This window comes from Mycolicibacterium sphagni (assembly GCF_002250655.1).
GTDB lineage: Bacteria > Actinomycetota > Actinomycetes > Mycobacteriales > Mycobacteriaceae > Mycobacterium > Mycobacterium sphagni.
Window position 1 is genome coordinate 1 of sequence record NZ_NOZR01000024.1, and the last position, 101,569, is coordinate 101,569.

97 protein-coding genes, 3 pseudogenes and 3 riboswitches are annotated in these 101,569 nt (G+C 65.0%); of the genes and pseudogenes, 58 read left to right on the forward strand and 42 right to left on the reverse strand.

Annotated features, from left to right (window positions below; genetic code table 11):
* The first annotated feature begins 172 nt into the window (after window positions 1-172).
* The 11 genes from murG to CG716_RS23180 all read left to right on the forward strand — a co-directional run bounded on the left by murG (window position 173) and on the right by CG716_RS23180 (window position 10,548).
* Window positions 173-1,297 (forward strand): undecaprenyldiphospho-muramoylpentapeptide beta-N-acetylglucosaminyltransferase, encoded by a 1,125-nt coding sequence (gene murG, locus CG716_RS23130; protein WP_410430762.1) that lies wholly within the window; start codon window positions 173-175, stop codon window positions 1,295-1,297.
* Window positions 1,294-2,769 carry a UDP-N-acetylmuramate--L-alanine ligase gene (murC, locus tag CG716_RS23135; protein ID WP_094483466.1) on the forward strand — a complete coding sequence of 492 codons (1,476 nt, stop codon included), beginning with the start codon at window positions 1,294-1,296 and terminating at the stop codon, window positions 2,767-2,769. Before murG ends, murC begins: the two co-directional genes overlap by 4 nt.
* Window positions 2,766-3,737 carry a cell division protein FtsQ/DivIB gene (locus CG716_RS23140; RefSeq protein ID WP_094483467.1) on the forward strand — a complete coding sequence of 324 codons (972 nt, stop codon included), beginning with the start codon at window positions 2,766-2,768 and terminating at the stop codon, window positions 3,735-3,737. The genes murC and CG716_RS23140 overlap by 4 nt, the downstream gene beginning before the upstream one ends.
* Window positions 3,738-3,905: 168 nt before the next feature.
* Window positions 3,906-5,066, forward strand: a complete 1,161-nt coding sequence (ftsZ, locus tag CG716_RS23145; RefSeq protein WP_094483468.1) for a cell division protein FtsZ — start codon at window positions 3,906-3,908, stop codon at window positions 5,064-5,066.
* Window positions 5,067-5,100: 34 nt separating this feature from the next.
* On the forward strand, window positions 5,101-5,808 hold the full coding sequence (pgeF, locus tag CG716_RS23150) for a peptidoglycan editing factor PgeF (protein WP_207760753.1): 708 nt from the start codon (window positions 5,101-5,103) through the stop codon (window positions 5,806-5,808).
* The gene (locus CG716_RS23155; RefSeq protein WP_094483470.1) at window positions 5,805-6,551 is read left to right on the forward strand and encodes a YggS family pyridoxal phosphate-dependent enzyme; all 747 of its coding nucleotides are present in this window, start codon (window positions 5,805-5,807) and stop codon (window positions 6,549-6,551) included. Before pgeF ends, CG716_RS23155 begins: the two co-directional genes overlap by 4 nt.
* A 64-nt stretch (window positions 6,552-6,615) precedes the next feature.
* Entirely contained in the window at window positions 6,616-7,287 is a 672-nt protein-coding gene (locus CG716_RS23160; RefSeq protein ID WP_094483471.1) for a cell division protein SepF, read from the forward strand.
* A gap of 113 nt (window positions 7,288-7,400) precedes the next feature.
* Window positions 7,401-7,691 carry a YggT family protein gene (locus CG716_RS23165; RefSeq protein WP_005144500.1) on the forward strand — a complete coding sequence of 97 codons (291 nt, stop codon included), beginning with the start codon at window positions 7,401-7,403 and terminating at the stop codon, window positions 7,689-7,691.
* Between the two features lie 203 nt (window positions 7,692-7,894).
* Window positions 7,895-8,710, forward strand: coding sequence for a DivIVA-like cell division protein Wag31 (gene wag31, locus CG716_RS23170; protein WP_094483543.1), 816 nt, complete (start codon window positions 7,895-7,897; stop codon window positions 8,708-8,710).
* Between the two features lie 25 nt (window positions 8,711-8,735).
* Window positions 8,736-9,164 carry a hypothetical protein gene (locus CG716_RS23175; protein WP_094483472.1) on the forward strand — a complete coding sequence of 143 codons (429 nt, stop codon included), beginning with the start codon at window positions 8,736-8,738 and terminating at the stop codon, window positions 9,162-9,164.
* 31 nt (window positions 9,165-9,195) lie between these two features.
* On the forward strand, window positions 9,196-10,548 hold the full coding sequence (locus CG716_RS23180; protein ID WP_094483473.1) for a TIGR01777 family oxidoreductase: 1,353 nt from the start codon (window positions 9,196-9,198) through the stop codon (window positions 10,546-10,548).
* Window position 10,549: 1 nt separating this feature from the next.
* On the opposite strand, the gene CG716_RS23185 is transcribed toward CG716_RS23180, so the two are convergent.
* Window positions 10,550-12,007, reverse strand: a complete 1,458-nt coding sequence (locus tag CG716_RS23185) for a pyruvate kinase (protein WP_234817994.1) — start codon at window positions 12,005-12,007, stop codon at window positions 10,550-10,552.
* 91 nt (window positions 12,008-12,098) lie between these two features.
* Here CG716_RS23185 and CG716_RS23190 point away from each other — a divergent pair, with 91 nt between their 5' ends.
* The gene (locus CG716_RS23190) at window positions 12,099-12,950 is read left to right on the forward strand and encodes a C39 family peptidase (protein WP_094483475.1); all 852 of its coding nucleotides are present in this window, start codon (window positions 12,099-12,101) and stop codon (window positions 12,948-12,950) included.
* Here the strand turns inward: CG716_RS23190 and CG716_RS23195 are convergent.
* The 4 genes from CG716_RS23195 to CG716_RS23210 are packed head-to-tail and all read right to left on the reverse strand — an operon-like array spanning window position 12,947 to window position 16,939.
* On the reverse strand, window positions 12,947-13,657 hold the full coding sequence (locus tag CG716_RS23195) for a type 1 glutamine amidotransferase (RefSeq protein WP_094483476.1): 711 nt from the start codon (window positions 13,655-13,657) through the stop codon (window positions 12,947-12,949). The genes CG716_RS23190 and CG716_RS23195 overlap by 4 nt on opposite strands.
* Before the next feature lie 26 nt (window positions 13,658-13,683).
* A complete protein-coding gene (locus tag CG716_RS23200) occupies window positions 13,684-14,433 on the reverse strand; it encodes an SDR family NAD(P)-dependent oxidoreductase (RefSeq protein ID WP_094483477.1) in 750 nt (249 codons plus the stop codon).
* Window positions 14,430-15,632: an alkyl sulfatase dimerization domain-containing protein gene (locus CG716_RS23205; protein ID WP_094483544.1), complete on the reverse strand. Its 1,203-nt coding sequence runs from the start codon at window positions 15,630-15,632 to the stop codon at window positions 14,430-14,432. Before CG716_RS23205 ends, CG716_RS23200 begins: the two co-directional genes overlap by 4 nt.
* A 47-nt stretch (window positions 15,633-15,679) precedes the next feature.
* On the reverse strand, window positions 15,680-16,939 hold the full coding sequence (locus CG716_RS23210) for a sulfotransferase family protein (RefSeq protein WP_094483478.1): 1,260 nt from the start codon (window positions 16,937-16,939) through the stop codon (window positions 15,680-15,682).
* A 49-nt stretch (window positions 16,940-16,988) separates the two neighbouring features.
* On the opposite strand from CG716_RS23210, the gene CG716_RS23215 reads away from it, so the two are divergent.
* Window positions 16,989-17,888, forward strand: coding sequence for a helix-turn-helix domain-containing protein (locus CG716_RS23215; protein WP_094483479.1), 900 nt, complete (start codon window positions 16,989-16,991; stop codon window positions 17,886-17,888).
* 3 nt (window positions 17,889-17,891) lie between these two features.
* Here CG716_RS23215 and CG716_RS23220 read toward each other — a convergent pair whose 3' ends face one another.
* Both CG716_RS23220 and CG716_RS23225 read right to left on the reverse strand, forming a co-directional pair.
* Complete coding sequence (locus CG716_RS23220; RefSeq protein ID WP_094483480.1) at window positions 17,892-18,296, reverse strand: RidA family protein; 405 nt, start codon at window positions 18,294-18,296, stop codon at window positions 17,892-17,894.
* A complete protein-coding gene (locus CG716_RS23225; RefSeq protein ID WP_094483481.1) occupies window positions 18,293-19,327 on the reverse strand; it encodes an acetamidase/formamidase family protein in 1,035 nt (344 codons plus the stop codon). The genes CG716_RS23220 and CG716_RS23225 overlap by 4 nt, the downstream gene beginning before the upstream one ends.
* An 89-nt stretch (window positions 19,328-19,416) precedes the next feature.
* Here CG716_RS23225 and CG716_RS23230 point away from each other — a divergent pair, with 89 nt between their 5' ends.
* Window positions 19,417-20,400: a TerC family protein gene (locus tag CG716_RS23230; protein ID WP_094483482.1), complete on the forward strand. Its 984-nt coding sequence runs from the start codon at window positions 19,417-19,419 to the stop codon at window positions 20,398-20,400.
* On the opposite strand, the gene CG716_RS23235 is transcribed toward CG716_RS23230, so the two are convergent.
* Window positions 20,397-21,296 carry a LysR substrate-binding domain-containing protein gene (locus CG716_RS23235; protein ID WP_094483483.1) on the reverse strand — a complete coding sequence of 300 codons (900 nt, stop codon included), beginning with the start codon at window positions 21,294-21,296 and terminating at the stop codon, window positions 20,397-20,399. The genes CG716_RS23230 and CG716_RS23235 overlap by 4 nt on opposite strands.
* Window positions 21,297-21,387: 91 nt before the next feature.
* Here CG716_RS23235 and CG716_RS23240 point away from each other — a divergent pair, with 91 nt between their 5' ends.
* The gene (locus CG716_RS23240) at window positions 21,388-22,056 is read left to right on the forward strand and encodes an O-methyltransferase (RefSeq protein ID WP_094483484.1); all 669 of its coding nucleotides are present in this window, start codon (window positions 21,388-21,390) and stop codon (window positions 22,054-22,056) included.
* 510 nt (window positions 22,057-22,566) lie between these two features.
* Here the strand turns inward: CG716_RS23240 and CG716_RS23245 are convergent.
* Together CG716_RS23245 and CG716_RS23250 are read right to left on the reverse strand one after the other, a co-directional pair.
* Entirely contained in the window at window positions 22,567-23,547 is a 981-nt protein-coding gene (locus tag CG716_RS23245; RefSeq protein ID WP_094483485.1) for a nucleotidyl transferase AbiEii/AbiGii toxin family protein, read from the reverse strand.
* A gap of 4 nt (window positions 23,548-23,551) precedes the next feature.
* Window positions 23,552-24,253: a P-loop NTPase family protein gene (locus tag CG716_RS23250; RefSeq protein WP_094483545.1), complete on the reverse strand. Its 702-nt coding sequence runs from the start codon at window positions 24,251-24,253 to the stop codon at window positions 23,552-23,554.
* A 238-nt stretch (window positions 24,254-24,491) separates the two neighbouring features.
* Here CG716_RS23250 and CG716_RS23255 point away from each other — a divergent pair, with 238 nt between their 5' ends.
* From CG716_RS23255 to CG716_RS23260, 3 genes and pseudogenes are all read left to right on the forward strand, one after another.
* A complete protein-coding gene (locus CG716_RS23255; RefSeq protein WP_133067009.1) occupies window positions 24,492-25,526 on the forward strand; it encodes a hypothetical protein in 1,035 nt (344 codons plus the stop codon).
* Window positions 25,523-25,798, forward strand: a pseudogene (locus CG716_RS31380) (ApeA N-terminal domain 1-containing protein); the annotation flags it as partial. The gene CG716_RS23255 and the pseudogene CG716_RS31380, both read left to right, overlap by 4 nt.
* A 17-nt stretch (window positions 25,799-25,815) precedes the next feature.
* A complete protein-coding gene (locus tag CG716_RS23260; protein ID WP_094483487.1) occupies window positions 25,816-26,292 on the forward strand; it encodes a hypothetical protein in 477 nt (158 codons plus the stop codon).
* A 151-nt stretch (window positions 26,293-26,443) separates the two neighbouring features.
* On the opposite strand, the gene nicT is transcribed toward CG716_RS23260, so the two are convergent.
* Together nicT and CG716_RS23270 are read right to left on the reverse strand one after the other, a co-directional pair.
* Window positions 26,444-27,583 carry a Nickel transporter NicT gene (gene nicT, locus CG716_RS23265; RefSeq protein ID WP_094483488.1) on the reverse strand — a complete coding sequence of 380 codons (1,140 nt, stop codon included), beginning with the start codon at window positions 27,581-27,583 and terminating at the stop codon, window positions 26,444-26,446.
* Between the two features lie 70 nt (window positions 27,584-27,653).
* On the reverse strand, window positions 27,654-27,971 hold the full coding sequence (locus tag CG716_RS23270) for an ArsR/SmtB family transcription factor (protein ID WP_234817995.1): 318 nt from the start codon (window positions 27,969-27,971) through the stop codon (window positions 27,654-27,656).
* Window positions 27,972-28,265: 294 nt separating this feature from the next.
* Between CG716_RS23270 and CG716_RS23275 the strand changes: the two genes are divergently transcribed.
* From CG716_RS23275 to CG716_RS23285, 3 genes are all read left to right on the forward strand, one after another.
* Complete coding sequence (locus CG716_RS23275; protein WP_094483489.1) at window positions 28,266-28,886, forward strand: superoxide dismutase; 621 nt, start codon at window positions 28,266-28,268, stop codon at window positions 28,884-28,886.
* A gap of 19 nt (window positions 28,887-28,905) precedes the next feature.
* Window positions 28,906-29,169 carry a hypothetical protein gene (locus CG716_RS23280; RefSeq protein WP_094483490.1) on the forward strand — a complete coding sequence of 88 codons (264 nt, stop codon included), beginning with the start codon at window positions 28,906-28,908 and terminating at the stop codon, window positions 29,167-29,169.
* A gap of 261 nt (window positions 29,170-29,430) precedes the next feature.
* Window positions 29,431-30,000: a (2Fe-2S)-binding protein gene (locus CG716_RS23285; protein ID WP_165774274.1), complete on the forward strand. Its 570-nt coding sequence runs from the start codon at window positions 29,431-29,433 to the stop codon at window positions 29,998-30,000.
* A gap of 22 nt (window positions 30,001-30,022) precedes the next feature.
* On the opposite strand, the gene CG716_RS23290 is transcribed toward CG716_RS23285, so the two are convergent.
* The 4 genes from CG716_RS23290 to CG716_RS23305 form a co-directional block, all read right to left on the reverse strand.
* Window positions 30,023-30,784, reverse strand: coding sequence for a CbtA family protein (locus tag CG716_RS23290; RefSeq protein ID WP_094483492.1), 762 nt, complete (start codon window positions 30,782-30,784; stop codon window positions 30,023-30,025).
* Between the two features lie 13 nt (window positions 30,785-30,797).
* Complete coding sequence (locus tag CG716_RS23295) at window positions 30,798-31,031, reverse strand: CbtB-domain containing protein (RefSeq protein WP_165774275.1); 234 nt, start codon at window positions 31,029-31,031, stop codon at window positions 30,798-30,800.
* A 47-nt stretch (window positions 31,032-31,078) separates the two neighbouring features.
* Window positions 31,079-31,166: riboswitch (cobalamin riboswitch) on the reverse strand.
* 282 nt (window positions 31,167-31,448) lie between these two features.
* The gene (locus CG716_RS23300; RefSeq protein WP_234817990.1) at window positions 31,449-32,987 is read right to left on the reverse strand and encodes a copper resistance CopC/CopD family protein; all 1,539 of its coding nucleotides are present in this window, start codon (window positions 32,985-32,987) and stop codon (window positions 31,449-31,451) included.
* A gap of 2 nt (window positions 32,988-32,989) precedes the next feature.
* Window positions 32,990-33,718: a YcnI family copper-binding membrane protein gene (locus tag CG716_RS23305; protein ID WP_094483494.1), complete on the reverse strand. Its 729-nt coding sequence runs from the start codon at window positions 33,716-33,718 to the stop codon at window positions 32,990-32,992.
* 225 nt (window positions 33,719-33,943) lie between these two features.
* On the opposite strand from CG716_RS23305, the gene eccA reads away from it, so the two are divergent.
* Genes eccA through CG716_RS23360 form a run of 11 tightly spaced genes read left to right on the forward strand, consistent with a single transcriptional unit; the run spans window position 33,944 to window position 49,652 of the window.
* Window positions 33,944-35,776 (forward strand): type VII secretion AAA-ATPase EccA, encoded by a 1,833-nt coding sequence (gene eccA / locus CG716_RS23310; RefSeq protein WP_094483548.1) that lies wholly within the window; start codon window positions 33,944-33,946, stop codon window positions 35,774-35,776.
* Window positions 35,773-37,272 (forward strand): type VII secretion protein EccB, encoded by a 1,500-nt coding sequence (gene eccB / locus CG716_RS23315; protein ID WP_094483495.1) that lies wholly within the window; start codon window positions 35,773-35,775, stop codon window positions 37,270-37,272. The genes eccA and eccB overlap by 4 nt, the downstream gene beginning before the upstream one ends.
* Window positions 37,269-41,210, forward strand: a complete 3,942-nt coding sequence (gene eccCa / locus CG716_RS23320; RefSeq protein WP_094483496.1) for a type VII secretion protein EccCa — start codon at window positions 37,269-37,271, stop codon at window positions 41,208-41,210. Before eccB ends, eccCa begins: the two co-directional genes overlap by 4 nt.
* A complete protein-coding gene (locus CG716_RS23325; protein ID WP_094483497.1) occupies window positions 41,210-41,521 on the forward strand; it encodes a PE family protein in 312 nt (103 codons plus the stop codon). Before eccCa ends, CG716_RS23325 begins: the two co-directional genes overlap by 1 nt.
* Window positions 41,522-41,575: 54 nt before the next feature.
* Window positions 41,576-41,869, forward strand: coding sequence for a WXG100 family type VII secretion target (locus tag CG716_RS23330; protein ID WP_094483549.1), 294 nt, complete (start codon window positions 41,576-41,578; stop codon window positions 41,867-41,869).
* The gene (locus CG716_RS23335; protein ID WP_094483498.1) at window positions 41,869-42,156 is read left to right on the forward strand and encodes a WXG100 family type VII secretion target; all 288 of its coding nucleotides are present in this window, start codon (window positions 41,869-41,871) and stop codon (window positions 42,154-42,156) included. The genes CG716_RS23330 and CG716_RS23335 overlap by 1 nt, the downstream gene beginning before the upstream one ends.
* Window positions 42,157-42,177: 21 nt before the next feature.
* Complete coding sequence (locus CG716_RS23340) at window positions 42,178-43,026, forward strand: ESX secretion-associated protein EspG (RefSeq protein ID WP_094483499.1); 849 nt, start codon at window positions 42,178-42,180, stop codon at window positions 43,024-43,026.
* A 14-nt stretch (window positions 43,027-43,040) separates the two neighbouring features.
* Complete coding sequence (gene eccD, locus CG716_RS23345; RefSeq protein WP_094483500.1) at window positions 43,041-44,462, forward strand: type VII secretion integral membrane protein EccD; 1,422 nt, start codon at window positions 43,041-43,043, stop codon at window positions 44,460-44,462.
* Window positions 44,459-45,841, forward strand: coding sequence for a type VII secretion-associated serine protease mycosin (gene mycP / locus CG716_RS23350; protein WP_094483501.1), 1,383 nt, complete (start codon window positions 44,459-44,461; stop codon window positions 45,839-45,841). The genes eccD and mycP overlap by 4 nt, the downstream gene beginning before the upstream one ends.
* Window positions 45,838-46,782, forward strand: a complete 945-nt coding sequence (eccE, locus tag CG716_RS23355) for a type VII secretion protein EccE (RefSeq protein WP_234817991.1) — start codon at window positions 45,838-45,840, stop codon at window positions 46,780-46,782. The genes mycP and eccE overlap by 4 nt, the downstream gene beginning before the upstream one ends.
* A complete protein-coding gene (locus CG716_RS23360; RefSeq protein ID WP_094483551.1) occupies window positions 46,779-49,652 on the forward strand; it encodes an MMPL/RND family transporter in 2,874 nt (957 codons plus the stop codon). The genes eccE and CG716_RS23360 overlap by 4 nt, the downstream gene beginning before the upstream one ends.
* Before the next feature lie 12 nt (window positions 49,653-49,664).
* Here the strand turns inward: CG716_RS23360 and CG716_RS23365 are convergent, their stop codons facing one another.
* Complete coding sequence (locus tag CG716_RS23365) at window positions 49,665-50,471, reverse strand: class I SAM-dependent methyltransferase (protein ID WP_094483502.1); 807 nt, start codon at window positions 50,469-50,471, stop codon at window positions 49,665-49,667.
* A gap of 183 nt (window positions 50,472-50,654) precedes the next feature.
* Here CG716_RS23365 and CG716_RS23370 point away from each other — a divergent pair, with 183 nt between their 5' ends.
* From CG716_RS23370 to CG716_RS23405, 8 genes are read left to right on the forward strand one after another with little or no spacing between them, the layout of a single operon-like run.
* Entirely contained in the window at window positions 50,655-52,106 is a 1,452-nt protein-coding gene (locus CG716_RS23370; protein ID WP_094483552.1) for a PPE family protein, read from the forward strand.
* The gene (gene scoE / locus CG716_RS23375) at window positions 52,084-52,953 is read left to right on the forward strand and encodes a (3R)-3-[(carboxymethyl)amino]fatty acid oxygenase/decarboxylase (protein ID WP_094483503.1); all 870 of its coding nucleotides are present in this window, start codon (window positions 52,084-52,086) and stop codon (window positions 52,951-52,953) included. Before CG716_RS23370 ends, scoE (CG716_RS23375) begins: the two co-directional genes overlap by 23 nt.
* Window positions 52,950-53,492 carry an FcoT family thioesterase gene (locus CG716_RS23380; protein WP_094483504.1) on the forward strand — a complete coding sequence of 181 codons (543 nt, stop codon included), beginning with the start codon at window positions 52,950-52,952 and terminating at the stop codon, window positions 53,490-53,492. Before scoE (CG716_RS23375) ends, CG716_RS23380 begins: the two co-directional genes overlap by 4 nt.
* Before the next feature lie 26 nt (window positions 53,493-53,518).
* Window positions 53,519-55,093 carry a fatty acid--CoA ligase FadD10 gene (gene fadD10 / locus CG716_RS23385; protein ID WP_094483505.1) on the forward strand — a complete coding sequence of 525 codons (1,575 nt, stop codon included), beginning with the start codon at window positions 53,519-53,521 and terminating at the stop codon, window positions 55,091-55,093.
* Window positions 55,094-55,097: 4 nt separating this feature from the next.
* Window positions 55,098-55,331 (forward strand): acyl carrier protein, encoded by a 234-nt coding sequence (locus tag CG716_RS23390; protein ID WP_094483553.1) that lies wholly within the window; start codon window positions 55,098-55,100, stop codon window positions 55,329-55,331.
* Window positions 55,318-59,538 carry an AMP-binding protein gene (locus tag CG716_RS23395; protein WP_094483506.1) on the forward strand — a complete coding sequence of 1,407 codons (4,221 nt, stop codon included), beginning with the start codon at window positions 55,318-55,320 and terminating at the stop codon, window positions 59,536-59,538. Before CG716_RS23390 ends, CG716_RS23395 begins: the two co-directional genes overlap by 14 nt.
* Complete coding sequence (locus CG716_RS23400; protein WP_165774277.1) at window positions 59,535-59,879, forward strand: heavy-metal-associated domain-containing protein; 345 nt, start codon at window positions 59,535-59,537, stop codon at window positions 59,877-59,879. Before CG716_RS23395 ends, CG716_RS23400 begins: the two co-directional genes overlap by 4 nt.
* The gene (locus CG716_RS23405; RefSeq protein ID WP_207760754.1) at window positions 59,876-60,841 is read left to right on the forward strand and encodes a GlxA family transcriptional regulator; all 966 of its coding nucleotides are present in this window, start codon (window positions 59,876-59,878) and stop codon (window positions 60,839-60,841) included. Before CG716_RS23400 ends, CG716_RS23405 begins: the two co-directional genes overlap by 4 nt.
* On the opposite strand, the gene CG716_RS23410 is transcribed toward CG716_RS23405, so the two are convergent.
* Genes CG716_RS23410 through scoE (CG716_RS23420) form a run of 3 tightly spaced genes read right to left on the reverse strand, consistent with a single transcriptional unit; the run spans window position 60,842 to window position 63,785 of the window.
* The gene (locus tag CG716_RS23410; RefSeq protein ID WP_094483508.1) at window positions 60,842-62,359 is read right to left on the reverse strand and encodes an AMP-binding protein; all 1,518 of its coding nucleotides are present in this window, start codon (window positions 62,357-62,359) and stop codon (window positions 60,842-60,844) included. It abuts the gene before it with no gap.
* A complete protein-coding gene (locus tag CG716_RS23415; RefSeq protein WP_094483509.1) occupies window positions 62,359-62,901 on the reverse strand; it encodes an FcoT family thioesterase in 543 nt (180 codons plus the stop codon). The genes CG716_RS23410 and CG716_RS23415 overlap by 1 nt, the downstream gene beginning before the upstream one ends.
* Window positions 62,898-63,785 (reverse strand): (3R)-3-[(carboxymethyl)amino]fatty acid oxygenase/decarboxylase, encoded by an 888-nt coding sequence (gene scoE / locus CG716_RS23420; protein WP_094483510.1) that lies wholly within the window; start codon window positions 63,783-63,785, stop codon window positions 62,898-62,900. The genes CG716_RS23415 and scoE (CG716_RS23420) overlap by 4 nt, the downstream gene beginning before the upstream one ends.
* A gap of 294 nt (window positions 63,786-64,079) precedes the next feature.
* On the opposite strand from scoE (CG716_RS23420), the gene CG716_RS23425 reads away from it, so the two are divergent.
* Window positions 64,080-65,426 (forward strand): hypothetical protein, encoded by a 1,347-nt coding sequence (locus CG716_RS23425; protein ID WP_094483511.1) that lies wholly within the window; start codon window positions 64,080-64,082, stop codon window positions 65,424-65,426.
* Here the strand turns inward: CG716_RS23425 and CG716_RS23430 are convergent.
* Both CG716_RS23430 and sigC read right to left on the reverse strand, forming a co-directional pair.
* Window positions 65,423-66,013 (reverse strand): DJ-1/PfpI family protein, encoded by a 591-nt coding sequence (locus tag CG716_RS23430; RefSeq protein WP_094483512.1) that lies wholly within the window; start codon window positions 66,011-66,013, stop codon window positions 65,423-65,425. The two genes, CG716_RS23425 and CG716_RS23430, sit on opposite strands and share 4 nt — an antisense overlap.
* Window positions 66,014-66,034: 21 nt before the next feature.
* Window positions 66,035-66,586, reverse strand: a complete 552-nt coding sequence (sigC, locus tag CG716_RS23435; RefSeq protein WP_094483555.1) for an RNA polymerase sigma factor SigC — start codon at window positions 66,584-66,586, stop codon at window positions 66,035-66,037.
* 177 nt (window positions 66,587-66,763) lie between these two features.
* Between sigC and CG716_RS23440 the strand changes: the two genes are divergently transcribed.
* Window positions 66,764-67,225: a BlaI/MecI/CopY family transcriptional regulator gene (locus CG716_RS23440; protein WP_094483513.1), complete on the forward strand. Its 462-nt coding sequence runs from the start codon at window positions 66,764-66,766 to the stop codon at window positions 67,223-67,225.
* A 25-nt stretch (window positions 67,226-67,250) separates the two neighbouring features.
* On the opposite strand, the gene CG716_RS23445 is transcribed toward CG716_RS23440, so the two are convergent.
* The 4 genes and pseudogenes from CG716_RS23445 to CG716_RS23455 all read right to left on the reverse strand — a co-directional run bounded on the left by CG716_RS23445 (window position 67,251) and on the right by CG716_RS23455 (window position 70,999).
* A complete protein-coding gene (locus tag CG716_RS23445; RefSeq protein ID WP_094483514.1) occupies window positions 67,251-69,212 on the reverse strand; it encodes a cytochrome c oxidase assembly protein in 1,962 nt (653 codons plus the stop codon).
* A 147-nt stretch (window positions 69,213-69,359) separates the two neighbouring features.
* Window positions 69,360-69,899, reverse strand: coding sequence for a hypothetical protein (locus tag CG716_RS23450; protein WP_337360777.1), 540 nt, complete (start codon window positions 69,897-69,899; stop codon window positions 69,360-69,362).
* An 87-nt stretch (window positions 69,900-69,986) separates the two neighbouring features.
* Window positions 69,987-70,088: pseudogene (locus tag CG716_RS31250) on the reverse strand (zf-HC2 domain-containing protein); the annotation flags it as partial.
* 284 nt (window positions 70,089-70,372) lie between these two features.
* Window positions 70,373-70,999, reverse strand: a complete 627-nt coding sequence (locus CG716_RS23455) for a class I SAM-dependent methyltransferase (protein WP_094483515.1) — start codon at window positions 70,997-70,999, stop codon at window positions 70,373-70,375.
* 189 nt (window positions 71,000-71,188) lie between these two features.
* Between CG716_RS23455 and CG716_RS23460 the strand changes: the two genes are divergently transcribed.
* Window positions 71,189-71,599, forward strand: coding sequence for a Fur family transcriptional regulator (locus tag CG716_RS23460; RefSeq protein WP_094483516.1), 411 nt, complete (start codon window positions 71,189-71,191; stop codon window positions 71,597-71,599).
* On the opposite strand, the gene CG716_RS23465 is transcribed toward CG716_RS23460, so the two are convergent.
* From CG716_RS23465 to CG716_RS23490, 5 genes are all read right to left on the reverse strand, one after another.
* Entirely contained in the window at window positions 71,600-72,040 is a 441-nt protein-coding gene (locus CG716_RS23465; protein WP_094483517.1) for a Fur family transcriptional regulator, read from the reverse strand.
* Between the two features lie 2 nt (window positions 72,041-72,042).
* Window positions 72,043-72,909 (reverse strand): metal ABC transporter permease, encoded by an 867-nt coding sequence (locus CG716_RS23470; RefSeq protein ID WP_207760756.1) that lies wholly within the window; start codon window positions 72,907-72,909, stop codon window positions 72,043-72,045.
* A 69-nt stretch (window positions 72,910-72,978) separates the two neighbouring features.
* Window positions 72,979-73,761: a metal ABC transporter ATP-binding protein gene (locus tag CG716_RS23475; protein ID WP_094483519.1), complete on the reverse strand. Its 783-nt coding sequence runs from the start codon at window positions 73,759-73,761 to the stop codon at window positions 72,979-72,981.
* Window positions 73,748-74,743, reverse strand: coding sequence for a metal ABC transporter solute-binding protein, Zn/Mn family (locus tag CG716_RS23480; RefSeq protein ID WP_094483520.1), 996 nt, complete (start codon window positions 74,741-74,743; stop codon window positions 73,748-73,750). The genes CG716_RS23475 and CG716_RS23480 overlap by 14 nt, the downstream gene beginning before the upstream one ends.
* A gap of 402 nt (window positions 74,744-75,145) precedes the next feature.
* Window positions 75,146-76,027, reverse strand: coding sequence for a hypothetical protein (locus tag CG716_RS23490; protein WP_234817992.1), 882 nt, complete (start codon window positions 76,025-76,027; stop codon window positions 75,146-75,148).
* A gap of 228 nt (window positions 76,028-76,255) precedes the next feature.
* On the opposite strand from CG716_RS23490, the gene CG716_RS23495 reads away from it, so the two are divergent.
* Window positions 76,256-76,960 (forward strand): Rv3717 family N-acetylmuramoyl-L-alanine amidase, encoded by a 705-nt coding sequence (locus CG716_RS23495; protein ID WP_094483558.1) that lies wholly within the window; start codon window positions 76,256-76,258, stop codon window positions 76,958-76,960.
* A 12-nt stretch (window positions 76,961-76,972) separates the two neighbouring features.
* Here the strand turns inward: CG716_RS23495 and CG716_RS23500 are convergent, their stop codons facing one another.
* From CG716_RS23500 to mrf, 3 genes are read right to left on the reverse strand one after another with little or no spacing between them, the layout of a single operon-like run.
* Window positions 76,973-77,251 (reverse strand): WhiB family transcriptional regulator, encoded by a 279-nt coding sequence (locus tag CG716_RS23500; RefSeq protein ID WP_094483521.1) that lies wholly within the window; start codon window positions 77,249-77,251, stop codon window positions 76,973-76,975.
* Window positions 77,248-77,547 (reverse strand): type B 50S ribosomal protein L31, encoded by a 300-nt coding sequence (locus CG716_RS23505; RefSeq protein ID WP_094483522.1) that lies wholly within the window; start codon window positions 77,545-77,547, stop codon window positions 77,248-77,250. Before CG716_RS23505 ends, CG716_RS23500 begins: the two co-directional genes overlap by 4 nt.
* Window positions 77,544-78,740, reverse strand: a complete 1,197-nt coding sequence (gene mrf, locus CG716_RS23510; protein ID WP_094483523.1) for a ribosome hibernation factor-recruiting GTPase MRF — start codon at window positions 78,738-78,740, stop codon at window positions 77,544-77,546. Before mrf ends, CG716_RS23505 begins: the two co-directional genes overlap by 4 nt.
* Before the next feature lie 114 nt (window positions 78,741-78,854).
* On the opposite strand from mrf, the gene rpmB reads away from it, so the two are divergent.
* From rpmB to CG716_RS30875, 7 genes and pseudogenes are all read left to right on the forward strand, one after another.
* Window positions 78,855-79,091 (forward strand): 50S ribosomal protein L28, encoded by a 237-nt coding sequence (gene rpmB / locus CG716_RS23515; RefSeq protein ID WP_094483524.1) that lies wholly within the window; start codon window positions 78,855-78,857, stop codon window positions 79,089-79,091.
* Window positions 79,091-79,258 (forward strand): 50S ribosomal protein L33, encoded by a 168-nt coding sequence (gene rpmG / locus CG716_RS23520; protein ID WP_094483525.1) that lies wholly within the window; start codon window positions 79,091-79,093, stop codon window positions 79,256-79,258. Before rpmB ends, rpmG begins: the two co-directional genes overlap by 1 nt.
* A gap of 2 nt (window positions 79,259-79,260) precedes the next feature.
* Window positions 79,261-79,566, forward strand: coding sequence for a 30S ribosomal protein S14 (rpsN, locus tag CG716_RS23525; protein WP_094483526.1), 306 nt, complete (start codon window positions 79,261-79,263; stop codon window positions 79,564-79,566).
* Between the two features lie 2 nt (window positions 79,567-79,568).
* The gene (gene rpsR, locus CG716_RS23530; protein WP_094483527.1) at window positions 79,569-79,835 is read left to right on the forward strand and encodes a 30S ribosomal protein S18; all 267 of its coding nucleotides are present in this window, start codon (window positions 79,569-79,571) and stop codon (window positions 79,833-79,835) included.
* On the forward strand, window positions 79,832-80,221 hold the full coding sequence (locus CG716_RS29960) for a hypothetical protein (protein WP_133067010.1): 390 nt from the start codon (window positions 79,832-79,834) through the stop codon (window positions 80,219-80,221). Before rpsR ends, CG716_RS29960 begins: the two co-directional genes overlap by 4 nt.
* Before the next feature lie 186 nt (window positions 80,222-80,407).
* Window positions 80,408-80,680, forward strand: a complete 273-nt coding sequence (locus CG716_RS23540; RefSeq protein ID WP_133067011.1) for a hypothetical protein — start codon at window positions 80,408-80,410, stop codon at window positions 80,678-80,680.
* Between the two features lie 43 nt (window positions 80,681-80,723).
* Window positions 80,724-80,846, forward strand: a pseudogene (locus CG716_RS30875) (hypothetical protein); the annotation flags it as partial.
* 85 nt (window positions 80,847-80,931) lie between these two features.
* Here CG716_RS30875 and CG716_RS23545 read toward each other — a convergent pair.
* The 3 genes from CG716_RS23545 to CG716_RS23555 all read right to left on the reverse strand — a co-directional run bounded on the left by CG716_RS23545 (window position 80,932) and on the right by CG716_RS23555 (window position 83,777).
* The gene (locus CG716_RS23545) at window positions 80,932-82,146 is read right to left on the reverse strand and encodes a PecA family PE domain-processing aspartic protease (RefSeq protein ID WP_165774278.1); all 1,215 of its coding nucleotides are present in this window, start codon (window positions 82,144-82,146) and stop codon (window positions 80,932-80,934) included.
* 239 nt (window positions 82,147-82,385) lie between these two features.
* Entirely contained in the window at window positions 82,386-82,853 is a 468-nt protein-coding gene (locus tag CG716_RS23550) for a (2Fe-2S)-binding protein (protein ID WP_165774279.1), read from the reverse strand.
* 261 nt (window positions 82,854-83,114) lie between these two features.
* Window positions 83,115-83,777: a GntR family transcriptional regulator gene (locus CG716_RS23555; protein WP_094483531.1), complete on the reverse strand. Its 663-nt coding sequence runs from the start codon at window positions 83,775-83,777 to the stop codon at window positions 83,115-83,117.
* Window positions 83,778-83,845: 68 nt separating this feature from the next.
* Between CG716_RS23555 and CG716_RS23560 the strand changes: the two genes are divergently transcribed.
* The 3 genes from CG716_RS23560 to CG716_RS23570 are packed head-to-tail and all read left to right on the forward strand — an operon-like array spanning window position 83,846 to window position 87,374.
* Window positions 83,846-85,216, forward strand: coding sequence for an LLM class flavin-dependent oxidoreductase (locus CG716_RS23560; RefSeq protein WP_094483532.1), 1,371 nt, complete (start codon window positions 83,846-83,848; stop codon window positions 85,214-85,216).
* Window positions 85,217-85,243: 27 nt separating this feature from the next.
* Window positions 85,244-86,428 (forward strand): CaiB/BaiF CoA transferase family protein, encoded by a 1,185-nt coding sequence (locus tag CG716_RS23565; RefSeq protein ID WP_207760757.1) that lies wholly within the window; start codon window positions 85,244-85,246, stop codon window positions 86,426-86,428.
* A 13-nt stretch (window positions 86,429-86,441) separates the two neighbouring features.
* Complete coding sequence (locus CG716_RS23570; RefSeq protein WP_094483534.1) at window positions 86,442-87,374, forward strand: HpcH/HpaI aldolase/citrate lyase family protein; 933 nt, start codon at window positions 86,442-86,444, stop codon at window positions 87,372-87,374.
* On the opposite strand, the gene CG716_RS23575 is transcribed toward CG716_RS23570, so the two are convergent.
* Window positions 87,350-88,777 carry a short-chain fatty acyl-CoA regulator family protein gene (locus CG716_RS23575; RefSeq protein ID WP_094483535.1) on the reverse strand — a complete coding sequence of 476 codons (1,428 nt, stop codon included), beginning with the start codon at window positions 88,775-88,777 and terminating at the stop codon, window positions 87,350-87,352. The two genes, CG716_RS23570 and CG716_RS23575, sit on opposite strands and share 25 nt — an antisense overlap.
* 127 nt (window positions 88,778-88,904) lie before the next feature.
* On the opposite strand from CG716_RS23575, the gene prpD reads away from it, so the two are divergent.
* Genes prpD through CG716_RS23595 form a run of 4 tightly spaced genes read left to right on the forward strand, consistent with a single transcriptional unit; the run spans window position 88,905 to window position 95,851 of the window.
* On the forward strand, window positions 88,905-90,413 hold the full coding sequence (prpD, locus tag CG716_RS23580) for a 2-methylcitrate dehydratase PrpD (protein ID WP_207760758.1): 1,509 nt from the start codon (window positions 88,905-88,907) through the stop codon (window positions 90,411-90,413).
* Window positions 90,410-91,330 (forward strand): methylisocitrate lyase, encoded by a 921-nt coding sequence (gene prpB, locus CG716_RS23585; protein WP_094483537.1) that lies wholly within the window; start codon window positions 90,410-90,412, stop codon window positions 91,328-91,330. The genes prpD and prpB overlap by 4 nt, the downstream gene beginning before the upstream one ends.
* Entirely contained in the window at window positions 91,327-92,439 is a 1,113-nt protein-coding gene (locus CG716_RS23590) for a bifunctional 2-methylcitrate synthase/citrate synthase (RefSeq protein ID WP_094483538.1), read from the forward strand. The genes prpB and CG716_RS23590 overlap by 4 nt, the downstream gene beginning before the upstream one ends.
* Window positions 92,440-92,458: 19 nt before the next feature.
* A complete protein-coding gene (locus CG716_RS23595) occupies window positions 92,459-95,851 on the forward strand; it encodes a pyruvate carboxylase (protein WP_094483539.1) in 3,393 nt (1,130 codons plus the stop codon).
* A gap of 380 nt (window positions 95,852-96,231) precedes the next feature.
* Here the strand turns inward: CG716_RS23595 and folP are convergent, their stop codons facing one another.
* From folP to CG716_RS23620, 4 genes are all read right to left on the reverse strand, one after another.
* A complete protein-coding gene (folP, locus tag CG716_RS23605) occupies window positions 96,232-96,981 on the reverse strand; it encodes a dihydropteroate synthase (RefSeq protein WP_094483560.1) in 750 nt (249 codons plus the stop codon).
* A gap of 35 nt (window positions 96,982-97,016) precedes the next feature.
* On the reverse strand, window positions 97,017-97,907 hold the full coding sequence (locus tag CG716_RS23610) for a mycobacterial-type methylenetetrahydrofolate reductase (protein ID WP_094483561.1): 891 nt from the start codon (window positions 97,905-97,907) through the stop codon (window positions 97,017-97,019).
* 72 nt (window positions 97,908-97,979) lie between these two features.
* Window positions 97,980-100,262 carry a 5-methyltetrahydropteroyltriglutamate--homocysteine S-methyltransferase gene (gene metE / locus CG716_RS23615; RefSeq protein ID WP_275987873.1) on the reverse strand — a complete coding sequence of 761 codons (2,283 nt, stop codon included), beginning with the start codon at window positions 100,260-100,262 and terminating at the stop codon, window positions 97,980-97,982.
* 111 nt (window positions 100,263-100,373) lie between these two features.
* A riboswitch (cobalamin riboswitch) is annotated at window positions 100,374-100,595 on the reverse strand.
* A 67-nt stretch (window positions 100,596-100,662) separates the two neighbouring features.
* Window positions 100,663-100,929 carry a hypothetical protein gene (locus CG716_RS23620; protein WP_094483562.1) on the reverse strand — a complete coding sequence of 89 codons (267 nt, stop codon included), beginning with the start codon at window positions 100,927-100,929 and terminating at the stop codon, window positions 100,663-100,665.
* A gap of 86 nt (window positions 100,930-101,015) precedes the next feature.
* A riboswitch (cobalamin riboswitch) is annotated at window positions 101,016-101,136 on the reverse strand.
* Window positions 101,137-101,569: the final 433 nt, after the last annotated feature.

The following is a 101,569-nucleotide window of genomic DNA, read 5'->3' on the forward strand; positions in this document are numbered from 1 at the left end:
AACCCCAGCCCACCCGCGACCGTGACGCTCTACCTGCCAAAACCCGGACGGCCCAGCGACCCACCCGGCGCTCAGGGCATCATGGTGACGCTCCGCGTAACAGCGCGCAGCAGCCGAATCCGGGAAGCAGTCGCGCACGGCGGTCCCGCACATTGGAAGGTCAGCGTTACGGGTGAGTGTCTCGGTGTCGGTCGTCCTTGCTGGTGGAGGCACCGCCGGACACGTCGAACCGGCCATGGCCGTGGCTGATGCGCTGAGGGCGCTGGACCCCACCGTCCGGATCACCGCGCTGGGCACTGCCCGCGGGCTGGAGACCCGGCTGGTCCCCGACCGGGGCTACGACCTGGAACTCATCACACCCGTGCCGCTGCCGCGCAAACTCAACGGCGACCTGGTTCGCCTGCCGATCCGGGTACGCCGGGCGGTGCGGGAAACCCGCGCCGTGCTCGACGGTGTCGATGCTGACGTGGTGATCGGCTTCGGCGGCTACGTCGCATTGCCGGCCTACCTCGCTGCCCGCGGCGGGCCGGTGCACCGTCGTCGGGTGCCGGTCGTCGTGCACGAGGCCAATGCCAGTGCCGGACTGGCCAATCGGGTCGGTGCGGTCACGGCTCGGCGGGTGCTCTCGGCTGTGTCCGACTCGGGTCTTCGGCACGCGGAGGTGGTCGGGATGCCGGTGCGCGCGTCGATCACCTCGCTGGACCGCGGCGCGCTGCGGGCGCAGGCCCGGGACTTCTTCGGCTTCGCCGACGATGCCAGGGTGCTGCTGGTGTTCGGCGGCTCGCAGGGCGCGGCGTCGATCAACCGCGCGGTGTCAGCCGCTGCCGATGACCTGGCCGCCGCAGGCGTTTCGGTGCTGCACGCCCACGGCCCGAAAAACACCCTCGAGCTCCGTACCCCGCAGCCCGGCGACCCGCCGTACGTGGCGGTGCCCTACCTGGACCGGATGGATCTGGCCTACGCCGCCGCCGACCTGGCGATCTGCCGGTCCGGGGCGATGACGGTGGCCGAGGTGTCCGCGGTCGGGCTCCCCGCGGTCTATGTGCCGCTGCCGATCGGCAACGGCGAGCAGCGGCTCAACGCGCTGCCGGTGGTCACCCCAGGTGGCGGGCTACTGGTTGACGACGCCGACCTCACGCCGGCCTTCGTCGCTCGCGAGGTCGCCGGACTGCTCAACGACTCCTCGCGGCTGCAGGCGATGACGGCGGCCGCCGCACGGGTCGGCCACCGCGACGCCGCGCAACGGGTCGCCGAGGTGGCCCTCGATGTGGCGCGCTCTCGGAGGGGCCGGTCGTGAGCGGCCCCAGAGCACTACCGCCCGAATTGCAGCGGGTGCACATGGTCGGCATCGGCGGCGCCGGGATGTCCGGGATCGCCCGGATCCTGCTGGACCGCGGTGGCATGGTGTCGGGATCCGACGCCAAAGAATCCCGCGGCGTCGTGGCGTTACGCGCGCGGGGTGCCGCGATCAACATCGGCCATGACGCGGCCAACCTCGACCTGCTGCCGGGTGGACCGACGGCGGTGATCACCACCCACGCCGCCATTCCGAAGACCAACCCCGAACTGGTCGAGGCGCGTCAACGCGCGATCCCGGTGATCCTGCGGCCGGTGGTGCTGGCCAAGCTGATGGCCGGGTCCCGCACCGTGATGGTCACCGGCACCCACGGCAAGACCACCACGACCTCGATGCTGATCGTCGCGCTGCAGCACGCCGGGCTGGACCCGTCCTTTGCCGTCGGCGGTGACCTGGGGGAGGCCGGCACCAACGCGCACAACGGTAGCGGCGACTGCTTCGTGGCCGAGGCCGACGAGAGCGACGGCTCGCTGTTGGAGTACACGCCCGACGTGGCGGTGGTGACCAATATCGAGGCCGACCACCTGGACTTCTTCGGCACCGAGGAGGCCTACAGCGCGGTGTTCGACGCTTTCGTCGAGCGGCTGGCCCCCGGCGGGGCGCTGGTCGTGTGCGCAGACGACCCGGGTGCGGCGGCGCTGGCCGAACGCAGTGCGGCCCTTGGTGTTCGGGTGCTGCGCTACGGCGAAGGCAGTGGCGAAGGATTGGCCGGCGCGCTGGTCGACTGGGAGCAACACGGCACCGGCGCGGTTGCGCATATCCAACTTGCCGGTGAGCCGCACCAGCGAGTGATGCGGCTGGCGGTGCCGGGCCGGCACATGGCGCTCAACGCGCTGGCCGCGCTGCTGGCCGCGATCGATGCCGGCGCCCCGGCCGACGCTGTGCTGGACGGCCTGGCCAGCTTCGAAGGGGTGCGGCGGCGTTTCGAACTCGTCGGCACCGCCAACGGGGTGCGGGTTTTCGACGACTACGCCCATCACCCCACCGAGGTGCGGGCCGCGCTGACCGCACTGCGGGCAATTGCCCAGCAAGACCGAACCGGGCACGCCACCCTCACCGGAGCCCGCAGCATCGTGGTGTTCCAACCCCACTTGTATTCGCGGACAAAGACTTTCGCGCGCGAATTCGGCAGCGCACTGGACACCGCCGACGAGGCGTTCGTGCTTGACGTCTACGCCGCGCGCGAGCAGCCGATGCCAGGGATCAGCGGGGCGACGGTGGCCGGCCATGTCAGCGTGCCGGTGCACTACGTGCCCGACTTCTCGGCAGTGGCCGCGAAGGTGGCGGCCGCGGCCAGGCCCGGCGACGTCGTGGTCACGATGGGTGCCGGCGACGTGACAATGCTCGGCCAGGAGATTCTGAACGCGTTGAACGCCAAGGCGAGCCGGTCGATACCGGGGGACAGCCGGTGACCGAGTCAGGAGATGGCGCCGAGGCGCCTGCCGACGCGCGCGCCGAAGCTTCCGCTGAAGCCCCGGTCGAGGACGCCCCCATCTTGGCCAAACCGGCAAGCGGGCAAGAAAGTGCGGGTGACGACCAGCAAGACGTCGATCTCGACGAAGACCAAGAAGGTCCGCGCCGCCGGGAACGTCGTGAACGCGCCGAGCGGCGTGCCGCCCAGGCCCGCGCGACCGCGATCGAAGAGGCCCGCCGGGAGGCTAAGCGCAAAGTCCGTGGCCAGACGGTCGAAGCCCCGAAATCGTTGGGCAAGAGGGCTGTTCGTGGCCTCAAGCTGCTCACCTGGCTGATCGTGTTGACGATTGTCAGCGTTGTGCTGGGGCTGATTCTCTATTTCACCCCGGTCATGTCGGCTCGCTCGCTGGTGATCACCGGGATCGGCGCGATCTCGCGCGAGGAGGTCGTGGACGCGGCGAAGGTCGCGCTGGGCACCCCGCTACTGCAGATCAACACCGACCAGGTGGCTGACCGGGTGGCGGGTATCCGGCGGGTGGCCAGCGCGCGTGTGCAGCGGGAGTATCCGTCGACACTGCGGATCACGATCGTCGAGCGCATCCCGATCGTGGCGAAGGACTATCCGGACGGCACGCACCTGTTCGACAAGGACGGCGTCGATTTCGCGACGGCGCCGCCGCCGCCGGGGTTGCCGTATATCGACGTCGACCAACCCGGTCCCAGCGACCAGCCGACCAGGGCTGCGCTCGAGGTGATGACGGCGCTGCGCCCGGAGGTGGTGGCTCAGGTCAGCCGGGTGGCCGCACCGTCGGTGGCGTCGGTGACCCTGACGCTGACCGACGGACGCACGGTCGTGTGGGGGACCACCGACCGGACCGAGGAGAAGGCGGAGAAGCTGGCCGCGCTGTTGACCCAACCCGGCCATGTCTATGACGTATCCAGCCCGGATCTACCGACGGTCAAGTGACAAATTCGCCCACGACACGTCGGCGCGCCTCCCCAATCCAGCCCCCACCGGCCATACCGTTCTGTTTGCGCGGCACTACTTGACATAACTCTAAATCTCTGGTTGAGGTTGAGGGTTTGCCCAGGAGAGCCGCGAAGACCCGATCCCCACCTGGGAGGAAGACAGACGATGACCCCCCCGCATAACTACCTCGCCGTGATCAAGGTCGTTGGCATCGGCGGCGGCGGCGTCAACGCCGTCAATCGAATGATCGAGCAGGGACTCAAGGGTGTGGAGTTCATCGCGATCAACACTGATGCGCAGGCTCTGTTGATGAGCGACGCCGACGTCAAGCTCGATGTCGGTCGTGACTCCACCCGCGGACTGGGTGCCGGCGCCGACCCCGAGGTCGGCCGCAAGGCAGCCGAAGACGCCAAGGACGAGATCGAGGAGCTGCTGCGCGGCGCCGACATGGTGTTCGTCACCGCCGGTGAGGGCGGCGGTACCGGCACCGGCGGCGCTCCTGTCGTGGCCACCATCGCTCGCAAGCTGGGCGCGCTGACCGTGGGCGTGGTGACACGGCCGTTCTCCTTCGAAGGCAAGCGGCGCTCCAACCAGGCCGAGAACGGCATCCAGGCGCTGCGCGAGAGCTGCGACACCCTGATCGTCATCCCCAACGACCGACTGCTGCAGATGGGCGACGCCCAGGTCTCGCTGATGGACGCCTTCCGCAGCGCCGACGAGGTGCTGCTCAACGGCGTGCAGGGCATCACCGACCTGATCACCACCCCTGGCCTGATCAACGTCGACTTCGCCGACGTCAAGGGCGTCATGAGCGGGGCGGGCACGGCCCTCATGGGCATCGGCTCGGCGCGCGGTGACGGACGTGCGCTCAAAGCCGCTGAGATCGCCATCAACTCCCCGCTGCTGGAGGCCTCGATGGAAGGCGCCCAGGGGGTACTGCTCTCGGTGGCCGGCGGCAGCGACCTCGGCCTGTTCGAGATCAACGAGGCAGCCTCACTGGTGCAGGACGCCGCGCATCAGGACGCCAACATCATCTTCGGCACGGTGATCGACGACTCGCTGGGTGACGAAGTCCGCGTCACCGTCATCGCCGCCGGATTCGACTCGGCCAGCCCCAGCCGCAAACCCGTCGTCGGGGGAGCGACCACCGGAGCCCAGCCGATCGCACCCGGTGCGGCCGGCAAGCTCAGCTCCTCGCTCTTCGATCCGATCGATGCGGCCAGCGTGCCGGTGCACACCAACGGCGCCACGGTGAGCATCGGCGGTGGCGACGACGGCGGTATCTCCGACGACGATGTCGACGTGCCGCCGTTCATGCGGCACTGACCTCGCAGTCGCCGCCGCGCGGATACTGGATTTTGTGACTGTTCGCGTCCGTCGTGTGACCACCACCCGCGCCGGTGGTGTCTCGGCGCCGCCGTTCGACACCTTCAATCTCGGTGACCACGTCGGCGACGATCCCAAGGCCGTCGCGGCCAACCGCAGGCGGCTTGCCGCCGCGATCAAGCTTCCCGACGACCACGTGATCTGGATGAACCAGACCCACAGTGACCACGTCGCTGTGGTCGATGAACCCCGAACCGATGCCGTCGACGACACCGACGGATTGGTGACCACCACCCCCGGGTTGGCCCTGGCGGTGGTGACCGCCGATTGTGTCCCGGTGTTGCTGGCCGACTCCCGCGCCGGTGTAGTGGCTGCGGTGCATGCGGGCCGGGTCGGTGCCGCCGATGGTGTGGTGCTGCGCGCCCTGGAATCGATGATTGCCAACGGTGCTCGCGCCGAGGACATCTCGGTGCTGCTGGGCCCAGCCGTCAGCGGCGCCAATTATGAGGTGCCCGCGCAGATGGCCGCCGAGGTCGAAGCCCGCCTGCCCGGCAGCCGGACCAGGACGTCGCGTGGCACTCCGGGATTGGATCTGCGGGCCGGAATCGCCCGGCAGTTGATCGGCGCCGGGGTGCGCGCGATCGACTCCGACCCGCGCTGCACCGTGGCCGACAAGAATTTGTTCAGCCACCGCAGGGTGGCCCCTACCGGTCGGCTGGCTTGTTTGGTGTGGATGGAATGACGGCCGCTACGACCCGGGAGACCGATCTCGCGACCGCTCTGGGCGCGCTGCGGGATCGCGTTTCGGACGCCGCCGCAGCCGCCGGCCGCGACGTGAGCGGCATCGAGCTGCTGCCCGTCACCAAGTTCTTCCCGGCAACTGACGTCGCGATCCTGTGGGGGTTGGGCTGCCGGGCGTTCGGCGAATCCCGTGAACAGGAAGCGTCGGCCAAGATCGCCGAGTTCGGGCAGCTCACCGGTGCGTCGAATGTGCGCTGGGACATGATCGGCCAGATTCAGAGCAACAAGGCAAAAGCCGTTGCGGCATGGGCGGATTCGGTGCACTCGCTGAGTACCGCCAAGGTGGCCGCCGCGCTGGATCGTGGCGCGGCGCACGCCATTGAACAAGGTATCCGGACGGCGCCTGTGAAGGTGTTCGTGCAGATCAGCCTCGATGGTGACACCTCGCGCGGTGGGGTGGACGTCGGTGATCCTGATGCCGTCGATGCCCTGTGTGCCCAGGTCGCCGACGCCGGCGCGCTGAAGTTGGCCGGCCTGATGGCGATTCCGCCACTCGGCGTCGACCCCGATACCGCATTCGCGGCATTGGCGGCCGAGCACCGCCGCGTATTGCAGAGCCATCCCGAGGCGACAGGGCTGTCGGCGGGGATGTCCGGTGACCTGGAAGCCGCAGTGCGACACGGTTCAACGTGTTTGCGTGTCGGAACCGCGCTTATGGGACAACGTCCTCTAACGTCTCCCTGAGTAGTCACTCCAGTCACATCTTCATCACAGACACCGAACTTCACGCATTCAGAAGGGTCCAGCGATGAGCACTCTCCACAAGGTCAAGGCCTACTTCGGCATGGCGCCTTCGGACGACTACGACGACGAGTACTACGACGACGATGATCGCGGCGCAACTCGTGGGTACGCCCGCCGCGAGCGCTTCGCTGACGACGAGTACGAGCGTCCCGGTCGCTACGACGACCGCGACCCGCGCATGGGTCGCGAGTACGACGACCCGCGCGATGCCGACTATGCACCGACCGGCGGCTTCCGCGCCCAGTACGGCGACGAGCCGCGGTTCCGTCCGCGCGAGTTCGAGCACCCGCACGACATGCCGCGCTCGTCGCGATTCGGCTCGCTGCGGGGCTCGACCCGTGGCGCGCTGGCCATGGACCCGCGCCGGATGGCCGAGCTATTCGAGGCGGGCAGCCCGCTGTCGAAGATCACCACTCTGCGCCCCAAGGATTACAGCGAAGCCCGCACCATCGGCGAGCGCTTCCGCGACGGCCAGCCGGTGATCATGGATCTGGTGTCCATGGACAACGCCGACGCCAAGCGGCTCGTCGACTTCGCGGCCGGTCTGGCCTTCGCCCTGCGCGGGTCCTTCGACAAGGTGGCCACCAAGGTGTTCCTGCTGTCGCCGGCCGATGTCGACGTCAGTGCCGAGGAGCGCCGGCGCATCGCCGAAGCGGGCTTCTACACCTACCAGTAAGCGGGCTGACGGTAGCCGGTCCAGAGGAATGGGTAGGCTGACGACGTCGCGCTGGAGTCACACCAGCGATGTCGGCAATGTCACATCCGCTGCAGATTAAGGACCGGCTCTAGTTGTCGCTGTTCTTCGAAATCCTGGGCTTCGCGCTGTTCGTATTCTGGCTGCTGCTGATCGCCCGGGTCGTCGTCGAGTTCATCCGCTCGTTCAGTCGTGATTGGCACCCTCGCGGGTTGACCGTGGTGATCCTCGAGCTGATCATGACCGTCACCGACCCGCCGGTGAAGCTGTTACGTCGACTTATCCCGCAGCTGACCATCGGCGCTGTCCGATTCGACCTGTCGATCATGGTGCTTCTGCTGGTGGCCTTCATCGGCATGCAGCTGGCGTTCGGCGCTGCTGCCTGAGGGCGGGAACGTACCGCATCACATGATGAATAGCGATTTGCCACGCCGGGAACCTAGATACCGAAACTTTGAAATTAGCTCTTAATTATCGGACTGACGGTTCTGGTGTGACAGGATGGACGCCAGTTACAGTACGGACCGAACGTTAGACGCGTTCTACATTTCGCAGACGGTTAAACCGCCCAGACCCGAGGGGGCAGATGATGCCGCTTACACCGGCCGACGTGCACAATGTGGCGTTCAGCAAGCCGCCCATCGGCAAGCGAGGCTACAACGAGGACGAGGTCGACGCCTTCCTCGACCTGGTGGAGAACGAGCTGACCCGCCTCATCGAGGAGAATTCCGATCTGCGCCAGCGGGTCGCCGAACTCGATCAGGAGCTGGGTGCCGCCCGCTCGGGTGGCGCGGTACCGCAGCCCACCCAGGCGATTCCGCTCTACCAGCAGCCCGAGCCGGAGCCGGAGCCCACTCCCGCGCCGCAGGCCGCCCCGGCACCCGCGCCAAGCCCGGCGGCCAGCGAGGAGCAGGCCATCAAGGCCGCTCGCGTGCTGGCTCTGGCCCAGGACACCGCCGACCGGCTCACCGGTACCGCGAAGGCCGAGGCCGACAAGCTGCTGGCCGACGCCCGCGCCAACGCCGACCAGATCCTCTCGGAGGCACGGCACACCGCGGAGACCACGGTCGCCGATGCCAAGCAGCGTGCCGACGCGACGCTCAGCGATGCGCAGACTCGCTCGGAAGCCCAGCTGCGGCAGGCCCAGGAAAAGGCCGACGCCCTGCAGGCCGATGCCGAGCGCAAGCACACCGAGATCATGGGCACGATCAACCAACAGCGCACTGTCCTCGAGGGACGGCTCGAGCAGCTGCGGACGTTCGAGCGCGAATACCGCACCCGCCTCAAGACCTACCTGGAGTCTCAGCTCGAAGAGCTCGGGCAGCGCGGGTCGGCTGCGCCGGTCGATTCCGGCGCGAACAGCGACGGCGGCGGGTTCAACCAGTTCAACCGGGGCAATAACTGAGCCTTCGTCGACCGGAGGTTGATCGATGCTGATCGTTGCGCTGGTACTGGCGGTCATCGGCCTCGCGGCCCTGGTCACCGCGGTCGTCACCAGCAATGAGCTCGTGGCGTGGGTGTGCATCGCGGCCAGCGTGATCGGCGTCATCCTGCTGATCGTCGATGCGATCCGGGAGCGGCAGAACCGCCGCGACGACGTCGACTCCGTCCCCGCGACGCCGGCCACCGAATCCGCTGAGTCGTCGGCCACCGCCGAGACCACCGCCTATTCGGAAACCGGTGAGACGGTCGACGCCACGTACTCGACGTTCGACGCCGACTATCCCGACGATGCCACCGCCGAGGTGCCAGTCGAAGACGATGTCTCGAAGGCGGCCGACGAAGGTGCCGATGAGCGCGAGGCCGAGACGGAGTCCGAGCCCGAAACCAAGGACGAGACCGAGTCCGGCTCACGTTGATCTTTTCTTGGCCTGGTGGGTAAAGAACACCATGGGCATCGAATACGCCAGCGTCGTCGACCATCCCGTTGGCGAGGTATTCGCCTGGCACACCCGACCCGGTGCCATGCGCCGGCTCGTTCCGCCGTGGCAGCCGATGGACGTTGTCGCCGAGACCGAGTCGTTGGCCGATGGTCGCGCGGTGCTCGGTCTGCCGGGCGGGCTGCGCTGGGTCGCCCGCCACGATCCCGCCGGCTACGACCCGCCGCACCAGTTCGTCGACGTGCTGTCCTCGGACGGGCTGCTGACCCTGCCGCCGCGGATCATCGGGTGGTGGCGGCACACCCACCGGTTCAGCGATGCCGGCTCGGGCACCACGCGAGTGCACGACAAGGTCGACACCACGGTGCCGGCCGCCGCGCTGCGCTCGACCTTCGCCTACCGGCACCGTCAGCTCGCGGATGATCTCGCGGCCCACCGGGACGCGGCTCAGGCCGGGGCCGGCACGCTGGCTGTCGCGATCACCGGATCGTCGGGCCTGGTCGGCACCGCGCTGACCGCGCTGCTGAGCACCGGCGGGCATCGGGTGATCCGCCTGGTTCGCCACGATCCTGTCCGGCCCGACGAAAGACGTTGGGAGCCAAGCGATCCCGACCCCGATCTATTGGCAGGCATCGACGTCGTCGTCCACCTTGCGGGCGCCCCGATCGCGGGGCGCTTCACCGAGGCGCACCGCAGGTCCATCCGCGATTCCCGGATCGAGCCGACACGGCGGCTGGCCGAGCTGGCTGCCTCGAGCGGGTTGCGCGCGTTCGTCAGTGCCTCGGCGATCGGGATCTACGGCTACGACCGCGGCGACGCCATGCTCTGTGAGGACAGTGCCCGCGGTGACGGGTTCCTAGCCGATGTGGTCGCCGACTGGGAGGCTGCCACCGCGCCTGCCGAGCGCGCCGGGGTGCGCACGGTCGCCGTGCGCACCGGCATCGTGCAGGCCGCCGCCGGTGGCACGCTGCGATTGCTGCGACCGCTGTTCGCGGCCGGCCTCGGCGGCCGGCTGGGCAGCGGCGAGCAGTGGTTGTCCTGGATCGGCCTAGACGATCTGCTCGACGTGTACTACCGCGCCGCCTACGACGCCAAGCTCATCGGGCCGGTAAACGCGGTCGCGCCAAACCCGTTGCGCAACAACGCATATACCAAGGCACTGGCTGCCACGCTGCACCGCCCGGCGGTGCTGCCGGTGCCGTCGATCGGCCCGCGACTACTGCTGGGCAAGCAGGGCGCCCGAGAACTGGCCGAGGCCGACCAGCGCGTCCTGCCCACGAAGCTGTACGGGCTGGGTCACCGGTTCCGGCAGCCGCTGATCGAGGATGCGCTGGCTCACCAACTGGGGCACGAGCCGGGGTAACTCAGTCGATGTCGTCGATCACCGGGAGATGGGCGGCCTCACACCAGTGCAGCGTCTCCAGCGCCGAATCTCCGGGGGCGATGATCACCCCGACTCGCCGGCGGCGCAGCGCGGTCAGTAACAGCTGCGCACGCTGGTCATCGGTCAGGCTGGGTTCGATCTTCAGCACCACGCCGAGCTCATGGTCACCGAGGCGGTCCAGCTCTTTGAAGACTCGCTTGACCTCGGCGGCCGCGCGGACGAACGACAGCTGGACGATATCGGCGAGCTCGACCGCTGCCGCCAGGTCGGCCAGGTCTTTGTCGGTCAGGGCCGAGACCGGTAAATCGGTGTCCGGCAGGCTGATTGCCATGGCGGCGCGCATTTTTGCCGTGCCGTGCGGGGGACGGTCGATGCGGACGTCGAGACCGCGGGCGTCGACGGCGATCACCCGGCCGCCGACGATGTCGTCGAAGAAGACGCGCTGGCCCACCGCGGCGTTGCCGAAGACCTCAGGCAGTGTGCATCCGATTCGTGGTGCCTGGTCGTCGTCGACCGGTGCCGGCGTGCAGTCCCGAGTCAGTCGCACGACGTCGCCGGCGGCCAGCGGGATGCTCTGCTCGACGGCGGGCAACTCACCGAGCTTGGTGGAGTCCTTCTTGCCGGCCTTCAACCGGGTTCCGGTGCCCAGATAGGTGGTCTTCTCGGTGCTGACGACGAATCCACCCGGGGCCGCAGCCGCGAGCAGCAGCCGCCGCTTGGACCCGCGGGTGTCGCGCAGCAACAGTTCGTCGCCCTCGGCGCGGTGGGCCAGCCACTTGGCGTCGACCGGCAGTGTGACCAGGCCGGGTTCGGGAGGGCGGGATGGCCGTTTCGCTGAGGTGAGCCATCCGCGGCCGGCGGCCACCACCTGGCCGTGAGCATTGCGGGTAGGCCGCAGCCGCACCACCTGCGGTCCCGGCTGAAGGGGACCGGTGCGAAGCTTCGTGCCACCGAGGTCCAGCGAAATCAAGCAGGTATCGCCGGTGGCCGCAGCGGCGGTACGGGCTTTGGCGGCCAGCGCTTTCCATGCCGTCGCATCGTCGTGGGCGCAGTCGATCCGGGCGATCCGTGTCCCGGTGCCGACCAGGCCAAGGAGGTCGTCGGCATTGCGATCGGGGAGCGCTGCATCGGCAGCAGGAATCCAGCCGTGGCCACGCATCGCGGCGATCGCGGCCGATAGCAATAGCAGAGTTTGGCGGATGTGGGCGGTGCTGTGGCTCAGTGAGGACAGGCCGAACTCGGTGAGTCGCCGTTCCACATCGTGCAGGTCGGCCTGGCACAGTGCCCAGTAGTGCACTAGATTGGTTGCGCTGCAATGATTGTCAGGAGAAGCGGAATCGATCCATGGTTTCCATCGTGATTCGGCGTCGACCAGGCGGGCCAGGAGCGCACCGACGTCGTCCTGCAGTCGGTCGAGCTGCTGTGCGGCGGCGGACATGGCGGGCACGCTAGTCACCTCAGGTTGCGATCGGGTGAACGGTTTTCCGGGTCATGGGTGCCAGCGCGCGGGCCTATGTTATCTTCGCCGCATGCAGAAGCTGTGCTGCTCAGCTGCGATTGTCATGTTGCTAGTGGCGGGTTGTTCGGGGGCGAAGCACACGGCTGATGCCCCGCCGACCACTCCGCCATCGCAGACCTCCGCGGCGGCGCCGACCACATCGGCGACCTCGCAGGCTCCGGCTCCCACCGGCGGCAAGCCGGGCGTGAACTGGGGCTGCCACAACGTCGATCCGGCACCGCCAGAGCCGCTTCCCGCTGCGGTGCACCCCACGCCGAAGGCCAAGAACGGCACAAGCTCAGAATCCGACGGTGCGGTCTACGGTGACCCGGAAGCCGCCAGCCGGTACTGGGAGCAGCAGAGCCAGAGCGACTGCGGCCTGATGGCGACCCGGCTGGCCATTGCCGAACTCACCGGGCAGACGCCCACCGAGAAGGAAATGATCGATCTCGCCAAGAAGACACCGAGCGAATGCAGCCCGGGTGAGCCGGTGTACGACGACAGCTTCGATCCCTCCGACGGCGGCACCGGACACGGGACATGCACGACTGATCTGGCGCTGCTGCTCAAGCACTTCGGCGTCGACTCGCAGTACACCAACGACACCGATGGCGGCATTCCCACCGGGCTGAAGGCCCTCGAGAAGTATCTCGGCGACGGGAAACAAGCCATCGTGTGCGTGAACTCGTCGACGATCTGGGACGGCGCCCCCAAGGGTGACAGCTGCGGGCATCTGGTGACGGTCGCGGCGATCGACACCGGCGAGGATCTGGTGTATCTGGGCGACAGCGGCGGGGAAGACACCCGCGGCGAGACGGTCAGCATCGACACGTTCGAATCCGCCTGGGCCGCAGGCGGTCACGAAATTCTGCTGGCTGGTTAGCCGGCAGTTCGGTCGAGGAAGCCGCGCACCAGGAGACGTAACCGTCGGGCCGCGTCGTCGACGTAGGTGGTGGTGTCCGCGCGCAGGTCGTCGGCGCGCAGCCCGAGCTTCACGAGATCGCCCCCGTCGCGGTTGCGGTCGTCGTCGAGCCACAGCTCGAGCAGCTTGTGGTCCAGTTCGGGGTGGAACTGCAGACCCATCGCTCGGCCGTGGACAAAAGCCTGTGCCGCGCGGGCATTTCGGGCCACCAGGGTGGCTCCGGGCGGCGGTGTGAACCGGTCGAAGTGCCATTGGAACCACGGCCCATCAGGCACCAGATCGGGGTCGCTGCTGTGCACCTGATGCCAGCCGATCTCGGGATCCGTCGACCGCTGTACCGACCCACCGAGCGCGGCGGCCACCAGCTGGCCCCCGAAACACACCCCGAGCACGCGGACACCGGCGTCGACCGCCTGCTGCACGGTTGCGATCTCGGTGGCCACCCACGGCAGCCGTTCGTCGTAGACCGCCCACCGCGAGCCCAGCGGCACGATCACGTCGTAGTGGGTCGGGTCGGGGAAGGCGACGTCGAGCACCGGGTCGGCGGCCCGCTCGGCCGGAACCACCTCGAATGTGTCGACATCGAAACCGAGTTCGGTGAACGTCTCACCGAGCAACGCTTCGGGAGCGATCGGATCGTTGTAGATGAACAGGACCTGACGGGGCACCCGGATACGGTACGGCAGTCGGGCGGTTATACGCAGTCCGAGGCGCCGTCGACGACCAGCACCGCGCCGTTGATGTAGCTGCTCTGGGCTGTGCAGAGGAACGCGATGGCGGGGGCGACCTCGCCGACGGTCCCCATCCGGCCGGCCGGGATGTGCGCGATTTCGCTTGCCACGATCTCCGGGACGGCATGCATGGGCGCGGTCATCGCGGTCTCGATGGTGCCCGGCGCCACGGCGTTGACCCGGATTCCGTGCTTGGCCCATTTGACGGCCAGGTTGCGGGTGACGTTGATGACGCCGGACTTGGCGGCCCCGTAACCGGGCACCATGGTGACCGCACGCAGCGCCGACATCGACGCGAGGTTGACCACGCTGGCCCCGCCGGCCGCGGTGGAGGCCTTCAGGGCGCGGCGCAACGCGACCGTGAGCCGGTAGGGGCCGGTGAGGTTCAGCGCGACCGACGCCGCGAACCCGTCGGGCGTGGACTCGTCGAGGCCGCCGGGGAAGTTGGCGCCGGCGTTGTTCACCAGCACGTCGAGTGCCGAGATGCTCTGCGCCAGGCTGTCAATGGATGCATTGTCGGTGAGCACAAGTTGCTGATATGTCATTCCGGACAGGTCGGTCTCGTAGTCGGCCGCAACTGATCGGGTACCGGTGACGATGACGTCGGCCCCCGCGTCGCGCAGCAGCACCGCGACGGCGTGCCCGATGCCGCTGGTCGCCCCGGTGACCAAGGCCCGGGTGCCGGTGAAATCGAAGCTGAGCTGGGCGGTCATGAATACCTTTCGATCTGCTTGGTCAGCCAAGCGGTTTCCCAGAAGTTGACGCTGCCCGCGACCAGGTGTTCGTGAGCGGCCTTGAGCACCGCCCGCCCGCCGGCATGATCGGGCGTGGCCTGGACGACGAGCTCGGCGAGGTGGACGGCCTGCAGCGGGCGGCCCTCCGCCACATGGGCCCGGGCGCGGTCGATCAGCGCGTCGGCGCCGGCCAGCTCCACGACCTCGGCGCTGACAGACTCGGGGCCGATCGGGTACAGCTCGGTGGTCGAGCCGTGGTGGAACCACCCGGAGTAGTTCTCCCAGATCGCCCGGACGTCCCACGCCACCTTGCCGTAGCCCTGGCCGACCTCGAGATGGTCGGGCAGGGTGATCTCCCGCATCAGGGTCCGGACATCCTTGCCCGCGTTCATCCCGGCGACGGTCGCGTCGTGCAGGTATCGGACGGCGTCGCGCAACCTGGTCAGCTCGGTCTCGATCAGGTCCGCGCCGCGGATCGGGGCGAAGTGTCCGGTCAGCAGCACCTCCGGCCGCAGGGCGCGGACCCGTTCGATGGTGTCGATGACTGTCAGCGCGTCCCGGTAGCGGTCACCGCGAATGGTGACGAGGTTGGGGATGTGGCCGAAAACCGGTCCGAAAGTATTGCTGCACAGGCAGACTCGCTCATCGGGCAGCCAGATCACCATTGAGTCGGTGGTTTCGCCGCCCGGGGTCGCGATGAATTCGAAGCGCCGGTCGCCGACGGTCAGGGACAACCTGTCGTCGATGACGATGTCGGCGGTCGCGGTGCTCTGGGGCGGCAGCTTCTTACCGAAACGCTGTTGAATCCTGGCGATGCCCTCGGCGAGCCGGCCGGAGAAGGCGAAGGCGCTGCGGTTGGCGCGGTACGGCAGTAGGCGCTCGTTGTCGTCGCGCCAGTGTTCCCAATTGGCTTGGGCCACCACCTTGGTATCCGGGTCGCGGAGGGTGTCCAGGCCGCCGACGTGGTCGTAGTGGCCTTGGGTGATCAGGATGTAGCGCACCGGTGAGGAGTCGACGGCGTCGAAGTTGGCCCGGTGCACCGGACCTTCGAATCCCATGCCGGTGTTGACGACGACGCGGCCGTCCGAAGTAGTCAGCAGATAGGAGTTGGTCAGACCCGGTGAGCACCAGATCCCTGGCGCCACTTCCTGCGCTTGTTCGGCGGAGGCGGGCGCCATTGCGTCGGCGCCGGGGCGGCTGCGGTAGATGGGTTCCACGGATACCTCTAGATCTCGGGACGGACGTCGAAACGGTCGAAGTAGAAGGCGAACCGGGAGCGCAACTCCTCGGGCTCAACGCCGAAGTGCCGCTTCAGGTCGTAGGGGATACGGCCCTTGCCGCCACGGCGGTTGCTGTCGATATAGGCCTGGAATCGCTTGGCCACCTTGGGCGGAATATCCACACCCGCGCGCTGGTAGAACTCGGTCAGCACCGGCATCTCGTTGCCGCCCAGGTGGTGGAAGCCGATGTCGACGCTGCGCTCGGCCGGCACCAGCTCCCGGTCACGCACGCACGCGCTCAAGAGGCGGTGAATCCGGTCGCCCCAGTAGTCGACCAGCCAGTCCGGGTCGATGCTGTTGCGGCGCAGTCGATCCGAGTAGGCCATCATCGTGATGGCCGACTGGATCACCGCGACGGGATCGCGATGGGTGAAGGCGACGGTGGCGTCGGGGAAGGTCGCCATCAGCGGCCCGAGCTGTTCGGCGTGCTGCGGTGATTTGAGTACCCACGTCCGCGGTCCGCGCAGAAATGTCAACGCCTGCAGCACTTTCTTCAGGTAGGCATAGTGGCGGGTGTGGTCCAGGCCGAGGTAGTAGTCGCGCCAGCCCGGAACGCGGGCATGCCACTCGAGGACGTAGCCGGCCATGTCGAGGTCGAGCAGCTCGACCTCTTCCTCGATGGCCTCAGGGAACCGGTCGTGCATGGCCGCCACGTACGGGGTGCTGGCCATCAGCGCCTCGTGTTCGGCCTTGACCCGGGCGAATCGCGGATCGACGCCGAACACGTCGGGTCCCTGCCCGCGCGCGGGAATCGGATCCTCGCTCTCCCAGTAGGGCAGTGCGCGTCGCCGCGGGTCCTCAGCGATCAGATTCACCAGATGTGTGGTCCCCGACCGGGGCATGCCGACCACGATCAGCGGACGCTCGATCGGAATCGATTCGATCTCGGGATAGTGCTTGAGCAGGTCGACCAGGGACAGGCGGTTGCGCACCTTGCGAATCACCCTGGCGTGCAGGCTGCTCCGGATGAGCTGACGCAGGCCGGTGTCGGACTCGATGGCCACCACGTGAGCCGCCAGCCGGTCAGCGAAGCCGTCGTCGTCGGCAAGGTCGTCGGCCCCGGCCTGGGACACCGCTTCGGCGACCATCGCATCGAGGTCGAAGGTCACCGCGCGGGACTCGGTGTAGGCGAGGATTTGCCGCTGGGTGTCGGTCAGCACCGGGTGCGTCAGGTCGTCGAGGTTCAGGGTCTCCGCTGACGCCACAGTCCGCTCACCTTGTTTATGTCGAATATTCGACGTACCGTTCGGCAATATGACGCTCAACGTAGACCCTGCCAAGTCGGCGGGTCAAGCGTCCTCACCGCCCACCGAGCGGGTGATCGCCGTGATGAAGATGCTCGGGGCCGATCCCGGCCGGCAGTTCTCGCTGGCCGAGATCTCCCGCGGTCTCGCCATCAGCCGAGCCACCGCGCACGCCATCCTGGCGACCCTCGTCGCCCATGAGTGGGTGACCAGGGACCCCCGCACGGTGCGGTACGCCTGGGGACCGGCGATCGCCAGCCTGGCCAAGCCCGCCGACCTGTTCCGCGGTGAATTGGAGGAACTGGCGGCAGCCACCGGAACGCAGGTCTACCTGGCCCGCCGGGACGCGAACAGCCTGGTCATCATCGACCTCGCCGGGGACAACCCATCCGCGCCCCGGATAGGACGGGGGACCAGGACTCCGTTCGTCGCACCGTTCGGCCGCGATTACGTGGCATGGTCGAATCCGGAGGCGCAGCACGCCTGGCTGGAGGCGATCGGTAAGCCCAGCCAGGCATTGCGAACGCGAATCTCAGCCGTGCTCAACGAAACTCGTCAGCGCGGTTTCGTGGTGGAACGTCTCACCCGGGAGTATCTGCGGGTCTACTCGGCACTGCAGGCGCTATCAGACGACGGCGAAGTGGACTCCATCACTGCCCAGCTCGCCCGCGCATTCGCCGACCTCAGCGTGATCGATGTGTTGCCGGCCGAATTGGGCCGGGGTGTCACCCACCCCATCGCGACGGTGTCTGCGCCGATCACCAACGCCGAGGGTGCGGTGACCATGTCGGTCACGGCCGCACCGTTCGCCACGCTGGACGCCCGGGCCATCACCAGCCTCGGCGAGCGGGTCTGCGTGGCCGCCCGTGCCATCGGTGAGCGGCTCAACCGCTACGGAGATCAGGCCTGACGGTCAGGCCCAGCCGTCGGCGCGCCAGCACACCCAGTCGATCTCGACGAGCGCGCCCACGGCCAGCCCGGTGGTGCCCACGCAGGTGCGGCTCGGCAGCCGGTCGGGAAACCACGGCGCATAGGCGGCATTGAACGCGGCATAGTCGGACCAGTCGGTCAGAAACGCCCGGACCGACACCACATCGGCCACTCCGCCGCCGCACAACTCGGTGACCCGCGCCAGATTGGCCAGCACCTGGCCGGTCTGGGTGGCGACGTCGTCACCGACCAGCGCACCGCTGGTGTCGGTCGGCATCTGCCCGGTCACGTACAGGGTCTGGCCGGCGGCGGTCGCGTGGGCGAATGGGGCTACCGCTGGTGGAACGCCGTCGGCCGGAGTGAAGGTGTACGCCTGGATGCCGCTCATGCCGCTGGATTGTGCCAGCGCGGGAAGCAGCGCTTGTCGATTCGGCCATGCACGCCCTGGCGCTGGTCAACCACCTGCGTGACGGTGAAGTCCACCGCCACCGACATGAACGAGTAGGCGTCGGCTCGGGACAATCCGAAGTGACAACCCAAGAGCTGCAACGTGCGTAGCGTCGCGCACTTCATCGCCGCGTCGAGGCTGTCGCCGAATCCGTGCACCAGTAGTTCGGTCGCGGTCTCCAGCACCGGCACCGTGAAAGGAAGATCACGACGAATCGTCAAGCGCAGCAACCCGTTCAGTGACGACTCCAACGCGGTGCCGCTGACCTCCCCGTCGCCCTGCGAGACGTGGGGGTCGCCGACCGACAGCAGCGCGCCGGGTACCTGCACGGGGTAGTACATCCGGCCGCCGGCGCCGATGCGCCAATTGTCCACGTTGCCGCCGTGGTCGCCGGGCGGCACCGAGGAGACCCGCACCGGGTCAGCCGGCGCGACGCCCATGGTGCCGAAGTGGGGCCGCAGCGGCACCACGACGCCGGGCAGCGCCGGTTCCCGCCGTGCGGGATCAGGTGTGACGATCGTGCCGGGCTCGTTGGCCAGCGGGGTCGCCGTCCAGTCGTAGCCGAACAGCGCGCGCCCCAGCAACGCCTCGACGTCCAGTTCGTAGACGGTGACCCGCTCGACGGGAATCTCCTTGTACAGGAAGCCCCAATGCCCGGCGAGGTTGGATCCGTAGGGCAGCCGCGGGGTGGCCTCCAGGATGTCGACCTGCAGCACGTCGCCCGGTCGCGCGCCGGTGACCGCGATCGGTCCGGTCAGAATGTGCGGTCCCGGCCCGCGCTCGTCCACCTCGTCGAACACCCGTGAGATGTGCTCGTCCATCAACAGATCGGGGGCGTCGCCGGCGTGATGGGTCAGCGTCTCGATCGCCACCAGATCACCGGAAGCCACGGTGAGTGCAGGCGCCTGTCGCGGGTCGAAATAGCCCCAGTGCACCGTTTGCGCCGTCGCCGGAAGCTGGTGCACTGCCATAAGCGTCAGATCATGCCAGCGCTCGATGGTCTTGTCGCAGCGAGCAAACGTTCATCGCCTGTCGTTGTCGATCGGAGATAATGGCTGTCATGAACGTCTCGGTCCTGGTGTGGGTGGTCACCTGCGCGGTGATTCTCGGGTTGTTCGTCTTCGACTTCTACGCGCATGTGCGGGTTCCGCACGAGCCGACGTTCCGCGAATCGGCCATCTGGTCGTCGGTGTACATCGGCCTGGCAGTGGTGTTCGGGCTCGTCGTGTGGTGGCTGTGGGGTGGCGAGTTCGCCGGTGAGTACTTCGCCGGCTACGTCACCGAGAAGGCGTTGAGTGTGGACAACCTGTTCGTATTCACCGTCATCATGGGGACTTTCGCGGTGCCGCGAGCATTCCAGCAGAAGCTGCTGCTGATCGGCATCGTGCTGGCGTTGGTGATGCGGGCCGGGTTCATCGCCGTGGGTGCCGCGGCCATCAGCACGTTCAGCTGGGTGTTCTACCTGTTCGGAATCTTCTTGGTGCTCACCGCCGTCAAGCTCGCGAAGGAGGCCGGGCACGAGAAGGAGGTCGAGGAGAAACGCGACAGCCGGATCATCACCCTGGTGCGCCGGCTCGTCCCGACCACGGACGACTACGACGGCGACAGGTTCCTCACGAAGGTCGACGGCAAGCGGGTCGTCACGCCGATGTTGTTGGCGCTCATCGCAATCGGATTCACCGACGTGTTGTTCGCGTTGGACTCGATCCCCGCGATCTACGGCCTGACCGAACAGCCCTACATCGTGTTCACCGCCAACGCATTCGCATTGATGGGGCTTCGGCAGCTCTACTTCCTCATCGGTGGACTGCTGGACCGGCTGGTGTATCTGTCCTACGGGCTGTCGCTGATCCTGGCGTTCATCGGCGTCAAGCTCGTACTGCACGCGCTGCACGAGAACACCTTGCCGTTCGTAAACGGCGGGCAGCATGTGGCCGTGCCGGTAATCTCGACGGGGATGTCGATCGGCGTGATCGGGGTGGTGCTACTGGTCACTACCGTGGCCAGCCTGGCCAGGACCCGGGGACAAGCCAAGCTGACCTAGAGCGCCTCTCGCACACATTGGCGCAGCCAGCGATGCGCACCATCAGCGTCATGGCGGGGATGCCACGCCATGCTGATCGTCAACGGAGGCAGGTCGAGCGGGATCGCAAAACCGTTGAGGTTCAACGCTTCTATCGCGTAGCGCCCCAAGCCGGCCGGCATCATGCCGACGAGGTCACTACTGCGAACCAGGAAGAGGCCTCCCGCGGGGGTCGGCGCGCTCACGACCACGCGTCGTTGCAGGCCGTGTTCCCCGAGCAGTTCGTCGACGGGCCCGCGGAGTCGCCCCCGGCGCGAGAACACGACATGCTCGGCATCGGCGAAGCGTTTGAGGGTTACCCGCCGCGCCAGCAGGGGATGTCCCGCCCGGACGACACCGATCATGCGATCGCTCACCAAATCCTCGACCCGGATCTCCGGGTCGATGTGACTCGTCTGGCCCACCTCGAGGTCGACACCGCCGTCACGCAGCGAGTGGGTGTCCTCATGGCTCTCGCCGACGAACCGCAGAACCACGTCCGGAGCTTCGGTGCGCACTCGGGTCAGGAGCCGCTCGGCGACGGTACTGAGCATGCCGATATCGCCGATCTGCAACGAGAACGTACGCGCTAGCCGACGAGGCTCGACTGTCTCGGGTGGCGCGAAAAGTGCTCGGGCACGGCCGATCACATCGTGAACCTCGGCCTGCATCGCCAACGCGCGGGGAGTGGGCACCATCTGCCGGCCGGCCCGCACCAGCACAGGATCGTCCAACCTGCGCCGTAACCGGGCCAGCGTGCGACTCATCGCGGGCGCCGAGGTGTGTAGGCGCTCAGCGGCCAAGCCGACACTGCTGAGCTCGAGCAGCGCGTCGAGCGCCAGCAGCAGGTTCATGTCGAGGTTCTTTGTGGATTCCATTTCTGATAATCCCTACTTATCAATGATGCACTGGAGGTAATTCACACTCGAGGATACGTTGAGGTCATCACCTGATTGGAAGGAACTCGCTATGGCCAACTCCCTCATGACCCCTCCGGTTTCCGTTGTCCTGCAACGCCTCCTGTCGAACGAGCAAGAGAGTGACGAGGTCGCCATCGCGGCGGTACTTGACGCGCCGGGCTCGCCCTGGGATCTCGAGGCCGACCAGCGCGCCGAGATATTCAAGGACGTCTACATGTCCGTTTCCGATGTTGGCGGGCAGCTGCTCTACCTGCTGGCCCGAGCAACCGGCGCACGCGACGTCGTCGAATACGGCACGTCGTTCGGGGTGTCCACGATCCATCTCGCGAGCGCGGTGCGCGACAACGGTGGCGGGCGGGTCATCACCACCGAAATGCAGAAGGACAAGGCCGACGCCGCGCTGGGCAACTTCGCCGAGGCCGGTGTTGCCGATCTGATCGAGCTGCGCCTGGGCGACGCTCGCGAGACGCTGACGGACATCCCGCAGGTGCCAGATCTGGTGCTGCTCGACGGCTGGCCTGATCTGGCGCTGGATGTGTTGCGGGTGCTCGAACCGAATCTGCGCGCCGGCACCCTGATCCTGATCGACGACGTGACCGCTGACTTCGGCCGCGACGTGCACGGGCCGGTGCTGGCCTACCTGAATGACCAGGCGAACGGCTACGCGACGTTGACGCTGCCGATCGCCGACGGCATCCAAATGGCCGTCCGGCTGTGAAGGCCGGTTATCTCATCAAGAGTGTCCGAGGGGGGACTTCGCCACTTACGACACGAGTCGAGACCTTTCAACTCAGTCGTTGAACAGGACTCTCACCGCTGGTGAAGGGGTGTTTTCGTGCATAGTGGCGACCTGAAAGAGCTCGACAAGGTACTCGGCGTGGGGATGCTTCCGCTCATTACTACAGTCGAGCACGCGTCGATCCCGGTAGCTACGTGCTTGAAATGTAGACGCTTCCGGACCGGCGGGACAGGGCTCTAGACTTGGGTTGCTTGGAGCGTTGAGCTTCGGGAAGTGAGCCCGAGACCCGGCCGGACGACCGTGGCGCTCGGGCTTCGCGGTTTCTTGAGCGCCTCAGACGTCGCGGATGTTGAGGACGGTTGGTGCGATGAGTTGGTGGATCGCGTGATCGAGCGCCGGCGTCGACATCCCGTTCCTACACGGCCGCAGTCGCGATCTGCGCGGCGACCTTCGGCGCGATGTGGTCTGCGGCCGCCCGGGGTGCGGCGCTTACCGCTGCGGGTCGAGCAACTCCGCGGAGGAATGAACTCGGTCGAGTACGTCGTCGAAGGTCGGAGCCGGTTCGGCGCCGAAGTAGAGACTGCGCATCGCGGTGTCGTGCTCCCGGCGAAGATCCGCGGTGAACACACCAGCAGAGTCGAAAGCAGCAGAGGTCGCGAAGCCTCCGGCGGGTACGGGATGGTCGCCGCCGAAGGCCAGCGAGACATCGAAAGCACTGCGCAGAATCTCACCAACAACCACAGTGTCGACCAGTAGCGCAGTGACCGAATCATCGCCGAGCAACGCCCAGATGTCGTAGAACTGACGCCCAATCCGGGGAAGCCCGTGTGGACCCGTGCGCCGGGTCGGATCGACGACAAAGTTGTTGACCCGCAACAGTTTCTCGATCAACGTGCGCCCCGGATGCAGGATGTTCACGTCGAACGGACGCAGGTCATCCCACTTTCCGGCCAGCGTGGTCGATGACAGCTGGCGGTACAGGAGCGATTCCACTGAGGTGACGTGGGACGGCCGCGGTCCGCCGGTCTGGCCGAGCTCGAGCAGAATTGCCTTGGGGTCGGCCAACACACCGATGGAATCGCCGTGCACGAGGGGCAGCTCGAGGTACGCCTTCTGCCACATGGCGCCGCGCTTGCCGCCTGATTCCTCGCCTGTGCACTGTCCGCCGACCACCTGCTCGGCGGTTTCCAGCATTGCTTTCATCGTTCTTTTCGGTGCACGGATCGAGGTGTACTCGCCGATCACGAGGAGGTCGAGGTCCTCAGAGAACCGCTGGATGAGCCGCAGCTTCTCCAGGCTGGTGCCGCCCTTGAACACGATCTCCCCGCCGTACGCATCGACGAGGGCTCGTAACACTTCGCAGACCCAATAGTCCTTTTCCACGACCAGGGGCTGCACCCCGAGCTGTTCGGCTGCAGTCATGATGGTCGCTGCGAACACTTCGGGGTCGTGCTTGCGCCAGAGTGCCACGGGACTAGCCGCTTGCTAGACCGAACAGCGCCTGTGCCGCGGTGCGCGGGTCGGCAGCCGGAACCGCGTCGGCGAGATCCGGGCGCCCGGCGCGGTGCATGAGGTGGCGCAATCGTGCTCGAGATGGTCCGGGCTCGGTGGCGCCGGCCGATGCGATGCGGGGCGCGTCGATGCTGCCTGATTTGATTAGTTCCGACAATCGGTCCATCGCTTCCTCCGGTCCGGTTTCGATCAGCCGGTCCCAGCCGTCTAGCACTTCCAGCGCCGCCACCTCGGTGGGCGCCAAGGCGTGCTCGGCGCGGCCTCGCCGGGTGGAACGGTCCACGAAACGCACCGTAGGGGCGCTGGTGGGTGGGCGCCCCACCAGTGCGTAATCGGCGCGGCGGGGGATCTGGGTGGACAGTCGCAGTGCGTTGGCCGCCGACAGGCCCGCCGGGCCGGCACCTGGGCCGCCGGCCAACTCGATGGCCAAGGCCTGTGGGGCAGGCGGCGCCATTCCCAGCGGAGTCTTGGTGCCACGCCAGTACAGCCCTCTGCGGATATGGCGCAGTTCCCCCCGCTTCACCAGGTCTGCCAGCAGCCGCTGCGCGGTCGAGGGGGCGGTGTCGATGTCGGCGGTGCGCCAGAACTGGTTGTGGGATTCCAGGATGGAACGCCGGGCGGCCTCGACGCCGCTCCGGTTGTACTGGCCGCGCTGGGTCGGCATCTCAGTCACCTCCATCCGTTCTACATCCTGCTACGAGAAACTCTCAATCGTCTCTACATCATCCTACGAGAAACTCTCAATCAGTTCCATATTACTCGGAAAAGCAGCCGCCTGACCTGCAGCTTTCCTCGGTGCAAGCCCGGCCGCGGCCTCCCGGTCTGGTGCACGAATAGGTGACATCTTGACCTGCCCATCAGTTGGCGAACCGTGTCGTAGGCAGGGAATACCGTGGGGGGCTGTGACCACCGACCCGAGGGAGCGCCTTCTGCGGATGGCGGGCTTGATGTGGAGCAACGCCGACCGCGCCACTCGGGCGTGGCGGATGGGCGAGTGGGCGCTGCTGCACCAAGTCCGCGCCGACGGCAGCAGCAAGCCCCGCGATCCGTCCCGGTTCGTTCCGGACAGGGGAAGCAGCCTCGACCTCGACGACGCGCACTTCTTACCCGAGCTTGGCGGGAACTTCGTCAGCTCGACGGCGCGGTTTCCGGTGATGAACGCGGCCGAGTGCCTCGTGGGGGCATCCCAGACGTTCGGGGCGTCGTTGGAGCAGAGGCGAACCAGCACAATCTCGACCGGTATCTTGTGTCGCAGCGCCATCGAGAGCGCCGCCAAAACCATCTGGCTTCTCGCCGATTCCAACCGCGCCGTCCGGCGCGCCCGCTCTCTGGGCTATACCGAACGTGAGATCGGGTACCAGAAGAAGTACATCGCCGTCGAGACGCGCTTTCTCAATGTGCGCACTGACGACCGCCGCGACGCAGCGCGCCAGAGTTTCGCCGAGACGGAGCAGCAGTTTCGAGAGCGGTTGAATTTCCTGACGTCGCTACCGAAGGCGGCCCGACAGCGGCCACCCTCAGACTATGAGTTCTTTGTCCGCTGGGCCGGGGACTGGATCGACCAGAATCCGCCCCCACACATCACCAATGCTGACGGATTGCCGTACGGGATGTCGATTGGGGCGGAGCGCTTCTACACTGTCGGATCGAGCTTCGTGCATGGATACAAATGGATGACCGCCTACCTCGGCACCGAAGAGGACGTCCTCACCCAACTCGCTGACAGTCTTGCTGCGGCGGTCATCATGACCGAGTGCGCCGTGGCGCTCTACGAGGCCCAGGCGACCCACCCGGCCCGAACCCGAGTGCGCCGCAAGAACTACCCCGAAAATCTGGAGCCGACGGTCTCCCTGTGGGCAGACCGATACCGCCTACCCGCACCAGCACTGGGGGAACCCATTCCGATGCTCTCGACGACAAGCGGAGGCCGGTCATGAGACAGTCTGAGCCGCAACGGATCACCGGTTGGTTCTACCTTCCCGAGGCTCGCGGTAATCGTGTGCCGGGAGTGCTTTGCTGGGAGCCCGATGACGGTGCGACCCTGGAGCTGATCGGTGGCTTCTCCCCGGGACCCGAGTTCCGCGAGAATCCGGCCGGCGGATGGGTCGCTACTGAGATCGTGGGCGACGTGCGGCCTGGGACGATCTACGGGGAATCGGCTGCCGGAGAACTGATTTCCATCTGGGATGCTCAGCGAGGCAGCCACACGGTGGGTTTCGGCGGCGGGTGCGTGAGGAGTTCTGGCATTCCTCGTGGATTTGCGTCGGTGCGCACATCATCAGCCCGCAAGAGCCGGCATTGGTCAAAGCAACCGTCACCATCGACGAACTTTACTATCTCACCGACGACGGCCGGTTCTGCGTGCCGCAGTGGGCGAAGATCGAAGGTGTTGAACATCCGGGGTCTGCTATATATCTGGCTCGACTGAGGAAACGGGAGCGCTTGACGCACGCGGGGAAGTCGATCCTGAAGTTGGCAAAGCTCTTCGCCACGTTTGTCGAACGGCTCGAAGATGAATTTGGCGCCTGGCAGTACCCGCCGGTGTCCGCTGGGGTGTTTGGCTCAGAGGTGCGCGGCACGATGACACGGGATAGCGACGCGGTCTGTTTCTGGTTGGTGCGACTGGGACGCCTGACGCTCTTTGGGGCGCAAGAACCGAAGCGATGGTGCAAAAGGTCCTTGCGTATGTGCCTAGCCGGCTAAACAGACCCGCGTGGTAACTGCGCGAATGGTGCTGCAGCACAACAAATTAAGCAGAGGAGAAGCGATGTTGAGGCGCGTGTCTCAACCAAGGCTGAGTGGCTGGATGTACGCCGACTCGGCAGCGCTTACCAGGGGAGACCCACGCGGCGGGTCACCCGCTGAGGTTGGTGGACCAGCGTTCTTCGATGCGGCCGAATCGCCAGATCGAGATGGCGAGGAGCCAGGAGGTGACGAACAGGGCGACGATGATGTAGCCGACGTAGTCGAGGTCGATGTTGGCGATTGCGGCCAGCGGGCCGGATTCGATGTGCAGCCGGTCGGCGGTGACGCCGACGAGTTCGATGGTGCCGATGATCAGGGCGACAGCCACCGACAGGCTGGTGATGGTCATGTTGTAGAAGATCTTGCGGACCGGTTTGGCGAAGGCCCAGCCGTAGGCGTAGTTCATGAAGACACCGTCGGTGGTGTCCATCAGACACATGCCCGCCGCGAACAGGATCGGCAGCACCAGGATGGCGTAGAAGGGCAGATTGAACGCTGCCGCACCGCCGGCCAAGACCAACAGACCGACTTCGGTCGCGGTGTCGAAGCCCATCCCGAACAGAACGCCGATGGGGTAGATGTGCCACGGCTTGGTCACTGACTTGGTCAGCCCGCCAAGGAACCGATTCATGAATCCGCGCGAGTCGAGCTGCTTCTCGAGTTCGGCCTCGTCGTATCGGCCTTGCCGCAGTTCGCGGAACACCTTGATGATGCCCAGCAGGGCGATGAGGTTGAGGATGCCGATGATCCAGAGAAACACCCCGGACACTGACGGGCCGATCATGCCGGTGATGGTGTGCAGCGGGGAGTTCTCGTCCTCGACCGGGCCTACGAGGGCCCGCACTCCGACGGACAGTAGGAATGCCAGAGTGAACACGATGGTGGAGTGGCCGAGGGAGAACCAGAACCCGACCGATAGGGGTTTGCGGTCGACGCGGTTCTGGAGGTTGTCGGCGATGAGTTTACGAGTGGTGTTGTCCACGGCCGCGATGTGGTCGGCATCGAATGCGTGCCGTAATCCGAAGGTGTAGGCCAGGATTCCGACGCCGACGGTGAAGACGGGATGGTCGCCGCCGAGTCTGTAGTGCTCGGGAACGACGAAGGCGAACAGCACTCCGAAGCCGATCAGGTGAAGCGCGATGATGAAGCCGTACATGCCAAAAAGTGACCGCTTGTCTGCATGGGACAAGGAGCGCCGAAACTGAGCAAAACCGCCGGCAAGCGAATCTGTGGTCTCCGATGTGGCCATCGATGGCGAGCGTATGCCCCACCTGATCGTCTGTCTATGTGAAAAGATGGACGGAAGCGACGGAAGAACCTTAGCTTCGGCGGGCGCCGATCCAATGCAGCAGGTCATGCACCGTGCCCTCGTCTAGCTGGTAATTCACTGTGCGTCCGACTCGGACCGACCTAACCCACCCCTGGCGGCGTAAAACCCGGAGAGCCTGCGACACCGCGTTCTCCGTACGGCCGACCGCTTCCGCCAGATCGCTGACACAGATGTCTGGTGTGCGGCGCATTGCCAGCAGGATCTCTAACCGGTTGGGGTCGGACAGCATGTCGAAGCGCGCCGCCCATGTGGCGGTATCTACCTCGGTCACGGCCGACTCGCGCCCGATCGTTGCATGCTTTGCAATCTATCGAATGTTGACGCCACCCGCGTGGGCCTGTCGAGCATGTCGGTAGTTATCGCGAATCACTCTGAACCGCAGAGAATTTCGTGTGAGCGGCCGTGGCGCACTGCCATCCCGTTGGGGGTGTGAGTGATGTGCTGCATCGACTTCGGCGCCCGCGGCCGCTCACCAGTCCAACCTAACAGATGAACATCTGAACAGCTAGACTGATGTTGGCCAGTGGTGGTCTGCTTATCTGGTCGACCACCGGGGCCGGCAGCCCATCGGTGACGTCCATGAGGACGCAGGAAGGAATTCATGGCTGAGTACTCCTTGCCCGAGCTGGATTACGATTACGGCGCGTTGGAGCCCCATATCTCTGGGCAGATCAACGAGATTCACCACAGCAAGCACCACGCGACGTACGTCAAAGGTCTCAACGACACGATCGCCAAACTTGAGGAAGCGCGCGCCAACGACGATCACGCCGCGATCTTCCTCAACGAGAAGAACCTCGCCTTCCACCTCGGCGGGCACGTGAATCATTCGATCTGGTGGAAGAACCTCTCCCCAAACGGTGGCGACAAGCCAGAGGGGGATCTCGCCGCGGCCATCGACGACCAGTTCGGCTCGTTCGACAAGTTCCGCGCCCAGTTCACCGCGGCGGCCAACGGCTTGCAGGGCTCTGGGTGGGCAGTGCTGGGCTACGACACCCTCGGAAACCGATTGCTGACATTCCAGCTGTACGACCAGCAGGCCAATGTGCCGCTCGGCATCATTCCGCTGCTGCAGGTCGACATGTGGGAGCACGCCTACTATTTGCAGTACAAGAATGTCAAAGCCGACTATGTGAAAGCCTTTTGGAATGTGGTCAATTGGGCCGACGTGCAAGATCGCTACGCCGCGGCGACAACGAAGACCGCGGGCCTGATCTTCTAATCCGATCCAGGGTTTCGTGATGGCCGACGATGACAAGACGCGGTGGGCAATCGACGTGATGACCGCGTGGGCGCAAGGTGGTGACACCGGCTTCGTCCGTGATCGCGTCGATTCCTACCTCGGCGAACCGCACGGCTGTCCAGGGTTGATCACCGGGCTGATCAACCTTTCAGGGTTGTTGTTGATGGGCATGGAAGCAACCACAGGCAAGACCACACCTGAGATCCTTCAAGCGATCGCCTCGACGCTGTCACGGCAGGGGCAACCGCCCAGCCCCTCTTAGAAAATCTGGCAAGCTGAGCACATGGCGGTGCCGGTACAGGCTGATCAAGTGCGAACAGCTCTTGTTTCCGCGGGCGAGATCGGACCGTACTTCGCGGTGGAATTCGCTGCGTCACAAGGTGAATGGTGTGCTGTTGCCGACTTGTGGACTCGTGCGGGGTGTTTGTCAGAACGCGTGAATACCGCATGCGAGTATCTGAGTTCGCGCACCAATACGGAAGTCGACCTCCGGGCGTCGGCCTCGATAAGCTCGCTTGGTTTCATGTCGCGGCTCGTATCGCCCGCGTTGGCTACCGCCTGCTTGGCGGGCGTGATACCCCGGCTGGATCCGCGGCAGATGTACTGGCGCCCCGCATTAGGGGGCCCAGTTCCGATCGCCATCGCCACCGCGACCGGCACGACGGTGGAAACCGCCACCGAGGCCGCCGCCCAGTTGGAGCACGATGTGCTGCTGCCGTGCGTCGAGCCGGTTCTGGCGGCCTACTCGAGAGAGTTCAAGCTGTCGAAGCGGGTGTTGCGAGGAAACGTCGCCTCCGCGCTCGCCGGTGCGGCCGGGATGCTCGTTCGGGCTGGGACAGCGCTCAACCTCGACCCGGTGGAGGTTGTCCGCTCAATGCTCGCACTTCCGTCACTGACCGATACCGGGCACTATGAACGCCCGTTCGATGATCGGGCGGACCGATTTTTCGTCCGGCACAACTGCTGCATGTTCTATCGAGTCCCCGGCGGTGGCACATGCGGCGACTGCGTGCTGACCCCGGAGACCGAGCGGCTGGAGATGTGGCGAACGGCAGTGGCCCCAGCCGGCGGTAAGACTCGACCAACCGGCTGAGGCCACGTGCAACGGTCCTAACTCAGCCCTGCGGGACCGGATCCTTCTGCGGTATGGACGGCGGGCTCCCCGGGGAGGATGTCGCCGCCGCGCGGCTTACGAGCCAGCCGCCAAAGATTCCGATGATGGCCCAGAAGAGCGCGTAGCTTCCCAGGGAGCGGATCCGGAAACTCCAGATCAACTGCGCGGGGATCCCGTCCGGATAGGGGTCGCTGACGCTCGGGAAGATGAACATGATGAGGCCGATCACGACGACCGGAACCACGATCGCCAGGATCCACCGAACATCTTCGGAGATGCGTCCCTTGAGACGCGCGATCCCGAACTGGATGAGAACAAACGCGACGATGCCCGTCACGATCAGGAGCAGCTCCCAGAAGCCGCGTTTCCATACCGTCTCGCCGTTGCCCATTCCGGGCGGCAGGAAGGGATAGCGGATCCAGGGGACCACCACAGTGAGCAGGAATGCGAGTGCTGCAAGCGTGGTAGAAGCCCGCACGTCACCCTGGCCATTGATGATCCGGTGGCGAAGGAACGCGTAGAGAGTCCCGAAAAGGAATGACAACAGGAGGCTGACGAACACCAATGCCACCATCCCGCCGAGTACTTGCTGGTCTCGGGTGAACAGCTCGGGGTCTGCCGGGCCTTCCGAAGGAAGCGAATCCTCGAAGTCGAGCCCTGCCCGGATCACGGGCTCGCCCAAGATCCGCAGGTACAACGCACAAAGGATGCCACTAACGAGACCCGCGAGCAGGTATCGCTTGATCACGGCGCCGTAAGTCATGTGGTCAGTTCCTTTAGTGGCAGGCGATGCCGAGGAAGTGACGGCCGTCGTGGAAGAACTCGTGCATATGGTTCCAGACGGTCGGGGCGATGTCCTGGCCGAGGAACGCGTAGGTGATCCAGAGCAGGGTGATCACCACCGCGATCCATGCGATGGCGGGGATCCGGATAGCTGCCGGAGCGGCCGTGTCAGGTGCGCTGGGCGCGGCAACGGGCGCCGATGGCGGGGCGGTCAGAATAGCGGTCATTACATACTCCATCTCTCGTGGTGAGCAACCAAGCGGTTGCAGCGACCGGGTATCTGGCTTCCAACCCTGCGTGCGTCCGGCACGTCGAGCTAGTCACAGTTGCGGGACAGCCCCGGTATCGCACCGGTGTTCCCCTGAACGCTGATCAGATAGTAATTTGCCGGGGTTGAGCTGCACAAGGATTGCAGTGAATCCTGTCCGTAAATGCATTATTTCCGGCCAAGATTGGCGGCACAATGGCCTGGGTGCCCCGGATAGTCGACTGAGGAGATGCCATGTCCCGCAATGCCGGAGATCGATACGAATGCACAGTCTGTGGGTCGGTGCTGGTCTACGAGAAGCCATGCCCCTGTACCTCGCCCACCGAGCATGCTGAAATGTGCTGCGATCAGCCGATGGTCAGTTCGGGGTAGGGCTTTACCAGACCCGGAATTCCACACCCGTGACGACCGCGTCGGTCTGTCCGAAGCGGACGGTGATTCGCAGCGTCCACAACCCGGGCCGAGGTGTGCTCGCGTACGTGCTCACCCAATCATTCTCGTGGCGTGCGAAGTCGATTGGCAGAGAAGGGATCTCAGCCTCATGGCTGGACAAGTTTCCGGTCACGGAGAGAGACGGGACTGGTCGGCCTGCCGCATCGAGCACCGTTACGTGGACGGTTGTCGGTCCGCGCCGAGTCGAGGCGATGTCGACGACAACATGCCTGCTGTCGTCCAGCGGCGCCTCTAGCGTCACAGCAGGTCCGTACGTCGTCCGCGCAGGCGGCAGCGAGACCAGAACTGTCGTGACGACCAGCACCGCCAATCCGATCGCGGCTTCCATCGGAACGGTCCGGCGTAACCGCTGCGGGTTGAGTCGGCGACGCGCCAGGTACGCGAGCACGAGCATGACGCCGACCGCGGTGACCTTGACACACAACGTCTGTCCGTAGTCGGTTGCCCATAACGATTGCACCGGGGCGATCTGTCGCCAGGCTTGATAGGTGCCTGTGGCAATCAGCACCCCGACACAGGTGAGCGCGATCACCGACCAGCGACGCAGGTTGTCGGTGTGTCGGGAAGGTAAGACAATCGCGCACAACGCCATCAGGCCGCCCAACCACACGGTCATCGCACTGACGTGCGCTGCGGTCGCCAGCGTCGCCAATGCTGCATCAGCGCCCACCCCGGCATGGCCATCGACAGCTATCGCCACCGATAACGCAACCCCCAGGGTGGCGATGAGCCAGGCCACGCGCCGGGAACCGTTGAACAGCCGGGGGAGGAACACCACCACCAACGCTGTGAGGACGATGCGGGTTAAGGCCACGATCTCCTGACGGCTGGGCGCCGCGGGTGCTGGGTCCTGGGTGGCGGTGAGGACCATCTCGCCCAGGCTCGCCAGAATCAGTAGCGTCAGCCCGACCGCGGACAGCGTGCGGGTTCTTCGCACGTTCAACGTCCACGGCCACAGGGCGGCACAGGCCAGTGCAACGCCGACAGCGAGAACGAGACCGATGAACTGGGCGCCGCGGAGCAGTCCAGCCGCGACGTCGGCGGCCCGGTTCTCCTGCCCGGTGAGTCCTGCGGGGCCGGCGCGGGCATCGCGGCCGACGCCGAACGAGATTGACCCCGCCACCTCGTGGGTGTCTGCGGAGATGACCTCCCAGGTCGCGGTGTAACTGCCGTCGGGAAGGTCAGCCCGCAGGGGCAGGATGATCGTCACGCCGTCAGCCGCGACGGACGGGCCGGTGTCCACCCTGATCCCGGCGTCGGAGATCACCTGTATCCCGTTGGGCACCAGCCGGATCGGCTCATCGAACGTCAGTCGCACCTGAGCGGGCGGTCCGGTCAGTCGCGCGCCGTCGACCGGATCGCTGGAGACCAGCACCGCGTGGGCGGCCGCGGGGGCTGCGGCGAGCACGGTGAGCACCGGCACAGCCAGCGCCATACCGAGCAGCGCCGCGAGCCGCCGCAAGGTCAGGACGACCGGCGCCGCACGAGCACCAAATTCACGATGCCGAGCAGGACGGCGACGACAGCCACGACCAGCGCGGTGATGCCCGGCCACGCCGGGCTACTGCTCGTGGCGCTGGCTGCCGAAGCGCTGGGTACTGCCGAGGTGGTGGGTGCCGGCGTGGCAGCGGGAGCCGGGGTCGCCTGGTCGCCTCCTGCGGAGAGCATCAGCATCGGAGCCGGGTGCTCAGGCTCGGGCTGACCCATGGCGGCCTTCTCATCCCAATGGACAACCTTGCCGTCGCTGTAGGTCTGTACGGCGGGTAGGGAGATCATCGCTTCTTTGGGAAGCGGGCCCGCGGAGATGTTGAACATGTCGAACTGGTTGGGCGGGATTCCCGCCTGGGGATTCACTGCCTTCCACTCGACCGTCGAGATGTAGTCGGTGATCTCGTTGCCGTCGTCGTCCTTCTGCGGCGTCGCGAGCTTCTTCTTCGTCACCGTCGCCGTCCAGCCTGGCTTGGGCTGGGTGTCGACCGAGATGATCGGCTGGTCATCGGGCAACGTCACCACGAGGTCCGTCGTCGACGCGGTGTCGGACTCGCTGGGAACACGAAACGTGAGCACCCCGTAGCCGCCTTGCGTCGCGTCTGTTCCCGAGGCCTCGACGTGTGCCCATGCGGGCGCGGCGAGCGCAATACTGGCTACAGTCACCGCCGCGGCAGTAAGTGTTGTGCGCAGTGGTCTCTTCATCTCCGGAAGCCCTTTCGTCGGCGGCGTCGAGGTACGCCCACGCAGTCGGATCTGGCGAGCCCCGAGTTCCCCGCTTTACCTGCCAATATGCTGTGAATCGTTGTCTCGTCGCCGCCGGCCGCGCACGTGAGCGGAAACCACCGGGAACCAGGGACGGCCGGTTACCGACTAAAGGCCCGTGAGTAACCCGTTGTTCGGTAGGTCAGGTTCCGTATGGGCGTGCTCATGACCGTGGGCAACGGCACCGCCCCGGGTGTGATCGCCCGCGTCGATGTCGATGTGGTCAGCCGCTTCAGAACCTGCTGCAGGGCGCTGGGCCTACAGGTGCACGATCGCCGACGGCCCGCGGATCTGGCGGCCGCCCGTATCGGATTCTCTGCGCTGACACGACTTGCCCAAGACCAATGCGACGCATGGGCCGGCTTGGCCGCTGCCGGTGACACCTCTGCGTCGGTGATCGAAGCGATCGCAGCCACCCGCGGCTCCGCGGGCGTACTGGCACGCATGATCGAACTCGAACCTGGCGCATTGGGTTTCACCTACGACACCGGGCTGTATTTGCAGTTCCGGGCCACAGGCCCCGACGATTTCGAGCTGGCCCACGCGGCCACGCTCGCGACCACCGGGCGATTCGGCGAGGCCGATGCGATCGTTGCCGACGTCATCACCCGCACCGGTGAGACCCACCAGGCGCGGTGGGTCGCGACGATCATTCAATATCGCAGCCAACGGTGGTCGGATGTCGTCAGACTTCTGACTCCGCTGGTCACCGACAAAGCCCTTGACGAATCGTTCGCCCATGCCGTGCGGATTGCCCTCGGCCTCGCCCTGGCCCGGTTGGGGATGTTCGCTCCCGCGCTGTCGTATCTGGAGGAGTCCGGCGGTCCCTTGACTGTGGCGGCCGTGGACGGGGCATTGGCCAAGGCGCTGGTATTGAGGGCGCAAGGTGAGGAGGAGGCCGCGGCCGAGGTGCTCCAGGAGCTCTACGCCGCCAACCCCGCGAATGTCGAAGTCGAAGAAGCGCTGTCGAACCCGTCCTATGGCATCGTCACGACATCCGCGGCCCGGATCGAGGCACGCACCGACCCGTGGGATCCGGCGACGGAACCCGGTGAAGACGATTTCGTCGATCCCGGCGCTCATCAGCGCAAGGCGGTGCTGCTGGCCGAAGCCGAAGACCAACTCGCCGAATTCATCGGGCTGGAGCAGGTCAAAGACCAGGTGTCGCGGCTGAAGAGCTCGGTCGCCATGGCGCTGCTGCGTCAGGACCGCGGTCTCGCGGTCGCCCAGCGCTCGCATCATCTGGTGTTTGCCGGCCCGCCTGGCACGGGCAAGACCACGATCGCCCGGGTGGTGGCCAAGATCTATTGCGGTCTGGGTCTTTTGAAGCGGGAGAACGTCCGTGAGGTGCACCGGGCGGATCTGATCGGCCAGCACATCGGGGAGACCGAAGCCAAGACCAACGCGATCATCGACAGTGCGCTCGACGGCGTGCTGTTCCTCGACGAGGCCTATGCGTTGGTGGCCACCGGTGCCAAGAACGACTTCGGCCTGGTGGCTATCGACACGCTGTTGGCCAGGATGGAGAACGATCGCGATCGTCTGGTGGTGATCGTCGCCGGGTATCGCGCGGACCTCGACCGATTCCTGGACACCAACGAGGGGTTGCGGTCACGCTTCACTCGCAGTATCGATTTCCCGTCGTACGTCCCTGGCGAACTGGTCGAGATCGCCAGCGCGATGGCCAAACAGCGTGACAGTGTCTTCGACCGGCGCGCGCTGGATGATCTGGAGACTCTGTTCGGGCGGCTGGCATCGATGACGACACCAGATGCGAACGGGGTCGAACGCCGCAGCCTCGACATCGCAGGCAACGGGCGCTTCGTCCGCAACGTGGTCGAACGCTCCGAGGAAGAGCGTGAATTCCGGCTCGATCACTCTGAGGCGGCGAATACCGGTGACTTCTCCGACGCGCAGCTGATGACGATCACCCCCGCCGACGTCAAGCACTCGGTGGTGCCGCTGCTGCGCGGCCTCGGGCTGGACGTGCCGCGATGAGCTTCACATCCCGTACGCCCGCGAATCATAACCCTGATCAGGTCACCTACCGCCGGGGGTTCGTCACCCGGCATCAGGTCACGGGTTGGCGATTTCTGATGCGGCGCATCGCCTCTGGCGTGGCATTGCACGACACCCGCATGCTCACCGATCCGCTGCGCACCCAGTCGCGTTCGGTCGTGATGGGCGTCCTGATCGTGGTCACCGGGTTGATTGGGTGCTTCGTCTTCTCCCTGCTCAGACCGAATGGCTCCGTCGGAAACAACACCGTGCTGGCCGACCGCGACACCGCCGCCCTGTACGTGCGGGTCGACGATCGTCTGCACCCGGTGCTCAATCTGACCTCGGCGCGGCTGATCGCGGGTCACCCCGTCACGCCGACGCCCGTGGGTAGCGCGGCGCTGGACAAGCTAGCGCGCGGCGCGATGGTGGGCATCCCGGGCGCTCCAGAACGCATGGTGCAGAACGGCTCTGGTGATGCGGACTGGACAGTGTGCGACAGCAGCGAGGCGACGAGTCCGGGCGTGACCGTCATCGGCGGTCGATTGGCCGAGGGCGGTGTCCGTGCGTCTGCTCTCCGGTCGGACAAGGCGGTGTTGGTTGCGGCCGGGACACCTGACACTTTGACCACGTGGCTGCTGTGGGACGGCCGGCGCAGCCGGATCGACCTGGCTGATCATGCCGCCACCGATGCCTTGGGCCTCGGCCCGACCATTCCCGCCCCCACCCCGATCGCACTGGGATTGTTCAATGCGATTCCCGAGGGTGCGCCGCTGCTGGTTCCCGTGATCCCGGGCGCTGGGTCCGCGCCAGAGTTCGCGATGTCGGTTCCCGCGCCCGCGGGTGCGGTGGTGGCTGCCTTTGGTGCCGACGGCACATTGTCGTACTACGCGGTGCTGCCCGACGGATTGCAGCCGATCTCGCCGGTGCTGGCTGCCTTGTTACGCAACACCAACTCCTATGGGCTGCAGGAGCCTCCGCGGTTGGGCGCCGACGAGGTGAGCCGCCTCCCAGTGTCCCGGACTCTCGATACCGCCGCCTTCCCCGAGCACCGGATCAGCCTGGTCGACTCGGTGAGCGCACCCGTCGTCTGCGCCCGGTGGTCCAAGCCTGCCGGAGCGAGCGCCAGTTCGTTGTCACTGCTGTCGGGTGCGACGTTGCCGATCGCCCAGGGAGAACAACCCGTCGAACTGCCCGGCAGTGGCACATCCGCCTCGCGGGTGGTGCTTCCCGTCGGAAAGGGCTATTTCGCCCAGACTGTGGGGCAAGAGCCGGCCTCGCCGGCGGCCGGTTCATTGTTCTGGTTATCGGACACCGGAATGCGGTATGGCATCGAGGCCGCGAACAAAGACGAGTTGACTCAGACGGAGACTGCGCTCGGGCTGGCGTCACCCGCGATGCCAATTCCCTGGTCCGTACTCACCTTGTTCGCCGCAGGGCCTGCGTTGTCGAAGGCCGATGCGCTGAACGTGTATGCAGGAACGGAGAATCGTTGAGCAGGCTCATCTTCGAGGCACGCAGGCGGCTTCCTTCACCCCCGGTACGCAAGGGTGCCATCACAATCGAAGCTCCGCCGGAACTGCCGCGCGCCCTGCCGGCATCCTTACTGCGACGGGCTCTCCCGTTATTGATCGTTATGCTGATCGTCGGCATGATTGTCGCCCTGTTCGCAACCGGGATGAGGCTGATCTCACCCCAGATGTTGTTCTTTCCATTTGTCCTCCTGCTGGCCGCGACAGCGTTATATCGCGGAAACGACAGCAAGTTACGTACCGAGGAAGTCGACGCCGAACGCGCCGACTATCTGCGCTATCTGTCCGTCGTGCGGGACAACGTCCGTGCTCAGGCCGCCGAGCAGCGGGCCAGTCTGGAGTGGTCGCATCCTGATCCTGCAGCGCTGGCGTCGATTCCAGGATCACAGAGACAATGGGAGCGCGACCCGCCAGACCGGGATTTCCTCGTGGTGCGCACCGGCCTGCATGACGTGCCGCTGGATACGGCGTTGCGCGTCAGGGACACCGCCGACGAGGTGGATTTAGAACCCGTGGCACACAGTGCCCTGCGCAGTCTGCTCGATGTCCAGCGAACCGTCCGCCGCGCCCCGGCCGGAATCGACCTCTCGACGATTTCCCGGCTGACGCTTGTCGGTGACGGCGATGCCGCGCGCGCGGCGCTGCGGGCATGGATTGCGCAGGCTGTCACTTGGCACGACCCAAGTCTGCTCGGCGTGGCACTGGCCAGCCCTGACCTGGACGGGCCAAATTGGGCATGGCTGAAATGGCTTGCTCACGTAGATATTTCAGGCGTCCTCGACGGCGTGGGCTCGGCGCGTTATCTCAGCGCCGATCCCGATGAGCTGGTCGCCAAGATCGGGCCGGTGCTCGCCGAACGGCCGATGTTCGGCGATGAGGGGGGCCGCGGTCTGCGCCATCTGCTGATTGTGGTCGACGATCCCGGATATGACCTGTCGGCGTCGGTGTTGTCGGCAGGCTGGGCCGGCGTCACCGTCGTTCACGTCAGCCGGGCCGAACCCCACCGCGAGCAGTATTCGGATCCTGAACGGCCAGTCCTCAGGATCTCTGACGGCGCCATTCAGCGTTGGGGCGCCGACGGATGGCAGCCCTACGTGGACAGCGCCGATCAGCTATCCACCGAGGACACGGCGCATCTGGCCCGTCTCCTGGCGCGATGGGACTCCAATCCCACGCACGCCGGCTTGCGCTCAGCGGCCGTCAGCGGTGCCACCTTCACCACTTTGCTCGACATCGATGACGCCACCCAGCTCGACGTGCCCGCATTATGGGCGCCGCGTGATCGTGACCGCGAGCTTCGGGTACCGATCGGTGTGACCGCCACCGGCGAGCCGCTGTACTTCGACCTCAAAGACGAGGCCGAGGGTGGCATGGGGCCGCACGGCCTGATGATCGGTATGACCGGCTCGGGCAAGTCACAGACCCTGATGTCAATCCTGCTGTCCCTGCTGACAACTCACTCAGCTGAGCGACTGATCGTCATCTACGCCGACTTCAAGGGCGAGGCTGGCGCCGACATCTTCCGCGACTTCCCTCAGGTCGTGGCGGTCATCTCGAACATGGCAGAAAAGAAATCACTCGCGGACCGATTCGCCGACACATTGCGCGGTGAAGTCGCTCGCCGGGAGATCCTGCTGCGCGAAGCGGGACGACGAGTGCAGGGCAGCGCGTTCAACTCTGTCACCGAGTACGAAGCGGCGATCGCGGCCGGCTACGACCTGCCCGCGCTGCCGACCCTGTTCGTGGTCGCCGACGAGTTCACGCTGATGCTCGCCGATCACCCCGAATACGCGGAACTGTTCGATTATGTTGCGCGCAAGGGCCGGTCGTTTCGAATCCACATCCTGTTCGCGTCGCAGACGCTGGACGTGGGACGGATCAAGGATATTGACAAGAACACGTCATATCGGATCGGCCTCAAGGTTGCCAGTCCGTCGGCGTCACGTCAGATCATCGGTGTCGAGGATGCCTTTCACATTGAGTCGGGCAAGGAATACAAGGGCGTCGGTTTCCTGGTACCGGCGCCGGGGGCGGAGCCGGTCAAATTCCGCGGCACGTATGTCGACGGCATCTACGATCCGCCTCGGCGGCCCAGATCCTATGTGGTGCCGACTGATCCCCGCCCGCAACTGTTCACCGCCGCAGAGGTTGGTATCGACGAGGATGTCGTCGTCGTGTCCGGCGACGATAGTGTGTCGAGGGCCGCGCCCAAGAAGCTCATCGCTACCATCGGCCAACAATTGGCCACGTTCGGTCCGCGTGCGCCGAGAGTGTGGCTGCCGCCGCTCGACGACCCGATCCCGCTGGCCGAGGTTCTCGCCGACTCCGACATCCCAACGGGTGTGGGACGGTGGCCGCTCGGCGAGATCGACCGCCCGTTCGACATGCGTCGCGACCCGCTTGTCTTCGATGCTACCTCCGCCGCCGGAAATATGATGATCCATGGCGGTGCCAAGTCCGGGAAATCCACTGCGCTGCAAACATTTATTCTCTCGGCAGCCGCACTGCATTCACCCGACGAGGTGTCGTTCTACTGCGTCGACTACGGTGGCGGCCAACTGCGGGCACTAGAGGATCTCGCCCATGTCGGCAGCGTCGCGTCGCCGCTGGAGGCTGAGAGAATCCGGCGTACCTTCGGCGAACTCGATCAGCTCCTGGAAGAAAGGCGGCGGGCCGGGTACGGGGTTGGGAATCCGCACGTCTTTCTCGTGATCGACAACTTGTATGCCTTCAGCCGTGACAACACCGACCAGTTCAATACGCGCAACCCACTCTTGACGAAGGTGACCGAACTGGCCAACGCCGGTCTGTCGTACGGCATCCACGTCGTCATCACCACCCCGAACTGGCTCGAGGTGCCGCTGGCCATGCGCGACGGGCTGGGTCTTCGTCTGGAGCTCCGGCTGCCTGATCCGCGTGACAGCAACGTTCGCATCGCGGGCGCACTGCGCCGGCCCGCCGATTCGGTGCCCTACGAACAACCGGGTCGGGGTCTGACCATGGCGGCCGAACATTTTCTTTTCGCCAAGCCCGAGCTCAGCCAGATTCCACAGCTCAATGCCCGCTACCCCGGGCAGTCGGCCGCTCGGGTGCGGCTGCTTTCCGCGGAGCTCGCACCCGCACAGATCGCACCCCTCTATATCGGGCCCGAGCAGGTGGTCATCGGCCAGTCCGAGCGGGATCTCGCCCCGGTGGCGCTCAACTTCGCCGCGCATCCGCTGCTGATGGTGTTGGGCGACAGCAAGTCCGGTAAGACGACTCTGATGCGCCACGTAATCCGGACACTGCGCGAGAATTCGACCGCCGACCGGCTCGCGTTCACCGTGCTGGACCGGCGACTGCGGCTCGTCGACGAGCCGCTGTTTCCGGACAACGAGTACACGGCGAACACCGACCGCATCATCCCGGCAATGCTGGGGCTATCGGCGATCGTCGAGGGTCGCCGTCCGCCAGCCGGGTTGTCGACGGCTGAGCTGATGAAGTGGACCTTCACCGGGCATACGCACTACCTGCTGGTCGATGACGTCGACCAGCTCCCGGATGGCGCGGCAATGTCAGGGCTCTACGTCGGGCACCGACCATGGACTCCGTTGATCGGATTGCTCTCCGAGGCAGCCGATCTCGGGTTGCGGGTGATCGTCACCGCGCGCGCGTCTGGCTCGGCCCAAGCATTGATGACGAATCCGTTGTTGCGGCGGATGAACGATCTACAGGCCACGACGCTCATGTTGTCGGGTAATCCGCAGGACAGCGCCAAGATTCGCGGTCACCGGTTCAGCAGATCAGTGCCGGGGCGCGGAATGCTGCTCGACGAGTCCGACGCGCCGACCTATCTGCAGCTTGTCAATCCGTTGATCGGCTCGCCGGTCGGCGGCCCCGACGTAATCGATGGGAACGTGTGATGGTACTGAACGTTGTCCCCGAGGGCCTGGCGGCCGCCAGCGCGGCGGTCGAGGCCCTGAGTGCACGGCTGGCTACCATCCACGCGGCCGCGGCCCCACTCATCACCGCGGTGCTGCCACCTGCCGGCGATGCCGTGTCGGTGCAGGCGGCGCTGACCTGCGGGGCGAAGGGATCCGAGCACACCGTTGCGGCGTCCGCAGGTGTGGTCGAATTGGGCCGCTCCGGTATGGGTGTGGCGCAATCAGCAGCGAGCTATGTCGCGGGGGATGGCTTGGCGGCGGCGTCCTTTGGCGGTCAGGGGGTCGGCTGAGATTTGTGGGGAACCGAAATCGATTGTCGTATGACCTGATTGGAGATGAAGAAAATGAGTCTTCTCGATGCACACATTCCGCAGCTCGTCGCGTCCGAATCGGCGTTCGGAGCCAAGACGGCGCTGATGCGGAGCACGATCGCACAAGCCGAGCAGGAGGCCGTCGCGGCCCAGGCATTCCATACGGGCGAGTCGTCGGTGGCCTTCCAGGGCGCGCACGCACGCTTCGTCGAAGCGGCAGCGAAGGTGAACGCGCTGTTGGACCTCGCTCAGGCGAATCTGGGCGACGCGGGTGCTGCCTATGTAGCGCAGGATTCGGCCGCGGTAAGCACTTACGGGGGATTCTGATGTCTCAGATCATGTACAACTATCCGGCCATGCTCGGTCATGCCGGCGATATGGCGAGCTATGCCGGCACATTGCAGGCGGTAGGCGCCGATATTTCAGCCGAGCAGGCCGCGTTGCGGGGCGCCTGGCAGGGCGACACAGGGATGACCTACCAGGTGTGGCAGGCCCAATGGAACAGCGCTATGGAGGAATTGGTGCGCGCCTATCGTGCCATGGCCTCGACGCACGAAACAAATACGCTCGCCATGCAGGCACGAGATCGGGCCGAAGGAGCTAAGTGGGGTTGATCCGACCAGGCGGGGCGGGACATGCCTGTGGCTGACGCGGTCGAGCTGTCTGTGGAGGCGGCCTGGTTTATCGCGGACAATGCCGGCCTCGGCACATTTCCCTGGGTGCTTGCGATCACACCGCCGTATCGTGACGTGTCCGAACGCGGGGTGTTCGCGTCGCGACAGATCGCCGAGCTGACGCGGCTCGGAGTGATGGCCCAGGGCACGATCGACCCCGTTGTGCAGCAGTGGATCCGGGTCGTCTGCCGACCGGAGCGCTGGCTGGAGTTGCGCTACGTGGGTGGCGCCCACCCGTCGGCCCTCCGACTCCGCGGCATTGTCGCGTTCCGGGGCGGTCAGATCGTGGTCGCGCTGCGCAACGCCCAGCTTGTCACCTTTACCACGGTGGAAATCGTTTCCGGACTGGCGATGTCATCGGTGATCACCGCCGGGCTGTTGGGGCGTTCACCGGCGCACTTCGACGAATTCGCGCTTCCGTTGCGGGTTGGTGCCCGGGCGGACCAGCAGCTCCGCGAGGGTGCGGCGCTGTCCGACGTGATGAGTAACCTCGGGATCCCGGAGTCCGCCCGCGCGGTTGTCCGAGCCGTCTTCGAGGGGCCGACCGGCTACGTCGAAGTGGTCGCCGGGCAATGTGCCGGTGTTGCCACGGTCCTCGCCGAGGTTGGAATTGCTGTGGTGGACAACTCTATTGGGCGCCTAGTGGTCAGCTCCACCCGCGCGTTCGACGGCGAGTGGGTGTCGGTTTTTGCGCCGGGGACAGACATGGCGATCGCCGTGGCCATCGAACAGCTGACCGCGGCCCTGCCGGATGGCCCGTGGTTCTCACCGCTGCAACCAGTTCGCGACTTCACCGCCCAGAGAATCTGAAAGAGAACGACTAGATGACTGACATCTCGGCGCCGGCCGACAGCATTCCGGCACTGCCCATCGTGCGAGTGGCGATACTCGCCGACAGCCGGGTCGTGGACATGGCGCTCCCGTCGGAGTTGCCTCTGCGTGAGATCCTGCCGGCGATTCGTCGGCTCTTGCCTGCCACGGCTGGCTCGGGCGAGACGACAGCTGACGCGGCGCCACGACCGCTGAGCCTGGCAGCCGTCGGTGGCGCGCCGTTCTCGCTGGATGCCAGCCTGGACACCGTCGGTGTCGTCGACGGCGATCTGCTTGCCCTCCAACCTGTTCCGTCGGGGCCGTCGGCTCCTGGTGTCGTGGAGGATGTTGCCGACGCTGCGGTTATCTTCTCGGCGTCGCGTCTCCGGCCGTGGGGGACTGCTGACATCCGGATCATTGCCCGCGTTGCCGTCGTCGCGTTCATACTCGCCGCCACGGCGTTGGCAGTCGTCGACCGCATCACCACCGGCGGTGTCGTCGGTTTGTATGCGGTGAGCGGAATAGCTGCGGCTGCCGTCATCGCCACGCTGCTGGCGCGCGCGCGCGAGCACCTTTGTGCGGGGGAGCTGTCGGTGGCCGCGCTGGTTCCGGTCGGGGCCGGACTCGCCTTGGCAGTTGGTGACCTCAACCCTGCGCTGGTCATGCTGGCAGCCGCTGGGGTTACCGCCTGGTCGCTGATCTGCTTGATCATCGCTGACCGGTGCATCGCGTTCTTTGCCGCAACGAGCGTCATCGGCGCGGCGATTCTGATCGCGGCTGCGGTGGCCCAGACCTGGGAGCTACCACTGCCGACGCTGGGCTGCGGACTACTTGCCGCTGCTCTTCTAGTGGCAGTTCAAGCGGCCCAACTGTCGGCGTTGACAGCGCGTTTGCCACTTCCTGTCATCCCCGCGCCAGGTGACCCCACTCCGTCGGCACCGGAGACGCGGGTGCTTGAAGATCTGCCTCGTCGCGTCCGGATCAGCGAGGCGCACCAGGCCGGGTTCGTCGCGGGCTCGGTGGTGTTGTCGATCCTGGGCTCAGGGGCCCTAGTCGAACGACCGGATTCGGTTGGGACATGGGCTTGGTACGCGGTGATCGCAACATCGGCTGCCGCGGTACTGCGCGCCCGTGTCTGGGACATCGCCGCCTGCAAGGCATGGCTGCTGGTGCAGCCCATCATCGTGTCGATTGGCCTGCTGGTGCTGTTCCTCATCGCGGGCACGCGACTGCCAGCAGTAGGTGCTCTGGTCGCCCTGGGGGTCCTGACCGCGGCGTTCGTGACAGCTTCGGTGAACCCGGGCCTCACTGATCCGGAGAGGTATTCACTGCCCCTTCGCCGGCTGGTCGGCTTTCTCGCCGCCGCTGTCGATGCGTCCCTGATTCCGGTTCTGGCCTACCTGGTGGGACTGTTCGGTTGGGTGCTCGATAGATGACCCGGCCCGGGCTGCGTGTGGTCGCCGCCGGCTTGGCAGTCCTTGTCGTCATGAGCCCGTCGGCGTGGGCGGTCGACCCCCCTTCTGTCGAATCCGGCACCGCGCTGCCGGCTGGCGGTGCCGGACCTGCCGCCGCCATGGTGCAGCGCTCGGAATGCGTGACAACCGGCGTCATGCCCGGGACTGACCCGGGTGCCCTCTCACTTCACCAGCAGATGCTGAATCTGCCTGGAGCGTGGACGTTTTCGAGGGGAGAAGGCCAGCTCGTCGCGGTGATCGACACCGGAGTCACACCGGGGCCGCGACTGCCCAATGTCGAGGGTGGCGGCGACTTTGTCTCGACCACAGATGGATTGACCGACTGTGACGGTCACGGCACCGCCGTGGCCGGGATCATCGGTGGCCAACCCGGGGCTGATGCCTTCTCAGGAGTGGCGCCCGCGGCCCGGCTGCTGTCGATCAGGCAGACGTCGGCCGCGTACTCGCCGCGCGAACAGGACGACGATCCAGCGGCAGTCAAGGTGACCACCGATATCTCGGCGCTGGCGCACGCCGTTGTGCGCGCGGCCGACTTGGGCGCGCGGGTCATCAATATCTCACTGACGTTGTGCCCCGGTGCCGGCACCAGCGTGGACCAGCAGGCGCTTGGCGCGGCGCTGCGCTATGCCGCGGTCGACAAAGATGCCGTCATCGTCGCCGCCGCCGGGGACGTCGGTGTGACAACGCTTTCCGGCGGCGCCGACTGTCAGGCCAACCCGATCAGCGCAGCGGGCGACCGTGACGACCCCCGGAACTGGCAAGGCACCACGTCTGTCTCTGTGCCGTCGTGGTGGCAACCCTATGTGCTCTCGGTGGGCTCTGTGACGACCAGCGGAGTGCCCTCCGCCTTCTCCATGCCCGGGCCGTGGTTGGGCATCGCGGCCCCAGGCGAGGATGTGGTATCGATTGGCAACGGCCCCGCCGCAGGCTTGGTCAACGGAATAGCCGGTGCTCGTGGACAGTGGGTGGCCCTCACTGGTACCGGCTACGCCGCGGCGTACGTCTCCGGTGTCGCGGCATTGGTTCGCAGTCGGTTTCCGGATATGCCTGCCGCGCAGGTGGTCCGCCGGCTGCAGACGACTGCCCACGAGGGGGCCCAGGCTCCCTCGAATCTGATGGGTGCGGGCGCACTCGATCCGGTGGCAGCGTTGACATGGGAACTGCCGGTGCCTGATTCCGGTCGGGCCGGCACCGAGCCCGTCCGGATCGCCGCGCCGGCCGCACCGCAAGTCCGGGATCACTCGGCGCGCACGATCGCGTTCGGCGGCACCTTGGCATTGACGTTGGCGGTGATCGGCACCGCATACGCGGCACATCGACGGAAGGACCGCCACGAGTGAGGATCGTCTTGCCTGGCACCGGCAGAGTGGCGCTGGCACTCGTGGTTGTAATCCCGGCCGTGATGGCCTATCCATGGCATACGGAGCCGCACCGATGGGCATTCGCGGTAGCGGCTGCGGTGGTGCTGGCTCTCTTCGGGTCGTGGCGCGGCTTGCATGTGACCACAATTCTCATGCGCCGCCTGGTGCTATTGCGTCGGAAGCAACGCCGCGAGCGTGGAGCCCATCAGCTGGTGGAACAGATCGGCGCCGACGCGCGCACCACGGTGGTGCTGAGAGTGGTCGACGCCGGTGCGCAGGACCTTCCGGTCGACCTGATCGCCGGCTACCTTGATCGCTACGGTGTGCGCTGCGAATCAGTGCGGCTCACCAGTCGCGACACTGCCATCGGACGAACCACATGGATCGGTCTGACCATGTCGGCGGCGGCGAATCTGACTGCATTGCAAGCACGGTCGACGAGAATTCCACTGCGGAAGACGGCCGACCTCACCGCACGTCGCCTCGCCGACGAGCTTCGTGAACGTGGGTGGGCGGTGACGGCCACCGATCTCAAGATCCCCGACATGCTCGGTCCACAGGTCACCGAGCATTGGCGCGCCGTGGCCGACGGGCAGTCCGGCTATGTGGCTGCCTACGGGGTCGACGGCGATTCAGTGCCGGAGTCGCTTGCCGCGTTGCGTTCGCATGGATTCGGCGAGGTGTGGACGGCCGTCGAATTGAGCAGGGGTGGAGTTGCGGTGGCATGTGCGATCCGTACCCCGAACCTGCCAGGGGCAGCCGCGCCCGCGGATGGGCTGGTGTTGCGTCGTGGCGCACAGCGGGACGCGCTGCGCGCTCTGATCCCGTCGTCGACGAGATCGCTCGACGCGGACGTCTCTGAGGTCGACAGGCGTTCGATCGCGCGATGGATGGCGAACGGTGCCCCGGTGCGGATATGAACTCCGAGGTGATGGCTGAGCCCAGGCGTTCGGCGCTCGCGACCTGGATCCGGCGGCTCGCGGTCCCGATCATCTTTGGGTGGGTCGCTGCCGTCGCCGTCGTGAACACGGTCATCCCGCAGCTCGAGGTTGTCGGCACCATGCGCTCGGTGCAGATGAGCCCAGACTTCGCGCCGTCGGTCGTCGCGATGAAACGCGTCGGCCAGGTGTTCGGCGAATACCGTTCCGACAGTTCGGCGATGATTGTGCTGGAAGGCCGGCAACCGCTCGGCCCCGACGCGCATCGTTACTACGACTCCATCGTCGCCCGCCTCGAGGCGGACGAGAGTCACGTCGAATATGTGCAGGACTTCTGGGGCGACCCGCTTACTGCGGCGGGCGCGCAGAGTAACGACGGCAAAGCCGCCTATGTGCAGCTGTACCTCGTCGGAAACCAGGGCGAGACGGCAGCCAACGAGTCGATCAAGGCGGTCAGATCGATCGTCGAGGATCTCCCGTCGCCGCCGGGGGTGACCGCATACGTGTCAGGCCCGGCCGCGCTGGCAGCGGACGAACAGGCCGCCGGCGACCGCAGCGCGACAGTCATCGTGGGCCTCACCCTCATTGTCATCACCACGATGTTGTTGTTGGTTTACCGTTCGATCGGCACGGTGCTGATCGTGCTGGGGATGGTGCTTGTCGAGCTGGCCGCGGCACGCGGTGTGGTGGCCTCGCTCGCCTATTTTCATGTCATCGGGCTGACGACATTTGTCACGAATCTTCTTGTCACACTAGCCATCGCCGCCTCCACCGACTATGCGATCTTCCTGGTCGGCCGCTATCAAGAGGCGAGGACCAGCGGCCAAGATCGAGAAGCCGCGTATCACACGATGTACGGTGGGACCGCCCACGTGATCCTGGCGTCCGGTTCGACGATCGCCGGCGCGACGCTGTGTCTGCATTTCACGCGGTTGCCGTACTTCCAGACACTGGGAGTGCCGCTGGCGACCGGCATGGTCGTGGCGGTATTCGGGGCACTGACCCTCGGGCCCGCGGTGATCACCGTAGCCACCCGGTTAGGGCGGCTGGAACCCAAGCGCGCCATGCGGATCCGCGGTTGGCGCAAGGTAGGTGCGCTGGTCGCCCGATGGCCCGGGCCGGTACTCATCGCGACCAGTGTGATCGCATTGATTGGCCTGCTATCACTGGTCGGCTACCGCACCAACTACAACGAGCGCCGATACCTGCCGGCCGACCTACCGTCGACCGCCGGATACGCCGCGGCCGAACGGCACTTCTCCAGCGCCCGCCTCAATCCCGAAGTGTTGCTGATCGAGACCGACAGAGACCTGCGCAACCCCGCTGATTTCATGGTGATTGACAAGATCGCCAGAGACATCGGCGACCAGCCGGGGATCAACCGGGTTCAGACGATCACTCGCCCGGACGGACTGCCGCTCAAGTTCAGTACGATTCCGGCTCAGTTGAGCATGATGGGTAGTGTCCAGACCCTGAACCAGAGCTACCTGCAGGACCGGATGAAGGACGTGCTCGCGCAGGCCGACCTCATGCAGACCAGTATCGACGCCCTTATCCGGATGCAGGCACTGATGTCGGAGATGACCGCCAACACCCATGACATCGCTGGGAAGAGCCACCAAATGGCCTCTGACGTCAAGCAATTACGCGACCACATCGCCGAGTTCGACGATTCGTTCCGGCCGGTCCGCAACTATCTGTACTGGGAGCCGCACTGTTACGACATCCCGGTGTGTTGGTCGCTGCGTTCCGTGTTCGACGCGCTCGACAGCACCGATAAGTTGACCAGCGACATCGATGGTCTGCTGCCCAATCTCGACCGCATCGACGCTGTGATGCCGCAATTCGTTCAGCAGCTGCCAGCTCAGATCGAGACGCTGAAGCAGATGAAGGCGATGATGCTGACGATGTACGCCACTCAGAACGGGCTCTTGGAGCAGATGGCTGCGATGCAGAGCGACCAGGCGGCCATGGGTGAAGCGTTCAACGAATCGCGCAACGACCAGAGTTTCTATCTCCCACCGGAAGCTTTCAAGAACGACGAACTCAAGCGGGGGATGAAGTTCTTCATCTCACCGGACGGTCACGCGGTCCGCTTCATCGTCAGCCTCGACGACGATCCCCTCACCCCAGAAGGCCTGCAGCGCATCGACACCATCAGGCAAGCGGCCACACAGGCGATGAAGCGCACGCCCCTGGAAGGCTCCGCGGTGTACGTCGGAGGTACGGCCTCGGTGTTCAAGGACATGCAAGAAGGAAATGACTACGACCTGCTCATCGCCGGAATCGCTGCGCTGTGCCTGATCTTCGTCATCATGTTGATCATCACCCGCAGTGCTGTCGCCGCCACCGTGATCGTCGGGACGGTGGGGATTTCCCTGGGCGCGTCGTTCGGCCTCTCGATGCTGTTGTGGCAGTACATCATCGGTCTCGAGTTGCACTTCATGGTGATGGCGATGGCGCTGATCATCCTGCTGGCAGTCGGGGCGGACTACAACCTGCTGCTGGTGGCCCGGTTCAAAGAAGAGATGCATGCCGGGCTCAAGACCGGCATCATCCGGGCGATGGGCGGAACGGGATCGGTGGTGACATCCGCCGGTCTGGTCTTCGCTTTCACGATGATGTCGATGGCAGTCAGTGAGCTCACGGTGGTCGCGCAGATCGGGACCACGATAGCTTTGGGCTTGTTGTTCGACACGCTCGTCGTCCGGGCCTTCATGACGCCCGCAATAGCGACCTTGCTGGGCAAGTGGTTCTGGTGGCCACAGGTCGTTCGGCCCAAGCCTGTGCCGGCGCCATGGCCGAAACCCGCTGCCGCCGTGGATACTTCCGACTCACCCGTGCCCGAATAGGATAACCAGCGGTCAGCCGAACTCGACGAGGTTCGTGGGCGCGCGGAACCTGCTGAACATGGGGCGCCGGTAGACACGGGCGGCCCAGCGTAGGACCGTGCCGCGTCCCGCCGGCATAGGCAGCTCCCGTACTCCGCGGATACCAGCACTGGTGCGCAGATCGTCGTAGTCCTTGGCGGTGAACCAGAACGGCATCGGTGGCGCGGTGTAGTTCGGGCTGAGCTTGATGCCGCGTCGGCGCGAGTATGCGCTCAGGAGCCGTGGCACGCTGTCGAACATCAGCTGACCACGAGCAAACCGCTTGGCGCACGCGGTGATCAGGTCGAGCACAGGCTCACGCTGGAGATACTGGAACAGGCCTTCGGCGGTGATCAGAACTCCGTTGGTGTCGTCGACCTGGTCCATCCAGGAGTAGTCCAGAGCGGACTGGGCGCGGTAGTGCAGCCGGTCCGATGTCGGTAGCAACTGCCGGCGCAGCTCGACGATCGGCGCGAGGTCGACCGATAGCCAGGTCACCTGCCCGTTGTCGACCCGCCAGAAGCTGGTCTGCAGTCCTTCGGCGAGGGCCACCACGGTGGCGCGCGGGCGTGCGGCCAGAAACTGGCGGGTGTATTCGTCGAACGACAGGGCCCGCAGAGCGGTCGCTTGATGGGTGCGGCCGAAATGGTGGTAGTCGTAATCAAGGCGGTCGCGCAGTGTGATCGCCATCGGATCGTCGATGATGCCGTCGGGCCGGGCCGCCTCTGCCGAGCGCTGGTAAAGCGTGAGTAACGCTGTCTCTGAGACTCCGTCGAGGTGGCGGGCGTCGATGGCTGGCATGGATTCACCGTACTGGTTTCCCGTTATTGACAGCGCTGACGGTCGGCGGGAACTATCCCGCAGATCTGGCCGACTACCTGACGGATCTCCGCGACGGCAACGCAGTCCGTCGCACGACGAATACCGCGGCGACGCGCCTGATGCAGCCGTGAAGGAGGTGGAGTTGTGACAGCCCCGGTCTGGCTGGCAGTTCCGCCCGAACTGCACTCGGCACTGCTGAGCGGAGGTCCAGGGCCAGGATCGCTGCTTGCCGCCGCCGGGCAGTGGCACGAGCTCAGTGTTGCCTACGGTGACGCCGCGGCCGAACTGGCGCGACTCCTGGCCGAGGTGCAGGCCACCAGTTGGCAGGGGCCCAGCGCTACGCACTACGCAGCGGCACACGTGCCGTACCTGGCCTGGCTTGAGCGAGCGTCGATCGACAGCGCGGTGACCGCCGCCGCGCACAGCACAATCGCGGCCGCCTACAGTGCCGCACTTGCGGCGATGCCGACCCTGGTGGAGCTGGGCGCCAACCACATCGCCCACGGCGTGTTGATCGGTACCAACTTTTTCGGCATCAACACCATCCCCATCGCGGTCAACGAAGCTGACTACGTACGCATGTGGATTCAGGCTGCCGAAACGATGACCGTCTATCAGGCTGTCACCGACGCGGCGACCGCGACCATACCGCCGGCTGTTCCAGCGCCCCACATCCTTGCACCGGGTGGCGACGCGGTCAGTGCGCAGCAGAGCACGTCCAGTTCGATCAGCCAGCTCATCAAGGACATCCTCGACTTCATCGCCGACCCATACAAATATTTCCTGGCGTTCTTCCAGCGTCTCGGATTCAGCCCGGCAGTTGCCGCTTTCCTCACTGCGATCGCCGCTGTGCTGTACGAGATTCTGTGGATTCCCTACTACGCCTCGTATGGCTTGCTGCTGCTGCCCTTCTTCCTTCCTGCATTGAGTGCGCTAAGTGCCCTCAGCGCATTGGCTCTGCTGCTAAATCAGGACCCCGCAGCCGAACCCCTTCCTGTTCCGGCTGACAGCGATGCTGGTCAGCGCGCGCAGCCGAATGCCACCACCGGGGTGGTGCTGGCTCCGTCGGCCGCCCCGAGTGCCACGCCACAGACTGCCAACCCCGCGCCGAACTCGTCCGCCTCGGCCGCGTCTGCGAGTCCTGCCCCGTCGTCGGTGATCAGTTACGCTATTCCGCCACTGTCTCCGCCTGCGGTGGGAACCGGGCCCAAAGCGGGCGCGACGGCGTCCGACTCGATCAGTGAGGCGGCCGCCGCCATCGCAGCCGCACGAGCGGCCGCAGGAGCCCGCAGCCGTGGACGCACGACGGGCCGAAGCCGTTCTGGCGCGCGCGGATACCGCTACGAATTCATCGAGGAGCCAGTCACCGTGGGCGCCGGCTCCCGAGACGTCGAGCCACCATCCTCCACTGCCAGCAGCCGCGGGGCCGGACCGCTCGGCTTCGCCGGGGCTGCCCCGAAGACGGGCATCGCCGCCGCCGGACTTGCCCAGCTGTCTGATGACGGCGAAACCAACACAGTGCCCATGCTTCCCAGCGGCTGGCTGGCCGACGGATCTGATGTGACAGCAGATGAAAGGGACGAGAGGGTAGATGACACTCAATGTGAAGGGTGAGGGACTCGGTGCGCAGATCACCGGGATCGATCCCGCGAATCTGGACGACATCAGCAGGGACGAGATCCGCGAAGCCGTCTACCGGAACAAGCTCGTCGTCCTCAAAGATGTCCATCCGTCCCCGGAGGAATTCATCAGTCTCGGAAAGATTCTCGGCGACATCGTTCCGTATTACGAAGCGATGTATCACCACGAGAAGCATCCGGAGATCTTCGTGTCCTCGACCGAGCAAGGTCGAGGAGTCCCGAAAACCGGCGCGTTCTGGCACATCGACTACATGTTCATGCCCCAACCCTTCGCATTCTCGATGGTGTTGCCACTCACGGTGCCCGGGCCCGACCGGGGCACCTACTTCATCGACTTGACCAAGGTCTGGGAAGCACTGCCCGCCGACAAACAGGCACCCGCCCTGGGAACGTTCAGCACCCACGATCCACGGCGCCACATCAAGATCCGGCCAACGGACGTCTACCGGCCTATCGGGGAAGTGTGGGACGAAATCACCAAGACAACGCCGCCGATCAAGTGGCCCACGGTGATCCGTCATCCCGCCACCGGTGAGGAGATCCTCTATATCTGCGCCTCGGGTACCACCAAGATCGAGGACAAGGATGACAACGTTCTCGATCCGGCCATCCTGAACGAACTCATGACCGCGACCGGGCAACTAGATCCTGATTTCGCATCGCCCTTCATCTATACCCAGCACTACGAGGTCGGAGATATCATGCTGTGGGACAATAGAGTTCTGATGCACCGGGCGAAGCACGGCACATCGTCGGGCACGCTCACCAGCTATCGACTCACCATGCTGGACGGCCTTGAGACGCCGGGATACGCCGTATGAGCACCGCGGATCTGACGCCGGTCGAAGAGCAGGTCGCCACCGTCCCCATCCCGGAGGATCTGGTGGTCAAGGTTCTGGAGCCCTACTCGTACAAAGGGTGCCGCTACCTGCTCGACGCCGAATACAGGGCCACCGAGGACTCGGTGCTGGCTTTCGGCAACTTCTGCATTCCGGAGTCCGCTTACATCCGGAGCACCGGACATTTCAACGCGGTGGAGCTCTTGTTGTGCTTCAACCAGCTCGCCTACACCGCGTTTGCGCCGGCCATCCTCAAGGAAGAGATCCCGGTTCTGGTGGGGTGGTCGATCGAGGACTACTTCGACTACCAACTGCCGAGCATGCTGATCAAGACCACCTCGTCGCGGTTCAAGAGACCGATCAACGCGCACAAGTTCTCCGCACGCCTGCTGTGCAAAGACTTCGAGGTCGTCGACCGAAGTTGGCGTTACCTGAAGGTTCCGTGCACCATTGAGTTCTGGGACTCCGACGGCGGCGCGGCCTCTGGTGAGGTCGAGCTGGCAGCCCTCAACATCCCGTAATCTGTTGTTGAGAAAGCGGTTACACCATGTCTGATCTGCCGCCGACCGTCCTGGACCGGATTCTCGAGCAGGCCCGGCAACGACCTGACGGCATCGCGCTGCGGCGCTGCGACGGTACGAGTGCGCTGAGCTATCGAGAGCTCGTCACCGAGATGAAAAGGATCGCCGCCGAGCTCGCTGGCAAGTCGGTGGCCCCGGGATCGCGAGTGCTGATTGTCTCTGACAGTGGCCCCGAGACCTACCTGTCCGTGCTGGCGTGCGCGAGACTGGGCGCCATCGCAGTCATGGCGGATGCTCGCCTCCCAGTGGCCACCCTGCAGCGGTTCGCGCAACTTACTGAACCTGCAGCGGTTCTCGTCACACCGGGAAGTGCACTCACGGGCGAAGAGTTGACGGGTGCCCTCGCCGGCCTTCCAGCGATCAGCGTTCGTCTGCAGACGGCGGGTTCGTCGATGCAGTCGCGGGATCTGCCCGACCCGCCTACCCTTGCGGCCGACGATCCGTTGGCGATGATCTTCACCAGCGGAACGACCGGCGAACCCAAGGTTGTGCTGCTGGCGAATCGCACTTTCTATGCGGTCCAAGACATCCTGCGGGTAGAGAACCTCGACTGGGTGGACTGGGTCGACGGAGAGACCACTTACTCGCCGCTGCCGGCCACCCACATCGGTGGACTGTGGTGGATCATCACGTGTTTGATGCGCGGCGGGCAGTGCATCACCGGCGGCGAGGGTGCGGCGTCTCTGTTGACGATCCTCGCCGACAATGTGGTCGCCACCACCTGTGTCGTGCCAACGCTGCTGGCACGACTGGTCGCCGAATTGACGACCACGGGTGCAACACTGCCATCGCTCCGGCTTCTGGGGTACGGCGGCTCGCGTGCGATCGCGGCCGACGTGCGCTCGCTGGAAGCGGCCGGCGTCAAGACCGCGCAAGTGTACGGTTTGAGCGAAACGGGTTGTACAGCTTTGTGTTTGCCGACAGATGACGGTTCGATCACCAAGATCGAGGCCGGTGCTGTCGGGCGGCCCTACCCCGGGGTCGAGGTCTACCTTGACGATGCCGGTGCCGGCCCTCGTGCGAGCGGCTCGGCGGACTCGGGAACGCTGTGGATCAAGTCGCCCGCGAACATGGTGGGGTATTGGAACAACCCGGCCCGCACCAGCGAGGTACTGGTCGACGGATGGGTCAACACCGGTGACATCCTGGAACGCCGGGAGGACGGCTTTTTCTACATCCGGGGCCGCTCGTCGGAGATGATCATCTCGGGTGGCGTGAACATCGCACCCGACGACATCGACCGAATCGCCGAGAGTGTCCCCGGCGTCCGCCAGGCCGCCTGCTATGAAATTCCCGATCCCGAGTTCGGGGCCCTCGTCGGTCTGGCGGTGGTTCCGGCCGCAAGCCTGGACGAGCCGGAGACCCGCACACTCAAGCAGACGATCGCGGCCACCTTTCGACGTGAAGCCGAATCAATGGCGCGACCCTCGGCCATCGTCATCGTCACCGACATTCCCAGAACGCAGTCCGGCAAGGTGATGCGCGCGTCGCTGGCGACGTCGATCAGTGAAGACAGGACTGGAACGGTCGTTCGTGGCTGACGTGATGAGGGACCAGATCGTTGCCGCCGTCCGCGACGTGTTGTACGTCGAGGAGTCGGACTTCACCGATGGCGACGACACCGATCTGAGGGAACTGGGTCTGGACTCGGTGCGTTTCGTGTTGCTGATGAAACAGCTCGGGGTGGACCGAGAATCAGGCGTTCCGCCCCGGTTGGCCAACGAGTTGACGATCGCGGCGTGGATCCGGGTGCTGGGGAGTTTCGATGACCTCGCTTGACGAGGGGTGTGTCGACAAGATCGCGCTGACCAGTTCCCAACAGAACATCTACAACGGTGTGCTGCAGGACGACGATCCTGCACTGTATCTGGTTGCCCGAAGTTACCGATTTCATCCGCTGGCCCGGTCGCGGCTCCTCGCAGCCCTGGAAGCGACGATCCTGAAGCATCCGATACAACTCTGCGTTCTGACTGCATCTGAAGATTCCGGCGGTTACCCGGATCTCGTCCTGCGGCTGTCGCCAGACAACATCGTCACAGTCCGCGAGGACGGCCCGACTGCTAGCAGTGGTGGCGACGAACTGCAAAGCACTTGGCGGCGCGGCATTCTGGACATCCCACTGGTTCGCTACGCCGTTCTGACCGACTCCAGTGGGCAAGCGTATGGTCTTGATGCGTTCACCCACCACATCCTGCTCGACGGCGGCGCGACAGGAATCATTGAGACAGATCTGGGGGAGTACCTCTCGCTGGGTGTGCCTCCCGAAATGCCCTGTGTCAAAGATGGTCTCACCAAGGTGGTGGCAGCGCACCAGCGCGAGGCGAGCAAGGTGGTCGAGGCCCGTGAGCGGCTGAGCGCGGCCGTGCGACGAGAGCTGGCCGAGGCCGCGCGTCGCGGCGGGTACGGCCAGAGCTCTGCCGAGGCGCCCGGTACCGCAGCCAGGGGGGTTCGCGGTGAGACTGTGCGGATCTCCGGCGGCGCATACCACGCGCTCGTCGCCTTGGGTGAGGCCGAGCAGGTTCCGCTCAACGTCTTGGTGACTGCCGCGGCGGTCGCGGTCGATGCGAGTATTCGGCAGAACACTGTCAGCCTGTTGATCCACGCCGCCGACAACCGATTCGGGGAACCCGGTCTCGACGTCGCCACCTGCCTGGTCAACTCGGTCGCCCAACCGTCGCGATTCGCCCCCTTCGCCTCGGTCGAGGAGGTCGTGCGAACCCTCGATCGCAGCTACGTCCGCGCGGTACGCCGCAAATGGCTCCGGGAGGAGCACTACCGCCGGTTGTACATCGCGACCAACCGCACCACCCATGTGGAGGCGTTGACACTCAACTTCCTGCCCGAACCCTGCGCACCCGCGCTTCGTCCGCACCTGACCGACTTACCGGTGACGACGGCGATCGGCCCGGTGGAGAGCATGGCGGTGGCCTGCATTGTCGATGACGCGCAGGGGTGTCTCGACATCGCAATTTGGAACCGGGCTGATCTGCCAGAACAAGGAATCGGCGTCGCGACCCGGATCGCCTCCGCACTCGAAGCGATGCCGGCGATGTGGCAGCAACCCATCGCGTTGGCGGTCGGCGAGTGGCTCGGGATCGGCCCCGACGGTGCACTTGCCCAAGCCAATTCGATGATCCGCGCCACGGAGGAGCCATCACCCCGGGCTTGGTTTCTGGATACCGGCGGCCAGCTTGTGCCCACGTTGCGGCGCCGCGACCACATCGACCGCTGGGTTGCCTGGCTGGTCACGAACGGCACCGCCAAAGGCGACATTCTGGTGTTCACCGATGACAACACAGACAAGACCGTTGACCTTTTGATCGCGTGTCATGTCGCAGGATGCGCCTACAGCGCCTGCGATACCGATGGGGAAGTGTCGGCGAGGGCGGAATCCATTGCCAAGCACAGTAATGGCGTCTCAGTGCACGTGATCGACGTGAATGCAGCATATCTTCCTGCGGATTCGATCGCCGGCCTTCGTCTGGTCATCGACCGTCGTGTGCGGGAGGTAGCCGGCGACCCTCAGCTCGCCGACAGGCTGGCCTACATCATGCCGACCTCTGGTTCGACCGGGCAGCCGAAGCTCGTCAAAGTTTCACACCGCTCGCTGGCGATGTTCTGTGAGGCGGTGCGCGCAGCGTACGGCTGGGGTATGGACGACACGATCCTGCAATGCGCCCCGCTGACGTCGGACATCAGCGTCGAAGAGATTTTCGGCGCAGCACAGTGCGGGTCGCGTCTCTTCCGAACCGCCGCCATGAAAACCGGTGATCTCCACGCCCTTTCCCGAGACCTCGTTGCTTTGGCGGCGACCGTGGTCGACCTACCGACGGCGGTCTGGCATCTGCTCTGCGACGACTCCGAGGCGATCGCCGCGATCCGCGGTTCCCGGCTCCGGCAGGTCATCGTCGGCGGTGAAGCGATCCGGTCGGGTGCGGTCGAAAGATGGATCGATTCGGTTGGTTCACATGAGATCTCGCTCATCTCCACCTACGGTCCCACAGAGGCCACCGTGGTGGCGACCTATCTGCCGATCGTCTGCGCCGGTACGGTAGTCGGCGAGGACACGCGGTCGCGGCTGGGACGACCGATGGTCCCGGACACGGTGTTCATCGCCTTCGGCGAGGTTGTCATCGTCGGAGAGCTGGTCGCATCCGGCTACTTGGGTGTCGACAATCCGAGCTTTGGCGTTGTGGCCGACGGCCGGTCCGCACGCCGCGCCTTTGCCACAGCCGATCGGACAACCCTCGACGGCGAAGGGTTTCCCGTTCTTGCCGGTCGCCGGGACGCGATCGTCAAGATTGGTGGCAGGCGTGTGGATGCCGCTGATATCGCGAACAGGGTCAGCGCCGATCCCGGCGTTGCCGACGTAGCCGTCGAGGAGCGCGATGGCGGTCTCGGAGTCTGGTTCCAGACCCGTGCCGGCAACGATGATGCCTCGGTAGCGACGCGAATCCGGTCGATGCTGGCCGGCATGCGAGTGCCCTCGTTCGTCGTGACGAGCGCAGCAAGCATCCCGCGGAAGCCTGGCGGCAAGGTCGACAGTGCGAAGCTCCCCGCGCCAACGGGTTTCACCGATGCCGCGCGCGGCGATCAGGGTGCCGACCCGCGGGCTCTGGGGCTGGCGCAGATGTGGAGCCGTCAGTTGGGGCGGACGATCCGACCGGACTCGTCACTTCTCGACGAAGGGATCGGCTCGCTCGATCTCATCAGGATCCTGCCCGATACCCGCCGCTATTTGGCTCGACATCTGTCGATCCTGGATCTGATCAGCGCCGACACCGCGGCGGACCTCGTCGACGATGCGCGGCCCGATTTCACCTGGCTGGACGACGCAACCGCGGTGGAGATCGCGAGCGACCTCGCGACCCTGCCGGAGCATCGCCCGGGGCCAGGTCGACGGGATGCGGCCCACCCGTTGAACCACAGGCAGCGCCCCATCGTCGTACTCGGCGGGTCCGGGATTCTGGGAACCGGTTTTGCCGAGGCGATCCTGTCGGCCAAGCAATCCGGACGGTTGCCGGCCGATGTCATCATCGTCACCAGATCGCCCCTGCCCGAACGAGATCCCTGGCCCTCCTTGCGCAACGCGGCCGGGGTGCGCATCGAAGTCATGCCGACAGGTTTAGGCACGGCCGAGTTGGACAGCCTGCTGGAGCAGACTGGTGCCGGAACCGTGGTGAACTGCATCGGCAATACCAACGTCCTCGTGCCGTACCGCCAGCTTCGCGCCGCCAACGTGGAACTGGTCGAGGCAGTTGTCCAGGCATGTGCAAGGCGCGGTATCAGATTCGTTCATTTGTCGACGTTCGTCGTGAATGGGGAAGTAACCGCGCCACGGGTCGTCGATCCGCGGGAAGCCCCATATCCCTATGCGGCATCCAAGGCAGTCGCCGAGTTGGTCGTGGCACGTTCGCCGGCAGCGCTGGATTTCACGATCGTGCGGCTGCCCAGGGTGCTTGGCCAAGCCGAACAACTCGCCGAATCCGCCGACATCCTCACGGCGGTCGCCGATGCGTGTAGTGCGTTATCCGCCTATCCGGCAATCACATTGACCGAGGACGTCACCACCGCGCGTGCGGCGGCAACCGCGGTCCTTGGCCTGCTGCCCGATGTGGGGGGCCACGCCGAGCTGGGCGGCGGAATCACTGTGCTGCGCGGACAGGCCGTGCCCTATGCGGAATTCCTCAGCGACTACGGCCGTAGCGAACTCAGCGCGATAGCCTGGAAAGACCTGCTAGACCGCAGTGATTGGGCAAAGAGAAATCCGAAACGATGGTCGGCCATCGACGCCTGGATCATGTTGGGCACCCGCTTGGGGGACCGCGCCTACGGCGAATTCCTGGCCGAATACCCGACAGTCGCCCTCGACCTCGAATCGGTCATCGAGGTCGCGACCACACGCGAACCGCTCCGTGAACTCCTGACCGCCGAGTTCGCCTACCGGAAGGCGGCCCACGCCCTGACCAGTGAGGAATGGCAATGACAGACGTCTCCGCGCACCAACGCCGACAGATCCAGCTCGACGTGACCGGCATGACATGTCGGATGTGCTCGTCCCGCGTCGCGAAACATCTCAACAAGATCGACGGAGTGCAGGCGTCAGTCGACCTGGATAGCAAGATCGCCACCGTGGATGTCAGCGGCGACGTCGACGTCGCCGAGCTCTGTGCCGTTGTTCAGAAGGCCGGCTACGGTGCGACGGAACGTTCGGCCAGCGCCATTGGCGTCGTTCCCATGGACACCAGCGCCGCGCGCGGTCCCGTGCGGCAACTGATCGAGTTCGTGTTCCTGTTCCTCGGCTGGATCGGCATTCGCCGTCAATGACCGAAGCCCGGTCTATCACGCAGGCGGTGGTGATCCTCGGCTTTCCCGGCGTTCAGGGGTTGGACATCGTCGGGCCGCATGATGTGTTCACCGGCGCGGCGCTGCTGACCGAGGGTGGTTACCGGGTCAGCGTGGTATCGCTGGACGGCCAGCCGATTTCGACGCCCACCAGCCTGGCTTTCGTCGCGCAAGCGATGCCCGATCCCCACGACATCGACACGCTGGTGTTACCCGGCGGTGCCGGGGTCGATGCTGCCAGGCAAGACCCGGACACCATCGCGTGGATCACAACCGCAGCCGCCAGCTCCCGTCGGGTGGTCACTGTCTGTACCGGCGCGTTTCTGGCTGCTTCGGCCGGTCTGCTCGACGGCTGCCGTGTCACGACACACTGGGCGTTCGCCGATCAGCTGGCTCGCGAATTTCCAACCATCACGGTCGATCCAGAGCCGATCTTCGTGCGCAGCTCGAACGCCTTGTGGACCGCCGCCGGGGTGACCGCGGGCATCGACCTCTCCCTGGCGCTGGTCGAGGAGGATTACGGTACCGAGGTGGCTCAGGCTGTCGCACGCTGGTTGGTGCTGTATCTGCGTCGGCCTGGCGGCCAGTTGCAGTTTGCGGCGCCGTTGTGGGCACCGCGCGCTGGCCGCCAAGCGATCCGGGATGTGCAGGAAGCGATCGAAGCCGAACCTGGTGCTGCGCATAGCATCTCCGAGCTGGCGCAACGGGCTGCGATGAGCCCGCGACACTTCACCCGAGTTTTTACCGAGCAACTCGGCGAGGCGCCTAGCGCCTACGTCGAACAAGTCCGCACCGAAGCTGCCCGCCGTCAGCTCGAGGAGACGGACGACACCGTCGTCACCATTGCTGAGCGGTGTGGATTTGGAACGTCAGAGACCATGCGGCGCACCTTCATTCGCCGGGTCGGTATTCCACCTGACCAATATCGCAGAAGCTTTTCATGATCAGTTGATCTGGCGTTCCCGCCCAGCCCAAAACTGTTCCCGCAGGGTTCGGCGGAGGATCTTTCCACTCGGGTTCCGCGGGATCGTCTCGAGGACATGGAAAGTGCCCGGTAACTTGAACCGGGCAACGCGCTGCACCAGAAACTGTTCGAGGTCGTCGATTCGAAGATCCACGCCGGGTTTGGCGACGACGAACGCGTGAATGCACTCACCCCTGCGGATGTCAGGGGCGCCGACCACCGCGCTGTCGTGCACCGACGGGTGAGCATTGATGACTTTCTCGACCTCTGCGGGATAGACGTTTTCACCAGAGACGATGATGAGATCCTTGACGCGGTCCCGGATCACCAGAAACCCGTCGTCGTCCAGATATCCCGCGTCGCCCGTGCGGATCCAGCCGTCGACAATGGTTTCCGCGGTCGCCACGGGGTTCCCGAAGTACTCGAGCATTTGCGCCGGGCTCCGTAGATAGACTTCGCCGCAGCATCCTGGCGGAAGCTCGGTCCCGTCGGGGTCGCGGATGGCGACTGCTACTCCCGGATATGGGCGTCCCGCGGCGTGCAGGCGCTCCCGGCCCGGCAGGTGTTCGCTCGGCGGTAGGCACACCGCAGTGTTTCCCGTCTCGGTCAGACCGTAGATCTGTGCGAACTCACAATCGAACGTGTCGATCGCTTGAGACAGTAGGTCTGGGCCGATGGGAGAGCCGCCGTAGACGATCTTGCGGATGGTGGCGAAGTGCGATGCCATCAGGCCGGGCTCGGACAGTATCATCAGCAGCATCGCCGGAACGAAACAGCTGACAGTCACGCCGTTCTCACGGATCGCAGCAACCGCATCCGATGCCCTGAAACGGGGGATCACCACGCTTGTTATGCCCCGGTTCAGCGCCTGCGTCGCCCACCACATACCGCCGATGTGAAATCCGGGCAGCGCGATCAGGCTGACATCGTCGTCCCGCCAATCGACCCAATCCAGGCCGGCATCGTCGAGAAGCTCTCGTACCGCCGTGAAGGTACGGTGGGCCAGCACAACGCCTTTGGGGCGGCCCGTCGTCCCGCTGGTATACATCTGCACGACCGGTGTATCGCGATCGACGTCGAGCGCAGGCAGGGCGAGCGTGGGTGCCTGGTCACGCCACGTAGCGAAATCGCGGATCGCGATGACGTTTTCGGCTGTCAGGTCGGTGCGGTCGGAGACGAGGATGCGAGCGCCGGCATGGTCGATGATGTAGTCGACCTCGTCGGTGGCCAGGCGCCAGTTTACCGGAACCAGGACGGCGCCGAGACGTGCACAGCCATAAAGCAACTCGTACAACACCGGCGAATCTGTGGCCACGTAGACCACTCGGTCACCAACGGTGACGCCGGCACCGGCAAGCGCCTGAGACACCGCCACCGACCGCTCGGCGAGCTCGGCGAACGACACCCGCGTCGCCCCGAAGATCAAGGCCGCGTGATCCCCGCCCAGACGGGCTTTCTGCTCCAGGGCAGAAACCAGGTCGAAACGGCTGCCCGCCATTACGAATTCGTGGGCAGATCCACCAACACGATCTCGAGCTCACCGACAGCGCTCCCCACACCGTCATCGGAGAACTCGATCGTGGTCTGCAGTGCCAGCAACGGGCGGGACCGCTGACGGAATTCGATGTCGGTGATAGTCAGGACGCCCCGATAAGACCGGGAATTGATCGGTTGCCGGAATCGGGTGCTCATCTTGCTGATCAGCACCGACGGCAGTTGCCGCTGCCAATAGTCATCCATCGTCCAGCTGCTGAGTTCGGGGATGAGGTGGTCGCGAACCGAAGCCGCGAGCGTGTAGTAGATCAGCTGGTTATAGGAGATGATGAACTCGACCGCATTGAAGTGGCCGGTTTCCTCGATGTAGCAGGACCGATCGAACCCCAATTCACCGGTTCCGACAATGAGGTTTTCGCGCCGTGCGACCGTCGCGTGCTTGAGATATACGGTGTCCTTGCCGACGTAGGGCGTCATCGTGCGATTGAGCAGCACCGAGTCGTCATGCAGGTATTCGGCCAGGCCCGGTTGCGAGGTCTGCGTCATGCGGCGACCTCCGCGCCAAGTGGGTATTCGTCGGTGACAGTCACGCGGTAGGACTCGGTGGGTTCGTTGGTCGGGTTGTGCAAGGCGCGGTGGATCAAGGTCCGGTTGTCCCACAGCACGAGATCGCCGGGTTCATAGGTCTGCACGAAGATGTTCGGGTGCTCGTAGGACTCGTCGAGTTGTCCCGAAGCGTCGAGCAGTTCGTCGAGCAAGGAGGTCGGCAACGCGTTGCCGTGCGCGTCTTCGATGGCGTAGGTGAACGCCTCGGAGATGTACAGAATCCGCTCGCCGGTCGCCGGATGGTCAAGCACCGTCGGCCAGGTCTGGGGCGGTGTGACCCGCTCGATGTCGGCCAGGACGTCGCCAACGGGGCGGTAGACGTCCGATGGCCGGATCTTCACGTACCGGCGTGCGCTGTGCTTGCTGACGGTGCCGGCGACGGCTTCCTTGAGCCGCGGGGACAAGCGCTCGTAGGCGGTGGCCATGTTGATGAAGCGGGTACCGCGGGTACCGGTGGGCAACTTCTGCGGATAAAAGAAGGTGAACGCGAAAGGCTCTGGCATGAACTGGTAGTCGGCATGCCAGAACCCGCCGGTCTTGGGCACGCCGATCTGCCCCTCGGGCCTGGTGAGATTCGAGGAGACGAAGATCAGGTCGTTTTCCGGATGGTGATACATCGGTTCGTAGTAGGACACCGGCGTGCCAAAGTGGCGCCCAAGCTCCACGAATGCGGCCGGCTTGAGGTCCTGAGCCTTGAGGACGACGACCTTGTCCGTATAGATGTGGTGCCGAAGTAGCTGGATGTCATCGCTGGTCGCCACCGCCTGGTCGAAGTGCAGAACCTCGATACCGGCTTGTTCGTCGGGTCGGGTGGTGAGTTGCATCAAGAATCTCCCTGTCGCGGAGGGCGCCGGCCGGAGCGGTCGTGTCTGTCTTGTCAGTGGGTCAACGGATTAGGACGGCGGCATCTACGGCTGCGTAGACGACTGCCACCCTTCTCGTTTGTCGGTCGGCGTATTGGTCGGCGAATATTGACGATTAGTTCCCGGCGAATCCGACAGATGGACGACGTCTATCTCCCATGGGAAACGCCAACGGCGGGATGTACATTGAGCGCCGCGCATACCCAACATCAGTTGCCTCTTGTGGCGCTGGATCAGCTCGGAAGAAGGGCCCACATGAGCACCCCGATCGACAACACTCTGGCGTATATGGACCAGGGTTCGTTTCTCGGCCTACGTGCGCTCGGCCGAGGACCTGTCATTCAGTACATCTGGATCTACGAGAACGGTGTCGATCTTGAGGGCCTGCGACGGTTCCAGCGCAATCTGCAGCACACGCTGTTAGCTCGCCTGATCGAACGCTCGCCGCTGCCGTTCGGCAGGCATCGTTGGGTGTCGTATGACGGCCCCGCCGATCTCGATATCGCGGTGGCGCTGCGGAGCCGCGACGACGTCTGGGACTGGGTCGATCAGAAGTCCTTCGTCGCAATCGATCCCGAACTCGGCCCGCCCTGGCATCTCGGGGTCCAGCCGCTTATCGGTGGCGGTGCCGCTGTGTCGCTGGCTGTTTCGCACACCACGGGTGACGCCGTGGCCGGGATGCTGGCCATCGCCGATGCCGTCAACAGCACCCGTCGGAACTATGGATTTCCGCCGCCGGGGGCGCGCAGTCGCGGGCAGGCGGTGCGGCAGGACCTCGTCGTCACGGCCCGCTCGGCGCTGAAGATCCCCGCCGCGATCGCCGGGGGCATGCGGCTCGCTCGCGACCAGCAGGACGACCTGTCGACCTCGGCCAGGTCAGCCTCCCCGGCGTCATCGCCGGCAGCGGGCGGTACTCGATTGGTGGTGCCCAGGGTCTACGGCTACGTCGAGGCGCAGGACTGGGATGAGCGGGCCAGAGCCCTGGGCGGAACACGCAATGTGTTATTCGCCGGATTCTCGGCTCGGCTCGGCTATCGACTCGGTCGCGCGGATGATGAAGGACGCATCGCGCTGTCGATCCCGGTGAGTGAGCGCACCGATGATGATATCCGCGCAAATCCGCTCAATTCCATTACGGTGCTTGCCAACCCGGACGAGGCCACCGGGGATCTTGCCGGGCTTCGGGCGGCCCTGAAACAGGCGCTCGTCGAGCTTGCGGAATCGGGCAACGCGCTACTGGCGCCGCTGGCATTGATCCCGTTCACCCCGAAGATGGCGGTACGCCGTCTGGAGAATCTGGTGTTGAAGGTGGGTAAACCCGTCGGCTGCACCAATATTGGCGAGATGCCACCCGAGGTGAACCGGCCCGACGGCACTGATGCGGACTTCTTCGGCACCCGTGGGGGTGAAGCCGGTGTCACGGCAGCGACTTTGGAGCGGTTGGGCGGGCACTTGCTGGTCTCGGCGGCCTCGCTTCGCGACAAGGTGTGGTTCAGTGTCGCGTCGTGGGAACCCGGCGGGAGCAACACGAAAGCGGCCCTGGCCGGGGTGGTGCGTGCGGTGCTGGACGATTTCGATCTGTCGGCGACGATCGAATGCTAAACCGGTGGTGCCGGGTCGTACTGAATGTATCGGCGGACCTCGCGAGCGCGTTCTATGCCGGCAAGCCGGCTGACGAGGTGCAAGGCCATATCGATTCCCGCGGATACTCCCGAGGCGGTGATCATGTCACCGTCGTCGACGAAGCGCTCCTCGCGGCGGACATCGATTGTCGGATCGAGTGTGGTCAGCCAGTCCAGTGAGGCCCAGTGGGTAGTGGCCGGTCGATGTGACAGCAATCCGGCGGCGGCATACACCAGAGAACCGGTGCACACGCTGGTCATCAGGGGCACCGCATCGCGTTGACGCCGGATCCAATCCAGCCACACGTCGTCCTGCGCGAGGGGGTGCACCCCGTGGCCCCCGGGGTGTACGAGCACGTCGAGTGGCGGCGCGTCCTCAAAAGAGTGGTGAGCGTGCACTACCAGGCCCTTGGCGCATGCCACCGGACCACCCGATTGAGACAGACATGACACGGTGTAGCCATCGTCGGGAAAGTGGTGGGCCCACGTCGACAACACCTCCCACGGGCCGATCGCGTCCAGCTCTTCCACACCGTCGAACAGCACGATCCCGATGTTCTTGGTCATGGGCGCGGAGTCCTAGGACGCTCAGCCGGCACGGTTGTCGCGGTTTGCGGCCTTGAGTAGATCGTCGCGGGCCCGGGCGACACGGGATCGGATGGTGCCTACCGGACATCCGCAGACCGCGGCGGCCTCGGTGTAGGACAGCCCGAGCACCTGCGTCAGCATGAGGGCGTCACGCCGATCGGGATCCAGGCCGTCGAGCAGCATCTTGATCTCGACGATGTCTTCGAAACGGGCTGCCCTGTTGCGGGTGTCGAGCACTTGCTCCAGGTCCACGGAGTAGTTGGTGCGCGGCCGACTCTGGTTCCGGCGGATCTGATCGACGACGACGCGGCGAGCGATGGACAGCAACCAAGTCCGTGCCGAGGACCGGGCGGTGAACCGCGGCAGCGATCCGAGCGCGCGCAAGAAGGTCTCCTGGGTGAGATCGTCCGCAGAACCGGGGTCACCCAAGTATGCGACGGTCCGCCAGACATCTCGCTGAGTTGCCTTGATGAACTGGTCAAGTGCGGCAGCGTCGCCCCGACCGGCCGCGAGCGCCAGCCTGGTCACCTCGCCGTCGTCGGGTGCGCTCACGAAAGTCACCTTAAGGGATTGAGTGGAGATACTCTCCGGCGGCCGAAGAGTCCGGTCGCTCCGGGGTCGGCGGCGGTGAATATCGGGCGATCACCACACGGGTTTCGGGAACCAGAGCATGCCGCCGCACGACTGAATAGCCAGGTGCGCTTGTGACGGTGATGGAGGCGATCGGATTTGGCAAAGTTGAAACGTCTCGGCGACCTCGAACGCGCCGTGATGGACCACCTCTGGGACATCGGTGGACCACAGACCGTGCGCCAGGTCCGCGATGCCCTCTGTACCCAGCGCGAACTGGCCTACACCACCGTGATGACGGTTCTCCACCGGCTTTCCTATAAGGATCTGGTCGTCCAAATACGTGAGGATCGCGCGTATCAATACGTTCCGACCTACAACCGTGACGAACTGGTAGCGGGTCTCATGGTCGACGCGCTGGATCAAGTCATTGACTGCGGTGACCGGCAAGCGGCGCTCATGCATTTCGTCGGGCAGGTCGGAGTCGATGAGGCAGATGCGCTGCGCCGCGCACTCGCCGAGCTTGGTAATGACCCGCCCGGGTATAGAGGCGATCCCCGCCGCGCGCAGGGTCGGGAACGCGGTCCCGTTGCGCCACAACGACTCCTGAGCAGCTGGTGATGCAGCGCCGAGTGCGCGCGATTGATCAGCGGCGGGACCGCGATATCTCTCTGAGCATCGCGTTGTAGGCGTCGAGGTCGTCATCGCCGTAGGAGGCGTCGGTGTGGCGATCGCTACGAGTCGCGGCGCGGCGATCCTGTCGAGCCCACTGCGCGACCAACGCGATGACAACAACGATGACGGGCAATTCGCTTGACCCCCAAGCGATTGCGCCACCTAAGTGTTGGTCATTGGTGAGGTTGGCGACCCACGGCAGATCGACATTATGGTAGAAGGTGCCCCCGACGGCCGTGTTCATCGTCATCGTCGCGATGCCGAAGAAGGCGTGGAACGGCATCACCGCAAAAAGTAGGCCCAGACGACCGACGAAGGGTAACCGGCGCGGGCCCGGGTCGACGCCGATGATGCCCCAATAGAACAGGTATCCGGTGAGCAGGAAGTGGATGCTCATGAGCTCGTGGCCCCAGTGATACCGCACCAGAGTGTCGAACAGCGGCGTGAAATAGACGGCATACAAGGACCCGACGAACAGCACGAAGGCCGTCATCGGATTCGCGATGAAGCTTGTCACCGGCGAATGCACCAGCTGCAGCAGCCATTCCCGCGGGCCGGGGGGTTGATCGGCGCCCGCAGCCGGCAGCGCCCGGAGTGCGAGCGTGAGCGGTGCCCCAAGGACGAGGAAGACCGGGATAAACATGTTCAGCGCCATGTGCTCCGCCATGTGCACACTGAACATCGCTGAGCCGTAGGCCCTGACACCGGAACCGGTGACGAACACCAGCGTCAGACAGCCGGCCAGCCAGGCAAATGTGCGGCCCGGTGGCCAATGGTCGCCGCGGCGTCGCAATCGGATGGCGCCGGCAACATAAAGTGCGGTCAGCACCATTGCCCCGGCGCCGATGAACGTATCGAACCGCCAGAAGGTCAATAACCGCAACACAGTTGGCGGACCCGGAAGCTCATAGCCCAGGAAGACATCCCAGGCAGTGAACTGATGTGCCAAAAGCCCGGGCGCGGTCTGGATCGCCATCGCGGAGATCGCGGCGACGGCGACGATCATCGCCAGTGCACCTGCCACTGCGATTCCTTTGCCCCGCTGAACGGGCTGCTTTCGCGCTCGGAGGAGGGCCGTCACGTCGACCAGCCAGACCGATATCAGCGCAACCGAGGCGACAATGCCGAGCCGTCCGTAGTCGGACCAGGTGAGCGCAGTCGGCGACAGCATCAGCCAAAGGAGAAGAGCGCCGTACAGCAGCGACACGGCACCGCTAGTCGCCTCGATCACCACGATTCGGCGCTGCAGCTGCCCGCTAGGGGGCGCGAGCATCGCGCACACCTTCGCTCCAGTGAGAACCGTGAGGGCGAGCATAAAGACGATCACCGAACTGGTGGCGTAGTCGTGATGTGGACCCTGTCCGGCGTTGCCGGTGACGGGAACGGCGACCACCGCGATGAGCGATGGAATCAGAAGCACAAAGTGCCATATCCACCGCACGGTGAGCCGAAGTGCGACCGCGACGACAGCGGAAAAGATGGTTGCCGCAATCCATCCCCGTGACATCTCGGAGGCGCCGATGGCGTCGCCGATCGCCCCGGAGCCGATCAGCCGCGCGACAGCCAAGCCGGAGTCATCGGCCGCCTGGATTACCACCATCGCAGCCGCCGAGACCAACCACACCCGTGACACCCGTTCCGCCAGGAGATGCAGCCGGAACGAGTGGGCATCGAGGACACCCTGTTCATCGGGGCACGCCGTCGCCACGATATAGACCAACACGCCGAGGACCACCACACCGGACAACGTGGCGGTGAAATAGCCGACCGCCTCTGCGATGCTGGTCAGCGTTCCCGGGAACGAATCACCGGTCGCGAGGAAGCGTCGGTCGCCTGAGATCGTCGCGTAGCCCGCGATGGCGACCGCCATGGCCAGGTAGCCGGTGAGCAACACCCATCGTCTCGCCAACCGCGCGCCTTGGCTCGATCGCATTTTCGTCGTCGTCTTCCGCCCTCCAGCGAATGCCCAGCCGGGCCAGTCTACGACCGTTGGTCGTAACGAAGTTGCGCCAGCGGCAAGCTTCGCTATCTCGATTGGCTCGTGTAGAGCATCCGAAATCCGGGCGGATGCCCTCGGTGCTCAGGCCGCGGAGCCGTCGGTCGGATAGAGATGCCCGCGGCGGCGTCCTCGGGTTGCGTTATCAGGCAGCGTGACGTTTGCGGTCGCTGCCGCGTCATCCGACCGTGGATCGGGTTCGGTGGGCCGCGTACCGCGCCAGACCAGGAACGCCAATGTGGTGCCGATCAACACCGGCAAATGGCTCAGGACGCGTGTCAGTGTTACCGCACCCGCCGTGGCGTCACGAATGACGTAGGCGGTGAGGATGACGGTGAATACTGCCAACACCCCAGACAGGCCCACTGCGGCGGCCGGCCGCAGCGCGGCGATGACCATCACCACACCCAGCGCGGTCGACCACGCCGTCGACTCGTTCAACAGATGCCCGCTCATCATCGCGCGATGGCCAGCTGGCATACCTACGTCAGCACCGAGCCCTTGGGCGGCGGCCAAGGCAAGTTGCAGCCCGCCGACGATTGCTAGCGTGCAGCGTGCCCACGCCGCAGGTGCCCAATGCCGATGTCGCGTCGTCGCGAGCAATCGGTCCGATGCCGTCGGCACTGAGGACACCTGTGATCGGCGGGCGAGCCGGCGCAATTGCCGCCTCTCCTCGGCTACTCGCGAGTACCAACCGCTACAGCCAGCGCAGAACTCGAGGTGTTCGTCCACGCGGCGGGTTGGAATGGGCTCACGCTCTCCGTCGATCCGAGCCGACAGCGCCTCGCGGGCGACGTCACAGTCCAAGTGCACGCTTCAATAGTCGCGCATTCGGGCCATGTTGTTCCAACGTGCCACGTGGGGCGATGTCGGCCTTTGGGAATCTCGAACGCGCACGACTGAGCGGTCTGCCTTCAGTCGAAAGCACGAAAAGTGAACGGGTCTGCTGCACGATCAGGCGAGCAGCCCAGTGATGGAGGCATCGTCGACTATGCCCGCGATCGCCATCTCGTGATGGCCTGTGCCCGATCCATGACGATGGCCCGTGTGCGCATTCCATTGTGCGAGAAGCTCATTGAGCGTCTCAATCCACGACCTCACCGTCGGCGGGCTATCACGACATCGTCGTGTGTGTGCTGACCTTCCGGGCCGGCCGGTATCGCGCGGGGGAGTCGCCGCTGCATGCGTACCTCCCAGCTATCGTCGAGTAGTTCGACGACGTCATCATGGCTGAGATAGTCGGCTGGGTCGAAACCGTACGATTTCGCTTTCTCGGCATCGACGTCGGCATGGTGCACGGCCAGAAGGGTCCCCGACCCGCCGACCGCGGTGAGCAGCGCTCGTTGTGCGGTTTGCGTGTCCGAGTGACGTAGTGCGGGGTAGAAGGTCGTGACCAAATCGAACCCGCCGACGGGGATCGCGAAGTGTTCAAGCGATGCCGGCACCCACTGCACCTCGACGCCGGCGTGCCTGCCGCGCTGGGCCGCGTGCTCGAGTGCCACTGCCGAGACGTCCAATGCAATCACTGTCCATCCTCGGGAGGCAAGCCAGATGGCTTCGGCACCGACTCCGCATCCGATGTCGAGCGCCCGTCCTGGCTGCATGGCGCCGACCTCGTCGATCATTACTTTGTTGGGGGCGAGATCGGGAATGCTGTCGGCGAAACTGGCGTAACGCGTATCCCATTCAGTAGCGAGGGCGGCGGCGTCAGATGGTTGGCTCATGAATCAACAATCACTGCAGCGTCGTGTGATGAGCAAGCATGTTTGCCGATCGGGCAAACCGGCGTGACCAGCCTCGGGTCTTCCCGCTTCACCCGTTAGTACAGCTTGGTATGCACTACGCATAATGTGTTGGTCCGACGTGATGCCGTACCGTTGGGCGTTCTGTGTGCGGTCGCATTGGAGGTTCGGATGCCCAGTAGGCAGTCGAGGGTGCCCGGGGTACGCGCGACCCGTCAGCGTGCGGCGATCGCAGCGCTGCTGGACGATTCTCCAGAGTTTCGCTCGGCGCAGGCGCTTCATGTGGAACTGCATCAGCGCGGCGACGAGATCGGTCTGGCGACGGTGTATCGCGCATTGCAATCGATGGTCGTCGCCGGACTGGTAGATAGCGTCCGTACCGATACCGGCGAATCACTGTATCGGCGCTGCTCTCCGCGCCATCACCACCATCTCGTCTGCCGGTCATGCGGTGCGACGGTGGAAGTGGAAGCTCGAGGCGTCGAGGCGTGGGCGGCGAATGTTGCCAGAACACACGGGTTTTCCGACACTACCCACACCGTCGAAATCTTCGGCGTGTGCGCTGAATGCTCGGTTCAGTGATCACTGTCGACCCTCGAAATTGGAGCGACAACCAGGGCAGATGCCGTAGACATCCACGTAGTGCGTGACGTCTGCGTAGTGGTGCTGCTTGGCCAACTGGTGGGCGTTTTCTTCCAGAGCGGGCACAGTGAATGCGACCGCTCGACCGCAGTGCCGGCACAACAGGTAGTGCCGGTGGTCTGACCCGTTACGGATGCGATACAGATGTTCGCCAGTCTCTGCGCGCTGAGTCTCGGCCACTCCATCTTCGGCGAGTGTGTGCAAGATCCGGTAGACGCTCGTCAGCCCCACAGGTAGTGAATACTGTTGGTGTAGAAGAACATACAGTTGCTGGGCACTACGAAATCGGTCGATTTCGCCGAGAACGTGCAGTACGGCTCGCTGGTTCGCGGTGGCCCGCCGCCGCGGATGCGAATGTGATTCCACTGCCAGGCTTTCCATGCTCACGGTGTTGCCGTCGAGGTGCTCACCGTCGCGGGATCTGACAACGCTGGGCCCTTCATGGCTGGTGCACCGTCGTCGAGTACGCGTGCGATCGTGCGCTGGCGGCGATCACCCAGCCACACGACCAGCCAGACCGCGCAGGCGATCGTCACGATGACGAAACTGGGCGGTACGTTGAACATCGCCGATACGACCAAGCCCGCCCAGACCGATACAACGCTGATGACTCCCGAGATCGACATCGCGCGCCCGGGGCGCGGAGAGAGCATGATTGCGGTCGCCGCCGGGGTGACGACAAGAGCGAACAACAGCAGTGTGCCGACGGCCTGTACCGCCATCGTCACCGTTACCCCTAGAAGCGCCATGAAGATGATCGATAAGGCGCGCAGCGGCACACCCTTTGCCTCCGCGACGGCTGGGTTCACCGAGCTGAAAAGTAGCGGCCGAAAAACGAATCCGATGCACAGTGCTAACACGACCAGCAGGGCCCCGAAAGTGAGCAGCTGGTCGTAGGAGATGGCTAGGAGGTTGCCGAACAACACGTTGGTCATCGTCGACGAGCTTTTGGTGGCCAGCGAATTGAAGAACAGGCCCAACCCCATCGCGAATGACAACACGGTTCCGGTGATGACTTCTCGTTCGGTGGCCCGTTTCCCAAGGTAGCCAATCACGAGTGCACCGCCGATGCAGAACACCCCGAGGCCAAAGGTCACCGGTAGCCCGACCAACACAGCGCCTGTCGCGCCGGGCAACCCGATGTGTGCCAACGCATGTGCGGCGAACGCCGTGTGGCGCACCACGATGAAGTACCCGATCAGCCCGGCGGCCAAGGCAACGATCGTCCCGCCGAGCACAGCATTGCGCATGAACGATGCTGTGAGAATCGACCACCAATTCTCTTGGTAGCCAAGGGCTACGAAGTGCTGAGTCATCGGTCAGACGCTCCTGGCGAAGAGATCGCCCTGTGGGGTGCGGACGACTTGGATCGGTGTGCCGTACAGATGAGTGAGCAACTCGTCCTCGATTACATCGTTCACCCCGGCGTAATGTGCGTGCCCGTCGAGGAGATAGATCGCACCATCGAGGATCGGCAGGAATGGGTTGAGGTCGTGGGCAACCACCACGATCGTGACTGGGAGGTCGCGGTGCAGGTCCTTGAGCAACGTGACGATCTCGTGCTGGCTCCGTAGATCCAGCGATGCCAACGGCTCGTCGAGGATGATCATGTCGGGTTGGGACACCAGGGCTTCGGCGATCGCCACCCGTTGACGCTGCCCTCCCGACAGCGTCGCGAGCCGGTGATCGGCGAAGGAATCGGCGTCCACCGCCGCCAGCGCATCGTCAACGCGGCGACGGTCCGCCTTCGAAGTCCGGCCGAACGCCCAGCGGCCCCCGTTGAGTCCAAGCAGAACAGCGTCGCGGGCGCGGATCGCTTCACCAGCGCTTTCCGCGTAATGCTGTGGGACGTAGCCGATCCGGTCGCGGTCGGTCCCGGGACGGCGACCGAAGACCCGAAGTTCGCCGTGCGTTACCGGGATCAGTCCGAGGATCATCTGGAGCATCGTGGTCTTACCTGCGCCGTTGGCGCCGATCACCGCGACGATGTCACCGGCGGGTACTTCGAAGCTGCCCTGTGACCAGATCACCCGGCCACCGCGCACGGCGCTGACGTCGTGAAACGTCAGCGCCGCGACGGCGACAGAATCAGACGGCGACACCGAGCGCCTTGGCCAGGGCGGTCAGCTGACCGTCCTGCCATCCCTCGAATGATGTCTGGCCGGGCGGAACCGTCTCAGTGACGTCGACGACCGGCACCCCGGCCTTCGTGGCTGCGTCCCGGATCTGCTGCGGGATCGATCCTTCGGTCTGGGTGTTGTAGATCAACACGTCGATCTGGCGATTGGACAGTGCTTGGGTGAACGCCGCGATGTCGGCCGGCGTGGGGTCGGTCTCGTTGGCCGAGGCGGTCATGTAGCCGGCGGGGGTCTTGTTGACCAATCCCAGCGCTTGAGCCTGGTAGTCGAACACGGTTTCGGTTGCCGCATAGGACTTTCCGGACGCGCCTGCCTTGATCTTGGCGATCAGGTCGTCGTACGGCTTGAGCGCGGTGGTGAAGCTGGCCCGTTGGGTGGTGAAGTAATCGCTGGCCTTGGGCTCGAGTTTGGTGAGTGCGGCGGTGACCGCGTCGGCGACCGCGGTGACCGCGGACGGGTTGTACCACAGATGCGGGTTGCCGCCCTCGGCGGTGTTGGTGACCTTACCGGCGTCGACCACCGGTGCGTTCGGGGCTGATGTCGCGGCCAGCTTGGAGGCCCAGGGGTCGTAATCGGCACCGTTGACGACCACCAGTTGCGCGCCGGTGAACGCTGCGCCGTCCGAGGGGGAGGGCTCGTAGTCGTGCGGGTCGACCGAGGAGCTGGCCAGGATGGTCTTGACGTTGCCGCATTTGCCGGCGAGCTCTGAGACGATGTCGCCCCACTGGTCGACACTGACGACGACGTTGACCGGAGTGGTCGGGCAAGCCGCTGGCGCTGCGGTGCCGCCGGTGGCTGGTGCCGCTGTTGCGGAGCTCGACGCGGACGTCGCCGAACTGGTTGCCGACGGAGCGCTCGCGGGATGAGAACTGCAGGCCGCGAGACCGAGCGGGACGATGAAGAGGGCCGCGGCTGCGCCGCGAAGGCGGTAGGAAGAGGGCGTCATAAAGCAAACGATAATCGTTATCGTTTAACGGCGCGACACTGGGTTCGAAAATTGGGATCCGCGAATGTTGCGGGAGTCTTAGCCGCCACAATGTCGGCGGCCCTGCTGATCGCGGTGATCGCTATGGGCGAGGGAGTCAACGAGTGGAAGGGGCAAGCGTGCTGCGCGCCCAACATCGCCGGGGACGCGGATGGCTGTGCCCATGAATATGGTTGCTGTAGATGAACTTTCACATCTCGATGCGAATACGCAATTGCACATGACATATATGTGGAACCCCGCAGGCGTGCCGACGAATATTGCTCGCGACGCGAGATCGGATGGCCATCCGTGCCCACCACTTCGATGCCGTCGCCTATTGGCAGCGCACCCTTGACCGCCCCGCCTGAGCGACGATGCCAGTCAGCGGGCCAGCCACCGCCGCCATACCGAGAACAGCTGTGCTTCCTTGATGCCGAGCACATCGCGTAGAGCCGCGGCGCTGTCCAGGTGGGCAGCGCCTCCGGCACGGATGTACAGCTGTTTGAGCGTAGCGGTGCCGTATCGGTCTGCGATGAACCGTGCGAACCACCAGGCTCGGTCGTAGGCGAGCGACTGGGCCGATCCGACGCCGTTGAAGTCCGCCTCAGCGGGTAGCTGGGCCAGCGTGTCCGCCGCGGCCGGCCCGGGCTTAGGTGCCGCGGGACGTCCCACGAAGTCGGCGACGCCTTCGGCAAGCCAGCGCGGTGCGTCCAGTGCGGTGTCTGCCCGGGTGGCGTAGTGGAGTAGCTCGTGGCGCAAGACAATTCGTAGCGCGGCATCGCTCATGCGGGCCGCCCCGGGGGCGAAGACCATCCGTTGCCCGGTGGCGATCCGACGGGCCGGGTCCACCGTGTCGGCAACGGCGGCCGCGGCGACATCGACCCATTGCGGTCCGCTGGGCCAACGCGTCCAGCTGGTGAACTGTGCGGCCGAATTCGCACCGGCAATCACGACCTCGCGTGACCAGTCGTCTCCCCAAAACGACACCACTGCCGCGACGGCGCTGTCGATCTCGGCGGCGATTCGGGTGAGCAGTTCACTTGTTGCGGCACTGTCGAACCCCAGGAACCGCAGCGTGCGTCCGTCGGCCAGCGGCATCGGTGTCGGCGTCGATGAATGAGATTCGCCCGAGATCGTCACTGCTCGCACAGCCGCGGGTAGAGGCATCTGCGCGCCGATCATCGTCGTCACCAGGGCCAGGTCGAACAGGGCTCGCCGGCGACTCCGAGGCGGAGCACTACGGGTAGGCTCCTCGGATGGCATCCCGTCACGATGCCATAGCGCGGGGAGCACGTCCGAGCAGCCGGGGACCGACACAGCGAACACACAGTTGCGCGACGGCAACACCTTTGCGTCGATCTGGTCACTTGCCGAGTCTGTGAGTCTGCTCCCAGTTCCATTCGTTACGGTCCCGCCGTGCAAGACAAACCATGCGCGCCGCGCAGCACCACCCGGCGTGAGGCGCTGCGCTACGCCGTCGGCGCCCCCGTCATGCTCGGCCTGCTCTCGGTGCCCCTGATGAATCCGCCACGAGCACATAGCGTCTCGAATATCGCGGGCAAGATCGTCTTCCTCGACCCGGGTCACAACGGTGCCAACGACGCATCGATCAGCCGCCAGGTGCCTACCGGCCGAGGGGGCACCAAGGACTGCCAGACCACCGGAACAGCCACCGACAGTGGCTATCCCGAACACACCTTCAACTGGAACACCGTGCTGCTCATTCGCGAGCAGCTCACGCAACTGGGAGTACGCACTGCGATGTCACGGGGCAACGACAACGCCCTGGGACCGTGTGTCGATCAGCGTGCCGCCATGGCCAACGCGCTTCGCCCCGATGCGGTCGTGAGCATCCACGCCGACGGCGGCCCACCCAGCGGCCACGGATTCCACGTCAATTACTCTGCCCCAGCGCTGAATTCCGCCCAGAGCGGCCCAGCCGTGACCTTCGCTCACACTATGCGCGATCAACTCGTCGCATCAGGCATGCAACCCTCCACCTACATGGGCAACGACGGGCTCTATGGACGTGCCGATCTGACCGGGCTCAACATGGCGGACTACCCCTCGATCCTGATCGAAATGGGCAACATGAAACATGCCGGCGATGCCCAGGTTCTGACAAGTCAACAGGGCCAAGCGGCGTACGCCACCGCCGTCGTCCGCGGCATCGCCGCCTACCTGTCGAGCACCTGAGCACTACTGCGCTCAGGCCGACGACCTCCCGCCGCGGTTCACGTGCACCAGAGCGGCCCGCTCCCGGGGTGCCATTCCACCCCAGATTCCATATGGCTCTTGCGCATCAAGCGCATACTCGAGACACCGAGACAGCACGGGGCAGCTAGCGCAGATGCGTTTAGCGTTGTTCTCGTGATCAACCCGTCGGCGGCCCCGGTGATGATCGTCGGTGAAAAAAACGGCCGAAGGCAGCCCACGGCAGCGCGCCTGCAAGTGCCATTCCCGATCGTGACCGAGTGACCCCCTCATGACGGCTGGATATCCCGGTCGGATAATCCGGGTGCATCCCGGATGCGTCGTCCGTATCGACGAGTGAACTTTTCCACCTGTCCAGCACTGTCGACGATGCGGCGCTGGCCCGTCCACACGGGATGGGACGCCGAACTGACCTCGACGACGATCAGAGGATACGTGCGCGGTCCGCTGGGGGTGTCCCATTCGATGGTCCGGTTGCTGGTGGCCGTCGAGCGGGTGAGGAACGCAGTACCGGTGTTGGCGTCCTGGAAGACGACAGGGTGATAGTCGGGGTGGATGCCGGGCTTCATCGGAGTTTTCCTTTGTTCTCGTCGGACTCGCCGGCGACGATCTGCGCGGTAACCGGCTCGGTGCAGGGATCGTCGTGCCAATCACCGAACGGATCGTGCAGCGCCTGCCACATACTGGGATCGGACATCTCGTCATCGGTGAGCGCGGCACCGCGTAGCGCCTCGCGAATCGCGTCCGGGTCGGCGCCGCATGTCAGCACCACCAATGCGGTGTGCCGATCGCCATGGCGGTCATCCCAGAACGCACCGGACATTGCGCGTCGCTCGGCGTCGGCGTAGGCCAGTTCCGAGGCGCTCATCGCGGCCAACCATGGGCCCGCTGAGCTGACCCGCAAACCCCCACCGGCCGACTCCAGCCACATGACGTCGCGGCTGTTGCTGGCCAGCCACAGCCGCCCGCGAGAGCGAATCACACCGTCCAACAACGTATCCAGTACGTCGTGGAGCCGCTCGGGATGAAATGGGCGCTGGGCGTGAAACTCGAACAACTGCACTGCCTCAGCTGCATGCAGGGGTGGCAGTCCCGTCAACAGCGAATCATGCGGGTCGTCGCTGCGCCCGCGTCGGGAGCCTGCGGGCAGTCTTCGTAATGCGTCCTCGACGGCGTCGGCGTTGGCGATGACGCGCGCCCGCGGATTCAGCCGGGCGATCACCTCGGTCAGCTGCGCTGGCGGCTGCCCACAGACGAGCACGTCTGCGAATTCCGCTTGGGCGACCACCGCCTGAGCCACGGTCCGCCCGTCGGGCAGTTCCTCGTCGCCGAGCGCCTCGGCCAGCCACACCATCTCGTCGACGGTGGTGATCACTGCCGTGATCTCCACATCCCGTGCTGCAGGGCCCGGCTCGAAGCCCGCCGCTGCCACGCGCACGTGGTGGATCGCCCAGCAGATGGGTTCGGGCTCCAACCACGGCGCCAGGCGGACCACGACACGCTCGACGTCGCGGCGGCGACTCATCCGGCGCAGTAGCACCAGTAGGTCGTTGCGAACGGTGCATGACAGGCAGCCATGCTGCAGCTCGAGCGCCTCCTGTGCTGTTGTCACAACACCGTGCTGCACCGTCACCACCCGACGGAGCACCACGTTGCCATCGACATGGTGCTCGATCACCACCGTTCCAGGGCGCTGGAGCAGTTCGTGTGAGACCGCGGCTGTGCCCTCCTGTCCCGTCACCAGGATCACCGCAGTGCGCATCGCTCTCCTTATCGATAACAATTTTCATTAGTGCGGTCTTGACGGTACAGTGCCAAGCGGGACTTGTCGAAAACGATTATCAATAAGCTTGCTACGGTTCAAGGAGAGGTTTCCATGTCTGCTCACTGCCAAATCACCGGCCGCGCACCAGGATTCGGTAACTCTGTGTCGCACTCGCACCGGCGCACCCGCCGCAGGTGGACGCCCAACATCCAGCGCAGGACCTATTACCTGGCTTCGGAGGGGCGACGCATCCGGTTGCGAGTGTCCACCAAGGGCATGAAGGTCATCGACCGCGACGGCATCGAAGCGGTCGTGACCCGGCTGCGCCGTGAAGGACAGAAGATCTGATGGCACGCGCTACCGACGTCCGGCCGATTGTGAAACTGCGCTCGACCGCAGGTACCGGCTACACCTACACCACCCGTAAGAACCGCCGCAACGACCCGGACCGTCTGGTCTTGCGCAAGTACGACCCAATCGTGCGGCGGCACGTCGAATTCCGTGAGGAACGCTAACTGTGGCAAAGAAATCCAAGATCGTGAAGAACCAACAGCGTGCGGCAACCGTGGCCCGCTTCGCGCAGCGTCGCGCGGAACTCAAGGAGATCATCAGATCGCCCGCGAGTACCGCTGAAAAGCGCATCGCCGCCCAGCAGGCCCTCGCGAGACAGCCGCGGGATGCCAGCCCGGTGCGGCTGCGGAATCGCGACGTGGTTGACGGGCGTCCACGGGGCCACTTACGCAAGTTCGGGCTTTCGCGTGTGCGCGTGCGCCAGATGGCTCACGACGGCCATCTGCCCGGGATTCGGAAGGCGAGCTGGTGACTATGCCGAGCAAGACCAACCGGCGCCGCCAAGGCAGTGCGCCCGATAAGCCGGCATCGGCCAAGAAGAATCTGCTGAAGTCACTCGGATTGCAGGCCGTGGACTACAAGGACACCTCGACGCTGCGACTGTTCATCTCCGAGCGCGGCAAGATTCGTTCCCGTCGGGTGACCGGTCTGACGGTTCAGCAGCAACGCAACGTCACGCAGGCGATCAAGAACTCCCGTGAAATGGCTCTGCTGCCCTACCCGGGTCAGGAGCGTCGATGACGGGCTCGCCCCGGCTCACCACCCGCCCCTTCACGTTGGTGCTGTGTGCCGCGTGCGACTCATCGTTGGGTCCGGTACTGCTTGACCAGTTACGGGCCACGGTTCGGCGAGCGCGACACGGGATGCTGGTCACGGCGGGCTGCCCGCTTGGTGAGTACACCTGCCTGGCCCGCGATGACGGCGGTGGTGCGATCCTGATGTTTCAGCCCTGCTCGACCAGCCGTGTTGCCCTCGGCCCGGCCCGACGGATCGGGCCGATCGACAACCTCGACGACCTTCACGCCGCTTGTTCGTGGGTGGGGCGAGGCCGCTGGGAAAGCGACCGGTTGCCCGAGCGGCTGTGCTTTGCTCTGCCGGCGAGCAGGCGCGCCGTCACAACAAATTGAGCCATGGCCGAGCCAGGATCGCGGGGTGATCCGACCATCCCGATACTGTCGGAATCATTCGATCAAATATGTTGTGGCACTATCACTCTCAGTGTTCCAATGTGTGACGACATCATCCAGATCGGGGCCCGCGATACACCGCAGCGGGGTACATTGCTCGTCTTGAAGCGACAGGGTGCGGCCACCGTGGAGCGGACCGACGGCAAGTCGATTCAAGTCGCGATCCTGCGTCAACGTGATACGCCCGCCCCGCCGGCGGTGTCGCTCGTTTTTCGTCAACCCATTCCGGCGCTGCTGCTGAGACGACGCTGCGGTGGCTGGTATGCCGCGGTCAACCAGCGCGATCTGACCTATCCCGGACATCTCAAGCAATTCCTCGACACGATCGGTGCTTTCGGCTCCGCCAAACAGCGCAGATCCCCGGTGATCCCGATTCGGCCGGCACAATTCAGCCGCTGAGAACGCGAACGTAGGTGGTCTCGCCTAAAGGACCGCCTGCACGTCTTTGCTGCTGCCGCTCGGAGTAGCCAGCCATGAGGGCTCCACCATAATCGTCGGCATCGACGGACTACGACTACCGCGCGATGCTGCCCGGCCCGTGCGCCCGAACCACCGTACGGAATGAGCGAAGGGCCAATTGCCTTGATTAGCAGGGGTTCATGGCCGAGACGCTGATCCAGTCCGGGGTGGATTGACGCTCCGCTTCTGGCTCATAGGTAGTCGAAGATCGTCGTGCCGACCCCGGTGGGGCTGTAGCTGATGTAGACCGGTTGCTGCACAAAGGCCTCATACCCGGTGTTCAACAGATAGTCGGACGTGACCGTTGGAGTGTTGGTCGCGTCGGTCGTGTAGGTGTACAGCACGGTCTGACCGTCGGCGCTGTACACCCAAATGACCGTTCCGATAGGAACATTGGGTGCTATCGACGACGGCACGGTGCCGTAGACACCACCGGAATCGATGATCGCGGAAACTGATTGAAGCGATCCGTTGCCGACCTTCACCTGAAGTTGCGCGTTCGGCGCCCCGCTGACTGAGGCACGAGCGATCTTGGGGTTGGGGCCGAACACCAACACGCCATCCGGTTCGTCGATGAGCACGCCATCGCTGAGATCGCCTGGCAACGCTGAGATGACACTGCTAGGCCCAGGCCCAGTCGCGTTCGGTCCGATTCCCAAGATGCCGGTGGCTCCGTTGCCGGCGGCGAAGCTCTCGAACGATCCTGGGTAGGACAGAAGGGCGACATCGACGCTCGTCGGCTTGGTCACGATGCCGTTGCCGAAATTCACCGTCGTTTTGAAGGTCGCGTAGAGGTAGGTCAACCCACCGCTGTAGGCGCTGACACCGAGCCCAGTGGGCAAGCCCATGCTGAACAGACGGAGTAGGCCTATATTCCCGAGCCCGACCACGAGTCCCTTCGAGCCGGTGTCGACCAATACCGGCTTGGCTGGTCCACCACCGATGGAGACGTCGACCAGCGGCTCGGTATCGCTGTAGATGTGCAGAGGGACCGACGCCGAACTGGTTGCGGACTCCTGGGCGGCCGGCACCACCGTGGCCCCGTGCTGGCTGGCGCTGACGGCGGCGGGCTTCATGCCCGCTGCCGGGCGCTTGACCGGGTTGATCTGCCTGTGCACGGCCGTCGCTGCCGCTGCGCTGACAGGTCGTGCCCCTAGGGGGCTGTTGGCCGTGGTCCTGCGATCAGAAGCAAGGCCGCTGTGGCTCTGGTGGGCTCCCGCGGACCCGGTGCTCCCACTGGTCGCTGTATCGGCCTGGGCCGTCCCGCAGCCAGTGGCCAGTGCCGCACCGAGGCCGAGCGCAATGGCACCGGCGGCCAGCCATCCGCCGAACACGACTGGCTGACGCTTGCAATGATCCTGCTCGCCCGGCGTGTTTCCGCGCTGCCTGCCCGTACGGAGGTCCACGGTTTGCTGTTGTTCCACAGTTCCGAGCCCCCTACGACGTCAACACTGGTGATCAGGTATATCACGGGTTGCTAGCGTGTGCTCACACTTTGATTTCGCCCACAGGCGCCTGCACCACGAGTGAGGCGCAAAAGGCGGCGTCGAAATGCTGAATTGGAATCCAGGGTTCCGATGAGTTCTGCCGAACGCGCGGGCCGACGGGGCTGAGCAGGTGCGACTTGCCGCTACGACAGTCATTGTCAGGCTCGAGCCGTGACGACCGCTGTGTCGGTCAGGGGACAGTCGCCGCAGGTGCGTCGGGCTGCCGTGCGGTAGTAGAGGCAGCAGCTACGGCGCTTGATCGCGCCGATGATGTCGCCGTCTAGACGCCCAGTTAGGGGCGGCATGGCCAAGATCTCCCGCGATATCGCGTCCACGCCGTGATGGTGGCGTTCGCCTCGGCTCAAGAGCGTATTCGCAACCAGGACCAGTGCCGCCGCGGCGTTACCCCAGAGCAGACCTTCGGCAACCTCGGTGATTGCATTCAGCGCGGTGTGCACCGAGGTCAACTGGTCGATGACGAGAGCGGAGGCAAGAGCCGCAGTCTCGGCCGGCGTGGCCCCCGGGTTTTCGAGGGCTGCCGGATTTGGAAGGTGAAGTCTGACCCGCCCCGCCGGTGACCGTCCGTAGCGCACCGCATCCAACTCGGGTATCAGACTATCCGTCACCCAGGCCCCTAAGGCAACGGCCCAAAAGCGTTCCGCGAGTTCGTATTGCAACGAGGAAACCGCCACGCGTGGTTCAGCGGCGTTCAAGCGCCGCGCGACGGCGTCGACGAATCGACGCAATTGGTCCGGTGCAAAGAACTCCGCAGCACTCATTCCGGGGGAGGCCGGGTCCAGACGCGTCACGAAATACGGACCAATGCTCCCGGAGGTGCGTAGTGCTCTGCGTGGCCGATCGTCGCTGACCGATTCCCAGCCGTTCACCTAACCGCCAGGGTGTGTCGCGGGCGTACGTTGATCCAGCCACGCGGCGAGTGAACGGCCGGCTTCCAACACGTGGTGCTCGGCGATCGTGCGGGCATGCACCGGATCCTTGTAGGCGAAGGCGTCCAACAGTTCTTCGTGCTCGCTCAGTGAATGCCGTTCGTGGTCGGGAAAGACCGTCAGAAAGTTCGACGGCACCACGCGGGCTGCCTGACGAATCTGTGTCATGAGCCTGGGGGAGTGCGCGGCGCGGTGGATCTCTTGGTGGAACCGCCAATTGGCCTCACCGATGCTGTCATTCCCGGAACGTGACGCCACATCGGTTGCCAGTTCGCGTAAGTGATCGAGTTCGGCGGCGGTGATCCGCTGCGCCGCCCACGCTGCAGCCTGCCCGGTCAGCACACCCAGGATCGTGAAGCTGTCCATCACGTCCTCGGGCTGGATGCCGATTACTGTGATGCCGCTGCGGGGAGCCACCCGGACCAATCCCTCGTAGGACAACTCCAACAGTGCCTCACGCACAGGTGTGCGGCTGGTCGCGAATTCGGCGGTGATGGCGTCGAGGTCGATGCGCGACCCAGCCGGCAATGCGCCGGTCAGAATGCGGTCCCGCAGCTCGCGCGCGGCGCGTTCCCGCACCGTACCGGCGATATCAACCGTCATAGCGGCACTCTAGCGTGTGCTTCATCTCACCGTTGATATCTGAAATATCAGATGTTAGATTTCCGGACATGACGACGTCAGGGCGACGCGACAAGATATCGCTGGTCGCATTCATGCAGGCCGGAAGCACTTCTGTGTATGCGGGCTCGTGGCGGCACCCCGCCACGGAGCACCGGTACCTCGACGCGAGCTATTACGCGAAGATCGGCCGGCAGCTTGAAGAGGGCTGTTTCGATCTGGTCTTTTTCGACGACCGACTCGCGATGCCCGGCATCTACGGAGGCTCGGTCGCCGAGGCTGCCCGCTACGGAGCACGTCCGGTGAAACTCGACCTCAGCGTGATTCTGGGTGTGCTGGCCCAGACCACCTCGCACATCGGTTTAGGTGCGACCTATTCGACGACCTACTACGCGCCGTTCCATGTGGCGCGGACCTTCGCCACCCTGGATCACCTGTCCGGCGGTCGGGCCGCGTGGAACGTCGTCACCTCGGTCAACGACAGCGAGGCTCAGAATTTCGGACTGGAGTCCCACCTGGGCCACGACGAGCGGTACGACCGCGCCGACGAATTCCTCGACGTTGTCGCCGGTCTGTGGGACACCTGGGACGACGACGCGATCCTGCACGACCGTACCTCCGGCATCTTCGCCGACCCGGACAAGATCCACGAACTCGGGCATGTGGGCCAATACTTCTCGGCCCGCGGTCCACTGACCGTACCGCGCACCCCTCAGGGCCGGCCGGTCATCATTCAGGCCGGCTCGTCGGGTCGTGGCCGCGAATTCGCCTCTCGCTGGGCCGATCTGATCTTCACGGGCGATCCTGGCTTGCAGGTCGCGCTCGACCACTATCGCGACCAGAAACAACGCATCGCCGACGCAGGGCGAGACCCGGCATCGGTGCGCATCTGCCCGATGGCGTATGCGGTGGTCGGCGAGTCCGAGGCCCACGCCAAGGAGCGCGAGGCGATGCTCCTCAACGACCTCGTGCACCCGATGGCCTCGCTGACGCTGCTGTCGGAATTGATGAATTACGACTTCGCCCAACATGATCTCGACGATCCTGTCACCGATGAGCTGATCGCCTCGGTGTCCGGTATCCGGGGGCTCGTGCAGAACCTGCGCACTCATATCGGCGGGGACACCGTCACCGTTCGCGATCTTGCCGAGCATCGCGCGACCCTGCTGCAGGGCCCACGGTTCGTCGGAACCGGACCGCAGGTTGCCGACCAGATGGCCGAATGGTTCGAAGCCGGAGCTTGCGACGGATTCGTCCTTGCGGCAACACATTTCCCCGGTGCCTTTGAGGACATCGTGCGCATGGTTGTACCGGAGTTGCAGCGCCGCGGACTGGCGCGCACTGAATACGAGGGCAAAACGCTGCGCGACAATCTCGGTCTCGCCCGCCCGGTGTCACAGGCCGTTGGGTCGGCGTCATAGATGGCGGCACCCACCACGAACCGTGCGCTGCTCGACGGCGTCCGTGTGCTCGACTTCGCCAGCCTGGCCGCGGCCCCGCTGGCTGCGACGTACCTCGGCGAGTTCGGTGCCGACGTCATCAAGGTGGAGGATCCGGTCGGGGGCGACCCGATCCGCAGCTGGGGCAACCAAAGCAACGGCATCGGATTGATGTGGAAGTCGGTGTCGCGCAACAAGCGATCGGTCACGCTGAACCTCAGGGCAGCCAAGGGCCAGGAGTTGGCCCGCAAGCTCGTCGCCCAAGCCGATGTGGTGATCGTGAACACCCGCCCTCAGACATTGCGGAAGTGGGGTCTGGACTACCAGAGCCTGCGGGCGATCAACCAACGCCTGATCATGTTGCACATCACAGGTTTCGGGCTATCTGGACCGAAATCTGAGCGCCCCGGCTTCGGCACTTTGGGCGAAGCGATGAGCGGATTCGCGAACATTACCGGCCAGGCCGATGGGCCACCCACCCTCCCACCGTTCATGTTGGCCGACGGGGTCGCCTCACTGAACGCCGCGTACGCCGTGATGATGGCGCTCTATCACCGCGACGTGCACGGCGGTCCAGGCCAGTTGATCGATATCAACCTGATCGACCCGCTGGCCCGGCTGCTCGAGCAGACCCTGCTCGGCTATGACCAACTGGGGCTGGTGCCCGGTCGCACGGGCAATCGCTGGGATATCTCGGCCCCGCGCAACACGTATCAGACTTCCGACGGTAAATGGCTTGCAATGTCGGGGAGTTCGCCGGCGCTGGCGTTGCGAGTGTTCAAAGCCATCGGGCGGGACGACCTGGTCACCGACGCCGACTTTTCCGACCCTCAGCGCCGGTTGGCTCGGGCCGCCGAGGTCGACGAGGTGGTGGCGGAGTGGGTGTCCACCAAGACCCTTGATGAGGCCATGACGGTGTTCGACGACGCCGACGTGGCCGCAGCACCCGTGTATGACATCACCCAGCTTGTGGCCGACGAACAGTTGCGGCACCGGGGCGTGTTCACCACGGTCGACGACGAGGAACTCGGATCGATGACCGTCCAATCGGCGGTACCGAAGTTCTCCGAAACACCCTGCCGAATTGACCATCTCGGACCGAAGTTGGGTGAGCACACCGCCGAGGTCCTTGGTGAACTGCTCGGCCTGTCCGAATCCGATATCGACAATCTGCACGCCGCCGGCGTGCTCTGAAACTGAGGAACTGATGACCGACCTGTTGCGCCGCTCCGAACTTGCCCTACCTGCCTGCAACGACCACATGTTCGTCAAGGGTGTGACGTGCGGGGCCGACCTCGTGTTCCTCGACCTTGAGGACGCGACCCCGGTGAGCCTGAAGGTGGAATCCCGCGGCAAGGCTGTCCAGGCGCTGACCCAGCTCGACTGGGGCCGCACCGCCCGCGCAATCCGTATCAACGGGCTGGACACGCCGTGGTGTCATGACGACATTATCGAGGTCGTCACACGCGCCGGCGCCGAATTGGACACCATCGTCGTCCCAAAGGCCAAGACGGCCAAGGACGTCTGGTGGGTAGAGGTGCTGCTTGACCAGCTTGAGGAAAAACTCCGACTGGACAAGAAGATTCGGTTGGAGGTTCTCATCGAGGAAGTCGAGGGGCTGGCTAACGCCGAGGAAATCGCACGGTCCAGCAGGCGGATGGACGCGATAATCTTCGGCGTCGGTGACTTCTCGCTATCGCAGGGTGCGCGGGTGGATACCAACTTCGTTCCACTGGGCGAGTACCCCGGTGACTTCTGGGCGTACGCACGCAACAAGATCATGGTCGCTGCACGCATCGCCGGCATCGATGCCATCGACTCGCCCTATCCGGATTATGGCGACACCGCGGGTTACGAGGCCGAGGCTCGCCGGTCGTCGCTGTATGGCTACACCGGTAAGTGGGCGATCCACCCTGCGCAGGTGCCGATCGCCAACGCGGTGTTCGCGCCGACTTCCGAGGAAATCGCTCTGGCACAACGGAATATGGCGGCCTACCGGGAGGCAGAGGCCAAGGGGCGCGGCGCCGTCGGCGTTGACGGTGTCCTCGTTGACGCCGCTCACGTGAAGAAGGCCCAGGAGGTGCTCGCGCGGGCTGCGCTGATCGATGGCGAGGCTCAGCTGGTGGCGGCCGACGGGTAGGGCAGGTCAGTGCTGGCGTGCGGATCGACGTGCACGGGTCTGCCGATATAGGGGAACGCCCGTTGCGCGCAGGCCGGCCGGTCGCACACCTTGCAGCCCGCTCCGATCGCGACACTGGTCTCGGCGTCGGTCAGATCGACACCGGCGGAGTAGACGAGCTTGTCGGCGTGGTTGAGTTCGCACCCGAGACCGACGGCAAACGTCTTGTGCTGTCCCAGATAGCGACTCGGCGGTGACGCGGTGGTGCGGGCGATCCAGAAGTAGGACCGACCGTCGGGCATCTGTGCCACCTGGGTGATGAATTCGCCGGGTCGGTTGAACGCGTGGTGGACCACCCACAGTGGGCAGCTACCGCCGACCCGGGAGAAGTGGAAGGCTGTGGCGGACTGTCGTTTCGAGATGTTTCCGGCGGCGTCGGCGCGGACGAAGATGAACGGTACGCCGCGGGCGTCCGGGCGCTGCAGTGTCGACAACCGATGGCAGACGGTCTCGAACCCGACCTCGAAGCGGCGGGATAGCTGGTCGATGTCGTAGCGGAGTTCGTTGGCGGACTGGAGGAACCGGCGATAGGGCAGTAGCAGGGCGCCGGCGAAGTAGTTCGCCAGCCCGATCCGGGCGACTTCTCGTGCTTCCGCGGTGAGTTGATCGTCGGTGGCCAGGATGTCGTCGAATGTTTCGGCCTGGGTCAACAGTGCCAGCTGGGTGGCCATCTGGAAGGCGCGTTGACCGGGATGCAGCCACCGGGCGATGTGCAGCGTCGCGGTGTCCGGGCGGTAGCGGCGTTTGACATTGGGGCCCAGCGTTTTTCCATCGTCGAGGATGGCGGTGATGCCGAGTTCGTCGGCCAATACCCCGATCAGCTGGACATCGAGCTCACCGACGCGTAACCGATGGGACTCGAACAGTTCCTCTGCGGCCCGGTCGAGTTGGTCGACATAGTTCTTGCGGTCGTAGAAGAAGTCGCGTACTTCTTCGAACGGCATCGGTCGGGCTGGATCGTCGGGGATGTCGACGCTGGCGCGGCTGCGTAGCGCCTCGACTTCGGCGGTGGCGTTGACCATGCGGCGGTGCAGGCTGACGATGGCCTGCCCGACATCGGGCATGCGCGCGGCCAGTTCCTCGATCTGCGCCGTGGTGGCCTGGCTCTCGGCGAGGCTTTCCCGCAGGTCGGCGACCAACCGGGCATCGGAGTCGGCGGCGAAGAAATGCGCGGGCAGATTGAAGCGTTCGGTCAGCGCCAACAGCACCGGCACCGTGATGGGTCGTTGATCGTTCTCCAGCTGATTGACGTAGCTCGTCGACAGATCCAGTGCCCTGGCCAGTGCGACCTGAGTCAGGCCGTGTTCTTCCCGCAGGCGGCGTAGTCGCGCCCCGGCGAAAGTCTTAGACGGCGAGCCAGCCACCGGGCCAGCCTACCGCGAGCTGAATTCGCAAGATCCGCAACATGGCCCTACAAAGGACGCAAAATTACGCATTTACAGTGGGTTTTGTGTCTGTGACTGCCTGCGTACTGTGCGAATCATGTCGAGCTTGCAGTTTCATGACGTCCGGACCCGGCGCAGCGCCGAGGAGTTCCCGCGCTCCGAACACCTCGCGTGGAAGATCGCCGAAATGGCGGCCGACCCGGTGGCCGTTCCGGCGGAAACCGAAGCGATGGTCATCAACCGCATCATCGACAACGCCGCAGTGTCGGCGGCTTCGGTCATCCGGCGGCCGGTCACCGTGGCCCGCACTCAGGCCCTCGCGCATCGCACTGCGCGCAGCGGCGCCAAGGTCTTCGGTGTCCCCGGGAGCGTCTCACCGGAATGGGCCGCCTGGGCGAACGGAGTCGCCGTCCGCGAGCTGGACTTCCACGACACGTTCCTGGCCGCCGAGTACTCGCACCCCGGTGACAACATCCCGGCTTTGGTCGCCGTCGCCCAGCATCTCGACGTCCGCGGCGCCGACCTGATCCGTGGTATTGCCACCGCATACGAGGTCCAAATCGATCTCGTCAAGGGAATCTGCCTGCACGAGCACAAGATCGACCATGTCGCTCACCTCGGACCCGCGGTGGCCGCCGGCCTGGGAACCATGTTGCGTCTGGACCCACAAACCATCTACAACGCCCTCGGGCAGGCACTACACCTAACCACGGCCACCCGCCAATCACGCAAGGGACTGATCTCGAGCTGGAAGGCCTACGCCCCGGCCCTGGCCGGCAAGATCGCGATCGAAGCGGTCGACCGTGCGATGCGCGGCGAGGGCTCGCCCGCCCCCATCTGGGAAGGCGAGGACGGCGTCATTGCCTGGCTGTTGTCGGGCCCCGAGCACACCTATCAGGTGCCGCTGCCGAAACCGGGCGAACCCAAGCGCGCCATCCTGGACAGCTACACCAAGGAACACTCCGCCGAATACCAGAGCCAGGCGCCGATCGACTTGGCCCGCCGACTTCGGGATCGCATCGGTGATCTCGATCAGATCGCCACGATCGTGTTGCACACCAGCCATCACACCCATGTCGTGATCGGCACCGGCTCCAATGACCCGCAGAAATTCGATCCCGACGCATCGCGCGAAACCCTCGACCACTCCGTGATGTACATCTTCGCGGTGGCGTTGCAGGACGGCTCTTGGCATCACGAACGGTCCTACGCACCTGAGCGTGCGCACCGTCCCGACACCATCGAGTTGTGGCGCAAGATCTCCACGGTCGAGGATCCCGAGTGGACCCGCCGGTATCACTCCGCTGATCCCGCGGAGAAGGCGTTCGGCGCCAAGGCGGTAGTGACACTCAAGAACGGTGACGTCATCTCCGACGAGCTGGCCGTCGCTGACGCCCATCCGCTGGGTGCGCGGCCCTTCGAACGCGACCAGTACGTCGCCAAGTTCAGTGAATTGGCCGAGGGGGTCGTCGAAGAAGCCGAGCAGGAGCGTTTCCTGTTGACGGTCGGCGAGTTGGCCGGCCTCAAGCCCGGCGAGGTCGACCGGCTCAATGTGTTGGTCGATCCGCGGGTGCTCGACAAGGCACCGACCATACCGGCGGGAATCTTCTCGTGACCGGCGGCCTCATCGGCGCGGTGGCATCACCCGCCGACAAACGCGCCCGGTTTCGTCGTGGCCTGGAATCCGGTCGGCTGCTTCGCTTTCCAGGAGCGTTCTCCCCGCTGGTCGCCAAGCTCGTTGCCGAGATCGGCTTCGATGGGGTGTACGTGTCCGGTGCGGTGTTGTCCAATGACCTCGGACTGCCCGATATCGGCCTGACAACCCTCACCGAGGTCACCACCCGCGGGGGCCAGATCGCCGGTGTCACCGATCTACCGACGTTGATCGATGCGGACACCGGATTCGGTGAGCCGATGAGCGCGGCGCGCACCGTCACGGTCTTGGAAGATGCCGGCCTGGCCGGCTGCCACCTGGAAGACCAGGTGAATCCGAAGCGGTGCGGCCACCTGGACGGCAAGGCCGTGGTCCCGACCTCCGAGATGGTCAAGCGGATCCGGGCGGCAGTTGCGGCGCGGCGCGATCCGAATTTCATCATCTGCGCCAGGACCGATGCCGCCGGGATCGAAGGCGTACCCGCCGCGATCGACAGGGCCAAGGCCTACGCCGAAGCGGGCGCTGATCTGATCTTCACCGAAGCGCTCTACACCCCTTTGGATTTCGAACAGTTCCGCGCAGCCGTCGACACGCCGTTGCTCGCGAATATGACGGAGTTCGGCAAGTCGGAACTGCTCACCGCTGCCCAGTTATCCGACATCGGCTACAACGTCGTCATCTACCCGGTGACCACGCTTCGGCTGGCGATGCATGCCGTCGAGGTCGGATTGCGCGAGATCGATTCTGCCGGGACGCAAGCAGGACTGCTCGACCAGATGCAACACCGCAGCAGGCTGTACGAACTGCTGCGCTACGCCGATTACAACCAGTTCGACTCCGATATCTACAACTTCGCGCTGCAAGGAGTAACACCATGAGTGCTCCCACCATCCACAAGGGGTTGGCCGGTGTGGTCGTTGACACGACCGCGATCTCCAAGGTGGTTCCCGAGACCAACTCGCTGACGTATCGCGGCTACCCGGTGCAAGATTTGGCCGCACACTGCAGCTTTGAGCAGGTCGCCTATCTCCTGTGGCACGGCGAACTGCCGACCGACCAGGAGTTGGCGCTCTTCGCCCAACGGGAACGTGCATCCCGGCGTATCGACCGTTCCATGCTCGGCCTGCTGGCCAAGCTGCCCGACAACTGCCATCCGATGGATGTGGTGCGGACCGCCATCAGCTATCTCGGTGCCGAGGACCCCGACGAGGACGACAGCACACATGCCGCCAACTACGCCAAGTCGTTGCGGATGTTCGCGGTTCTCCCGACGATCGTCGCCGCGGATATCCGGCGCCGGCGTGGGCTGGAACCGATTGCACCGCATAGCCATCTGAGCTATGCGGAGAACTTTTTGCAGATGAGTCTCGGCGTGGTGCCCGATCCGGTGATCGTCAAGGCATTCGAGCAGTCGATGATCCTCTACGCGGAGCACAGCTTCAACGCGTCGACGTTCGCCGCGCGCGTCGTCACTTCGACCCAGTCGGATATCTACAGCGCGGTGACCGCTGCCATCGGAGCCTTGAAGGGATCGCTGCATGGGGGAGCGAACGAGGTCGTCATGCACGACATGATCGAGATCGGGTCGGCTGACCGGGCTGCGGAATGGTTGCACGGCAAGCTATCCCGCAAGGACAAGGTGATGGGCTTCGGCCACCGGGTGTACAAGAACGGCGACTCCCGAGTGCCGACGATGAAGGCGGCACTGACCCGCGTAGTCGAGGCCCGCAACGGCCAGCGCTGGATGGACATCTACAACGCGCTGGAAAGTTCCATGTTCGCCGCCACCAAGATCAAACCCAACCTCGACTTCCCGACCGGTCCTGCTTACTACCTGATGGGCTTCGACATCTCGAGCTTCACACCGCTGTTCGTGATGAGTCGGATCACCGGGTGGACCGCGCACATCATGGAGCAGGCGGCGTCAAACGCGTTGATCCGGCCGCTGTCCGAATACTCCGGCCAGCCTCAACGCGCGCTCATCTAGCGCAGCTCGAAGGGGACGTGTGTTTTCCAAGGTTCTGGTTGCCAACCGCGGTGAGATCGCGATCCGCGCGTTTCGTGCCGCCTACGAGCTGGGCGTGGACACGGTTGCGGTCTACCCCTACGAAGATCGCAACTCGTTGCATAGGCTCAAGGCTGACGAGTCGTATCAGATTGGCGTAGAGGGTCATCCGGTTCGCGCGTACCTGAGCGTCGACCAGATCGTGTCGACAGCGCTGGCCTGCGGCGCCGATGCGATCTACCCCGGCTACGGGTTTTTGTCGGAGAACCCCGAACTGGCCGCGGCGTGTGCTGCGGCCGGTATCACGTTCGTCGGCCCGTCTGCCGACGTGCTGCAGCTCACTGGTAACAAGGCCCGGGCGATCGCCGCGGCCCGGGCTGCCGGGCTGCCGGTCCTGGCGTCATCGGAACCGTCGGCTGACGTCGACGAGCTGGTGGCCGCTGCATCGTCGATGGAATTCCCGCTGTTTGTCAAGGCCGTCGCCGGCGGCGGCGGGCGCGGGATGCGTCGCGTCGCTGACGCAGCCGATCTCCGCGAGGCCATCGAGGCCGCCTCGCGCGAAGCGGAATCGGCGTTCGGTGACGCGACGGTGTTCCTGGAGCAAGCGGTGATCAACCCCCGTCACATCGAGGTGCAGATCCTGGCCGACGGTTCCGGTGAGGTCATTCACCTGTTCGAGCGGGACTGCAGTGTGCAGCGCCGCCACCAGAAAGTCATCGAGCTGGCGCCGGCGCCGAATCTGGATCGGGGTATTCGTACGCGGATCTGTGACGACGCGGTGGCGTTCGCCCGCCAGATCGGATACTCGTGCGCGGGCACGGTGGAGTTCCTGCTCGACGAGCGAGGGCGCCATGTCTTCATCGAGATGAACCCGCGAATCCAAGTGGAACATACGGTGACCGAGGAGATCACCGACGTGGATCTCGTGTCCGCCCAACTGCGCATCGCCGCCGGAGAGACGTTGGCGGACCTCGGACTTACACAGGACACAGTCCGGATGCACGGTGCAGCCATCCAATGCAGGATCACCACGGAGGACCCCGCGAACGGGTTTCGGCCGGATACCGGACGGATCACCGGATACCGCTCTCCGGGTGGCGCAGGTATCCGTCTCGACGGTGGCACGAACGTCGGCGCTGACATCACCGCCCATTTTGACTCGATGCTGGTCAAGCTCAGCTGTCGTGGAAGTGATTTCGCCACGGCGGTCCGACGGGCCCGACGCGGAGTAGCGGAATTCCGCATCCGAGGCGTGTCCACGAATATCCCGTTTCTGCAGGCTATTCTGGACGATCCCGCCTTCCAGTCCGGCCACGTCACAACGTCATTCATCGACGAGCGACCGCAATTGTTGACCTCGCGCTCCAGCGCCGACCGCGGCACCAAGATCCTGAACTACCTGGCAGATGTCACCGTCAACCAGCCGCATGGACCGCGGCCCTCGGCGGTCTACCCCCGCGACAAGCTGCCCGATATCGACCTGACGGCGGCTGCACCGCCAGGCTCCAAACAGCGGCTGACCGCTCTTGGCCCGGACGGGTTCGCGCGGTGGATGAGGGAGTCCAAGAAGGTCGGCGTCACCGACACGACATTTCGGGACGCGCACCAGTCGTTGTTGGCTACGCGGGTGCGCACCAGCGGACTTCTGCGGGTTGCACCGTACATCGCCCGCATGACGCCGGAGCTGCTCTCGGTCGAATGCTGGGGCGGAGCTACCTATGACGTGGCGTTGCGATTTCTGAAGCAGGACCCCTGGGATCGGTTAGCGGCGTTGCGCGAGGGACTACCGAACATCTGCCTGCAGATGCTGCTCCGTGGTCGCAACACAGTCGGTTACACGCCGTACCCCGAGCGGGTCACCCACGCGTTCGTTGACGAAGCGGCGCAGACCGGTGTGGACATCTTCCGGATCTTCGATTCGCTCAACAACATTGATGCGATGCGTCCCGCGATCGACGCGGTGCTGAATACGGGCACGACCGTCGCCGAGGTGGCCATGTCGTACACCGGCGACTTGTGCAGTCCGCACGAGGAGCTCTACACGCTGGACTATTACCTGCGGCTGGCGGAATCGATCGTCCACGCCGGAGCCCACGTCCTTGCCATCAAGGACATGGCCGGATTGTTGCGTGCGCCGGCGGCGGCAACCCTTGTTGCCGCCCTGAAGTCACGCTTCGACCTGCCGGTACATGTGCACACGCACGACACCCCGGGTGGGCAGTTGGCGACCTATGTGGCCGCCTGGACGGCGGGCGCCGATACTGTCGATGGGGCGGCAGCGCCGCTGGCCGGCACCACCAGCCAGCCGTCGCTGTCGTCGATTGTGGCTGCGGCGGCGCATACCGAATTCGATACCGGGCTGTCGTTGGCGGCGGTATGTGATCTGGAGCCGTACTGGGAGGCGCTGCGAAAGGTCTACGCGCCATTTGATGTTGCGGCGTCCGGACCGGCTTTTCCGACCGGGCGGGTGTATACCCACGAGATCCCGGGCGGCCAATTGAGCAACCTGCGCCAGCAGGCCATCGCGTTGGGACTGGGGGACCGGTTCGAGGACATCGAGAATGCCTACGCCGGCGCCGATCGCGTACTGGGCCGGTTGATCAAAGTCACCCCGTCGAGCAAGGTGGTGGGGGACCTCGCGCTGTCGCTGGTCGGTGCAGGAGCCAGCGCGGACGAGTTCGCGCAAGACCCGGCGCGCTACGACATCCCCGGCAGCGTCATCGGGTTCCTACGTGGAGAGCTGGGCGATCCACCCGGTGGGTGGCCAGAACCGTTGCGCACCAAGGCTCTCGACGGTCGTTCCCTGGCGGAACCGGAGCAGGAGTTGACCGCCGAGCAGGAAGCAGTACTGGCGGCGCCGGGACCGAAGCGCCAGGCGATGCTCAATCATCTGCTGTTCGCAGGGCCAACCGCCGAGTTCGAAGCGCACCGTGAGGAATTCGGCGACACCAGCCGGCTGTCGGCGAACCAGTTCTTCTACGGCCTGAGGCACGGCGAAGAACATCGGGTGAAACTGGAACCCGGAGTGGAATTACTGATCGGGTTGGAAGCGATCAGCGACGCCGACGAGCGCGGCATGCGGACCGTCATGTGCATTATCAACGGACAACTGCGGCCGGTCGTGGTCCGAGACCGCTCGATCGCCTCTGATGTCCCGGTATCGGAGAAGGCCGACAGGACCAACCCCGACCACGTGGCCGCACCGTTCGCCGGGGTGGTTACCGTGACCGTGGTCGAGGGCGACACCGTCGAGGCGGGCCAGACCGTGGCGACCATCGAGGCGATGAAGATGGAGGCTGCGATTACCGCCACCAAGGCCGGCACGGTCAAGCGCGTCGCGGTCGCCGCCACCGCCCAGGTCGAAGGTGGCGATCTGCTCGTGGTCGTCAACTGACCGTCAATCAGACTGTCGACGCTGCCTTTTCGGTCTCTCAAACCGGTACCGCATCAGATTGTCCGGGGGTTGAGTAAGGCCAGGGCCGCCCTCACCCAGCCAGTTGGTGATGGCGGCCGCCGCGTCTTCGTCGAGGACGAACCCGAGCCATGTCGGTCGTCCTCCGCTTTGATGTCCTGTTCTGGATGGGGACACCACGAGGACGTTTGATCGCTCGCAGGGTCCTAGGCAGTCCGTGATCCGAAAATTGGCTACCCCCCGCAACAGGTCGCGTAGGAGTACCAGCTGGGCGTCGTGATCGAACCCGGGGTGCTTTCTCGTCGTACCGCAGCAGCAACCACGGCACATGGTGACGGTAGGTCTGGACTGGTCCACCGGCATCAGCCCCAGATCGTATTCAGCATCGCGATGGTGTCGATCGTCTCCGGCACGTCGTGGACTCGAATGACGTCCACGCCAGCAGACCACGCCGGCCCGATGACCGCCAGAGAGGCCGCGAGACGATTGTCTACATCGCGCCCAGTCACGGCTCCCAAGAACGACTTCCGGCTGGCGCCCAGCAGCACGGGGAAGGGTCCGCCGCATAGTTGAGGGAGGTGGCGCAGAAGCCGCACGTTGTCGGCGGGAGATTTCCCGAATCCGATCCCCGGATCAACCCACACGCGGGAGGCGCCACTATCGACGGCGGCGTGGGCGGTGTCCGTGACGAAGGCCGTGATGTCGGTGCAGACGTCGCCGTAGCTGGGATAGACCCCGGCGACCACCGGCACGGTGTGGGAATGCATGCTGACGTAGCCGACGCCGAGGCGGCCGGCCACTTCATAGAGCTTGCCCGACACATCGTTGACGATCCGGGCGCCGGCGTCGACCGCGGCTTCGGCGACCTCGGCATGCCGAGTATCGACCGAGGCGACGCCGAACCGAACCAATTCCGCGACAACAGGTATGACCCGGGCGAGCTCTTCGGCCACCGAGACAGGGTCGGCGTCGGGCCTGGTCGATTCACCGCCGATGTCGACAGCCCATGCACCGGAGTCGAACATCTGCCGCCCCGCGCTTACTGCTCGCTCCAGCGTCTCGAATCTGCTTTTCGCCCAGAAGGAATCGGGAGTGGCGTTGACGATTCCCATGACGCGCATCGGAGTGGCGCGGAGCCGGGTGCCGGTCACGGTTTTGGTGCCCAGTAGGCCAGCATCTCGGCGAAGGTGTCGAAGGCCGGCTTCGAGACACCATAGGGCGCTTCGAAATGCAGACTCAGCGGGAACCCCAAGTCGGCCACACCGTCGATGACCCGCTTGTACAGATCCAACAACAAGCGCCGTTTGGCATCGGGCTCGCGTGCGGCAAGTGTCCGAACGAATTCCTGCTCCGCGGCAACGGTTTCGTTGCCCGGGTCCTGAATGAGCCAATCGATCAGGCCGACCGTGTTCTCCATTTTCGGTACGAAACCGAAGGACAACAGGATTTCGGGCCGGTGGTCGCTGGATCGGGCGAACTCGCGCAGAAATCCCACGATCGCATCGGAGTAGAGCAGTTGCGTCATCCCGAATGTGGCGCCCTGGTCGCATTTGAAATCGAAGCGGCCCAGCTCGCCGTCGCGCGTCGGGATCAGGATGACGCCCCGGTTCTTCACGAGGTCATCGAATTTCGAGAGGGCGTCAGTCGGCGAGACCCCGCCGCCCTCGCCGTCGTTCAGTGTTCGGGGGACACCCACGAAGATGATTCCGTCGAAGCCGGCCTGCCCGAGCCCGGTGAGTCGCTCCCGCAGTGTCGACTCGTCCAGGAACGCGGTTACCTGCGTGCACAATCCATGTACGCCGGGGAGCTCGGGATGAATCATCGACCAAAAGTCCGACACGTCGAGCTTGGGTTTCATCTCGACCGGACGGTCGTCGTCCTCGGGGATCATGCCGGGGATCATGACGTGACCGATCCGTCCCGCGATGCCCGCTTGAACCGACAACTGCAGGACCTTATGTGCCTCGTCGCGGGCGTGCTCTGCACCCCGGTCGATGTTGGGTGGCACCAATTCCAGGGCAATGGTGTTCAGGGGCATCAGGCGCTCTCCGATCTTGAGGTGGGTCACGTTGTGCCCCAGGAGGTTCCTGGGGCACAACGTGTCTGGAGATCAGGCGTCGGCGCGGACCTGTTTGGCGGCCTCGACCATGTTGCGCAGCGCAGCCTCGACCTCATCGGCCTTGCGGGTTTTGAGGCCGCAGTCCGGGTTGACCCACAATCGCTCCGGACCCACAGCTGAGAGCGCTGCACGCAAACCGTCGGCGATCTCGCCGGTATTGGGCACCCTTGGCGAGTGGATGTCGTAGACGCCGGGCCCGATGCTGTTGGCGAAGCCCGCCGCCGTGAGATCTCCGACGATCTCCATGTGTGAACGCGCGGCCTCCACCGATGTGACGTCGGCATCGAGGTCGGCGATCGCACCGATCACCTCACCGAACTCGGAGTAGCACAGATGGGTGTGGATCTGGGTAGCGTCCGCAACACCTGACGTGGACAACCGGAACGCGGACACCGCCCAGTCCAGGTAGGCGTCTTTGTCCTTGCGCCGCAGCGGAAGCAGTTCACGCAGCGCCGGCTCGTCGACCTGGATGATCGCGATACCGGCGGCTTCCAGATCCACCGTCTCGTCCCGGATCGCCAGCGCCACCTGATTGGCGGAATCGGCCAGCGGCTGGTCGTCGCGGACGAACGACCACGCCAGGATGGTGACGGGGCCGGTCAGCATGCCCTTGACGGGTTTATCGGTCAGCGATTGCGCATAGGTGGCCCAGTCGACTGTCATCGGCTTGGGCCGTGCGACATCGCCGAACAGGATCGGCGGGCGCACGCACCGGGTGCCGTAGGACTGCACCCAGCCGTTGGCTGTGGCGAAGAAACCCTCGAGCTGCTCGGCGAAGTATTGCACCATGTCGTTGCGTTCCGGTTCGCCGTGCACCAGGACGTCGATGCCGAGTCGCTCCTGCAGCCGGATCACCGATTCGACCTCGGCCTTCATCCGGTTGGTGTACTCCGTGTCGTCGATCTCCCCGGCCACCAATGCCGCACGGGCCTTGCGGATCTCGACCGTTTGCGGATAGGACCCGATGGTCGTGGTCGGTAGCACGGGCAGGTTCAGTCGGGCGTCCTGGCTCTTCCGTCGATCGGCAGCCTGGCCGCGGGTGAGGCCGGAGGCCAAGATCGATGCCAGCCGCTCCCGGACGTCGTTGTTGTGCAGCCGAGGGTCGGACGTCCGTGACGCGATCGCACCGTTGGACGCCGCCACCTCACCGGCGATGGCTTCTCGGCCCTGCGTGAGGCCTTTCGCCAGTGCGACGACCTCTGTCACCTTCTCGAAGCCGAAGGCCAGCCAACTCCGCAGCACCGCATCGATATCCGGCTCCGCGTCGAGCGCGTAGGGGACATGCAGTGTCGAGCACGACGTGGACACGGCCAGATGAGCCACCGAGCCGAGCAGCGACGCCAGCGTGCCGAGCGCGGATTGGAGGTCGGTGCGCCAAATGTTGCGGCCGTCGACGACGCCGGCGACGACGGTCTTGTTGGCCAATTCCGGGACAACGGCAACCGTGGACGCCGAGCCGGCTACCAGGTCGATGCCGATGGCCTCAACCGGGGTTGCGGCCAGTGCCGGCAACGCGTCAGTGAGCTCGCCGAAATAGGTCGCCACGAAAATCGCCGGACGATACGACAGGTCACCGAGGACGTTGTACGCGTGCCGGGCGAGATCGGCTGCGTCGTCGAGCATGTCGGTGGCCAGCACCGGCTCGTCGATCTGCACCCACTCCGCGCCGTGATTCGCCAACGTGGCGAGCAGGGTTGCGTATACGGCGATGAGCTCGTCCAGCCGACCGATCGGCGGCTCGGCTCCGTCCACCGCCTTCGACAGCGCCAGAAACGTGATGGGCCCGATGATGACTGGGCGGGCGGCGATCCCGAGTTCCTGCGCCTCTTCCAGTTCGGCGACGACCTTCGCCGGATTAAGCGAGAACTGTGTCGAGGGACCGATCTCCGGGACGATGTAGTGGTAGTTGGTGTCGAACCACTTGGTCATTTCCAGCGGAGCAATCTCGGCGGTGCCACGCGCGGCCGCGAAGTAGCGATCCAACTCGTGGGTGAGGTCGGTGTATCGGCCGGGCAGGGCGCCCAGCAGCACCGCGGTGTCGAGCATCTGGTCGTAGTAGGAGAACGTGTTGACCGGGATGGAGTCCAGCCCTGCTGCGGTCAGTTGATTCCAGGTCTGCGCGCGCAGGTCGGCGGCGACGGATTCCAACTGGGCCTTATCGATGCGGCCTGCCCAATAACCCTCGATGGCGCGTTTGAGTTCGCGGTGAGGGCCGATACGAGGGGCCCCCAATGTCGTTGCGGTGAATGGTGAAACGGTACGAGGCACGGACAGCGTCCTTCTGATGCGACGGGATGCTCATCGCCATAGGACGTCTGCCAGTGCGATCGCGTGACCGCTGGTTGACCTCCGCCCATTCCACGAGGCGATGCGCCGCTGGGCGCGGCGCACCCAGCACGACTGGCAGGTCTTCGGACTCGCAGGCGCGCACCGGATCGGTGCACCTAATGGCCGTCGCTTCCCGGTCGTGAAGACCAGTGCCGTTGACGGCGGTCGTTCCTGCATACCGCTGCGGGACAGTCCCGGATTCTCACCGGGTTCCCTCTCACGTCACACCTAGATCAGCATGTTCCGCTCGATGTGATGACCAGGAGGCCACCACAGACCAGTTGCGCTGCTCAGAGTACTCCGCGGTGACTATCGCGGCACAGATACCGGCCTGCGGGCGGGTGTCTCAGGTTTCCGGGGACAGTTCGAAAGTGAACCTCGCAATGTCCTGCAGGATGGTTGTCGCATCGGTGCCGGACAGCTGCTCAACTTCAGTCAGCAACATCGCGGACAGGTTGATGAAGCCCACCGCGAGTTTCATCGCGCCGTCAGGCTCCTCGCCGGCGTAGGCCGCGACGCGCTTGGCGGCGAATCGAGAGTCGCAGTGACCGGCCGACCACGCTGTCATGACGTCGATAGCGCGGCGAGTCCACTCGGCCTTCTCGTGGCTCATGTCGCCACGCGGACCACGCACTGGCGCGGCCCCATGAATGCAGGCATATCAACAACTCCCTCCGGGGATTTCGCGTCCCCAAATGCGGATAACGAGTACGCGTGGCGCAGTATCTGACTCACACCCATCGACCGATCGAGTGCTCACAGTGGCGCGACCGCTCCGGACTCTCACCGGATTCCTGTCACCACACGCACGCTGACTGTAGAAGCGGCGGAAACACGCGTCAATCGATGTGTGTCACCAGCCGTTTAGTCAGCAGGACGTCGGGCAAGGCTCTTTCGGTGGCGATCGGGATTGCAGAGGATGTCGAGCAGATAGAGGTAGGGCAGGTGCACGATGTCGCTTGGCGTAATTCCGTCGAAATGGGCCGCAGCCAAGTTTCGGAACTGCTCTGTTGATCAACGCGCAATCAGATCTATCGCTGGTTGGATCGGCTAATCTTTTCACCCCGGTAGCTCAAGCGATTCAAACTCGTCCTACGGTTCGTTGTACCGGGCGTGATCGCGCTCCCTCTCTTGGCAGTAAGGGGAACCGTTAAGCGGTGAGTGGCGCATTCCGTACTAGACGGTATGGGGGCTGACTCGGGGCCGAAGGCCTCGGGCTGCAATCGGACGTGGGTTGCCGGTGTCGAGTGAAC

What these genes read in the sequence shown, in the direction of transcription:
- ftsZ (WP_094483468.1), top strand. Translation starts at nt 3,906, where the DNA reads ATGACCCCCCCGCATAACTACCTCGCCGTGATCAAGGTCGTTGGCATC.
- CG716_RS23155 (WP_094483470.1), top strand. Translation starts at nt 5,805, where the DNA reads ATGACGGCCGCTACGACCCGGGAGACCGATCTCGCGACCGCTCTGGGC.
- CG716_RS23160 (WP_094483471.1), top strand. Translation starts at nt 6,616, where the DNA reads ATGAGCACTCTCCACAAGGTCAAGGCCTACTTCGGCATGGCGCCTTCG.
- wag31 (WP_094483543.1), top strand. Translation starts at nt 7,895, where the DNA reads ATGCCGCTTACACCGGCCGACGTGCACAATGTGGCGTTCAGCAAGCCG.
- CG716_RS23175 (WP_094483472.1), top strand. Translation starts at nt 8,736, where the DNA reads ATGCTGATCGTTGCGCTGGTACTGGCGGTCATCGGCCTCGCGGCCCTG.
- CG716_RS23180 (WP_094483473.1), top strand. Translation starts at nt 9,196, where the DNA reads ATGGGCATCGAATACGCCAGCGTCGTCGACCATCCCGTTGGCGAGGTA.
- CG716_RS23185 (WP_234817994.1), bottom strand. Translation starts at nt 12,007, where the DNA reads ATGTCCGCCGCCGCACAGCAGCTCGACCGACTGCAGGACGACGTCGGT.
- CG716_RS23190 (WP_094483475.1), top strand. Translation starts at nt 12,099, where the DNA reads ATGCAGAAGCTGTGCTGCTCAGCTGCGATTGTCATGTTGCTAGTGGCG.
- CG716_RS23200 (WP_094483477.1), bottom strand. Translation starts at nt 14,433, where the DNA reads ATGACCGCCCAGCTCAGCTTCGATTTCACCGGCACCCGGGCCTTGGTC.
- CG716_RS23205 (WP_094483544.1), bottom strand. Translation starts at nt 15,632, where the DNA reads ATGGCGCCCGCCTCCGCCGAACAAGCGCAGGAAGTGGCGCCAGGGATC.
- CG716_RS23215 (WP_094483479.1), top strand. Translation starts at nt 16,989, where the DNA reads ATGACGCTCAACGTAGACCCTGCCAAGTCGGCGGGTCAAGCGTCCTCA.
- CG716_RS23220 (WP_094483480.1), bottom strand. Translation starts at nt 18,296, where the DNA reads ATGAGCGGCATCCAGGCGTACACCTTCACTCCGGCCGACGGCGTTCCA.
- CG716_RS23225 (WP_094483481.1), bottom strand. Translation starts at nt 19,327, where the DNA reads ATGGCAGTGCACCAGCTTCCGGCGACGGCGCAAACGGTGCACTGGGGC.
- CG716_RS23230 (WP_094483482.1), top strand. Translation starts at nt 19,417, where the DNA reads ATGAACGTCTCGGTCCTGGTGTGGGTGGTCACCTGCGCGGTGATTCTC.
- CG716_RS23235 (WP_094483483.1), bottom strand. Translation starts at nt 21,296, where the DNA reads ATGGAATCCACAAAGAACCTCGACATGAACCTGCTGCTGGCGCTCGAC.
- CG716_RS23240 (WP_094483484.1), top strand. Translation starts at nt 21,388, where the DNA reads ATGGCCAACTCCCTCATGACCCCTCCGGTTTCCGTTGTCCTGCAACGC.
- CG716_RS23250 (WP_094483545.1), bottom strand. Translation starts at nt 24,253, where the DNA reads ATGCCGACCCAGCGCGGCCAGTACAACCGGAGCGGCGTCGAGGCCGCC.
- nicT (WP_094483488.1), bottom strand. Translation starts at nt 27,583, where the DNA reads ATGGCCACATCGGAGACCACAGATTCGCTTGCCGGCGGTTTTGCTCAG.
- CG716_RS23275 (WP_094483489.1), top strand. Translation starts at nt 28,266, where the DNA reads ATGGCTGAGTACTCCTTGCCCGAGCTGGATTACGATTACGGCGCGTTG.
- CG716_RS23280 (WP_094483490.1), top strand. Translation starts at nt 28,906, where the DNA reads ATGGCCGACGATGACAAGACGCGGTGGGCAATCGACGTGATGACCGCG.
- CG716_RS23285 (WP_165774274.1), top strand. Translation starts at nt 29,431, where the DNA reads ATGTCGCGGCTCGTATCGCCCGCGTTGGCTACCGCCTGCTTGGCGGGC.
- CG716_RS23290 (WP_094483492.1), bottom strand. Translation starts at nt 30,784, where the DNA reads ATGACTTACGGCGCCGTGATCAAGCGATACCTGCTCGCGGGTCTCGTT.
- CG716_RS23295 (WP_165774275.1), bottom strand. Translation starts at nt 31,031, where the DNA reads ATGACCGCTATTCTGACCGCCCCGCCATCGGCGCCCGTTGCCGCGCCC.
- CG716_RS23305 (WP_094483494.1), bottom strand. Translation starts at nt 33,718, where the DNA reads ATGAAGAGACCACTGCGCACAACACTTACTGCCGCGGCGGTGACTGTA.
- eccA (WP_094483548.1), top strand. Translation starts at nt 33,944, where the DNA reads ATGACCGTGGGCAACGGCACCGCCCCGGGTGTGATCGCCCGCGTCGAT.
- eccB (WP_094483495.1), top strand. Translation starts at nt 35,773, where the DNA reads ATGAGCTTCACATCCCGTACGCCCGCGAATCATAACCCTGATCAGGTC.
- CG716_RS23325 (WP_094483497.1), top strand. Translation starts at nt 41,210, where the DNA reads ATGGTACTGAACGTTGTCCCCGAGGGCCTGGCGGCCGCCAGCGCGGCG.
- CG716_RS23330 (WP_094483549.1), top strand. Translation starts at nt 41,576, where the DNA reads ATGAGTCTTCTCGATGCACACATTCCGCAGCTCGTCGCGTCCGAATCG.
- CG716_RS23335 (WP_094483498.1), top strand. Translation starts at nt 41,869, where the DNA reads ATGTCTCAGATCATGTACAACTATCCGGCCATGCTCGGTCATGCCGGC.
- CG716_RS23340 (WP_094483499.1), top strand. Translation starts at nt 42,178, where the DNA reads ATGCCTGTGGCTGACGCGGTCGAGCTGTCTGTGGAGGCGGCCTGGTTT.
- eccD (WP_094483500.1), top strand. Translation starts at nt 43,041, where the DNA reads ATGACTGACATCTCGGCGCCGGCCGACAGCATTCCGGCACTGCCCATC.
- mycP (WP_094483501.1), top strand. Translation starts at nt 44,459, where the DNA reads ATGACCCGGCCCGGGCTGCGTGTGGTCGCCGCCGGCTTGGCAGTCCTT.
- CG716_RS23360 (WP_094483551.1), top strand. Translation starts at nt 46,779, where the DNA reads ATGAACTCCGAGGTGATGGCTGAGCCCAGGCGTTCGGCGCTCGCGACC.
- CG716_RS23365 (WP_094483502.1), bottom strand. Translation starts at nt 50,471, where the DNA reads ATGCCAGCCATCGACGCCCGCCACCTCGACGGAGTCTCAGAGACAGCG.
- scoE (WP_094483503.1), top strand. Translation starts at nt 52,084, where the DNA reads ATGACACTCAATGTGAAGGGTGAGGGACTCGGTGCGCAGATCACCGGG.
- CG716_RS23380 (WP_094483504.1), top strand. Translation starts at nt 52,950, where the DNA reads ATGAGCACCGCGGATCTGACGCCGGTCGAAGAGCAGGTCGCCACCGTC.
- fadD10 (WP_094483505.1), top strand. Translation starts at nt 53,519, where the DNA reads ATGTCTGATCTGCCGCCGACCGTCCTGGACCGGATTCTCGAGCAGGCC.
- CG716_RS23390 (WP_094483553.1), top strand. Translation starts at nt 55,098, where the DNA reads ATGAGGGACCAGATCGTTGCCGCCGTCCGCGACGTGTTGTACGTCGAG.
- CG716_RS23395 (WP_094483506.1), top strand. Translation starts at nt 55,318, where the DNA reads ATGACCTCGCTTGACGAGGGGTGTGTCGACAAGATCGCGCTGACCAGT.
- CG716_RS23400 (WP_165774277.1), top strand. Translation starts at nt 59,535, where the DNA reads ATGACAGACGTCTCCGCGCACCAACGCCGACAGATCCAGCTCGACGTG.
- CG716_RS23405 (WP_207760754.1), top strand. Translation starts at nt 59,876, where the DNA reads ATGACCGAAGCCCGGTCTATCACGCAGGCGGTGGTGATCCTCGGCTTT.
- CG716_RS23410 (WP_094483508.1), bottom strand. Translation starts at nt 62,359, where the DNA reads ATGGCGGGCAGCCGTTTCGACCTGGTTTCTGCCCTGGAGCAGAAAGCC.
- CG716_RS23415 (WP_094483509.1), bottom strand. Translation starts at nt 62,901, where the DNA reads ATGACGCAGACCTCGCAACCGGGCCTGGCCGAATACCTGCATGACGAC.
- scoE (WP_094483510.1), bottom strand. Translation starts at nt 63,785, where the DNA reads ATGCAACTCACCACCCGACCCGACGAACAAGCCGGTATCGAGGTTCTG.
- CG716_RS23425 (WP_094483511.1), top strand. Translation starts at nt 64,080, where the DNA reads ATGAGCACCCCGATCGACAACACTCTGGCGTATATGGACCAGGGTTCG.
- CG716_RS23430 (WP_094483512.1), bottom strand. Translation starts at nt 66,013, where the DNA reads ATGACCAAGAACATCGGGATCGTGCTGTTCGACGGTGTGGAAGAGCTG.
- CG716_RS23445 (WP_094483514.1), bottom strand. Translation starts at nt 69,212, where the DNA reads ATGCGATCGAGCCAAGGCGCGCGGTTGGCGAGACGATGGGTGTTGCTC.
- CG716_RS23455 (WP_094483515.1), bottom strand. Translation starts at nt 70,999, where the DNA reads ATGAGCCAACCATCTGACGCCGCCGCCCTCGCTACTGAATGGGATACG.
- CG716_RS23460 (WP_094483516.1), top strand. Translation starts at nt 71,189, where the DNA reads ATGCCCAGTAGGCAGTCGAGGGTGCCCGGGGTACGCGCGACCCGTCAG.
- CG716_RS23465 (WP_094483517.1), bottom strand. Translation starts at nt 72,040, where the DNA reads ATGGAAAGCCTGGCAGTGGAATCACATTCGCATCCGCGGCGGCGGGCC.
- CG716_RS23470 (WP_207760756.1), bottom strand. Translation starts at nt 72,909, where the DNA reads ATGCGCAATGCTGTGCTCGGCGGGACGATCGTTGCCTTGGCCGCCGGG.
- CG716_RS23480 (WP_094483520.1), bottom strand. Translation starts at nt 74,743, where the DNA reads ATGACGCCCTCTTCCTACCGCCTTCGCGGCGCAGCCGCGGCCCTCTTC.
- CG716_RS23490 (WP_234817992.1), bottom strand. Translation starts at nt 76,027, where the DNA reads ATGCCATCCGAGGAGCCTACCCGTAGTGCTCCGCCTCGGAGTCGCCGG.
- CG716_RS23495 (WP_094483558.1), top strand. Translation starts at nt 76,256, where the DNA reads ATGCTCGGCCTGCTCTCGGTGCCCCTGATGAATCCGCCACGAGCACAT.
- CG716_RS23500 (WP_094483521.1), bottom strand. Translation starts at nt 77,251, where the DNA reads ATGAGGGGGTCACTCGGTCACGATCGGGAATGGCACTTGCAGGCGCGC.
- CG716_RS23505 (WP_094483522.1), bottom strand. Translation starts at nt 77,547, where the DNA reads ATGAAGCCCGGCATCCACCCCGACTATCACCCTGTCGTCTTCCAGGAC.
- mrf (WP_094483523.1), bottom strand. Translation starts at nt 78,740, where the DNA reads ATGCGCACTGCGGTGATCCTGGTGACGGGACAGGAGGGCACAGCCGCG.
- rpmB (WP_094483524.1), top strand. Translation starts at nt 78,855, where the DNA reads ATGTCTGCTCACTGCCAAATCACCGGCCGCGCACCAGGATTCGGTAAC.
- rpmG (WP_094483525.1), top strand. Translation starts at nt 79,091, where the DNA reads ATGGCACGCGCTACCGACGTCCGGCCGATTGTGAAACTGCGCTCGACC.
- rpsR (WP_094483527.1), top strand. Translation starts at nt 79,569, where the DNA reads ATGCCGAGCAAGACCAACCGGCGCCGCCAAGGCAGTGCGCCCGATAAG.
- CG716_RS29960 (WP_133067010.1), top strand. Translation starts at nt 79,832, where the DNA reads ATGACGGGCTCGCCCCGGCTCACCACCCGCCCCTTCACGTTGGTGCTG.
- CG716_RS23555 (WP_094483531.1), bottom strand. Translation starts at nt 83,777, where the DNA reads ATGACGGTTGATATCGCCGGTACGGTGCGGGAACGCGCCGCGCGCGAG.
- CG716_RS23560 (WP_094483532.1), top strand. Translation starts at nt 83,846, where the DNA reads ATGACGACGTCAGGGCGACGCGACAAGATATCGCTGGTCGCATTCATG.
- CG716_RS23570 (WP_094483534.1), top strand. Translation starts at nt 86,442, where the DNA reads ATGACCGACCTGTTGCGCCGCTCCGAACTTGCCCTACCTGCCTGCAAC.
- CG716_RS23590 (WP_094483538.1), top strand. Translation starts at nt 91,327, where the DNA reads ATGAGTGCTCCCACCATCCACAAGGGGTTGGCCGGTGTGGTCGTTGAC.
- folP (WP_094483560.1), bottom strand. Translation starts at nt 96,981, where the DNA reads ATGGGAATCGTCAACGCCACTCCCGATTCCTTCTGGGCGAAAAGCAGA.
- CG716_RS23610 (WP_094483561.1), bottom strand. Translation starts at nt 97,907, where the DNA reads ATGCCCCTGAACACCATTGCCCTGGAATTGGTGCCACCCAACATCGAC.
- CG716_RS23620 (WP_094483562.1), bottom strand. Translation starts at nt 100,929, where the DNA reads ATGAGCCACGAGAAGGCCGAGTGGACTCGCCGCGCTATCGACGTCATG.